This is a genomic window from Pseudomonas sp. GV085, from assembly GCF_003050925.1.
GTDB lineage: Bacteria > Pseudomonadota > Gammaproteobacteria > Pseudomonadales > Pseudomonadaceae > Aquipseudomonas.
This window is the reverse complement of record NZ_QAOV01000009.1, coordinates 115,344-228,327: the sequence shown is the minus strand read 5'-3', so window position 1 is coordinate 228,327 and position 112,984 is coordinate 115,344. Positions and strand designations below refer to the sequence as shown.

The window sequence follows — 112,984 nt, the reverse complement described above, 5'->3', positions numbered from 1 at the left end:
TGGGCCACCAGAATCACGGGCCCGTCGATCTGTTCGAGTTCGTGTTGAATCGCCCGCACACGGGCCATGCAATCGAGTTTGTCGGTCGTAAGCGGCGCAACACTGCGCACGTTGCTCAGCCTGGCTTGCAGCAATGTTTGCCAATGTTCGGCCACGTGCTCGCGCAGACCCGGGACGATCAGAACGGTGGCAGCAGTTTGCAGTTTGTCCACGGTCAACACCTTCGCTTTCTCGATAACTCGACTGGCTGTTTTCGCCAGGGGCTTTTTGTAGGGTCGACATTAAAGAGCGCCCACCCTAAGCGCTTTACATTGGACGTCAGGCACTTTTCTTTTGATGACAAATTGTCGGACACTCGGTCGCCGCGACCGCCGGTCGAGAAATCCCCCAGGTTGGCGCAAGGTCACTGTAATCAACGGATGAGCGCTGATCGCTCCCTGCAGCGTAGAGGATGGGTGACCGGACAGCATGAAAACCATCAACGACATGACAACTGTTCAACTGTTGATACGCTGGATATAGTCGCCACGCTCACGCCAACCGCCATCGGCCCAGGGAAGACTTTCGCATGACCAAGCTTGTTCGCGCCGCTGTCTTGACCAACTACCTGGAGGTCACCCAGTACCTGGGGTTCAACCCGCGCGACGTGCTGGCCGCTGTCGGCCTGAGCAGAGCCCAACTGCAAGCCCCTGAACACCGCATCCAGATCGATGCCGCCGTGCGGTTGCTGGAAGACTCGGCCGCCGCCAGCGGCTGCCAGACCTTCGGCCTGAGCATGGCCGAGTCACGCCAGCTTTCGGACTTCGGCGTGGTCAGCCTGCTGCTCAGCCACCAGCGCACCCTGCGCGATGCCTTGCAGGTCGTGGTGGATTACCGACACCTGATGAACGACTCGCTGGCGATCTTCATCGAAGAGGCCGGCAAGATGGTGATCATTCGCGAAGAGGTGGTCACCGAAACGCCCATGCCCAGCCGTCAGGCCACGGAGCTGGCCATCGGTGTGATGTTCCGGTTGTGCTCGGCCCTGCTCGGCTCGCACTGGCACCCCTACAGCGTCAACTTCATGCACCAGCCACCGGACAACCTGCACCTGCATCGCCGCTTGTTCGGCTGCAACCTGGAGTTCGGCAGCGAGTTCAACGGCATCGTCTGCCCGGACGTCAGCCTCGACATGACCAACCCCAACGCCGACCCGGCCATGGCCCGCTACGCCCAGAGCTACCTCGACTCGCTGCAGAACCACGAAGGCGCCTCGATGCTGTTCGAGGTGCGCAAGGCCATCTACCTGCTGCTGCCCATGGGCCGCGCCACCATCGAACAGGTCGCCCAGAGCCAGGGCATGAACGTGCGCACCCTGCAACGCCGCCTCAAGGACGACGGCTGCGCCTTCAACGACGTGATCAACGACGTACGCCGCGACCTCGTGCTGCGTTACCTGGACAACCCCAACTACTCGCTGAGCCGCATTGCCGACATGCTCGGCTACTCGATGGCGAGTTCGTTTACGCGGTGGTTTATCAGTCAGTTTGGTATGCCGCCGGCGACGTGGCGGGCGCAGAAACAGGCGGGGACTAAGCCGTCCTGACAGCAGGGCAAAAAAAACGGCGACTGCTGGTACAGTCGCCGCGAAAACGCGAGGTTGGAACACAATCCCTGTAGGAGCGAGCCTGCTCGCGATCGCGGTGTGTCAGCCGCCATAAGTATTGATTGTGAAGCCGCTATCGCGAGCAGGCTCGCTCCCACAGGTTTCGTGATGCCTAGAGCCCCCAGCGCAGCAACAACAGCACCAGCACCACCAGGAACACCGTCTCCCCCACCATCAGCAGAATCGGCTTGATCCCGACCGCCGCCAGCTCCTTGAGCCGGGTTTTCATGCCCAGGGCGCTGATGGAAATCACCAGGCACCAGCGCGACAGTTCGTTGACCGATCCCTGCACCGCAGGCGCTATCCAGCCGGTGCTGTTGATGCAGGCCAGAATCAGAAAGCCGACGGCGAACCATGGCAACAACGGCGGGCGCTTGCCGGTCGGGTCGGCGCCTTGCATGCGGGTGATCATCGCCGCGGTGACGATCACCGGCAGCAGCATCGCCACGCGCATCAGCTTGACCACAGTGGCTGTGTCACCGGTCTCGGTCGACATGCTGTAGCCTGCGCCGACGACCTGGGCCACGTCGTGGATCGTGGCGCCGAGGAACACGCCCGCCACCTGCGGCGACAACTCCAGCCAGTTGGCGATCATCGGATAGACGATCATTGCCAGCGTGGACAGCGCCGAGACGCCGATGACGGTGAACAGTGTGGCGCGTTCTTTCTGCGGATGGTTCGGCAGCGCCGCCGCCAGCGCCAGGGCCGCCGAGGCGCCGCAGATGGCCGTCGCGCCGCCGGTGAGCATGCCGAACAGGCGCTGGAAGCCCAAAGCCTTGGCAGCGATCACAGACACGCTGATGGTCACCACCACCAGGATCACCACCAGGGCTATCGGCTTCCAGCCCAGCGCCGCCATTTGCTCCAGGGTGATGCGCATGCCCAGCAGCGCCACGCCAATGCGCAATACCGTGCGGGCAGTGAACTCGATGCCGGCCTTGCACGGGCCGTCATCGGCGAGAAAATTCAGGGCCATGCCCAGCAGTAAGGCGAACAGCATGACCGGCGCACCGTAGTGCTCGGACAGGAACGACGCGGCGGCCGCCACGATCAGGCTGACGATAAGCCCCGGTGCCAGTTCGCGCGTGCGACTGTGGATGCGGGTAAGAGCAATGGCGCTCATGGCGCGTTCTCCTCGGATGCGATGACGATAAACGCCTGGCCGTCGATGTTCTCGACCGGGTAGTGGGTGACTTTGACCTGGGTGGAATTGAGCATGTAGCCGCTGCGCAAATCGAAGCGCAAACCATGAGCGAGGCATTGAATCACCCGCCCCTCAAGACGCCCTGCGCATAGCGAAGAGCCTTGGTGCGGGCAGCTGTCGTCAATGGCGAACAACTGTCCGTCGACGTTGAACAGCGCCAAGCTTTTGTCTTCGAACTCGAACAGCGCCCGGCCACCGGCCTGCGGGTGTTTGCCGGCAGGCACAGGAATGCGCCGGGTCATGCTGGCTGCCGCTCGCGATCACTTTCCTTGAGGGCTTCGTTCATGGCCCCGAGCAGCGCCTGAGCAGGTTGTGCACCGATCACCGTCAGGCGACCGTCGAACTGAAAGCTCGGCACGCCACTGCTCGCCCCGGGCAAGCCTTCAAATGGCGTGGCGTCGCCCTTCAGGCAATCGAGCACTTCGTTCGTGTCGACGCCGCAGGAGTGGGCAATGGCCAGCAAGGTCTCGCGGCAACCCAGGTTTTCGCGTCTCAGGAAATAAGCGGCGAACAATCGTTCGAGCAACATTTCACGCTGACTGGCATTACCCGTTTCGCAGACACGAGCGAACAGACGATGGGCGTCCGCGGTGTTGGGCATGGTCTCGATGCGACTGAGGTCGATGGCCAGGCCAACCGCCCCGGCAGCTTGCTGTACCTGGTTCTGACGCATGGCCACCGCGTCGGCATTGCCCAGGCGCTTGCGGTAGAAATCGGCGAAGGGTTCACCTTGTACCGGTATCTGCGGCAGCAACTGCACGCCATGCCACGCCGTGGTGATCTGCACATCCGGGTGACGGCTGCGAAACTGTACCTGCGCATGCTCCAGTTGGCGTTTGCCGATCAGGCACCAGGGGCAGATAAAATCGAAAAACACATCAATACGTAAACGACGACTCACAACTTCACCTCTATCCCGGCGGCACTGACGGGCTCAGGCACGCTATGACCCTCAAGCCGGGCAATATCTTTGTGGTAATGACACTTGGCATAAAAGAACACCGCCGCCGCCGCGAGGCTGACCAGTGGCACCAGTTGAAACGCGGCATGCAGACCGATGAGGTCGGACACACGGCCAGTCAGGAACGGCCCGGGTGCCAGCCCCAGCAGGTTATTGGCCAGGGTCAGCGTGGCGAACGCCGTACCGTGGACGGAGTAATGGGTCAGGTTGGCAACCATCGCACCGGCGGGGCCAGTGGTGCCGGTGGCAATCGCCATGCCCAGACAGATCAGCGCCAGTTGCACAGGCCCTGCCGACAATGCGAACGCTGCCGACAGCAGCAGGCAACTGCCCAGGCAAAAACCAATGGCCAGGCTGACCTTGCGCTCCGGCGAGTTCCGACACAGGCGGTCGCTGAGCATGCCGCACAGGATCATCCCCGCGCCGCTGCACAACACGATGATTGCCGCCATGCCGCCAGCCTTGTCGGTAGGCATGTCGTAGTAGCGATTGAGATAGCTGGGAATCCACACCATCACCGTACCGCCAACGAACAACTGCAAACCGCTGGCGACGTAGGTCGCCACCACCGAGCGGCTGGACCACAGCGTGCGCAGCGGACGCTTGACCGCGGCAGCCGTCTTGTTCGCAATCTGCGCGGCACGTTGTGGCGCAATGCGCGCTTCCTTGACGATGAGCGGATAGAGCACCGCCAGAAACAGGCCAAACAGCGACATGCCGGCGAACGACCAGCGCCAGCCCAGCTTGGCGGCAATCGCACCACCCAAAGCCATGCCCAACACCGAACCGAACATCCCGCCAGCCATGAAGGCGCTGGCCAGGGTGGCGCGCATGTGTTTGGGGAACACCGAAATCACCACGGCGATGCCCACGCTGCCGTAGGCGGCTTCGCCGACGCCGACCATGAACCGCGCGATGAACATCTGCTGGTAGTCCTGAGCCAGCGCGCAACCCAGGGTCGCCACGCTCCACAGGAACGCCATCAGCGCCAGGCTCTTGACCCGGCCGAAACGGTCGGCCATCAACGACAGGGGAAACGTCAGCAGGCCGACCATCAGGGCAACGATGCCGCTGAGCAGACCCAGCTGTCCGTCGCTCAACGCCCACTCAGTCTTGAGCAGCGGGAATACCGCGTTCAGCACCTGACGCGACATGTAATCGGAAATCAACAGGCCGAACGTCAGTGCAAAGACGATCCAGGCATATTGGCGCGCAACGCCGACTCCGCCGGAGTCGTCATCGTCAGCGGCGATTGGGTGAAAGGCCATGCAGCCTCCTCAAGAGCTTCGTTTTATTTTTGTTATCAAGCGTGTAACGGTCAGGCGGACGAGAGGTCACGGCCTCTCGTCCCGACCCACGGTCAACCGCGTTGCGGAGTACCTTTCTGCCCAGCCTTGCGGTTGGGGGCCATGCCGTTGGCCAACAGGGTTTCTTCGATGGTTTCGTACTGCACGCCGATGCGGTAGATCTCGCGGGCTTCTTTGCCGGTGGCGATTTCACGGCCCAGTTCATGGGCAATGCGCACGGTTTGCTGGATCTGGGCAACCGAGCCGAAACGATCGCCCTTGTGGTCAATGATAGTGTCTTCGTTGCCCACGCGCGGGTGCATGCCCATGGCCATCGACATGGTGTTGAACGGCATGACGTTCTTGAGCAGCGATTCGGAGGTCAGGGTGCAGCCATCCGGCGCGCGGTGGATGAAGTTGAAGAAGTTGAACGGGTTCGGGCCGTCGAAACCGCCGCCGATGCCGATCCAGGTCAGGTTCAGCGGGCCTTTGTAAACGCCACGGCGCACCAGGCGCTCAAGGGTTTCCAGGGCGTGCATGCCGGTCAGCTGGAAGTGCGGCTGGATGCCGTTGTCCATCAGGCGCTTGAGGTGCTCGGCAACCCAGGCCGGACCCGCCGGTACGGTCATTTCGCTGTAGGCGGCGTGGATCAACGGGTTGTCCAGGGAGGTGCCTTTCAGGTACTCCGGATACAACAACTCCATGATGTTCATTTGCGTGGTGTTGATCGCCACCGTGACCTGATCCGGTTTTGGCGTCAACTCGGCCAGCATGTGCCGAGTGTCGTCGGACAGCCACTTGGCCGCTTCGCCATCGCTTTCCGGAGCGAAGGAAATCGAACCGCCGACCTGGATGATCATGTCCGGCACGGCTTCACGTACACCGGCGATCAGCTCGTTGAACTTCGACAGGCGCTTGGAGCCCTTGCCGTCCAGTTCGCGCACATGCAGGTGCAATACGGTGGCCCCGGCTTCGTAGCATTCGACCGCTTTCTGGACTTGCTCATCCATGGTCAACGGGATGTCTTCCGGGAAGTCTTCGGGCATCCACTCGGGGCCGTACGGGGCCACGGTAATGACTACCTTTTCCATGTTTTCCGGGTGCAGGGAATCGTCGAAGAATTGCATGGTTACTCCAGTTCTTATGATTGTTCCGTCCACCCGGGGTCGTGCCGGGCAGACGTGTTTACGAGTGCTAATGCTGCGAGTGCTGCGAGTGCGGATGCCGGTGGCGTTCGATCAGAACGTCTTGTCGCCGATGATCCCGGCACGCTCCATCTTGCGATGGCACGGCGGGTAATCCATGACGGCGTAGTGCTGGGTACTGCGGTTGTCCCAGATGGCGATGCTGTTGGGCTTCCAGCGCCAGCGCACCTGATACTCAGGGATGTATGCCTGGCTGATCAGGTAGCGCAGCAACTCGCCCGCGCCGGGGTTGGCGTCCTGGCCGAAGCGCACCCGCTCAGGGGTGTGGTAGTTGCTGAAGTGGGTGGTGAAGGCGTTGACGAACAGCACCTTCTCGCCGGTTTCCGGATGGGTGCGCACCACCGGGTGTTCGGCGTCCGGGTACATCGCCTTGAGCGCCAAGCGTTTTTCAATCGGCATGGCGGCACCGAAGCTCGCTTCGATGCTGTGGCGGGCACGCAGGTCGGCGATCTTCACCTTCACGTCTTCCGGCAAGTTCGCATAGGCCTGGACCATGTTGGCCCACATGGTGTCACCGCCGACCGGCGGGCATTCCACGCAACGCAGCACGCAACCCATCGGCGGTGCTTCACGCCAGGTGGCGTCGCTGTGCCAGGCGTTTTCGTAGCGGTCTGCCGGCTGGTCCGGTCTCTTGTAGATCTGCACCAGCCCCGGATGATCCGGATCGCTGCCGGCCACCGGATGATCCTCCAGCTCGCCGAAGCGTCGGGCGAAGGCAACATGCTCGGCGCGGGTGATGTCCTGATCGCGCAGGAACACCACGCGGTGCTTGAGCAACTGGGCGCGGATCTCGGCAAACAGGCCGTCGTCATGGACTGCGTCGGCGAGATTGACGCCGATCAGTTCGGCGCCGATGGAGCAGGTCAATTGTTCGACTTTCATGGCTGGCCGCTCCTTAAACGACGAAAATCGATGAGCCGGTAGTCTTGCGCGATTCAAGGTCGCGATGGGCCTGCACGGCGTCCTGCAACGCGTAGTGCTGGTTGATCTCGATCTTGATCCGACCGCTGCCGACGTGGTCGAACAGCTCACCGGCCAGGGCGGCTTTTTCCGCAGGGTCGCTGATGTAGTTGGCCAGGGCCGGACGGGTCAGGAACAGCGAGCCTTTCATCGCCAGCATCACCGGGTCGAACGCCGGGATCGGGCCGGACGCAGTACCCACGCAGACCATCAGGCCACGGGGTTTCAATGAATCCAGCGAACCCATGAAGGTGTTCTTGCCAACGCTGTCGAACACCACGTTGACACCCACACCGTCGGTCAATTCGCGAACGCGAGCGGCGACGTCTTCATGGCTGTAATTGATCGTATGGTCGCAACCGTGAGCCCGGGCGATTTCCGCCTTTTGCTCGGTCGACACCGTGCCGATCACGTTCAGGCCCAGCAACTTGGCCCACTGCGAAACGATCAGGCCGACACCGCCAGCGGCAGCGTGCAACAGGATGCTGTCGCCCGGCTTGAAGTCGTAGATGCGGCGCATCAGGTACGAGGACGTCAAACCGCGCATGGTCATCGCGGCGGCGGTCTCGAAGCTGATGGTTTCCGGCAGTTTGATCAGCGGCGCGGCCGGGATCAGGCGCTCGGTGCTGTAGGCGCCGAGGGTGTTGAGGAAACCGGTATAGGTGACGCGATCACCGACCTCGACGTTGGTGACCCCTTCGCCAATGGCCTGGACTACCCCTGAGGCCTCGACGCCCATGCCGTTGGGCATCGGAATCGGGTAGGTGCCGTTACGGAAATAGGTGTCGGCATAGTTCAGGCCAACTGCCACATGACGAAGCCGAACCTGGCCGGGACCGGGTTCGCCGACTTCGACGTCCTCATAACGCAGGACTTCGGGACCACCGGTTTCGTAGAAGCGTACGGCTTTTGCCATTTTTCTTATTCTCCAATCTGCAATATGGGCGTGTTGCATCGAATTGCGTTGATTGGACTGTAGGACGAGGCCTGTCGGGATGCTTCTCATCAGACGACAATGGCTTTTCATTTGGTGACAGGCAGAAACGGGATCGTTCCAGCCGGTCCCGCCGCCACCTGCGCTATCATCGCCCGCCACGCCCCAAGAGCCTTGAAGCCGGATGTCCGACACGCTGCCACTGCCCGACGATCACCAAGCCCTGCCGCCGGTCCTGGCCGGCCCGCTGTTGCGGCGCCTTGAGCCCACGCGGCTGGTACTGTGGCTGGTGGGTTCCCGGACGCTGGCGCTGACCTTGCGCTTGCAGGGCTTCGGCGATATCCGTCTCGATGCCGGGCAATGCACGGTGATTGCAGTGGGGGCTCATGCCTATGTGCACTTGATCGATGTGCAACTCGATTGCGCCCTGCCCCAGGATGAGTCGATCGACTATGACCTGCTGATCGATGGTACAGAAAAAGGCATCGCCGACTGGGCGCCGCACCTGCTGTATGGCGATGCCCGTTGCCCGAACTTCGTCCTGCGCGCACGGGTCGATCAGTTGCTGCACGGCTCTTGCCGCAAGCCTCATCACCCGGCGGCAGACGGCTTGCACTGCGTCGACCAGTTGCTGGCGCAGGAACACGCGGCAAAGGACCGCCCGGCACTGCTGATGATGACGGGCGATCAGGTCTACGTCGACGATGTCGCGGGGCCGATGCTGCGGGCGATTCACGCCTTGATCGAGCGCCTGGGTCTGTTCGGGGAACACCTCGAAGGCGCGGTGGTCAGCGACAGCGCCAGGCTCTACGAGCATCCGGCCAGTTACTACCACCGTGCGGATCTGCTGCCGGCGCTGCAAAGCAATGAAACCCTGCGCGAACGTTTTTTCGGCGGTGCGCGCAAGCCGATTTTCACCAGCAGCAGTGCCGACAATCACCTGGTGACCTTCGCCGAAGTCATGGCCATGTACTTGTTGGTCTGGTCGCCAACGCCCTGGACCCTGATCGCGCCCCAGGCACCGACGCTGACGCCGGAAAGGCTCAAGCGCTATGCCCTTGAACAGACGCGCATCGATGCCTTCAAGGCAGGCCTGGGCGACGTCGCCCGGGCACTGGCGCATCTGCCGACGCTGATGATTTTCGATGACCACGACATCACCGATGACTGGAACCTTAGCGCGCAATGGGAGGAAACCGCCTACGGCCATCCGTTCTCCCGGCGCATCATCGGCAACGCGTTGCTGGCGTACCTGTTGTGCCAGGGCTGGGGCAACAATCCGGATGCTTTCGCCGCGGTGCTGGATAAGGCCGGCGCGTTGAGCGACAGCGCACGCGACCGTCACCTCGACAGCACGGCTCAGGATGACTTGATCAGTGATCTGCTGAAGTTTCAGCACTGGCATTACGTGCTGCCGACCACCCCGGCCATGGTGGTGATCGACACCCGCACCCGGCGCTGGCGCAGCGAGATGAACCTCAAGCAGCCTTCCGGTTTGCTTGACTGGGAAGCCCTGAGCGAACTGCAACAGGAACTGCTGGACCACCCGAGTGCGATCATCGTTTCGCCGGCGCCGATCTTCGGCGTCAAACTGATTGAAACCGTGCAGCGGGTATTCAGCTGGTGCGGTTATCCGCTGCTGGTGGATGCGGAAAACTGGATGGCCCATCGCGGCGCGGCACAGGTGATCCTGAATATTTTCCGCCACTCGCGCACACCGGGTAACTACGTGGTGCTGTCGGGCGATGTGCACTACTCCTTCGTCTACGAAGTGCTGATCCGCCACCGCAAGGCCGGGCCGCGCATCTGGCAAATCACCAGCAGCGGCATCAAGAACGAATTCCCGGCCACCCTGCTCGAGTGGTTCGACCGCCTCAACCGCTGGCTGTACTCGCCACGCTCACCGTTGAACTGGCTGACCAAGCGTCGACGCATGCGCATCGTGCCGCATGTCCCGGAGCATGCTGAAGCCGGTGAGCGGCTATGGAACTCGGCGGGGATCGGGCAGGTGTATTTCAATGACCTGGGGCAGCCGCAGACCATCTATCAGCACAACTCGAACGGCTCGCCGAAGACCCGGATGATTGCGCCGGACGGTGATGATTGAGGTAGAGAAGACACCACAAAAAACTGTGGGAGCGACGGTGCGGCGAGCAGGCTCGCACACTATGGATTTCTGGCGTGTACTCTTTCCAGATCCTGTGGGCCTGCTCGCGAAGTGGCCAGTTAAATATTGGGGGAATCCATTCTGTAACCCGCCCCCGGCGCACCTTCATGGAGTGCCACCTGAATGTTCGAATACAAGGCATTCGCCTCAGCAGTGGTGATTGATCGCGAACAATCACGCAGTACAACACGTAGTAGCACATTCTCCTGCCCCGGCAGCAATCCGAGGCGATCGATGGCCTGCAGAGGCAGTTCTGTGAACGCCCAGCGTCCTTTGATCTGCATTTCCTCGATCCAATCTGAACAGTCGCCAGCTGCCTGCAACATCCTTTCAGTCAACACTTCCTCGCTCAGCCCCGGCGTTACCGCTAACGAAATATCACGAGTAATCGAAGGCAACCGAGAGACGGCGCTCCACGGATTCAGATCATGCATCTGTGCCTGTACTCGTTCGTTCTGATCACGCAGCAAACGAATATCCGGGATGCCTTTGCGCAGCATGGTCAAGCGATCCAATCCCATTCCCAGCGCCAGTCCTCCATGACGCAAAGGATCGATCTTCAGTCGCTCCAATAATGATTTGGCAATTCGACCGCACTCCAGAACCTCTACAGGGACGCCGTCATTCAACAGATTTACTTCAATCCCGCCCTCAGTGTAGTGATGCGGACTATCACTGTAGATCCAAGGCATATCAGGCACGGCGGATTTGAGGATATCGCCGACCAGGCAAAGTAAATGCTCATGCGTCGACAAATCAGGATCACCGAGCACCCAGATATCCATCTGATGCGGTTGCGCACAATGCCAACGATCCCGGCTGTCGCGACGAAAAGTGATGCCCGGCGCGGCCAATAATATTGACTGCCCTGGTTGTCGTAGCTTGGCCGCTCGCTGAAGCGCAGACGGAATTTGGCTAGTAGTTTGCGTCCGTAACAGAGACCACTCGTCAACCCATCGAGTATGTGCACTTCCAAGCGTAATTTCAGATGGGTCATAACCAAGCAATCCGTAGTTTTCTTCAGCGGAGACAATTCTCGACCCCGTCTGCACTTGCGCTTGTGGCCAGCCTTTGTCCGTCAACCCTTGAAGGACCTCCTTGAGTAATAATCGAATGGCGTGATCGGGTGTAGCGGGCTCTGTTAGATCAGCCAGTAACAAGGCTTGGTGTACGGACGTATCCGTCAGATATTTCTTTGATTCCTGCACTACACAGCCCCTTATTAATAATTGAATGTAGGTCCCCCGTAAAAAGCCCCCCATAGACCAACCTAACGATTTCAGATCGTCCATCACAACCAAATTCGGTGAAACACTAAATTTTCAGAAGAGGACTACAGCCACTACTTACACAAATAACCAAGAACTTCTTGCAAGACACATAACGAGCATAATTAATTCTAAAAAACTTAAAACCCACGGCGATTGCAGGAGCTGAGTGCAATACGGTTATTGAATTGCAGCAGGGCCTAGAGGCCTCAAGCTGACTGAGTTTGCTATTGGAGTAAACTACACAATCGCAAATAGCATTAACTACAAAATCAACTCTCAATTAAACGAAGAGATTAATGGCGTTCATATAGCAATTGGGGACGGTTCTTCTGGCTATCACATAGATTTTCTGAGCCCAGCAGTAAAGGTAAGCCCAACTTACAACTGAGCCAACCTGATCGCCCTCACCACAACCATCCACATCACAGCGATGTCTAAAAACTGACACTGTAAAAGGGCTTACAGTAATGATGAGCAGTGACGCACGGCAAGTTACCGATGGACCTCAAGGCGCACAGGCCGGCGGATTCTGGTGTACCTGTAGGCTTGCCCGCGATAAGACCAGCACATCCAACATCAATGCTGACTGAAGCACCGCTTTCGCGAGCAAGCTCGCTCCCACAATTGATCGGAGTCGCTCATGGACCTCACCCGAACCTTGATCATCGGCAACTCCGGCTCAGGCAAGAGCTGGCTGGCGCAGCGGCTGGCCGAGCAACTGCGTGTGCCCTGGACCGATCTCGACCGGATTCACTGGCTGTCCGACGAACACAGCATCCCCCGCCCCCGAAATGAAGCGCTGGGTATGGCGCACGGGGCCGCAAGTGAAGAGCGCTGGGTGATCGAAGGGGTTTACGGCTGGATCGTCAGCGAAATCCTCCATCGCGCCACGGCGTTGATCTGGTTGTGTATTGATGACGTTGATTGCGTCGCCAACATTCTCCGGCGGGAAGCAAAGGATGACGATCGATTGGTTGCATTGGTGGAGTGGGCCGAAAGCTATCGAGAGCGTGATGACTCAAGTGGCTTTGCGGCCCATCGGCACTTGTTCGAAGGCTTTACCGGTTCAAAAATTCAGTTGATGGATCGAACTGAAATCAGGGTTTTTTTCGATGCACTGCAAAGCACCGGTTAACCACTGCACTTGACCCTTTCAAATCGGATCTGGACTACAGCACTTGCGGAAACGTCCTTTGAAAAGCAAACGGATACTGAGCACCGATCCAACTGCGGAAAAGACAATGCGATTTATCCGATGTTTACTGAGTCGTTGCAGAATGAAAAAGGACACGCCGGTTGGCCTCGACGTGTCTGATGAAACCGCTTACCTACTACGATCCAAAGCCAACGCTGAACGATTACTCCGGTCAATCGAGAACTTGCGAAATCGCCCGACTCACCCCTCTGACAATCATCTCCACCTCCCGCTCATCAATGGTCAGCGGCGGTAGCAGGCGGATGGTCTTGCCCCGCGTGACGTTGATCAGCAAGCCGTGATCCCGGGCGGCGATCAGGCTCAGGTCGCGGATCGGTTGCTTGAGTTCGATGCCGATCATCAAGCCCTGGCCGCGGATTTGCGAGACGTTCGGGTTGCCCGCCAGTTCTGCGCGCAATCTTTCGAGCAGGCGTGCCCCCTGAAGCCGGGCGTTCTCCAGCAGGCCTTGTTCTTCAACGATATCCAGCACGGTGCAGCCGACCCGGCAGGCCAGCGGATTACCGCCGAAGGTGCTGCCGTGGCTGCCCGGCGTGAAGAGCTCGGCCGCCTTGCCACGGGCCAGGCACGCGCCGATGGGCACGCCATTGCCCAAGCCTTTGGCCAGGGTCATGACGTCCGGGACGACGCCTTCGTGCTGGAACGCGAACCACTGGCCGGTGCGGCCGATGCCGGTCTGGATTTCATCGAGCATCAACAGCCATGAGCGCCGGCTGCACAGTTCGCGCACGGCCTTGAGATAGCCAGGTGGCGCCAGTTGCACGCCGCTTTCGCCCTGGATCGGCTCCATCAGGATCGCCACGATCCGCGAACCGTGGGCGTGTTGCACCTTGTCCAGCGCGTCAAGGTCGCCGAACGGCACTTTGACAAAATCCCCCGGCAGCTTGTTGAAACCCAGGCGTACCGCCGGGCCATCGCTGGCAGACAAGGTGCCGAGGGTGCGGCCATGGAACGCGTTCTCCATGACCACCACCAGCGGCTGCTCGATGCCCTTGTGCCAGCCATGCAGCCGGGCGATTTTCAGTGCGGTTTCGTTGGCTTCGGCCCCGGAGTTGTTGAAAAACACCCGGTCCATGCCCGCCAGTCGCGTCAGTTTCTGCGCCAGCCGCTGTTGCCAGTCGATGCTGTAGAGGTTCGACGTGTGCAGCAACAACCCGGCCTGCTCAGTGATGGCGGCAACGATTTTCGGGTGGGAGTGGCCGACATTGGTCACCGCCACGCCGGCGACCGCATCCAGGTATTCGCGGCCGGCCTGATCCCACAGGCGAGTGCCCAGGCCCTTGTTGAAACTCAAGGCCAAGGGTTGGTAAGTGCTCATCAGGCAGGCGGCGGTCATGACATCAAGCTCCAGCAAGGGTCGGTGTTTTTGCAGTATGGTTAGCCACCCGAACTGGATAAACACCGAAAAACTTCAATCATTTAAAAGCCGAGCTTGATAATGGATCTATTCCAGGCAATGACCGTCTACGTCAAAGTGGTAGAGACCGGCAGCATGACCGCCGCCGCTTTGCAATGCGAAATGTCCACGACCATGGTCGGTAATCACCTCAAGGCCCTGGAGCAACGGCTGGGTGTGCGCCTGCTCAACCGCACGACGCGGCGCCAGCGGCTGACCGAGTTCGGCACCGCGTATTACCAGCGCTGTCTGGACGTGTTGGGGTTGGTGGCCGACTCCGAGCGGCTGGCCGAGCAGGCGCTGGACGAACCGAGCGGCATCTTGCGCATCACCGCGCCCTTGACCTTCGGTACCGAGCGCCTGGCGCCGGCACTGAGCGAGTTCAGCCGGCAAAACCCACGGGTGAAACTCGACGTCGTACTGACCAACCGACGCCCGGATCTGCTGGAAAACGGCCTCGATGTGGCATTTCGCCTCGGCGCGCTGGAACCCTCCAGCCTGATCGCCCGCCCGCTGATCGACTACACCCTGACCATGTGCGCGTCACCGGAGTACCTGGCCCGGCGTGGCACACCGCAAACGCCTGAAGACCTGCGACACCACGACTGCCTGTCCTTTGCCTATCCGGCCGGCGATGACTGGCAATCGGTGCAAAAGGAATGGCGTCTGGCCGGTCCCGAGGGCGAAGTCAGCGTGGGGGTCAGCGGGCCGATGCTGATCAACAGTTCGGCCGGATTGCATCAGGCAGCGCGCACCGGCATGGGCATCGTGATGATGCCCGACGCCTTGGTCGAACAGGACCTCAAGGACGGAAAGCTATTGGCCTTGATGCCCGACTACTGCCCACCCAGTCGGCCGATGCACCTGGTCTATGCCCAGGATCGCCACCGTTTGCCGAAATTGCGGCGTTTCGTCGAATTCGCCGTACAGAGGTGGGGCAAGCACTCGTCGGCCGAATAGACCATGCAGTCGCTGATCGCCATTTACATCCCCGCCTTCACCAGCACCGGTTGTTCCTGATAACGATTGGGGTACAGCTGTTTCAACTGGGCGACCTTCGGCAAATCGTTGATCACGATGTACGGATAGGTCGGGTGCTCGGTCAGGAAGTCCTGATGTTCCTCTTCCGCCGGGTAGAAACCGTTGAAGGTTTCGAGTTTGGTCACGATTGGTTTGTCGAAGGCATGGGCGGCATCGAGCTGGGTGATGTAGGCCTGTGCGACCCGTTGCTGCTCGGCACTTTTGGTAAAGATCGCCGAGCGATACTGGGTGCCGCTGTCCGGCCCCTGACGGTTGAGTTCGGTCGGGTTGTGCGCCACTGAAAAGTAGATCTGCAGCAAGGCACCGTAGCTGACCTGAGCGGGATCAAAAGTGACTTCGACCGATTCCGCATGGCCGGTATTGCCGTCGCTGACGCGCTCGTATTGCGCGGTATTGGCCGCCCCGCCCGCGTAGCCGGAGACGGCGCTCTTCACGCCTTTGACATGCTGGAACACCCCTTGGACGCCCCAGAAGCAGCCGCCGGCAAACACCGCGGTTTCGCTGCGGGCCTGGGTGGTTTCGTCGAGGGCCGGCGGTGGAATGATTACCGCCTCTTCGGCACCACCGAAGGAGAAGGCCGAGCATTGGCTGATGATGCCGGCAGCCGCCAGCCCCAGCAGGGTACGGCGCCAGGTAAAGAGGGTTTTCATGGGGCGAACTCCTGAAGCGTTGGAAAGTAATCAGCCGAAGGTGAAGGCGTAAGCCGACGCACCCGGATCAAGAAACTCGATACTGAAGGTCCGGTCGGTCACGCCGCCGCTCTGGCGCACCAGTTGATACAAGCGCTGGTCGATCACGGTGCCGCTGCCGTCGGGGGCCACGTCCATGCCGTGGTCGTCGCCCGGCGCCTTGCCGTCGATCAGCACCTTGAAGCGCACCGGTTTGCCATCGGCGCCAGGGCCGAGCACCAAATGCAAATCACGGGCGTGGAAGCGATAGACGATGCGGCTGGCCGGTGCGCTGGCGGTGGCCCGCTCCGGGCCGACATGCCATTGGCCGCCCAGGCTCCAGTCGTTGAGGGCCAGTTGCGCCGGCGGGTTGTAGGCCGCGACCTTGTCCGGCACCAGTGAGGTTTCCGGTACGAAGTGTTCCGCGCGCTGGTAGCCGACATAGGTTTCCGGCGACTGAACGGCGTCGCTTTCCGGGGCCATTTGCACGCCATCGGCCTTGGCGTTGATCAGCCCGTCCGACACCTTGTTTGCACCGGCCTCACGCAGCAATTGCTGGATGACTCGCTCCGACTCGGCGTACTTGCCTTCACCGAAGTGGTGATAACGAATGCGTCCCTGGGCGTCGGCAAAGTAATGCGCCGGCCAGTATTCGTTGTTGAAGGCGCGCCAGATCTTGAATTCGTTATCGATGGCCACCGGGTAGGTGATGCCCAGATCCTTCATGGCTTTGGTGACGTTGCTGACGTCGCGCTCGAAGGCAAACTCCGGCGCATGCACGCCGATCACCACCAGGCCCTGATCGCGATACTTCTCGGCCCAGGCTTTGACATAGGGCAGCGAGCGCAGGCAGTTGATGCAGGAATAGGTCCAGAAATCCACCAGCACGACCTTGCCTTTCAAGGCCTGGGCATCGAGGGGTGGTGAGTTGAGCCACTGCACGGCGCCGTCCAGCGGAGGCAGGTTGCCTTCGACCGGCAAGCTATCCGGGGTTTTCTCGGCCACGGGTATCGCGCCTTCGGCGGACGGGGTTTGCGCCGTCACGACCTCGCTACTACGCGGTAACTTGCCGCTCAGTTTTTCCACCAGCGCTTGCTCGATTCCGCCGGTCGATGCTGTGGAAAACCGCGCCAGAACCCCCGTGTCCAGGCCCAGGGCAATTGCCGTCACACCGGCCAGCATTGCCGCGCCGAGACCGCGACGCAGCCATTCGCCAGCGCCAATCGAGCGCTTCATCGCGGTGAAGACTCTGCCGCCCAGCAACAAGGCCAACGCGAGGGAAGTGGCGGCACCGGTGGCATACGCCAGCAGCAAAAAGGTGGTTTGAACGCTGGCGCCTTGCAGCGCCGCACCGGTCAGCAGCAAACCGAGGATCGGCCCGGCGCAGGGCGCCCACAACAGGCCGGTGGCCACGCCGATCAGCAACGAAGCACCAGGACGTGGCCGTGCATCGGCGCCCGCCGCTTCCGACAACCGACTGCCCGCCGCCACCAGCGGCCGGGTCAGGCGCTCAGCCAATTGCGGCAGCAACAACGTCAGACCGAACAACGCGACGAACACCAGCGCCAGCCAGCGTCCGTACTGGTTGAGCTGCACCACCCAGCCACCGCCCACCGCCGCCAATGTGGCGACCAGCGCGAAGGTCAGCGCCATCCCCACCAGCAGCGGCAATCCGCTTTTGACGAAGGGTTGCCCGGTGCGGGCGAAGACAAACGGCAGCACCGGCAGAATGCACGGGCTGACAATCGTCAGCACACCACCGAGATAAGCGAGGACCAGCAGCCACATGGCGATTACCTGCAAAAAGTGAGAGGAAGGGAATCACACCGTCTTCGGCACGAACTTCATCGCCAGGCCGTTCATGCAGTAGCGCAGGCCGGTGGGTTTCGGGCCGTCGTCGAAGACATGGCCCAGATGCCCGCCACAGCGCCGGCAGTGAACTTCCTCGCGGACCATGCCGAATGCACGGTCCTGGCGGGTCGCCACGGCTTTGTCCAGGGGTGCCCAGAAACTCGGCCAACCGGTGCGGCTGTCGAACTTGGTGGCCGAGGAAAACAGCGGCAGCTCGCAACCGGCACAGACGAAGGTGCCATCGCGGTGCTCGTTGTTCAGCGGACTGCTGTAGGCCCGTTCGGTGCCCTCTTCGCGAAGGATGTCGTACTGTTCGTCAGTCAGGATCGCGTGCCATTCACTGTCGCTGTGGGTCACTTCGAATACCTGCGCTGCGCTGGCCTCGCTGATCAATGCCGCGCCTGTGGAAAACTTCGGTAACAGGCCGATCGCCAGGGCCGTCATCCCCAGCCCGCCGCTCGCTACAAGAAATTGCCGTCGTGAAAACATGCTCGTCTCCCAAAAATCCAGGGGTGTTTCATGGAACACAGCCTAGGCTTTGGGTGATCGCAAAATCCTCACGGGAAGTTAAACAATTCGTGATAACTCAGACCCCGAAAAACCCGCACAATGCCTATGCAAATGTAGGAGCGAGCCTGCTCGCGATGGAGGCCAACGATGACGCGGGATACCTGACGCCCCGCGGCGTCCTCAGGTTTTTCGCGAGCAAGCTCGCTCCTACAGTGGCATTACGCACAATGCGCCCATTGCGCTGAAGGATTGAGCTGGATGGAACAGACCAAACGCGTCCTGGTGGTCGAGGACGATATGCATATCGCCGACCTGATCTGCCTGCATCTGCGTGATGAGCAGTTCGAGGTGGTGCACAGCGCCGATGGCGATGAAGGCATGCGCCTGCTGCAGCAAGGCAACTGGGACGCACTGGTCCTGGACCTGATGCTGCCCGGTGTCGACGGCCTGGAAATCTGCCGCCGCGCCCGCGCCATGGCGCGCTACACGCCGATCATCATCACCAGTGCGCGCTCCAGCGAAGTGCACCGGATTCTCGGCCTGGAACTGGGTGCCGACGACTACCTGGCCAAGCCCTTTTCCATGCTGGAACTGGTGGCCCGGGTCAAGGCACTGCTGCGCCGGGTCGATGCCATGGCGCGCAACCTGAAGATGGACGCCGGCAGCCTGCTCACCGACGGCCTGGCCATCGACCCGATCACCCGGGAAGTGTCCCTCGATGGCCGTCGCCTGGACCTCACGCCCCGGGAATTCGACTTGCTGTATTTCTTCGCCCGTCAGCCCGGCAAGGTGTTTTCGCGCATGGACCTGCTCAATGCCGTGTGGGGCTACAGCCACGAAGGCTACGAGCACACGGTCAATACCCACATCAACCGCCTGCGCGCCAAGATCGAGGCCGACCCGGCGCAACCGGTGCGCATCCTCACGGTCTGGGGCCGCGGCTACAAATTCGCCACCGGCGAGGAGTCGCAGCCATGAGGCTGACCCTGACGCAGCGCCTGTCCCTGGTGTTCGCCGTGCTGCTGCTGGTGTGCTGCGGCACCTCGGCGTGGTTGCAGGTGCGCTCCAACCAGATGCATGAGCAGGAAGTGGTGCAAGGGCTGTCCCGGGACCTGGCGCAGCACATCGCCAGTGACACGGTGCTGATGGACACCCAGGGCCTGATGCCCAACGCCGTGCGCGACCTGTTCAGCAAACTGATGCAGGTCAACCCCAGCGTCGAGGTGTACTTGCTCGACTCCACAGGCAAGATTGTCGGCAGCGCCGCGCCCGAGGGTCGGATCCGTCGCGAACGGGTCGACCTGGCGCCGATCCAGCGCTTGCTGCGGGGCGATGCCCTGCCCATCCTCGGCGATGACCCGCGCAGCGTCGATGCGCGCAAGGTGTTCAGCGCTGCACCGCTGAAGGTCGATGGCAAGCCGGCCGGTTATCTCTACGTGGTGCTGCTCGGTGAAGATCACGACCGCCTGGCCGAACGCGGTGCGACCAGCGCGGCGCTCAACACGGCATTGCTGTCCATCGGTCTGGTGGCGCTGCTGTGCCTGATCGCCGGTCTCACCGCGTTTGCCCTGATCACCCGGCCGTTGCGCCGCCTGACCGAAACCGTCAGCCAGTTCGACATCGATGGCGTGCCGGTCACACCGGCCCTGCCCGTCGTGGTGGAAAAAGCCGCCAGCCACGATGAAATCGCCGTGCTCGATGCCGCGTTCCGGCAGATGCAGACACGCCTGGGCGAACAATGGCGTTCGTTGACCCGCCAGGATCAGGAGCGCCGTGAACTGGTGGCGAACATCTCCCATGACTTGCGCACGCCGCTGGCCTCGTTGCACGGTTATCTGGAAACCCTGTCGCTCAAGGACGCCACGCTGTCCCCTGCCGACCGCCGTCGCTATCTGGGCATCGCGCTGGACCAGAGCCGCAAGGTCGGCGGTCTGGCGCAGTCGCTGCTGGAACTGGTGCGCCTGGAACATGGCTTCGTGCAGCCGGTGCTGGAGCGCTTTTCCCTGACTGACCTGGCCCAGGACATCTTCCAGAAATTCGAACTCACCGCCGAAGCGCGCAAAGTAGAACTCAAGGCCACGTTCGCGCCGAATGCCTCGGCGGCCTGTGCCGATCTCGGCTTGATCGAGCGGGTGCTGACCAACCTGTTCGACAATGCCCTGCGCCATACCCCGCCAGGGGGCGAGGTCGAACTGGGCCTGCGCCCGCAAGGCTCATTCATCGAAGTCACGGTCAGCGATACCGGCCCCGGCATCGCTCCGCAACTGCGCGAAGGGTTGTTCCTGCGGCCGTTCAATATTGGCGGCGCACGGCGTGATGGCGGGCTGGGGCTGCGGATCGTGCATCGCATCCTGCAATTGCACGGGCGCGAGATTCAGTTGATCGATGTGCCGGGGCGTGGGGCGACGTTTCGTTTTTCGTTGCCGATCGATGAGGAGACAGCGACTGCGTTGGCGGCTCGGTCGATGAACCTCAATACACCGCGGCAGGCCTGACGGACTGAGGCGCCTGCATCGCGAGCAGGCTCGCTCCCACAAGGTAAGTGGGTGTACGCAAGATCTGTGAACAACCAAAAACACTGTGGGAGCGAGCCTGCTCGCGATGGTCTCAAGGGAACCGCGCTCATCCAGAATGAACACGTCATCGTTAACGTCCATCGCGAGCAGGCTCGCTCCCACAGTGTTCCGGTGTATCCAGAACGAACGCGTGATCGTTAGCGCCCATCGAGTAAGCAAAAAAATGACCAGCCGCCTGTTGATCCGTGACAACGCCGCCCCGGTCCAATAGATTAGTCGGCCTGAAAAAGCCCCCGTGCTTTCTCACCCCTATTCAAGTTCAAAGAAGTAGTGAAATTTCAATGTCCGATTCCAACACCGCTGAATCCGTAGTCACCCTGTCGTCCAAAGCGGAATACGAAAACTCCATCAATCTTTCACAGCACGTGCCCCAGGCCAAGACCATCAGCGAGATGGTGCTGGACGCTTTCCAGTCCACCCGCGAAAGCGACCAGATCCGCGAACTGCGGGCCGCGATCCGCCAGGCCCACGACAGCTTCGACGATGACAAAGCCTACGAACTGATGGGCGAACTCAAGCAGCTCAAGGACGCCGAAGCCGCCGACATCGCCGCCCTCGAAGACCTGAGCAGCAAATTCCCGATCAGCCGCATCCTGTCCAGCTTCAAGGACGACCCGGCGTTTCAGGAAATCGTCTACGGCCTGGCCCTGAAAGTGCTGAACCAGACACACCAGGCCATCAGCAACCCGAGCGGCGGCAAGAGCAAAGCCGCCAAGGCCAAGAAAGAAGTCGAAGTGTTCACCATCAGCAAGGACGGCATCAGCGTCACCTTGCCGTTGCGCACCCCGCGCTCGCGCCTGAACGTCGACCGTGAAGCCCTGGAATTCCTCGGTTTCACCTTCGTGGGCGAAGGCGAAGAGGCGGAACTGGAAAGCGAGACGTTCCTGGACAACAGCGGCGCCGAGCAAGCGGTCAACCGCAAGAACATCATCACCGCCCTGCAGCAGCAGACCGCGTTCGATGGGTACAGCATCGCCGCGCAGTAAGGCGCCCCACCCTGATCTGTGGTGAGTGGGTTCGCCACAGATCCGTCACGTAATACCTTTAAGAATGTAACACCCAAAGCCCCGCCATCAGTGCGGGGCTTTTTATTGCCCGTGATTCGGGCAAAACCACGATTACTCTTCCAGTATCGACGCAGTACACCACTTCCCTTTACCCATGAGCACCACGGGTCCGCCTGCGGGGAGCGTCAACTCACTTTCCAGCCCAGACCTCGGTGGTGCAACTGCTGAGGTCATCATGAACACAACCCCCTTGTATCGCCAGTTGGCCAACCATTACCTGGACGCTATCCGCAGCGGCACCTTGAAAACCGGTGAACGCCTGCCCTCGATCCGGTTGATGATGGAAAAACACGCCGTCAGCCTGTCGACCGCCGTGCAGGTGTGCCGGGAACTGGAAGACTACGGAGTGCTGGAAGCCCGGCCGCGCTCCGGCAACTACATTCGTCAGCCCGACACCGTGCCCAGGCCCGCCCCGATTGCCTTGGCGCCAACGCTGGATACCAGCATCTATGTCGGCATCCATGAACAGGTCTCAGCGGTGCTCAAGGCCAGTCAGCACGCGACGATCAAGGTCAACTTCGCCAGCGCCTACTGCGCACCCGAGCTGTATCCGCTGAAAACCTTGCAAGACAACATGATCAAGTCGCTACGCTACAACGCCAACCTGATCGGTACCGCGGGCTCAACCTGCGGCAACAGCGCATTGCGCAACATCCTGGCCCGACGGGCACTTGCCAGCAAGACCCACCTGCCCCCCGAGCGGATCGTGATCACCAACGGCGCCACCGAAGCGATCAATCTGGCCTTGCGCGCGGTCACCCGCCCCGGCGACACCGTGGCCGTGGAGTCGCCGACGTTCTACGGTCTGCTGCAAATTCTCGAAAGCCTGAACCTGCGCGTGCTGGAAGTTCCGGCATCGACCCACACCGGGCTCAATCTGCAGGCCCTGCAACGGCTGCTGCAAGGCCCTGAACGGGTCAAGGCATTGATCGTCATTCCCAACCTGCAAAACCCGCTGGGCAGCATCATGCCCGACGCCAACAAGGCACGACTGGTGAAACTGTGCGCCGAGCACAACACCGTTCTGATCGAGGACGACACCTACGGCGACCTGGTGGACACCGAGCACCCGCTGTCCACGCTCAAACATTGGGACCGCACCGACAACGTGATCTATTGCGCCTCGCTGAACAAAACCCTGGCACCGGGCATGCGCTTGGGCTGGATCAGCGCCGGCAAATGGCACGACCGCGTGGAGATGCTTAAACACGCTCAGACCCGAGGGTGCGAAACCTTGTCGCAACTGGCGGTCGGTGCCTTCATGAAGACGCCCTCCTACGAACGTTACCTGCGCCGTTTGAGAAAAACCCTGACGCTGCAACGTCAACAGATGAGCGAGGCGATTATTCGCTACTTCCCCCTCGGCACCCGCGTGACCACCCCCCAGGGCGGCACGTTGTTATGGGTGGAACTGCCTCGTCGGCATTCATCCATGGCGTTTTTTCATGAGGCGCTAAAGGTCGGCATCCAGATTTCACCTGGGGATATCTTCTCCAATGCCAGACGTTTCGATCACTTTGTGCGAATTGGCTGCGGGGCGCCGTATTCGCCGAGGATTGACGAGGCCGTGCAGACCTTGGGGCGTTTGCTCCAACATCAGGGTTGACCGCGATTCTGTAGGAGTGAGCCTGCTCGCGATAGCGGTGGATCAGACACATCAATGTTGAATATGCCGCCGTCTTCGCGAGCAGGCTCGCTCCTACAAGGGATTTTTGGTGAACACAACATCGGTGAACGACAGCTCCCACAGGGGGTTGTGGTCAGTTCGGAGGTTGGTGCAGGCAAATGATATGCGGGTCGTCACTCCAGTGCGGGAAACGCTCGGCGATCAACGGGTCGTGGCCGGGGATGACGTGGTCTTCGCTGTCGGCCAGGCGATCGATTTCGGTGAAGGCTTCGAGGGTTTGCGCCAGGTCATCGAGAATCGGAAACGGGCTGCGTTCACGAATGTTGACCCACAAATGCGCGGCATCCGAGGCCAGCACAATCCAGCCGCGTCCGGTGTTCACCCGCACCACCTGACTACCCGGCGTATGTCCGCCCACCGGGTGCAGCGTCACGCCGGGCACTACCTCGACAACACCGCTGTGCAAACGCATCCGCCCTTCGAACAGCGGTGGCAGCGCCGACATCACATCCTCGACCTCGTAGGTTTTGTTCACCGTGCGATGGGCCATTTTCGGCCCGGTGCAGAAACGCAGTTCCGCTTCCTGCAAATGCACGGTCGCCTTCGGGAACAGCCCGAGGTTGCCGGCATGATCCCAGTGCAAATGGGTAAGGATCAGGTGCTCGACCCGGGCCGGATCGATGTCCAGTTGCCGCAGGGATTCTTCCGGCAGGCGATACATTTGGCGATTGCGCCGATCCGCCGTGGCCGGTTGGAAACAGGTGTCGACCACGATCACCTGTTGCTCGTTGCGGATGACCCAGAAGTAGTAATCCAGTGGCATCGGCGCATTCGGATCACCGCAGCAGGCGTCATAGAGAAAGTTCTCTTTGGCAGTGCGTTGGGCGTTTGCGCCGACACGGATAGCGAACACTTCGTACTCGGGAACTGACATACACACCTCCGGATTCAGGCCACTGCGCTAGTTTTGAGGGTCGGACGGAAGTCGAAATCGATCTGCTCGCTGATACCCAGGTCTTGAGCCAACTTATGCAGGCCACTGTAGTCACGCATGATGGTCGCGTTCCTGTTGCTCTCGCGGGTGTCGGCAATGATCAGCGCCGCATCCTCGACCCCAAGCTGCGTCAGAATCGCCTCCCACATGGAGTAGTCCTGAGCGATAAAAGCACTCAGCGCCACCGACAGGTTGCGTGCGAAAAATTCCCGTTGAGCCGGCTGCATGTTCGCGTACATGACCTTCGCCACTTCGGCCAGCACCTTGCTGTGGGCATACTCGTCGCGATTGTGCAGTTCGGCCACGCGGCGGTTTTGCGGCTGGATGGTCTGGTCGTCCGCCAGCAAGTCCAGATAGGCGTTGACGCTGATCTCAGCCACCACCGCAAAAGTGATCGCCGCCAGATCCCGCTGCCATTGCTCGGGCAGAGCTTCACGCTGGGCTTTAAGGCGCAGGTAAGTGACGGAAGGTGGCAAGTCCAGGTCCTGATCCAGCGCCCGGTCCAGTTTGGTCCGCTCGATGGCGCGCAGGTGCATCAGCGTGTGGTAGTGCTCGTCGATCAGGGTCTGTTGCATGGCCTCGCGAAAATGCCAGTCGTCCTTGCCCAGGTACTGATCGGCGATGACGCTGAGTGCCGGGTTGACCACATGTTCTTCAGCGGTGACGGTGCGCAGGTTGTAGCCGATCCAGCCCCAAGTCACCACGCTGCTTTTGAGCTCTTCGCTCAGGGACTGGAATTTCGGGTGATGGAAGAACGGCACCATGCACTCCGGGTAATCCGGGCGCGCCGGGTCGAACACTTCTTCGACCTGGCCCCTGTCCGGCGAACACACCGTGGCGCGCTTGGTCCAGGCCTGGTTGAGCCGCACGATCAGTTGATGGTCGACCTGGGCGATCTCGATTGCTGTTTGCATGACGCGATACCTGTAAGGCGCGTACCCGCCAAGGGGTACGCCAAAAGAAGGAAGGGCGACGGAAAAGTCAGGCCAGCCAATAGCGGGTCAGGTGGCGCGCCGGGTCAGTGTAACGACTGCGCGCATGGATCATTCGCCAGTTGTCCCAAATCAGCAGGCTTCCGTCGGGAATCAGCACCGGAACGTTGTGCTCTACGAAGTACGCTTCGCCGAGCACGGCAAACCTGGCCAGTGGCGAGGTGCTGTTGGCAACCAGGGATTGCTGCAGGGCTGCCTTGGACGGGTTCACGTCGCCGTAGTGAAACTGGTTGTAGCTGAAGCGGAAAATATCCCCGTCCTCTGTAGGCGTGAGGATGTATTCCTTGACCCGCCGTTGTTCCGGTTCGCCCGGTTTGGCGGTGGCGACAAACTCTACCGGCGTGTCCTTCAGCCACTCACGCAGTTGCGGTTCGCTGTGTTCGAGGGACTTGAGAAATTCGTAGCCGTCCACCAATCCGGTGTGCCCGCCACCGCACGTAGCCTGTTTATGGCAATGCAACGCCAGGTAGCGAGGTGGCGGTCCGTACACCGGCGCTTCAGTGTGCGGGCCGATGCCGTTCATGCTCTGGGAATACGGCAAGTCTTCGTAACCCGGCCTGCGGGTAATGGCAAAGGCCATCTGGCCGTTGAACTGTGGAAGGATCGGACCGAACTCGCGCAAGGTGCCTACGACATCATCGGCAAATTCCTCGGGAGTCAGCACAGTCCAGCCCAACGTCGACAGTTCTTCGTGACGATGGCCGAGTGAAATGCAAGGTTGAGACGCAACAATCCCTTGGTCTGACATGGTGAGATTCCTGGCGGGTTATCCGGCGTTGACGGTTGAGGTGTACGCAGCGATGAAGTCGCGGCAGGCGTCACCCGGTCGATAGTGCTGCGCGTCGATGCTCTGCACCGGGGTGATTTCGGCGGCAGTGCCGGTGAGAAAACACTCGTCGAAGTCGCCAAGCTCCGTAGGCAAAATCGTGCGTTCGATCACCTGGTAGTCCAGCGCTTTGGCCAACTCAATGACGGTCTGCCGGGTAATGCCATTGAGAAAGCAGTCCGGGGTCGGTGTGTGCAAAGTCCGGCCTTTGACGAAAAACACATTGGCGCTGGTGGCTTCGGCAATGTGGCCACGCCAGTCGAGCATCAGCGCATCGTGGTAACCCGTGTTCTCGGCGTCGTGCTTGCTCAGTGTGGCGATCTGGTAATGCCCGGAGGCCTTGGCTTCGAACGGGCTGCTGCTCGGCGGCGGGCGGCGCCAGGTCGCGGTTTTCAAGCGGATGCCGGCCATGCGCGCCGCCGGGTCGAAATAGCTCGGCCACTGCCAGCACGCGATGGCCACGTGCACACGGTTGAAACGCGCCGAGGTGGAAATCATCTCGCTGCCGCGCCAGGCCACCGGGCGCAGATAGCCGTCGACCACCTTGTTGCGTTGCAGTAGTTCCTGGCTGGCCTCCTCCAGTTCAGCCAGCGCATAGGGGATGGCAAAGTCCATCCATTGCGCCGAGCGGTACAAGCGCTCGCTGTGTTCGCGCAGCTTGAAGATCCTGCCGTTGTAGACCCGCTCGCCTTCGTACACGGTGCTCGCGTAATGCAGGCCATGGGTCAGCACATGCAACTGCGCCCGGGACCACTCGACGAACTCGCCGTCGAGCCAGATAACGCCCTCGCGTTGATCAAACGGGATACTGCTCATATCCATATTTCCCCATTATTCATGAAATTTCCTACGCCGTTTCCAGCAACACGGGTATCAATTCCGGCACGGCGGTGAGCTCGGTCTGAAAGAAGAACGCACGCTCGCCGAAGGCCGGTTGCAGGTCGTCGAACCAGGTCACTTGCGGATCGAAGCGCGCGTAGAACGTGCGCAGCGCCCATTGCGGATTGCGTGCCTGGAGGAACTGCAAGACGAAGACTTTTTCCCCGGCGACGGTCTCGATGCCGTTGATCAACACCTTGCCGTAGAAGGTGCTCATGGATGGCCCGCGCACCGTGCGCGCAAGCCCCGACACCGTGCGATACGCCGCCTGGAAGATCTCGAAGGCCCGGGCCAGCGGCATCGCGAAGTAGTGACTGGGGCCGGTGTCACGCTCGACGAACATGTAATAAGGCACCGCCCCGAGCCGCACCCCTTCGGTCCACAGCGCGGCCCAATCGGCGGGGTTTTCGTTGATGTGGCGGATCACTGGCGCCTGCATGCGCACCGTCGCGCCCGTCGAGCGAATGTGCTCGATGGCCTGGCGGGCGATGGTCTGGCGGATCTCCACCGGGTGGTTGTAGTGGCCCATGATCGACAGGCTTTTCCCCGCCGCGACGATGCGTCGGAACAGCTCCAGCAGCTCGGGCGCATCCTTGTCGCTGACAAAACGCTGCGGCCAGTACGCCACGGATTTGGTGCCGATGCGGATGTTCTTCAGGTGTGGCAACGCCAGCAGCGGTTCGATGTAACCGGCCAGCGAGCGGGTGTTCATGATCATCGGGTCGCCGCCGGTAATCAGCACGTCGGTCACTTCGTTGTGCACCTTCAGGTAACTGACCAGCTCCCGGGATTCACGGGCGTTGAACTTGAGTTCTTCTTCGCCAATGAACTGCGCCCAGCGGAAACAGAAGGTGCAGTACGCATGACAAGTCTGCCCGGCACCGGGAAAAAACAGCACGGTCTCGCGGTACTTGTGCTGGATGCCCGGCAGGACTTTGCCATTGAGGGTGACACCGTTGTGGGTCAACTGCCCGGCCGGATGCGGGTTCATGCGCCGCCAGATCGCCTCGATCCGACGCTTGATCGCCGCGCTGTCATCCTGCTCGATCAGGTGTTTGAGCGAGGCATACTCCTCCACCAGCAACATGTCCTTGTGGGGGAAGGTCATGCGGAAAACCGGATCGTCCGGGATATTGTTCCAGTCGATCAGCGTGCCCAGCACGTATTCGTTGGTGCGAAACGGCATGACCCGGGCTACCACGGTCATGGCTTCCTGCAATGCCGGGGTCAACTTGTCCCACCAGGGCGTGTCGCGAATGGTGCGTGCGTTATAGGGTTTGTAGCGTTCGTGCTCCGACAGTCCTTGCATGGCCGCGCTCCTGATGGTCGTTTACGCGATGGCCGGCGCTTTGCGCTCTATGTCCATCCATGCCCGGACGCTGTCGCGATCCCACTGGCGACGCACATACGCCGCGAGACGTGTCGGCACCGGATCACCGTTGGCAACCAGGCGGTTGAGCATGATTGCAAGGTCGGTGTCGGCAATGCTCCAGTCACCGAACAGATGCTCGGCGCCCTCTTCCAGCAAACGGTCGGCCACATGGAACAGACGGTCGGTAGCAGCCCGGGCTTCGTCGGACAGCGGCGTGTCCTTCTTGCCGAAATACACCAGATCAAACGGACGCTCTTTACGCACCACCAGCAGATCGCTGCGCAGCCAGGCCTGCAGTTGACGGGCACGGGCACGCTGCTTGATGTCTTGCGGGTAAATTCTTTTTGAAGCAGGAGCGAGTTCTTCCAGATACTCGGCAATGGCTGAAGACTCCGACAGCGCAAAACCTTCGTGAACCAACACAGGAATCTTGCACGTCAGCGAAAGATCGCGGTAACTGTCCAGATAGTTTTCACGCGACTTCAAATCCAGCGTTACCAGATCAAAGGAAAGTTGCTTTTCCTTTAAAGCCACAAAAGCCGACATGGCAAAGGCACTGACATAGTCCGCCCCCAGATACAGCTTTAACTTCGTACTTCCCATAGAACACTCCCTTTGCACTAAACACATTAATCCGTTGCATGTGAAGTGATCGTAGTAAGTTGCTTAAGCGCTGAACAGATACAGAAATTATGTATTTCTATCGATACAGAAATCAGAGCGTTAAATCGCCAGAGGGCATTTTTCAGGTGCACAAAAACCAAAAAAGGGAGTCAGCGTATGCGGACTCCCTGGTGTGCAGCAGAAAGGAATTTACAGCGGGCGGGGGATCAGCCCAACGTTGTCGGCGTGGTTGGATAGCAATGCCATCTGCGGCATGTTGCTGAGGTTGAGCATTGCCAGCGGCTCGGTGGCGCTGGTGTTGACGAAGCCGTGACGGGTCCAGGCCGGTACCAGCAATACATCCCCGGGGCCGACGTTTACCTCGTCTGCATCGCCCAGTGACAAGGCGCCGCTGCCGCACTGGATGACGAACAGATGCCACCAGGCATGGGCATGACCATAGAGTGTTGAACCCGGCACCAGCCATTGCATGGACACCGCCATGCCGGGCGTCAGTTGGCAACCTTCGAGAGTATTATCGTGGGCCAGCGCAATAATATCGACGTCGCTGGCCTCAAGAGTCTGGCGCATGTCGCTAAGTTCGGCACCTTTCCACACGCGAGGTTTGATCGGCTGTTGATCCAGACTCTGGCGAAAATCCTTATATGAAAAAAACGCGCCCTGAACGTTATTCATTTGCTGTTTCCAACTTATTCTGTCGAATGGAGTTACCCGACCTTAGGCGAACCCTTCAACAGTGTAAAGCCGGGTAACTTCACTTATAACACCGTCGGTCGCAACGCCACGATCATATCAACTTCAATCGCCGCATTTTTCGGTAACTGATAAACACCAACTGTAGTGCGTGTATGTTTCCCGGCATCGCCCAGTACGTGACTGAAAACATCCGATGCGCCATTGGCGACTTCACTGAGGTCGACAAAATCTTCCGTGGATCTCACATACACCGTGACCCGAATCAACGACTTGATCTTGTCCAGCGAACCAATGGCATCAACGATCAGCGCCAACCCGCGGATCGCACTGATGCTGGCGGCCGCTTGCGCATCCGCCATGTCGAGGTCCAGTCCGACCCGCCCCGGATAGTGGATTTTGCCGTTCATGCGCGGCACCAGACCGCTGATATACAGTTCATCGTGATGACGAATCAGCGGCGCGTAATGTCCGCCAGCGGTGTTCTCGCCGTAGATGTCATAGTTGAATTCCCGTGCCAGAGCGATGAAGCGCTCATCACAGGTCATGTGTGCATTCATTTACGTAACCCTCTTGATCAATACTGCAAAAAACATCGATCGCTGCTGCTTGATCCACGACTCAGCCCACAGCCCTCGCCGGCGCTGCCAGGCTGGTGATCCCGACCCTTGATTCAATGGCCTCGGCCAGACGCGTCAGGTCCAGGCTGAGGCGTTCGTACTGCTCGTTGAACAACACGATGTGGCCGATGAACGAGAAGTTGTCTTTCACCAGTGCGCTGACCGAATCACCAATGCGCTTGGTCAGCACCGCTTCCACCAATTCGATGTTCAGCGACCGGGCCAGGGCCTGGATGTCCGGTACGTCCCGCAGGATGCCGCCGGTGTTCGCTCGCAACAGGCGTATGCCGCAGTAACCGCGTGGTACTGGATCATGGTTGGCGATGTAGCCTTCCACGGCCCAGCGGACCCAGCGCTCCCACGGATCGAAGTCGATGAACGCCTTACGGGCCAGGTCCCAGATGTGCATGCCACCGGGGCGCATGTTGGTTTCCACGGCCGAAGTGCGGTGATTGGCCCTGTGGAAAACTTCGTTGTGCCAGGCTCCGTTGTCCTGCGATACCAGCCCCGCCATGTGTCGGCCGGCGGCCATCAGCCGCGCCTGTGCGTCCGCCGCCAAGTGCGCTGGCACCACTTGCTGGATCTCGGCGCGGTAGGCGCCATCGGTGGTGGTTTTTTCGGTGATCCAGGTACTTCCCGCCACATAGTCCCAGCTGTATTCGCGGGCGTTCTGGATCAGTTCTTCAAGCAAGATGCCGCCCTCGCGATAGGGTTTGAGGGCCTGCCATGCCTCGTCGCATTCGGACGGGTGCCGAATGACCCGGCAGCCGCGGCTGGCACCTTCGCAGGCAGGCTTGATGAACGCCTTGCCGCCCAGTTCGATCACGCGCTGACGCAGTTCCGGCAGGCTCTCGATCCGGGTGGAAACGATCGGCCGGTAATCCTCGGGTGCCGCAGTGGCAGTCGCTTCGAGTTGGCGGAAAATCTGTTTGTCCAACCCCGCTCGCGCCTCGGCCGGGGTAATGCCGGGCAGGCCGAAATGGTTGGCCAGCGCCGCACCGAGCAGCACGCCGCGATCCGAAAACGGCAGCACGCCGATCAGTTCCCAGCAATCGGCATTCAGGCAACCGACCACCAGTTCGAGAGAGGCCGGAACGTCTTTCTCGGCCAGCGATGTACTGCAAACGTGATCAGCGACCTGATCGTCCTGAGGCTGAATCTGCTCGACCAGCAGGATCAGCCTGGCGTTGTACAGCGACTTGCACAGATCGCGCAGCTTCTGGACATCGTGAACCCGACTGCCGTTGTACCCAACCACTACTACGCACGAAGTCGTATTCATAAAACCCCCGACTTGCAAAGTGAAAACCGAAACGGCGATGACTCAGTCATGCAGCGACGCGATTGATTTACGGTTGAGCCAGTACCAGACCAGAATCCCGCCAGCGCCAATGGCTGCCAGCACCAGCGCGTTGTAGGGAGGCGGCATGACCCGCATGATCAACACGGTCAATCCGGCGCCGACGCCCAAAGACACTTCCTTGACGAACATGTTGTTCTGCTTGACCGAGAAGTAATCGAGGTGACTGAACGCGCACTCGGCAATGGACAGCAGCGCCACCCAGACCAGTGCGCCGACCAGGGTTTCGACGTGGAACGCAGCCGGTGAAGACAGCACCGCAAAACCGCCGACGATGATCCCGATGACCGTCAACACCTTGAAGCGCCCGGTGCTCTCGATCAGTTTCATCACCGGCACTTGCGCGAATACCACCACGGCGCTGTTGAGGATCAGCATCAGGCCGTACCAGGCCGGCAGTTCGCCGGTCTGGAGCAGGATCGCTTGCGGCAGGATCGAGAACACCCCAAACAGCTTGATGCCCATGATGACGCCGGCGATCACCCACGGCAGTTTGTTGCGCCAGCCGCTGCCTTCCTGGCTGGCAGGGCGTGCCACCGCGGCTTCGGTGGTGAAGGTCGCGCCCATGGCGATGGGCAGGCACAGCAGGACAAAACTGGCGGCGCCGAGAAAAAACATGGTTGGGGTCAATAGCGGCGACAGCAGGATCAGGCCAGCCAACAGGCTGCCCATGTTCATGGCCACGCGGTTATAGGCCGCGCCTTCCTTGGTCTGCGCCGCTTCGCTCTTGATCAGGTAACCGGCAATCGCAATGCCGTAGGCAAACAGCGCCGCGGCAAACATGACGACGCCCTGGTTGCGGGTGACCGCCAGCAGCACCAAGCCCATGGCGGCACACAGCAGCGTGACACTCAAGGAGCGGCGACCGAGTACCAGCAACGTCAGTGGCAGCAGTAACAACAAGGCCCGATAACCCAAGGCCAGAATGCTGTTGGTGGCGGTATCGAGCCAGACGTTGGCCTTGCCCAACACCGCGAACAGCGCCACGGCCGTGATGATTCGAATGGTGAACAACCGCAGGTTGATCACCGGTTTCGCCACGACGGCGGTCGTTTCTAAACTCATGCAGCACCTCATGAACCTTGGCGACTGAACGACCGGCAACAGGTCGACAATCCGAAAACACTCCAGAGCGATAGTAGAAAGAGATGTTTGTCTTGGTCAGAGCAAGTTCGTATAGAATCAAACGAACTTTACTGCCGGAGAGACCAGTAAAATGCAGGCTCAGCGCGCAGTGATCGCCGCTATCGAGTTCCAGCCGGGTGTGCCGCTGGTCCAGCAGATCGTCGATCAATTAACGGTGGCGATCAGTCAGGGCGGCCTGCCCCACGGCTCCAGGCTGCCGCCGATTCGCGAACTCTCCGACTTGATGCACGTGGGCAAGTCCACGGTGGTCGACGCCCTCGACCGTTTGCGGGCCAAGGGCCTGGTGGTTTCACGCCAGGGTTCCGGGCACTACGTGCACCGCTCCAGCACCACCCTGCCGGCCAACGCCGGGCCGGACCTGCTCCCGCAAGACACCCTCAGCGTGGTCCGCCGCGCGGTGCTGCTGGACAATGGTGCGCTGCGACCGGGGGCTGGTTTTTTGCCGTCCTCGTGGCTGCCTGCCGAAGAATTGCTCAAAGCCGTGCGCGGCACGCTTCGCGCGACAACCTTGCGCATGGGTGAATACGGCAACGCCAGCGGTTACCTGCCATTGCGCCAGGCTTTGCGGGTCAAGATGTCGACCTTGGGCATCGAGGCGCCGGTGGAACAGATCATCACCACCGCCAACACCGTACAAGCCATCGACATGCTGATGCGCCTGCTGGTCAAGCCCGGCGACACGGTGCTGCTCGACGATCCGTGTTACTTCACGATGCACACCAATCTGGCCTGGCATGGGGCCAAGGTCATCACCATCCGCCGCGACTGCGACGGCATGGACCTGGACGCGTTCGAGCAACTACTGATCGCCCATCGTCCCGTGCTCTACATGACCAACAATGCCCTGCACAACCCGACCGGGCACTCGTTCACCTCGGCGCAGGTTTACCGCTTGGTGGAGCTGAGCCATCGCTACAATTTCCACATTCTCGAAGACGATTTGTACTGCGACATGCAGCAACGCCGGACGCCACGCCTGGCCGCGAGCGGGCTGGACAATGTCTCTTACGTCTCCGGGTTCTCCAAGACCCTGACCGCCAACAGCCGCGTCAGCTTCGCGGTGCTGTCACCGCTACTGGCGGCGCGGATGGTGACGCTGAAAATGGCCTGCGGCGGCATGACCTCGGAAATGGCCGAGCAGATCATCTGCACCATGCTCAGCGACGGCAGCTACGCCAAACACATGCGCCGCACGGTGGACCGGCTCTATGAGTCGAACAGCCGGGTGGCCGCGTGGCTGGGCGAAGCTGGGTGTTCGGTGTCGTCGCTGCCGGGGGAAGGGCTGTACATCTGGACGCGATTGCCGCAGGGGTTCAAAGCCGAGTGCCTGGCCAGAAAGGGTCTGGAAATCGACCTGGTACTGGCACCGGGAACCTTGCTCAGCAAAGCGGCGGATGCCAATCAGTTTCTACGATTCAATGTGGCGCACAGTGATCATGTGCAGGTGCGGGAGCGGTTTTTCCGGTTGCTGGACATGCCACAAAAATAACCGACCACCGCCTATCCCTGTGGGAGCGAGCCTGCTCGCGATGAGGCCGTCACATCCAGCATCAATGTCGCCTGACACACCGCTTTCGCGAGCAAGCCCGCTCCCACAGGGTCTGCGGTGTCCCGGCCATCCCCGGCCACCAGATCGCTACGATTGCCGACCTCATTCTTGCCGGCTAACTTCGCCCGGTCGCTGCCAATTCAGCGACCGGGCCTGATAACCCGGGTAAGATGTGCGCGCAACTGCGCCAACTCCACGATTGTCGGCGTTTTTTTTCGCCCGTTTTTTCGTGCAATGGCGGCTGTGCGTGGGAGACCTTCGGGTCTGCCGGGTCCTGCATCTCCGGTTTATCAGCCTGCGCACAGCTGCCACCCATTCGCCTGATAACGAACGGGACAGCTTCACTTATGCAGGAGTTACAAATGAACGCTATCGATCCGTCTGCCACACCAGTCATGCCCCTCCACCTCCGGCCCAACAGGAGGTGAAGCCCAATGACCAATCCCAAAGACCTCAAAACCATCGGCCTCACCCCGTTTTCCTACCACGCCAAAGAACCCCTGTTCCGCATCAATGCCGGCGTCCCGGTAACCGAAGCCCTCTACCACGCCTCCGACCTGCTCCACCTCGCCAAACTACTCGCCTCAGACGCCGCCATGGTCCGCGACTCCGACCGACACGCCTGGGCCTCGCATTTTTTGCAGGACATGAGCAAAGCAATCATCGATGACGTGGTGAAAGTGCTCGATGCACCGTGTAACAACCGCGCGTAAATGAAAAAGCCCCGCCATTCTCTCGAAGGGAGGGGCTTTACGCTGCAGGCCGTTCCAGCTGTTGGATCAAACGATGCGACTTCTTCGCTGCAACCAGGGTTCAGGAAAACATGGCGCGTTGCTCAGCTTCGTAATGCCGGGTCTGGAAAGGCATGAGGGCTTGGGCTTTCAGGCCGAGGCCCTCACTTAACCCCCAAGAGACAGCGAGCTCATCACGGCGTCGGCGCAATGGCATAACAGTTTGTAGCGTCACGGCTGGCACGGTAGTCGAATGTGCCAAAAGCTCGAGGGCATTAAGAGTCTCCGACACGCGCAGATCAGACAAGCAGGTAAATCGGGTGAATCGCTCAAGCAGATAACCAGCACGCCGAACCTCCACATCGTCAGCGTGACAATTCAAAAAAGCGGTTACTTCGGTTTCAAGATTTGAGTCCGAGTACCAGACGGCTTTGGCGGCGCTCACCAAGGCAACGTCATCCGCTTGATTCAAAGGTCTTTTTACCAGCGTGTCCAAGGCGGATGAGAGGACGTGGCCGCTATGGGGCTTCGTCATCTGTGCTCTCCAGATAATCATGCAAAATATTAGTGAGAACGGAGATTGGTGGCTCCTCAATATGAACGTGTTCTTGCGTACCAATATCAGTGGTCCGCACGTCTTCCACCGCATTGCGGCGCATGGCTTCGCGTTGAGCTCTCATTTCTTCAACGCCCTGGATCAACTCGTCAAATAGGTTACGTTCTCTCATTCAACCCCACTTTCCTGTCATCGAAGACGAATAGTTGCCGCTGTCTTGTGCCTCAACGATCTATCAATTGACGAGAGAGACCTTACCCAAGCAACGCAGGTGCTGGCGTTAGGACGTTTCCTAAATGCCATGTTCCGTTTTCCTCAATGACTCATGACACAGGGGTTGCGCCGAACCCGTTTGGCCAGACGACTATGGTTCGTGCCTGAAACACCGCGTCGCAGCCATCGCGAGCAGGCTCGCTCCCACAGGTGATCGGGGTTGCATTCAACATTGGCGGCGACGCAGATCCAATGTAGGAGTGAGCCTGCTCGCGATGGCGGCAACTCGGTCCAGCAGAAAGCACCCAACAAAAAGCCCCGCTCTTCTCTCGAAGACGGGGCTTTTCTTTACAGCATCCGACGCTTAAGGCGCGTACGTCAGCAACAGCTCGCTCGGCACTTTGAAGTCCAGGGACATCATCACGCTCAACGCGGTAATGGTGAAGATCGAGAACACGAACAGCTTGCGTGCCCAGACCGTGTCATCCACTGCCTTGTAGCCGGTCCAGGCCATGTACAGCCAGTACATGCCCATGGCCGCGGCGACGGCGAGGTAGCTCATGCCGGCGTAGCCGCTGAAGGTCAGCATCAAGGTCGCCACGAGGAAGGCCAGGATGTAGATCAGGATGTGCTTCTTGGCCACCTGGATGCCGCGCTTCACTGGCAGCACCGGAATCGATGCGGCCAGGTAATCGTTGAAGCGGAAGATCGCGATGGCGTAGGAATGCGGCATCTGCCACAGGCTGAACATCACCAGCAGGGTCAGTGCGGCCATGTCGAAGGTGTTGCTGACGGCGACGTAGCCAATCACCGGCGGCATGGCGCCCGACAGACTGCCCACCAGCGTGCCGTGAACCGACTTGCGCTTGAGGTACAGGCTGTAGAAGCCGACGTAGATCACGAAGCCGATGACTGCGAACAGCGCGGCCAACGGGTTGGCCACCTTGTACAACAGGGCAATGCCGGCGACACCCAGGACGGTCGCATAGATCAGGGCCAGTTTCAGGGAGATCAAGCCCTGGACCAGCACCCGGTTCTTGGTGCGTTCCATCTTCAGGTCGATGTCACGGTCGATGCAGTTGTTGAACACGCAACCGGAGGCAACCACCAGGGACGTGCCGATCATGGCGGCCAGGAAGATGGCCAGATCGACATGCCCTTTGGAGGCCAGGAAAAATCCGCCTGCCACAGAAAGCACGTTACCGAAAATGATCCCCGGTTTGGTGATTTGGATAAAGTGCTTGAGGGACATGCGGACTTACCTCACTTCGCCATCATGAACGTGTGGATGCTGAACATGATCCACAGCGACAGGCCAACCAGCAGGACGATCACGATCGCGGCGAAGACAAACGCAATCACGTTGTTACGCTGCGCGGCCGAACGGTCCAGATGGAGGAAGTACACCAGGTGCACCAGCACCTGGATGACTGCGAACGCGACGACGATCATCAGGGTGATCGACTTCGGCAGCGTCGGGTACATCACCAGACCGAACGGAATCAGGGTCAGGATCACCGACAGGATGAAACCGATGCCGTAGGACTTGACGCTGCCATGACCGGCGTCGTGGCTGTCATGGCCATGGCCATTTTGGGAATGAGCTGCGTTAGCCATTTACATAGTCCCCATCAGATAAACAACGGTGAATACGCAGATCCACACGACGTCCAGGAAGTGCCAGAACAGGCTCAGGCAGCTCAGACGGGTCTTGTTGGTCGCCGTCAGGCCGTTTTTCTGCACCTGATACATCATGATCGCCATCCAGATCAGACCGCTGGTCACGTGCAGACCGTGGGTGCCGACCAGGGTGAAGAACCCGGACAGGAAGCCGGAACGGCTAGGGCCGTAGCCCTCGGAGATCAACATATGGAACTCGTTGATCTCCATGCCGATGAAGCCGGCACCGAACATGAAGGTCAGGGCCAGCCAGCCCAGGACCTGCTTCTTGTTGCCACGGAAGAACGCCAGCATGGCGAAGCCGTAGGTGATCGAACTGAACAGCAGCAGAGCGGTTTCGCCCAGTACGTATGGCAGTTCGAAGATGTCGTGGCCCGACGGGCCACCCGCTACGTTGTTAACCAGTACCGCGTACGCCGCGAAGATCGACGCGAACAGAATGCAGTCGGTCATCAGGTAGAGCCAGAAACCGTATACGGTCATCTCGCCCGAGTCGTGGTGATGGTCATCATGCCCATGTCCATCGACATGGGTGTGTCCAGCATTGGTCACTAAGTTCGACATGGTTTAAGCCTGTTCCAACGAGGTTTCAACACGGGTGGCGGTGGCCGGGATTTTCCCTGCCGCTACCAGACGCTTGTGCTGCTCGGCTTCGATGCGCTCGATCACGTCGACCGGCACCATATAGCCTTGATCATCACGGGCCGCGTGGATCACGAAGTAGATCACGGTGCCGGCCAGACCAGCGATCGCCAGCCACCAGATGTGCCAGATCATCGCGAAACCGAACACGGTCAACAGTGCGCCCATGACCACACCGGTGGCGGTGTTGTTTGGCATGTGGATCGGCTCGTACTTGGCCGGGGCCTTGTACGCGGTGCCGTTTTCCTTGGCTTCGGTGAACGGGTCGACAACGTCGGCTTTCGGCAGCACGGCGAAGTTGTAGAACGGAGGTGGCGACGAGGTCGACCATTCCAGGGTGTGTGCATTCCACGGGTCGCCGTGTTCACACATGTTTTCCGGCTTGTTGCGGTCACGCACGCTGACGTACAGCTGGATCAGCTGGCAAGCGATACCCACGGCGATCATCACCGCACCGAACATGGCGACGTACAGGTACGGCACCCACTCAGGGTTGGTAGTGGCGTTCAGGCGACGGGTCATGCCCATGAAGCCCAGTACATAGAGCGGCATGAACGCGACGAAGAAGCCGGTGATCCAGAACCAGAACGCGGCCTTGCCCCAACCTTCGTGCAGCTTGAAGCCGAACGCTTTAGGGAAGTAGAAGCCGAAGCCTGCGATGTAGCCGAATACCGCACCGCCGATGATCACGTTATGGAAGTGCGCGATCACGAACAGGCTGTTGTGCAGAACGAAGTCGGCACCCGGGATGGCCAACAGTACGCCGGTCATGCCGCCGATGGCGAAGGTCACCATGAAGCCCAGGGTCCACATCACTTGGCTGGTGAAGCGCAGACGGCCCTGGTAGATGGTGAACAGCCAGTTGAACAGCTTCACACCCGTCGGGACGGAAATCAGCATCGTCGCCAGACCGAAGAAAGCGTTGACGCTGGCACCCGAACCCATGGTGAAGAAGTGGTGCAGCCAAACCATGAAGCCCAGGATCGAGATCGCGCCCGATGCGTAGACCATCGAGTGGTGGCCGAACAGTTTCTTGCCGGTGAAGGTCGAGATGACTTCGGAGAAGATACCGAACGCTGGCAGGATCAGGATGTACACCTCGGGGTGACCCCAGGCCCAGAACAGGTTCACGTACATCATCGGATTGCCACCAAGTTCATTGGTGAAAATGTGGAAATCCATGTAACGGTCAAGCGTCAGCAGTGCCAGGGTAGCGGTCAGGATCGGGAACGAAGCCACGATCAGGACGTTGGCCCAGGTGCAGGTCCAGGTGAAGATCGGCATGTCCATCATCTTCATGCCAGGGGTACGCATTTTCAGCACGGTGGCCAGGAAGTTGACCCCCGTCAGCGTTGTCCCCAGACCCGATAGCTGTAGCGCCCAGATGTAGTAATCCATCCCCACGCCAGGACTGTATTGCAGGCCCGACAGCGGCGGATAGGCAACCCAGCCGGTCTTGGCGAATTCGCCGACGCCCAGGGACAGGTTGATCAGCACTACGCCGGAAACCAGCAGCCAGAAGCTCAGGGAGTTCAGGAACGGGTAGGCAACGTCACGCGCGCCGATCTGCAGCGGCACTGCAAGGTTCATCAGGCCGGTGAAGAATGGCATCGCCATGAAGATGATCATGATCACACCGTGAGCGGTGAAGATCTGGTCATAGTGTTCAGGTGGCAGGTAGCCAGGCGAACCCTCGGTGGCCATGGCCAACTGGGTACGCATCATGATGGCGTCGGCAAAGCCGCGCAGCAGCATGACCATGGCGACGATGATGTACATCACGCCGATTTTCTTGTGGTCGACCGACGTCAGCCACTCAGTCCACAGGTAGGTCCACTTCTTGAAGTAGGTGATTGCGGCGAACAACGCCAGACCACCGAGCGCGATCATGGAGATGGTTATCATCACGATCGGTTCGTGGAACGGGATCGCTTCCCAACTTAATTTACCAAACATCGTTTACTCCTCTGCCCCGGCAGCTGAATGCGAACTCATGTCCATCCCTTCCATCTGGGCCACTTCTTTCTCTGCTTTCTCGTGCTTGACCTTAGGACCTGGTTTCATGCCTTCGTACTTGTCGACGATGGACTGGAACATGCCTGGGGTAACCGAGGAGTAGAGCTCGACTGGGTTGTTCTGGCTTGGCTTGGAAAGGGCTGCGTATTCAGCTTGTTCAAGCTGTTTAGGTGCCTTTTTGACTTCACTTACCCAGGCGTCGAAATCTTCCTGGGAAGTTGCGATCGCTTTGAATTTCATACCGGTGAAACCAGCGCCGCTGTAGTTGGCGGAGATACCGTCCATTTCAGCGTTCTCGTTGGCGATCAGGTGCAGCTTGGTCTGCATACCCGCCATCGCGTAGATCTGGCCACCCAGAGCAGGGATGAAGAACGAGTTCATCACGGCGTCGGAAGTGATCTTGAAGTTGACCGGGGTGTGCGCCGGGAACACGATCTTGTTGACCGTGGCGATGCCTTGTTCCGGGTAGATGAACAGCCACTTCCAGTCCAGCGCGACCACTTCGATGGTCACAGGCTTCACGTCGGATTCCAGCGGCTTGTACGGGTCCAGGGCGTGGGTCGACTTGTAGGTGACGTAACCCAGGGCAATGATGATCAGCACTGGAACAGCCCACACCGCGATCTCGATCTTGGTGGAGTGGTTCCATTTCGGGGTGTAGGTGGCGTTCGTATTGGACGCGCGGTATTTCCAGGCGAACAGGAAGGTCATGACGATGACCGGCACCACGACCAACAGCATCAGCAGCGTTGCGGTGATGATCAGGTTTCGCTCGTCCAGACCGACCTGGCCCTTGGGATTGAGCAAGGTCATGTTGCAGCCTGACAGCAACAACGTGCCGATCAGCGGCAATAAGCCTAGTAGTCTGGGGTACCTGTTTTTACTCATCTCACGACCTCTAAAGCAGCTTGCGCAATGCAGTTGGGTTTTGATCGCCAACACTTCACCCTGCCAAGGGTTGGCATTTTTCTTGGATTGAATAAGGGCATGCCCGTCGTGCGTCAGACGCTTTACGACAAATCCCGGGCCTGCGGTGAGTTCTTATTCGAATTCGTGGTCAAAGGCCTTGTTACAGACCAATTCCATTTGGTGCGGGTAGTTGGAGACTCCGACACCTGGGCATCGCATGAAGCCACCAGACCTCTCGACACCCTGTTTCTGCTCACGTCTGGTTAAGATTTGAGCAGTGCCGGGGATTCAGTGCGGGCGATTGTAGATATGTAACGCCCTATAAACCATGTCTCATCCCGAAATAATTTTTATCCGAACCGGCAACAATCATTAACCGTTTTTGCAAAAGTGGCGCATCTTATCGAAATTAATTCTCAACAAAAACACCACAATAAGTAGGTCTTCCACCCACAGTTCAGACAGTATCGGGCCCCTCTTCACTGCCCTTCACCTTGCCCGAGGCCCGATATGACGGGGGCTCCGACCGTTCGTCAGACCCTGTTAAAACTGCCTGCTCGCGTTCGCAACGGAAAATACTGGAAGCCTGAAAAACAGCCCAATTTCGTTACGTTTCCATGTACCAATCCGGCTTCCTCGAACACCCTGCGACACCGACTCTGTGACAACATGTCGCACATGTGTCGCACCCTTGGCTGTCGCACATCAGGGTCTTTTTACCCGGCCTCTGAAATGCGCTCGGCAGGACAAAAAAAGCCCCGGCCCTCCTGCGAGGACCGGGGCTTTTTTGTCCGACAATGCGTGCCGACAGATGACCTCAGCGCAGCGCTTTGCGGTTACGCGACGTTAGCAAAGGCACCAGCACCACGATCATCACGAAGGCGACCAGCGCCCACTGCGCCAGCGACAGACCAAGGATCGGCGGGTATGGCGTGGAGCAGAAACCGTCGACCTGGAACCCCAGCGGGAAGATCTTCGCCAGCGGCAAGTCGTCGACAATCGGTTGCAGCACATCGATGCCGCAGCTGACCGCCGGATAGAACTGCGTGAAGACGTGATGCCCGGCGACGCCTGCACCGGCCAGCGCACAGATCACCACCAGGGTTTCGAACACCGTGATGCTGCGACGGCTGCGCATGGTCGCGCCGATGAAGGCAAAGATCGCGATCAGCAGCAATGCATAACGTTGCAGGATGCACAGCGGGCAAGGTGCCTCGCCCAGGACAATTTGCATGTACAGCGCGCCGCCGATCAACGCCAGGCAAATGATGCCCAACAACACCAGGTAGCGCCGTTCACGCCCCAACCGCATGGATTCATCGCTCATCGCGTTTCCCTTGAAGATTTCGAGTGCCCGCCAGTCTACACGCTGGCCCGGACCTTTGAGAGCCTGGAGCATGACAGGGGGATTCGGGGGAATAGACGATAAGGCGGTTAAGGAGGGATTAACTTTCTGACTTTTTTCAGTTCAGGACCGAGGTGAAGCATTCGCGAGCAGGCTCGCTCCCACATTATTTGATCTGCATACGACGCGGACCAATGTGGGAGCGAGCCTGCTCGCGATGAAAGCGACGCGGTGAGCCTGGCTCACCGCGCCAACCCCTTACTCCAGCGCCGCTGCCGGCCCGAAGAACTCATAGCGGCTTTGCTTTTCCGGCACGCCCAGTGCCTTGAGGTGGCGCTTGATGGACGCCATGAAACCTTTCGGCCCCAGGAAGTAAGCATCCAGGTCACGCTGCTCCGGCAGCCACTCATGCAACTGCTGCTGGCTCAACAAACCAACCTTGTGCGCCGCCGGGCTCACGCCGTCATCTTCGGCGTAGCAGTAGAAGCGCTTGAGTTGCGGGTGACGCTCGGCCAGGCCGTCGATCCAGTCGCGGAAGGCATGCACACTGCCATTGCGCGCGCAGTGGATGAAATGCACCGGCCGCTGAGTCTCCAGCGCCGCTTCGAGCATCGCCAGGGTCGGGGTGATGCCGACGCCGCCGCTGATCAGCACCAGTGGCTTGTCGCTGGCGGTAAGGACGAACTCGCCCGATGGCGGGAACAACTGGATGCTGGCGCCGACCTGCAACTGGTCGTGCAGGAAGTTGGAAGCGCGACCACCGTCCTCGCGTTTGACGCTGATGCGGTACTGGCCGTTGTTCGCCAGCGCCGACAGCGAGTAGTTGCGGCGGATCTCTTCGCCGTCGAGGATCAGTTTCATGCCGATGTACTGGCCGGGTTCCGCCACCAGAATCGGGCCTTTATCCGCCGGTTCGAAGTAGAACGAGGTGATCTCGGCGCTCTCCTCGACCTTGCCCGCCACGATGAATTCCCGCGCCCCGCGCCAGCCGCCGGGGGCCTGTTCCTTCTGATCGTAGATGCTGGTTTCGGCGCCGATCAGGATGTCCGCCAGTTGGCCATAAGCCGCGCCCCAGGCCGCAATCACTTCCGGGGTGGCGATCTCTTCGCCCAGCACTTCAGCGATGGCCCGCAGCAGGCAGCTGCCGACAATCGGATAGTGTTCCGGCAGGATCTGCAGGGCCACATGCTTGTTGATGATCTTGGCCACCAGGTCGCCCAACTGGTCGAGTTGGTCGATATGGCGCGCATACATCAATACGCCGTTGGCCAGGGCACGCGGCTGATCACCGCTGGTCTGGTGGGCCTGGTTGAACAGTGGGCGGACTTCCGGGTATTCGGAGAGCATCATGCGGTAGAAGTGGGTGATCAGCGCTTCACCACCGCTTTCGAGCAGTGGCACGGTGGATTTGACGATGGCACGATCTTGAACGCTCAGCATAAGGTGACTCCTGGTCTTCTTGGATTGCTAACGGATTACCCTATGCCTATCAGCTTCCATGCCAACTATTTAGTCTTTATAAATCAATTAGTTAATAACTTAATAGTCATTTAGACACTGCCTGACTTATAGTCATACCGACTACACGGAGTCACTATGACTGCAAAACCCCTGCTCACCGCCCTGCTGCCCCTGGTCTCCGACCTGTCCCGCGAACTGCCTGAAGGCGAGCGTTATCGCCGCCTGCTGGAAGCCATGCGCGCCCTGCTGCCATGCGACGCCGCCGCTCTGCTGCGTCTCGACGGTGAATGGTTGGTGCCGCTGGCCGTCGACGGCTTGAGTACCGATACCCTCGGTCGGCGCTTCAAGGTCAGCGAGCACCCGCGGTTCCAAGCGCTGCTCAGCGGCCCAGGCCCGACCCGCTTCGCTGCCGACAGCGACTTGCCTGACCCCTATGACGGCCTGGTCGATGGCCTGGATGATCATCTGGAAGTCCACGACTGCATGGGTTGCCCGTTATTCATCGACGAGCGCCCCTGGGGTCTGCTGACCCTCGACGCCCTCGATCCGGAGCGCTTCGAGCCCATCGAACTGGATGCCCTGCAAGCCTTCGCCAGCCTCGCGGCCGCCACGGTCAACGCCGCCGAGCGTATCGAGCGCTTGAACAACCGGGTCGAAGATGAGCATCAGCGCGCCGAGGTCTACCGCCAGGCCAGCGGCCAGCAGACTCGCGAGATGATCGGCCAGAGCAAGGCCCACAAGCGTCTGGTCGAAGAGATCAGTCTGGTGGGCGGCAGCGACCTGACCGTGTTGATCACCGGCGAAACCGGGGTCGGCAAGGAGTTGGTGGCCCAGGCCATCCATGCCGCCTCGCCCCGCGCCGACAAACCGATCATCAGCCTCAACTGCGCCGCGTTGCCCGACACATTGGTGGAAAGCGAGTTGTTCGGCCATGTCCGCGGCGCCTTCACCGGAGCGATGAACGACCGCCGCGGCAAGTTCGAACTGGCCAATGGCGGCACGCTGTTTCTCGATGAAGTCGGTGAGTTGTCGCTGACCGTGCAGGCCAAGTTGCTGCGCGTGTTGCAGAGCGGTCAACTACAGCGACTGGGTTCGGACAAGGAGCATCAGGTCGACGTACGCCTGATCGCGGCGACCAACCGCGACCTCGCCGAAGAAGTGCGCAGCGGCCGTTACCGCGCCGACTTCTACCATCGCCTTAGCGTTTATCCGCTGCGGGTGCCGGCCCTGCGCGATCGCGGGCGCGATGTGCTGCTGCTCAGCGGTTACTTCCTGGAGCAGAACCGCTCGCGCATGGGCCTCAACAGCCTGCGCCTGAACAGCGACGCCCAGGCTGCATTGCTGGCCTACGACTGGCCCGGTAACGTGCGCGAGCTCGAACACTTGATCGGCCGCAGCGCCTTGAAAGCCCTGGGCAATTGCAAGGAACGGCCGAAGATTCTCAGCCTGAGCGCCGCCGACCTGGACTTGCCCAACGCCAGCGTTGAAGCCGCTGCCGAACAACCGGCTGCCAGCGTCACGCAACTGGTGACCGGCGATTTGCGCGAGGCCACCGAGCGGTATCAGCGTCAATTGATCGGTGCCTGCCTGGAACGACACAACAACAATTGGGCAAGCGCGGCCCGCGAGCTGGGCCTGGATCGGGCGAACCTGGGGCGGATGGCCAAAAGGCTCGGCATGAAGTGAAGGCCCCTTCGCGAGCAGGCTCGCTCCCACAAAGGCAGCGATAATCCCTGTGGGAGCGAGCCTGCTCGCGAAGGCGGCCTGACATTCAACGCAAATGCTAAAGCCTGCCCTCGACAAGTCGATAACCCGGCATCGAAGTCATCGGCGATCCCGGGATTGCCCGTCACCTTTTTCCAGAGAAGGTTCCTATGTCCTCCACCAAAGCCCGCGCAGACTCGCTTTCGCTTCTGCTGTTTACCTTGCGCAGCGGCAAGCTGATGGCGATCAACCTGCTCAAGGTCAGTGAAATCATTCCCTGCCCGCCGCTGACCCGGCTGCCGGAGTCGCACCCCCACGTCAAAGGCATCGCCACCCTGCGCGGTGCCTCGCTGTCGGTGATCGACCTCAGCCGCGCGATTGGCGAGCGCCCGCTGGAAGACCCGAACGGCGGCTGCCTGATCGTCACCGACGTCAGCCGCTCCAAGCAGGGCCTGCACGTGCAGGCCGTGAGCAAGATCGTCCATTGCCTGACCACCGACATCCGCCCGCCGCCCTTCGGCTCCGGTGGTTTGCGCGCCTACATCACCGGCGTGACGTCGGTCGATGGCATCCTGGTTCAGGTGCTGGACATCGAAAAAGTCATCCACGGCATCGCCCCGGCCCAAATCGAAATGGCGCCGACCGAACTGAGCATGGAAGACGCCGAACTGCTCGGCAACGCGCGCATCCTGGTGGTCGATGACAGCCAGGTCGCCTTGCAGCAATCGGTGCACACCCTGCGCAACCTCGGCCTGCAATGCCATACGGCCCGCAGCGCCAAGGAAGCCATCGACTGCCTGCTGGACCTGCAAGGCACCGCGCAGCAGATCAACCTGATCGTCTCGGACATCGAAATGTCGGAGATGGACGGCTACGCTTTCACCCGCACCCTGCGGGAAACCCCGGATTTCGCGCATCTTTATGTACTGCTGCACACCTCGCTGGACAGTGCGATGAACGCAGAGAAAGCTCGACTGGCGGGGGCGAACGCGGTGCTGACCAAATTCTCTTCGCCAGAATTGACCCAGTGCCTGATCACCGCGGCCAAGGCTGTCGCCGAACAGGGTTATTGAGTGTTGACCGAAGATTACTGCTGGCTGATGCGACGCGACCTCACTGTAGTCGTGCCGCCCCCCGATTGGCCGGTCGGCCTGCAACTGAGCGAATACCGCCCCGAACTGGGCGCCGCCGTGCACCGGCTGATGGAGCTCGGTTATCTCGACGGCGGTGGGCGCGTAGCCACGCTGGACATGTGGCAACGGCAGTTCGAAACCGATCCGGAATATGACCCGGCCCTGTGCTTCATTGCCCAGGATGCCGAAGGTGTGGTGGGTGTGTGTCAGTGCTGGACCAGTGCCTACATCAAGAACCTGGTGGTGCATCCGCGGTTTCAGGGCCGTGGATTGGGGCGTGCCTTGCTGTTGCAAGCGTTCACGGTATTCCAGCAGCGGCGTGAAGGCTTCGTGGACCTGAAGGTACTGGAAGACAACCTTCGGGCGCGGCGCTTGTATGAAAGCGTCGGGATGCACGCAGTCCGCCGGGAGCCGGTTCCGCTCTGACATGCCGCCTTCGCTGGCGAGCCAGCTCCTACAGGAATCGCGCCCAACACATGTTTTGTAATCGGCTCGGTCACTGTAGGAGCTGGCTTGCCAGCGAAGAGGCCGGCACAACCACCACAAAACCTTCAGGCATACTCCTGCCTTGGCCACTCAGCCCAAGGAAGCCTGAACCATGAAAGCTGCGCCCCTGATTCTGCTCTGTCTCACCGCCCTTACCGTCCAGGCCCACGCCTCCAGCCCCGACGCCTGGGCAACCTACGACAAAGCCGTACTCGCCAGCTGCACCAAAGCCAGCAGCCTGAAGGACAGCAAACCCGTCGGCAACTCCGCGCAGTTCGATGACCGGGTCGGCTATACCGCGCTGCTGCTTCAGGGCCAGTACCCGCAAAAACACATGAAAGGCGCGCAAGGCACTGAATTGTGTCTCTACAACAAAAAGAGCAAAACCGCGGACGTCACCGAATGGGACTCCATCCGCCCGGCCGGCGAGGCCAACTGAGTGGCACATAATTTGCTTCGATAGCGGCTTTTGTGGCGGCATTCTGTCGCCGTTTCATGCCCTGTAATGCGAACGAACGCTCGATGAATACAACGTTTTCCTGTGTAAGCTGCGGCAAATGCTGCAACGACCACCATGTGCCCCTGACCCTGAGCGAGACCCGGATGTGGGCAGCCGACGGTGGTCAGGTGATCGTGCTGGTGGAAGCGTTTCTGGACAACGGCCTGGGCCTGCCGGTGCAACAACGGGAGCACGCCGAACGCCGTTCGGTGGCGGTGCGCAGCGGCGAATCCGACGCGTACGTGGCGATCACCTTCGCCGCCTACAATGTCGGACCCTGCCGAAATCTTGACGAAGACAACCGCTGCCGCATCTACGAACGCCGGCCGTTGGTGTGTCGCATCTATCCGATGGAAATCAATCCGCACATACCATTGAACACCGCCGTGAAGGAATGTCCGCCTGAGTCGTGGGAAAAAGGACCGGACCTGATTGTAGGTGGTGAGTTGGTCGACCGGGAATTGTCGGAATTGATCCAGCGCTCCCGTCAGGCGGATCGTGATGACATTCTGATGAAGGATGCGATTTGTGCGTTGCTGGGGATTCGCACGACGGCCCTGAAGGGTGACGGGTTTACCGCTTATCTTCCGGATATGGCGGAGTTCGCCAGGATCATCGACGAACTGACCGGGCAAATGTTGCCGCAGTGGGGCAGTGAGTGGCTGTTTCATGCGTCGGGGGACGATATCGCCGAGCAGATTGTTGCGGCCGGGGCGCAAGTGGCGGTGGATGCGCCGACGAACTTTGCGTTCATTTCGTTGCGCACGGCTTGAGAGGTCAGGTGCGCAGCTTCGCGAGCTGCGCACGCGCCTTCAGACAGGTAAAGATTTAAAGCGTCGTGACCGCCAGACACTCCACTTCCACCCCTGCGTCCAGTACAAGCTTGCCAGCGAATGTCGTACGAGCGGGTAACCGATCCGCCGGAAAGTACCGAGGAACCTCGAGAGCCGGCGTCGGCAAGTAGCGCTGGGTAATTGCTTGCAGCTGACCATTTTGTTTCAACCGCTCAAGAGCAGCATTCAGGTTATTGCGCAGCCGGGTGTCGTTTTTGCGAACCGCCATGGCCACGCCGCTGCCCAGCATGGGATCGCTGATCGCCGGGCCGGCGAAGTCAAAACCTTGCCCCTGCGGTTTACTCAATAGCGCGTAGGTAATCTCGATCGAGTCTTGCAAAGTCGCATCCAGCTCTCCCGCCAGCAGGCTGGCGACCAATTGATCGTTGAGGTTGAAGCTGCGTACTGTCACCCCCGCCTGCGCCCAACGCGCCTTGGCGAACGCCTCGCGACTGGTACCGGCCAGCACGCCGACACGCTTGCCCCGGAGCGATTGAGCATCGGGTTGCAGATTCGCCCCCTTGGGAGCCACCAACCTGCTGCTCAGGGGATACAGGTTTTCGGTGAAATCGACACGCTCGCGACGCAACGATGTGGCTGTCATCGGCATGATTGCGTCGAAACGACCACCTTCGAGCGCATCGATGTTGGTGGCGTAATCCTGCTCAACCCAGACACAACGGGACTTGAGTTCGGCACACAGCGCATTGCCCAACTCGATATTGAGCCCTTGCAGTTCGCCATTCTCGTTACGGAATTCAAACGGCGGTACAAGCGGCTCGACACCGAAACGGATCTGTGGATCGACGACAGCTGTCGTACAACCCGCGGCCAGAAGCACTATCAGGGGTGCAGAGAAAAACTTGAGCAGACGCATGAGAAAACCTTCATCAAGATTCATGGAAATGAATCCTCGACGAATGGCCTTCGACATTCCCAGAGGGCGAATCGCCAACCGGTGTAGGAACGCTCTGACTTACAGCAAGGAATACGGGCGACTGAAAATGCCTGAACCTTAACGCTTACCCATCGATCGACGAGTTCCCGGCGGCGCCATGCCCGGTGTCTTGGTGTGACCGTTCTTGGCGCCGTTCTTGTACCACGGCTGGTTGGAGCCCTTGGCGGCCGCCAGTTCGCCCGGTTTGAACGGGAACTTGAAGGCCGGGATTTCGGCTTTGGTTTCGCTGTCGGCGTTGGAGTCGACGCTGTCTGGCAGCTCTGCCTGCACATCGCTCAAGGCGTCGGCGACCGGCGGTTGTTTCGGGGAAGTCATGAAAGCTCCGGGTGGTGCATGAAGTGTCGGGCCCGGTAAGCGAGCCGCATGCCACAGTATAAGAAGTGCGGCAGTATAGCTGGATGAAGCACCGCAAGCTGCAAGCTTGCATTGACCGCCTGACGACTCGCACAAATCCCGCGAAGAATGTTAGCGTGCTCATCATTCTTCACCGCCCGACGAGCCCACCTCCCATGAAAAAGACTGTCCTGGCCTTCAGCCGCGTCACCCCGGAAATGGTCGAACGCCTGCAACAAGACTTCGATGTCATCGTGCCGAATCCGAAAAACGGCGACATCAACGCCCAATTCAATGAAGCCCTGCCCCACGCCCACGGCTTGATCGGCGTGGGTCGCAAACTCGGCCGCGCCCAGTTGGAAAACGCCGCCAGGCTGGAAGTGGTCTCCAGCGTCTCGGTGGGCTACGACAACTATGACCTGGCCTACTTCAACGAACGCGGGATCATGCTGACCAACACGCCGGATGTGCTCACCGAAAGCACCGCCGACCTGGCGTTTGCACTGTTGATGAGCAGTGCCCGCCGCGTCGCCGAACTGGATGCCTGGACCAAGGCCGGGCAATGGCAAGCCAGCGTCGGTGCGTCGTTGTTCGGTTGTGATGTGCATGGCAAGACATTGGGCATCGTCGGCATGGGCAACATCGGTGCCGCCATCGCCCGGCGTGGCCGCCTGGGCTTCAACATGCCGGTCATCTACAGCGGTAACAGCCGCAAGACCGAACTGGAACAGGAACTCGGCGCACAGTTACGCAGCCTCGACCAATTGCTGGTCGAAGCTGATTTCGTCTGCCTGGTGGTGCCGCTCAGCGAGAAAACCAAACACTTGATCAGCCATCGTGAACTGGCGCTGATGAAGCCAAGTGCCATTCTGGTGAACATTTCCCGTGGTCCGGTGGTGGATGAACCGGCGCTGATCGACGCGTTGCAAAACAACCGTATTCGGGGGGCGGGGCTGGACGTGTACGAAAAAGAACCGCTGGCCGAGTCGCCACTGTTCCAGCTGAAAAATGCCGTGACCTTGCCGCACATCGGCTCGGCCACCCATGAGACCCGCGATGCCATGGCCAACCGTGCCCTGGCCAACTTGCGCAGCGCCCTGCTGGGCGAGCGGCCGCAGGACCTGGTCAACCCGCAAGTCTGGAAGGGTTAACGCAAAACGGGCAGACGTGACAAGCGCCTGCCCGTTTGAAACAAAAAAGTCACTCTCAACTTATTAAACAACTCTCTGAATACACACCCTGCAATTCAGTCAACAACCAAACAATGATACCAAGCTATAGACTCTCTTACTTGCCCAGACACCACGGGGAACAATAAAGAGGCTCACTAACTTGAACAGACTCACAACAAGTCAAGTCATTCGACTCAGCAAAGCCACACTGATGCTATTTATTAGCCTCTTTGGATTGCTGATGCTATACAACAATTTCACGGATTACTCGACCAACTATGAATACATCAGCCATATCCTGAGCATGGACACCACCAATGATCAAAACAAATACAGACACAGGGCTATTACTTCCGCCATACTTCACCACCGCATTTACTGGCTGATCATTACACTTGAGGTGGTCTACACCCTATGCTGCCTGCTCGGAACCTATTGCCTTTACAAAAACATCAACTCCAGCCCCGAACAATTTCACGAAGCTAAAAAACCTGCAATCATCGGATTATTGATTGCCCTTTTTCTTTATTACATCGGTTTTCAAACAGTCGGTACCGAATGGTTCAACATGGATGAGTCGAAAACCTGGAACTACAATGACAGGGCTGGACACATAGTTGATTTCATCTTTCCATTATTGATATACATCGCGATAAAAATCGAGCGCTGAGTCACTCAGCACTCACCCCCTCAAGCCAGCTTGCCGGTGCCCAGCACTTGCGGCGCCTTGGGTTTGCGAAACACCAGTACGTTCCCCGACATCACCAACACCAGCCCCAACAGCGCCGGCACCGTCCATTGATAGCCTTCGGCGAACGCTGACACGTTGAGCGCTACCACCGGAAATAGCACCGTGCAGTACGCAGCCCGCTCAGGCCCCATGCGGCCGACCAGCGTCAAGTAGGCGGTGAAACCGATCACCGACCCCGGAATCACCAGGTACAACAGTGACCCGATGTAACGCGCGCTCATTTCCATGTCGAAGGGAATGCCCTTGACCAGACACCACACCGAGAGCATCGCCGCCCCGTAAGCCATGCCCCAGGCATTGGTGGTCAGCGGTTTGAGCCCGGCCTTCTGTTGCAGGCTCGAGAGCATGTTGCCCGCCGAGAAACACAAGGTGCCGCACAGGGCCAGACCGAGACCGAGCAGGGTTTGCGGGCTGGCGGTATGCCCGGCCAATTCCGGCCAGAACAACAGGCCCAGCCCAAGCAGGCCCAGCGCGCCGCCCATCAGCACATTGCGGGCGATTTTCTGACCGAAGAACACCCGCGCGTTGAGGACATTCCACAGGGTCGCGGTGGAAAACACCACAGCCACCAGGCCGCTGGGGATCCACTGGCTCGCGGTGAGGAAGCACATGAAGTTGACGCAGAACAGGCACAATCCCTGGGCCAGGCAGATCAGGTGCCCGCGACGGTTCATCACTTGCAAGCGTCGGCTGAGCAGCAGGATCACGAACAGCATCAGCGCAGCGAGACCGAAGCGATAGACGATCGACACGGGAATGGCCACCACGCCGAGTTGCCATTTCAAGGCAATCCAGGTGGTGCCCCATATCAGCACAGTCAGCAAGTACAAAGAAAGGTTCATGACAAAGGCTCCTCGATAGGTGCCCAGTGTCCGGCGTCACGTCCAGGCGCACTTGCATAAACTTGCGCTTTTGTCTGGCGACAGGCTGGCAGGCACGCCTCTACGGAGTAGGATGCAGGGCGTTGGATGCAGGTGTTAGAGAGCAACGATCATGGCTGCACTGGATACCCTACAAGTCTTTCAAGCCCTCAACCGCTCGCCGAATGCTCGCCTCGAGCACAGCGCCGAGCTCGGTGACGGCTTGTCTGCAGCCTTGTGGAGCAATCACCACGATGCACAGGAATACGAAGCGCCCAGCCACCACACGTTGTCCTGTTACATCGCCGGCGGCACCGGCACCTTTCGCCGCGACCAGCCCGGCAACAAAGGGGGGCCGGATAAACTGTGCATCCTGCCGGCCGACCACCAGTCAGGCTGGGTGATCAATGGCGATATTCGCCTGGCGCACCTGTATTTCAGCCCCGAACAATTTGCCCTCGGTTGCGTCACCCTGCTCGATCGCGAGCCACGGGAAATGCAACTGCGCGAGCAGACCTTTCTCGATGATCCGCAGCAGGCGCTGCGCTTTCGACAATTGATCACCCTGAACTGGGACGAGCCGGGCGAGCGCCTGCTCACCAGCAGCCTGGCCCACGAACTGCTCAGCCATGCCCTGCTCAGCCAGGTGAATGCCCGGCACGGCCTGCGCCTTAAAGGTGGGTTGGCCGCGCATCAGCGCCGACATCTGGTGGAGTACATCGACAGCCATCCGGACAAGGCCATCAGTCTCGGTCAGTTGGCGGCGTTGTGCGCGTTGTCCGAATACCATTTCGCGCGGATGTTCCGCGAAAGCTTCGGCTTGCCACCCCACCAGTATGTGCTGGCACGACGCCTGAACCGGGCGCAGGAGTTGCTGCGCACGACCTCGCAGCCACTGGGGGAGATTGCGCTGGCTTGTGGTTTTTCCAGTGCCAGCCATTTCACCAACCGGTTTCGCCAGTCACTTGGCGGGACGCCCGGCGAGTATCGGCAGGCGCTTTTGCGCTAGGCGCGGGATATTCGGCGCTTCAATTGCCGGCTCCAGGCGGCGTTCCGACGATGAACGATGACGCGGTCTATGGTCAGAACTCCAAGGTGCTCGACAACGTCACCTGCCGCGAATCCCCCATCGACACAAAGAACCGACTCGCCGCCGAGGTGTAGTAAGTACGGTCAAACAGGTTCTTCACGTTGAGCTGGAACTTGACCTTCTGCCCTTCGACTTTGGTGTCGTAGGTGGCGAACGCGTCGGCCACGGTGTAGCCCGGCAGGTCGAAATCGTTCACCGCGTTGCCCGCGCGCTCCCCCACATAACGCGCCCCGGCGCCGACCCGCAGTTGGTCGCCGCCGACGATGGTGCCGAAGTCATAGACGGCCGACAGCGAGCCGCTGTTCTTTGCCACGTTTTGCAGTTGATTGCCCTTGTAAACAGGGTCTTCGGTGACTTCGGCATCGGTGTAGGCGTAGCTGCCGATCATGCTCCAGCGATCGGTCAGCTGACCGCTCAAGTCCACTTCCAGGCCACGGGAACGCACTTCGCCGGCGGCACTGTAAATCGTCGTCGGGCCTTCGGCGTTGGCCACCAGCACGTTGCGTTTCTTGATGTCGAACAGCGCGATGTTGCCAGTGACGCGGCCCGGCAGATCGAGCTTGGCACCCAGCTCCCAGGACTTGGCTTCTTCCGGCGCGATGCCGCCGTCAAGCACGGTGCTGCTGCCGCTCAACGGTGCGATGGTCGAGTTGGGTTTGAACGACTCGGTGTAGCTGCCGTAGAACGACAAGGCATCGGTATATTTGTACACAAGACCCACGCGCGGCACCCACTTCTGCCCGTTGCCGTCGGTGTTGGCGTGGAACGGCACGCCTTTGCCGGCGTACTGGTCGTACGCCTGGAAGCGCGCGCCGGCCACCAGAATCCATTGGTCGTTGAGGTGGATGGAATCCTGCAGGAACACCGAATCGCTACGCAGTTCATCGGTCTGCGCGCTGTCGGCGGCGCTGACAGTGGTACCCGGCACTTCCTGGCCATAGATCGGGTTCACGTAGCTGAACGTGGTGCGGCTTTTCTGGCGGATCAGGTCTTCGCGGAAAATCTTGCGGTATTCGTCATCGACGCCGAACAGCAGGTCATGCTGCATGCCGAACACATCCACGTTGCCTTCGAGGCTGGCGGTGGTGAAGCGGTCGGTGCTGATCGCATTCCGGGTGCCGTCCATGCTGCGGGTCAGGGTGCCCTTATTGGTGTCGATTGCAGTCACGCGCACCTGGCTGGCGTCGTAGGTTTCGCGGTTCCAGCTGTAGCCGAAATGGGCCTTCCAGTTGTCGTTGAGCTCGTGATCGGCCTCGAAGTGATAGAGGTCCGAACGCCCTTGCATGTTGTTGAACGGCTCGTCGAGACGCTCGTTGCGCGAGATGTCCAGTGGATGGTTGGTCCGTGGATCGATCAGCGTGCCACGGTCGAACGGCGTGAGGAATTCGCGGTGCTCATAGGCGAACAACAGCTTGGTGCTTTCGCCGTACCAGGCCAGCGACGGTGCGATGAGGCTCTCGCGATGCACACCGAAGTTGCGCCAGTAATCTTCGTCTTCGTAGTCCAGTACCATGCGGTAGGCCAGCCCGGAATCGCCGAGGGCACCGGTGCTGTCGAGTCCGCCGCCGCTGCCGTTCTTGCCGTCGCCATAGCTGGAACCGCGCACGGTCAAGGCGTTGTACTGCTCAAGCTCGGGCTTCTTGCTGACCATGTTGACCACGCCGCCCGGATCCTGGATGCCATAGAGCAACGAGGCAGGCCCCTTGAGCACTTCGACCCGGTCGACGCTGGCGTTGAGACCACGACCCTGCACGATCGGCATGCCATCGCGCATGATCGAGCCGTTACGGTTGTCGCCAAAGCCGCGGACCATCACCGAGTCCTGGGTGCTGCCAAGGGTGTTGGCCTGGGTGATGCCGCTGACATTGGCCAGGGCGTCATCGAGATTGCGCGGCGCCTGGTCGCGAATGACCTGGGCCGGGACGACATTGATGGTCTGCGGGATTTCCTGAATCGGGGCCGAGGAGCGCATCACCGAAGAAGTCGGTGGCGGCTGGTAACTCATGGACTCATCCATCACCGAGGTAATGGTGGTCGCGCCCAGGTTCAACGCGCCTTCGGTGGGCTTCGGTTCCAGGGCCATGGTGTGGCCGTCGGTGCGGCGGAAGCTCAAACCCGAACCGCTGAGCAGACGTTGCAAGGCCTGTTCGGCGCTCATCTGGCCATTGACCGCCGGCGCATTGAGGCCGTACGGCGCTTCATCGGTGTAGACGACACTGATGCCGGTCACCCGGCTGAAATCACTCAAGGCCTGGGGCAGCGGTTTGGCGGCCAGGGAAAAACTGAACTGCGCGAGTTGCTGGCTGTTGCCGGCCTCAGCGGCCAGCGCCACGCTCAGCGGCAACAACGCCAATGCCGAAAAGCTCAACGCAGACACACCCAACCATTGTTTGACCGACCCCGATTTTGCCCTGGACTTCATGACTCATGACCTGTGTAGAACCGCAACGGATGCGAATGACTCGCAGTTTCAGTCAGTACACGGATGGCAGTCGGGTTTACCTCACAACAATTTGAAAATATTTTTATTCAGGGTGATGGGGTGATTGAACTGGCCTCTTCGACTTGCTCGCGAAGAGGCCGGATCAACGCAAAATAATCAGATGCCCCAACACCTGATGCTGCTCAAACCCCAACACCCCCTGCAACGAACTCAATACCGCCTGCGGGTTCCTGCTCGGAAAGCTGCCACTGACCCGCCGCGTCGCCAGTTCATCATTGAGCAACACGATCCGCCCTGGGTAATAGCGCGCCAAATCCAGCACCACATCGGCCAATGTCGCCTTGTAGTAATTGAGCCAGCCGTGGCGCCATGCCAACTGCGCTTCACTGTCCACGGCGTGGAGTTTTTCCGCCGAGCCTTCGCCGTAGGCGACTTGCTCGCCAGCGGTGAGAATTTGCTGTTCGGCGTTCTGGTCCGCCGTCACGCCAACCCGTCCCGACAGCACCGTGACCTGTGCACCGCGGGGCTGCAAACGGACTTCGAACTGCGTACCCAGGACCCGCGTCTGCCCCTTCTCGGCATCCACCACAAATGGCTCGCCGTTATGGGTGACGCTGAAAAATCCGGCGCCGCGGCGCAGTTGCACATGCCGCTCACCGCGACTGAAATCCACGGCGATGGCGCTATCGGCATCCAGTGTCACCTGCGACTGATCCGCCAGGGTGACGGTGCGGATCTCTCCTGGCGCCGAGACGTAGTCCGCCCCCAGGTCATCAATCCAGCGCATCGGCTGCCAGCCTGTGCCGAGACTGATCATTAACAGCAGGCACGCGGCCATCGCCAGCACACCGGACCAGCGCCCGACCCTGCTGCGTCGTGACTTGTCCATGGCATTGAGATACCCCTGCAAGGCAAAGGCGTCTTCATGGGCGAGGGTGCGCGCCGGCACTTCGCTCAACTCCCACAGCACTTGCGCCTGGGCATACGCCTCGGCATGGGCGGGGTCGGCTTGCAACCACTGGCTGAACGTCGCCTGGTCACCACTGCTGGGCTGGTCATGCAACAGGCTCAGCCAGGTCAACGCGGCCTGCTCCTGAGCGGGCGTCGGAATGACGCGTTCGAAGTGGTTCACGGTGCTTTCCCTGGCGTACGCGATTCTGGTTCCCGAAGGCTGGCCTTGCAGGCTTCGAGGGCGCGCATCATATGTTTTTCCACGGCACTTTGGGACAAACCCATGGCCTTGGCGATCTCGGCATACTTGCGGCCATGAATGCGATTGAGCAAAAAGATCTGCCGCGTGCGCTCCGGTAATGCGCGCAACGCCGCTTCAACGTGGCGCAAATCGTTGCCCGCCTCCAGCGCCGCTTGCGGTCCGCTGCCATGGCTGTCCGGTGGTTCCACCATCAAGCCTTCGCTGGCCCGGACCCGCGTGCCTTCACTGCGCAAATGGTCGATGGCGATATTGCCGGCGCAGCGCAGCAGATAAGTGCCGAGCTCCTCGACCTGCACCAGCGGCCGCCGCCAGAAACGCAGGAACAAGTCCTGCACCAGGTCGGCCGCCGTCGCCCGGCAACCGACGCGCCGGCTCACCAGCGCCTCCATTTGTGAACGCCGGGAGAGAAACACCTGGAGAAAATGCGCACGGTCAACGCGCTGTTCGTCGCGTTCGATATCGTGGGGGTCAGGGGGCAGAGTGATCATCGTTCATGTTTCGACCTGAAAACCGGGGGAGGCCACGACAGCGTCAGGGGGGGCCGGCAAGACCGCAATATTAATGATAAATATTCTCAAATGCAAAAGGACCAGCCCATGCCCCATGGAATCCAAAAGCCACCGAAAACAAAACGGGCCTGCAATGCAGGCCCGTTTTCATGGGAAGGTAAAAAAGTGAATCAGGTGTCAGCCGTTAAGCGCTGCCTGTTCGTTCTCAAGAAACTCTTCTTCCAGTAGATGGTCGGCATGGGCGCCACTCTCGATGGGCACCACATTGGCGCGTTTGCCGCGCAATTTGCCGAACATATGCTCCAGCGCATGTTCAAGTTTGACGGCTGCACCGTCGATAGCCTGCTCCATGGTGGAGGCTTTATGGGTGACGGAAACCGGTTGATGGCCTTTTGGCCGCGCCTCCAGTTGGCAGCGCATGTCGTGGGGACCCGGCTTGTCGCCGTTCTCGTCCCGCAGGTGAACCTCGACCCGTGTCAGGTCCTCTTCGTAGCGTTCGAGCGTGCTCTCAATGGTCGTACGTACCCACTCCTCCAGTCGTTTACTGCCTTGAATATGGTTATCGCTATTGACTTGGATTTGCATAGTTCATCCCTTATTTCAGCTAGCTCGCGAGAGGCCGGTCAGCTAAGCCCTTGGGCGTCATCACCGTGACCTCTTGCTTACACAATCGGTCTGTACGCTGAACAATTCAACCCCTGAAAAAAGATAAATATTCATACGCAAAAAAAACCGGACAATGAGCAAAAGCACTGTTACTGTCGGGAGTTGGGTCGCCCTGCTTACCGGTCAAAATTCCTTACATCTGCCGCTCCCCCAACGGGTGCAGGCTGCGAAAAATCCCCGCCTCTTCCACCAGCCAGTCATGTACCGCACGCACGCCGGGATGGCTCAACGCCCCTGGTGCGTAAAGCAGCATGTAGCGCTTGTGATTGGGCACCGCCAGGCCGAACGGCACGATCAACGCCCCACGCTCCAGCTCATCGTTGAGCAGTGTCCGTCGGGCAATCGCCACCCCCATCCCGGCGATGGCCGCTTCGATCGTCAGGTGATTGCGATTGAAGGTATGCCCGCGTCGCACATCCGCCCCCTCGAAGCCGATGGCGTTGAGGTAAAACTCCCATTCCGCGTACTCATAGCTGCCGCGCCAGGCGGTGATGTCGTGCAGCAAGGGAAAGTGCATCAGGTCTGCCGGACCGTGCAGCGGCGGACGACCGCGCAACAGGCTCGGCGCGCACACCGGAAAAATCTGCTCATCGAGCAAGGCTGTGGATAACAGACCGGGGTAGCTGCCGTCGTTCAGGTCGATCGCCAGATCGAAGTCGCCTTCATGCAACGGCACGCTGCTGTCCTCGGCTACCAGGCGCAACTGAATATCCGGAAAACGCTGCTGCAATCGCGGCAGGCGCGGCGTCAGCCATTTGCTCAGGAACGACGGAATCGAACGTACCCGCAGAATCCCGCTGATCATGCCCGCATCCAGTCGCCGCAATTCCGCGTCGATGCTGCCGAAGGCCTCGTTGACGGTAACGGCCAGGCGCTGGCCCTCGGCGCTCAGCTCGACTCCGCGGGCACGGCGGTGAAACAGGCGAAAACCCAGGCGTTCTTCCAGCTGACGGATCTGCTGGCTGACGGCTCCCGGTGTGATGTGCAGCTCTTCGGCGCAGCGGGTGAACGACAGGTGCCGCGCGGCACAGGCAAACACGTTCAACCAGACATAGGTCTGGGCGTGCAATTGACGACTCATCGTTTAGTCCTGCTAAAGGATGTCTTAGGAATTTTCGTTGGTCACGTAGGACCTTGAAGGGCAGTATCGCCGACATTGCGCTTGTCCTACAAAAATGGCGGCGACTCCTCTTCCATTTCATGTACAGGCTTTAGCATGGCTATCAGTGTTTTCGATCTTTTCAAAGTCGGCATCGGCCCGTCCAGCTCCCATACCGTCGGTCCGATGCGCGCCGCCGCAACCTTTGCCCAGGCACTGGTCGATCAGGGTTTTCTGGCTGATGTGCGTCGCGTGGAAATTCGTCTCTACGGCTCTCTTTCAGCGACCGGCGTCGGCCACGCAACGGACCGCGCCTGCGTCATGGGCCTGATGGGCGAATGGCCCGACCGCATTGATCCCACCACCATCGACAGCCGCATTCACACCCTGCGCGAAACCGGCAAATTGTGCCTGACAGGCGTTGCGGACATTGCCTTCGACTGGCAACGCGATCTCCTGCTGCTCGACAAGAGCCTGCCCTACCACCCCAACGCCATGTCCCTGACAGCTTTCGGTGAAACCGGCGAACTGTTCGAGCAAACCTATTACTCGGTGGGCGGCGGGTTCATCATCGAAGCGGCCGAAGCCGAATCCGGTATCGCACCGGCTGGCGATGTGGCGCTGCCTTACGATTTCTCCAGCGCCGCCGAACTGCTCAAGCTGTGCAACGAGCACGGGCTGCGGGTGAGCGAACTGATGATGGCCAACGAACGGGCATGGCGCGGTGATGCCGAGATCCGCCAGGGCTTGCTGAATATCTGGTCGGTGATGCGTGAATGCGTCGAGCAAGGCTTGCGCCACGAAGGTGTCCTGCCCGGCGGTCTGAATGTTCCACGCCGAGCGGCGAAACTGCATCGCAGCCTGCAGGAAATCGGCAAGCCGAATGTCATTACTTCCACTTTGTCGGCAATGGAATGGGTCAACCTGTATGCCCTTGCCGTGAACGAAGAAAACGCAGCCGGCGGGCGCATGGTCACGGCGCCGACCAACGGCGCGGCGGGGATCATTCCGGCGGTGCTGCACTACTACATGAAATTCAATGCCGATGCGTCTGACGACGACGTAGTCGCGTTCTTCCTGGGCGCAGCGGCCGTCGGCATCCTGTGCAAGAAAAACGCTTCGATCTCCGGGGCCGAAGTCGGCTGCCAGGGTGAAGTCGGCTCCGCCTGCGCCATGGCTGCCGCGGGCCTTGCAGAGGTACTGGGTGCGACCCCGGAGCAGCTGGAAAACGCCGCCGAAATCGGTCTGGAACACAACCTCGGCCTCACCTGCGACCCGGTTGGCGGACTGGTGCAAGTGCCGTGCATCGAGCGCAACGCAATCGCCGCAGTGAAAGCCATCAACGCCACACAAATGGCCCTGCGTGGCGACGGCCAGCACTTCATTTCCCTGGACCGGGTGATTCGCACCATGCGCGACACCGGCGCCGACATGCACGACAAATACAAAGAGACGTCGCGGGGCGGACTGGCGGTGAACTGGGTGGAATGTTGATCGCTTTGGAGGCACGTCGAGGTTTATTGCCCTGAAACGTGCAGAAAACGCGGCCCCTGTAGGAGCGAGCTTGCTCGCGAAAAACCCTCAGGCGCCGCAAACCATCTGGTTTTACGCGTTATCGTTCACGACCATCGCGAGCAGGCTCGCTCCTACAGAATGTGTTTTCTGTCCAACAATTTTGTCGGCATGCCCCTTGCTACATCCTTGCTGGAACAATGATGGCGAGATGGCCGGTGGTCAGGCATTGCGAACCAACCCGATCACGGCCGGTCAACAACTGCACGTTCAATCAGGCGGTGACGCATCATGGACAACCCTTTCCAGCTCATTACCGATGCCTTTGCAGCGGATTACCAGATCAACCTGAGCATTCAGGGCCTGGACGGCAGCATCATGCTGACGCTTTCCAACAATGGCCGCGTGGTGGCCAAACGCATGATCAGCGCCGAACAACGCAATGACCCCCAGCGTCTCAAGCGTCTGGTTCAAAGCATTCAATTCGGCATTGCAATCGAACAAGGCGACAGTGCCGTGGCCATCCTCGAATCCATGACCGATGGCGGCACACGCAACCTGCCGCCACCAGCCAAAGGGCGGCCCCGACCCGCCATGGGGCTTTAAAGCTCGCCCTTTTCTACTTCCGGATGCTCACTGGAGCCCGCACCTGTCTTGCGGTGTGGGTTCTCGATCTTCACCGAAGGAAATTGCGACGAAGCATAACGCACCACCAGAATCGCAAACGCCAGCAGCAGAATCCCGCCGCACAGGTAGATGATCCCCAGGTCCGGCGGGTTGTGGTGCGAAACGTTGGAGATCAGCAGCCGCGTCAGCGCGGTGATCGCCACGTAAATCAGGAAGCGCACCGGCATGTGATTGGTCTTGAAGTAAATCCCGACCATCGCTCCCAGTTCCAGATAGATGAACAGCAGCAAGATGTCATCGATCTTGATGTGCCCCTCTTCGATCATCCCGAGGAATTCCATCACCGCCGCCCACGCGGTCACCGCACCAATGGCGAACAGCGCCAGGTAGTGGAAGGTTTCGACGAACAGATTGCCCAGGGACTCGGCCAGTCCATGCACGTTCTGCCGCAGTTTTTCGGCCCAGTTGATTTTCACGATGCTGCTTCCTTAGGTCGGCTCGACCGGATGATGCGGGTTGGACGTGACGGTTTTTCTGCATGCAGAAAAAAGGCCAGAGGCTGTTGAGTGAGATGAGGATGGTCTGCTGCTGGACACTTTTGTGGCCATTTCACCGGCCTCTTCGTCGGAACGCCGCCCGGACCAAGCCTGCTCCCAAAGGGAACAATGCAAATCCGGATATCCGGTCTACATTAAAAAGCCACTACCCAAAAGACAGGGATTCGCTTATCCTTTTAGCTGTATAAAAATACAGTAGTCGAAATCGACAACCAATGTGAAGGCATGTGAGGTGGTGAATGGCCGTCGAAGTGGTATACCGCAGCAGCCGAGATCTGGAGCGCTTGTTCATGGATAAAGCCGAAGCTGACCGTCATGACAAAATGCTCGAGCTGGCCGAATTGCTGGCTGAAGTATTGCAAAAAGCCGTTCCGTCCCTGACCGAGCAGCAAGTGGAAGAAGCCGGGATCTACATGGCGAAGAATCGCGACGTGTTCGCCAAGGCGTTCAAGAGCCAGCCGGACGCTCTGTCCGAATTGCTCAGTGCACCGGTTGAAGTCGTAGAACCTGTCGCAGCGCTCGAGGTCGTTGAAGCCGCTGAGCCGATCGCCCCGGCCAAGCCTGCCAAGGCCCCCAAAGCCGCCAAGTAGGCACAGCCCGAATTGAACAGGCCCTGAGTCGAATGACCCAGGGCCTTTTTCATGCCCGGTATAAAAAAGATCGCCCGAGCTTCTATCGGTACAACACTTTCTCCGCCAACTCATCGGCCACCCGTGCGGGAGAGCGCTTTTCCGCCTGGGCGTGGGCGAACACTTCAGTCAGGCGCGAGCTGATTTTCGACAGGTGCGCGGTGATGGTCGACAGTTGTTCGCCGCGGTGTTTGAGCGACACGTAAATCAGCCCGCCAGCGTTGATCACGTAATCCGGCGCATACAGGATGCCACGGCGCTCCAGTTGGTCGGCGACGTCCAGATGCGTCAGCTGATTGTTCGCCGAACCGGCCACCGCCGAGCAGCGCAATTGCGTCACGGTATGGCTGTTGAGTACACCGCCCAGGCCGCAGGGCGCGAGGATATCGCAAGGTGTGCTAAGCAGCGCTTCGTTGGCGATCGGGTGCGCACCGAGTTGCTCCATGGCCAATTGCACCTTGCCGTGATCGATATCGCTGACCAGAAGTTCAGCACCGGCGGCGTGCAACTGCTCCGCCAGGGCATAGCCGACATTGCCCAAGCCTTGAATCGCTACGCGCAAACCTTCGAGATTATCGCTACCCAACCGCGCCATGGCAGTGGCGCGAATGCCGGCGAATACGCCCATCGCCGCATGGGGCGCCGGGTCTCCCGCCGACGTGGTGCTGGTGACGTACTGGGTATGTTGGGCGATGCAATCCATGTCCGCTACCGAAGTGCCGCTGTCGATGGCGGTGATGTAGCGACCATCAAGCTGATTGATGCAGCGCCCGAAGGCTTCGAACAGCGCGCTGCGGTTTGCAACATGGGCCGGGCGGACAATGACTGCCACACCTCCCCCCTGCGCCAGCCCGGCCAGCGCAGCCTTGTAGCTCATGCCCTGGGCCAGGCGCACGGCATCCTCGATCGCTGATTCGTCGCTGGGGTAGGCAAGGTAACGACAACCACCCAGGGCAGGCCCCAGCCGGCTGTTATGAATGGCAATGACCGCCTTCAACCCGGTGACCGAGTCGACGCTCAGATGCAGCGATTCAAGGCGGGTGCTTTGCATGAGAGCGAACATCGTAAGGCTCCCGAATCACTTCTTGTAGACGCCAGTATAGGCTTGCGCCCAAAAATTGCAGAAGCGCACCGGAATAAGCACGTTCACGATCCAAGCTTTAGGAAATAACCTGCATCCGACCTTGTACGGCACTGGACGAACGCCAGAGAGGGGGCTAAAACGAGGCATTGCCCGGAGATTTTGATGACCCCGCGCCAATCGTTTTTCGCCTGCCTGCAACGTTCACCGCCCGCGCTGTTCGAGGCGGCACTGTGGATTGCGGTCGAGCACGACAGCGAGGTGGAGCCACAAGCACTGCTGGCCGATTTCCAGGTGTTGCAGCAACGGGTCAGTGGCGGCTTGCCGATGCTGCCGGTCAGTGAACTGGCCCAGCCGCTGCTGCGGCGCATGAACGACCTTGGCTTTGCCCAGGACGATTTCACGCCGTTGCGCCCGCAAGTGGCCCTGTTGGACAAGGTACTGGAACGCCGAAGAGGGCAACCCTTGACGCTGGGGCTGATTGCGCTGGAGTTGGCCAGGGGCCTGGAAATCCCCCTGGTCGGGGTCAACTTCCCCGGGCATTTCCTACTGCGGGTGCCGGGTGCCGATCATTTGCTCGATCCCTGCGGCGGTCGTCGTCTTTATCCAAACGATTGTCGGGAGTTGTTACAGCGCCAGTACGGCCCGAACATGAAGCTCAGCGCCGAGCACCTGGTAACCGCCGAGCCGGTGCAGATGCTGCAACGGCTGTCGCGCAACCTGCGCCAGTTGTACCTGTCCCACGACGATTTCATCAATGCCTTGATCGACGCCGATCGCGTCCTGGAACTGGGCGACGCCAGTGCCTCCGACTATCTGGCCCGGGCCAGCCTGTACCAGCGGCTGGACTGCCCGAACGCCGAGCGTTTTGACCTGGAGCACGCGCTGCTGCTCAGCGACGATCCGATCCAGCGGATTCGCCTGACGGAACGGTTGGGACATTTGCCGCCGAACGCCATCGTTCACTGATCACAAATCATTGTGGGAGCGAGCCTGCTCGCGAAGAGAGGGTGTCAGTCAAATCAATGTGACTGACATACCGCTATCGCGAGCAGGTCGGACCGCCGCACCGTCGCTCCCACATTGGGACGGTGTGAGGCGTCAAGGCGTATCTGGCTGGTTCGCCGGATGCGCCTTGATGAACGCCGGGTGCGTCGCGGCCAATGCCGCCACTCGCCGGATTCGCGGGTAAGCTTCAAGAGAAACATTGAAACGCTCGGCCGCGTACAGCTGCGGGATCAAGTAGACGTCCGCCAACCCAGGCTCGGGGCCGAAGCAGTAACCGTCATCACCAATCAACTGCTCAACCGTGGCCAACCCTTGGCCGATCCAGTGGCCGATCCACTCCACCACCTGCGGTTCGTCGTGGCCCGACTGGCGCAGCCGATTGAGCACGCTGACGTTATGCAATGGGTGCACATCGCAACCAATCACTGCCGCCACGCCGCGTTCGTGAGCACGGGCAGTCAGGTCCCTGGACAGCAGTGGCACCTGTGGATAACGCTCCTCCAGGTATTCGATGATCGCAGGAGACTGGATCAGCAGTTCGCCTTCATCCGTGCGCAAGGCCGGCACGCGCCCCTGCGGGTTGATACCCAGATAAGGTGGCTGCCGATGCTCACCACCCTGCGGTGCGATCAGGTTGACTGGCAAGGATTGATAATCCAGGCCCTTGAGCGCCAAAGCGATACGCACCCGGTACGAAGACGTCGAACGGTAGTAGGTATAGAGTTCCATGCCCCGCTCCTCTCAGCGTGCCGGCAGCACTTTGCCGCGGCATTCGCCAAAGCCAATGGACGCAAAACCGTCACGACGGCAACGTCCGCGCAGGATGATTTCGTCGCCGTCTTCGAGGAATTTACGCACCTCGCCCGACGCCAGCTCGATCGGTTTTTTACCACCCTCGGTAATTTCCAGCAGGCTGCCGAACTGACCGTTCTCAGGACCCGACAACGTGCCCGAACCGAACAGATCACCGGCCTGCAGTTGGCAACCGTTGACGCTGTGGTGCGCGACCATTTGCGCCACGGTCCAGTACATGTGCCGGGTGTTGCTCAGGGTCAGGCGATGGGCCGGCAGGTTCTGCTCTCGCATGGCCTCGGTGAGCAGCAGCACTTCCAGTTCGATGTCGAACGCGCCAGCGGCCTGATCGCGCTTGTCGAGCAAGTACGGCAGCGGCTGCGGATCGCCCTGCGGACGCGCAGGCTGGGCGCGACGGAATGGTTCCAGTGCTTCGGCGGTGACGACCCACGGCGAGATGCTGGTGATGAAGCTCTTCGACAGGAACGGCCCCAGCGGCTGGTATTCCCAGGCCTGGATGTCCCGTGCCGACCAGTCGTTGAGCAGGCAGAAACCGGCGATGTGATCGGCGGCGTCGCCAATGGCAATCGAGTCGCCCATGTCGTTGCCCTGACCGATCCAGATGCCCAGTTCCAGCTCGTAGTCCAGGCGCGCGCAAGGGCCAAAGGTTGGCTCGGTTTGACCGGCCGGCAACGTCTGGCCTTTCGGGCGGCGGACGTCGGTACCGGATGGGCGAATGGTCGACGCGCGACCGTGGTAGCCGATTGGCACGTACTTGTAGTTCGGCAGCAGCGGGTTGTCGGGACGGAACAGTTTGCCGACGTTCTGCGCGTGCTCGATGCCGACGTAGAAATCGGTGTAATCGTTGATTTTCGCCGGCAGGTGCATTTCGCAATCCACCGCCAGAGGCAGCAGTTTTGCGCCCTGGGCTTCGATCTTGCCGTGCAGGGTGCTGCCCTCGGCGAACAGTTCCAGCAAACGCTCGCGCAACGCGACGCGAGCCTCGCGGCCCAGTTCGAAGAACGCATTCAGCTGGCCGCCACAGGTTGCTTCGACCGCTGTTTTCGCAGCGCCATCGAACAACCCCGCCTCCAGGGCCGCTTGCAGATCAAAGATATGCTCGCCGATGGCCACGCCACTGCGCGGTGCCGAGCCTTTGAGGCTGAATACGCCCAGCGGTAGGTTTTGCAGGGGGAAATCAGCATGGCCGTTGGCGGATGCAACCCAGCTGCGAGTGATGGAAGTCTGCGTCATGGGTTATCTCCGGGTCGGGTCGAAAGTGGCGGGCAGCGTAGCCCAGCAGGCATCGTAAGTGTTTTGCAGTTGTGGACAATCGAGGGCGAAACGGCTTGGGCGCAACACCTGGCTGGTCTCGAACATGAACGCCATGGTGTTGTCGATTTTCGCCGGCTTGAGGTCAGCGTTGATCGCTTTGGTGCAAGTCTCACCGTCGGGACCGTGGGCACTCATACAGCTGTGCAACGAAGCACCACCGGGCACAAAACCTTCAGCCTTGGCGTCGTATTCGCCCTGGATCAAACCCATGAATTCGTTCATCAGGTTGCGATGGAACCATGGCGGACGGAAGGTTTTCTCGGCCACCATCCAGCGCGGCGGGAAGATCACGAAGTCGAGGTTGGCCAGGCCGTGGACGCTGGTTGGCGAGGTCAATACCGTGAAGATCGACGGATCAGGGTGATCGAAACTGACGGTGCCGATGGTGTTGAAACAGCGCAGGTCATATTTGTACGGCACGTTATTACCGTGCCAGGCGACCACGTTGAGCGGTGAATGATTGAGTTCGCACGCCCACAACTGGCCGAGGAATTTCTGCACCAGGGTGGTGGGTTGTTGCAGGTTTTCGTAGGCCGCCACCGGGGTCAGGAAGTCCCGTGGATTGGCCAGGCCATTGCTGCCAATCGGCCCCAGGTCCGGCAGACGCAGCGGCGCACCATGGTTTTCGGCGACGTAGCCGCGGGCTTGCGGGTCGAGCAGTTCGATGCGGAATTTAAGACCACGTGGCAGTACGGCAATTTCCAGCGGCTCCAGTTCAAGCACACCGAGTTCGGTGGCAATGCGCAGGCGCCCCAGTTCAGGCACCAGCAACATCTCGCCGTCGGCGTTGAAGAACACACGCTCCATGGAACGGTTGGCGCAGTAGTTGTAGATGCTGATCCCGGCCGGTTTTTCCGCGCCCGAGTTGGCCGCCATGCTCACCAGACCGTCGATGAAATCGGTCGGCTCTGCGGGAATCTCCAACGGGTTCCAGCGCAGGCGATTGGGGGTCACGTCACCCAGCGGACCGCCGGCCAGTTGCCGGTCAAGCTTGACGAATGCCGGGTGATTGGCCGACGGCTGAATGCGGTACATCCAGGTGCGCCGCGCCTCGCTGCGCGGCATGGTGAACGCCGTGCCGGAGAACAGTTCGGTGTAGAGGCCGTACGGGGCTTTTTGCGGGGAGTTCTGGCCGACGGGCAGTGCGCCGGGCAACGCTTCGCTGCTGAATTCGTTACCGAAGCCTGACAGGTAGGCCAGCGCTGGCGTCGTTGAATCGGGGTTCATGGAGCCTCCTGAACAGGGAGTCGGCAATGCCGGTCACCCTTTGGAAGAGTGACTGGCCTGCCTTGGTTATTTTTATCGTAATTAGATTACGCATAACGTAATTTGATTGGTATTGACCGTCAAGCTATAAAGACGCCCATTCGTTACAGGATCAAACCGCCACCATGGAAAAACCTACCAGCGACAGCAACGGCAAACAGAAAGTCCGCTCGGCCGAGGTTGGCACCGACATCCTCAAGGCTCTGGCCGAGTTGTCGCCCTCGACTTCGCTGTCGCGCCTGGCTGAACACGTGCAGATGCCGGCGAGCAAGGTTCACCGCTATTTGCAGGCCTTGATCGCCAGCGGTTTTGCCGAACAGAACGCCGCCACCAACCATTACGGCCTGGGCCGCGAAGCCTTGCGCGTAGGGTTGGCGGCACTCAACAGTATGGACGTGCTGAAAGTCGCCGCCCTGCCCTTGGCCGAGTTGCGTGACGACTTGAACGAAACCTGTTTTCTGGCGGTATGGGGTAACCAGGGCGCGACCGTGGTGCATATCGAACCGGCGGTGCGTGCGGTGACGGTGGTGACACAACTGGGCTCGGTGTTGCCATTGCTCAGTTCTTCGACGGGACTGGTATTTGGCGCCTACCTGCCCAGGCGTGAAACCGTGGACCTGCGCGACCAGGAATTGCAGGGCAGCGCCACCCACAGTTTGGCGGACGATCAGGCGTACACGACGATGTGCGAACAGATCCGCCAACGGGGCCTGCATCATGTGCATGGATTGTTGATGCCCGGTGTGGATGCCTTGTCGGCACCGGTATTCAACGCCATGGGCAAGATTGCGGCAGTACTGACCGTGGTCGGGCCGACCTCGCTGTTCCATGCCGATGAAAACGGTCCCGCGGCGCAGCGTTTGCTGTCTGCCACACGAGCAGTGAGTTGGCGCATGGGCTACCAGCCAGACGCATTGACAACCTGAACGCAACGGCGCTGATCAGACGGGCAGGATCAGCCCCAGCTTCTTGCCCATCGCCACGGCTTGCGTCCGACGCTCAACCCCCAATTTACTGTGGATTCTCCGTGCGTGGGTTTTCACCGTATGCAAGGAGATGAACAGTCGCTCGGCAATTTGCTGATTGGAACCGCCTTGGGCAATGAGACCCAGCACCTCAATCTCCCGGGTACTCAGCGGGCTGACATCGGCGAGCATGGCCGTCACCGACTCTTCCCCACGCAAACGGCTGAGCAAGTTCGGCTGGCGCAGCCCCAGTTCACGCAACGCCTGTTGCCCATTACAGCGCTCCACCAGCGCCAGGCCCGCCTCCAAAGCCGCCTTGGCCAGCCTGGGCTCAGCGGTCAGGTCCGCCACTTCGCTGATCACCAAATGCAATTCCGTTTCCAGCGCCAGCATGGCATGCCGTTGCGCGTGATCGAGCAACGCTTGCAGCCGATCCAGCGGCTTTTGCGTCTGTTGCAAATGCATCTGCGCCAACACCAATTGGTACTCGATACGGGCAATCAGCTGAAGCGTGGCCGGTGGCGCGTGGCGTGCGCGAGGCCCGCGATAGTGACGCAAGACACGGGTCAGCGCTTCACAGGCCAACTCCGGTCGCCCTTGCTGCAACCAGAAATGGCTGCTGACTTGCAGCAGCACCCCGCGATACACCGTATCGGGAATCTGCCGCTGCTGCATCACGCGTTCGGCTTCGCGCAAACGATCAAACGCAAGGGCGTAATCGCGCTGATTGGCGGCCATCTGCGCTTGCCCGAGAAAGCCATACAGCGCGTGCTTGTCCTGGCTTTGCAGGCAGTCTTCCAGGCCGGACTGGAAGAAACCGGCGGCCAACTCATCTTGTCCCTGACAGAGGGCCAACCGTCCTCGCCGCAAGGCAATTCGCCCCAATAACGGCGTCGGTCGATCAGCCTGTCGGGACAACAAGGCAAAAACCTCAGCCAACAAGCTCTCGGCGCGCCGGGGCGCTCCGCGCATCTCCAGCAACTGCGCGTGATCGAGTTCAAGCAGCCCTTCGAACAATAGCGAGCCTTGGGCGCGCGCCAGACACAGCGCCTCACGATTGAACGTCTGCGCCGCATCGAGTTCGGCGTTGAGCAAGGCCTGCTGGGTCAAACCCGACAAGCACAACAATCGCACCGGCCAGGCATCGACGCTCAACTCGGCCAGCGCGTCGAGAAAGTGCGCGCGGGCCGCCCCCATGCGACCTTGCAAATGCAGCAACCAGCCCTGTTGTGCCTGCCAGCGTGCCAGCAGTTGCCGTTGCAGCGCCTGCGTAGGCTGTGGGGCAAATCGTGCCAATTGCTCGATGCACGCGGCGGCATGATCGAAGCGCCCGGCAAACAACAATGCCGCGCTAACCAGTCCCACCAATTGCGGTGTAACGAGGGTCAGCTCAGCCTGCTGACGCTCGTGTAGATTCAACAACAGACAGGCATTTTCGCGCAGGAACAAATGTTCGAGGCTGAAGTGCTGCAGCAGGCTGACCGCAACTTCGAACTCCTGCGCCAACAGAGCCTGCTCGAACGCACCTTGCCAGTCTTCTTCGGTGCTGAACCATTGGCACGCGCGGCGATGCCAGGATCGCCCGGCCGGGGTCGGCTCTTCACGCATCGCCCGGGCTAATGGCTCAAAGATCCGCAACCACTCGACGGAGTCTTCCCAGGGCTCAATGAAGCAACCCATTTCCTGCAACACATGCAGCCACTGGGCGCCCTCACCCGTACCGAAAAGATGCTCGCACAGACTGGCGTTGAAGCGTGGCAGATGAACCAACACTTGCCAGACCTCGACCAATTCCGGCGGCAAGGTGTTGAACAACTCATGCTGCAGATAATCGCGCAGCGTCGCCGAACGCCCCTGCTCACCCGACCACGGACAACCATTGAGCAACGCGATCCGCACGCCAGCGCACCAGCCACCGCTGCGCTCAACTACCCTTTTGGCGGTTTGTGCCGCCAGGGTCGGTTCGACATGACTGAGCAACTGCCCGACTTCGGCCTCGGTAAATGCCAGCATCCGGCCTTCGCACTCGTACAACTCATCATCCAGCAGCAGCCGCGGCCAGTTGCAGGAGGGTCGTCGACGGGAGCTCAGCCACCAGGTCAGCATCGGGCTGGCGACGGCCAACAGGCGATCGAGCATCCGGTCGAGTTCCGGGTTGGGTGCGCGGCAGAAATCGTCGAGAAACAGCCAGGTGGGCGTCTGCAATCGCGCCAGATGCGCCAGCAGCCCTGGCTCATCCGCCGAGGGCAACCCCAACGCTTGCGCCAGGCGCAACAGAAAATCGGCTGCACTCAACGAAGTCCCCGCAAGCGGCAGCCAACAGACCCGATAGTTCTGGGGTGCACGCATCAGGCATTCGCTGAGCAACGCGCTCTTGCCACTACCGGCCGGTGCGCAGAGCAACTTCACCCGCGCAGTCGAGACCAGCATGGGCTCGATCAACCGCTCGCGGGACAGATGATGGGACGACAGTCGGGGCAGGAAACCGGGGCGGTCCAGACAGTGCGTCATTACAGTCATAGTGATGCGCCTTTTTTATAATTCTGGCGCCACCCTAGACCTCTCCCGAGCGCTTGTTGAAGAAGTATTCAACACACTGATCCCCCCCTATAAAAAAGGTGACCGTGAAGTCACCTTTTTGTGCAGGAGACTGTAGGAAACCTACCGAACCCCTGTACTACGCAAAGCTGCCGGCGTGTAGTCCCCCGCTTTTGCATCGATGTTGAACTCGAAGCTGCGCTTCTCTTCGTTCTTCATTCCCAGGGCAATATAGCGACCGGCGATCAGGTCATACAGCGCTTCGACGGTGTAGGCCGGCACCTGGTGATCGTAGTAGAACTGGGCATGCCCTTCGGCGACGCGCCAGAGCTGACCACGCCCGTCGTAGTGGTCGGCCAGCGCCACTTGCCAGCTGTCTTCGTCGATGTACATGTGGCGCTTGGCGTACACGTGCCGCTCGTTCGGCTTGACCGTGGCGACGACTTCCCAGACCCGGTGCAGCTCATAGCGGGTCAGGTCCTGATTGATGTGCCCGGCCTTGATCACATCGGTGTACTTGAGATCTGGCGAGTCGAGCTTGTAGCTGTTGTAGGGGATGTACATCTCCTTCTTGCCGACCAGTTTCCAGTCGTAGCGATCCGGTGCGCCGGAAAACATGTCGAAATTGTCGGTGGTGCGCAGGCCATCGGACGAGGTGCCGACGCCGTCATAGGCCACCTGCGGCGCACGCCGTACCCGCCGCTGGCCAGCATTGTAGATCCAGGCCTTGCGCGGTTCCCGGACCTGGTCGAGGGTCTCGTGAACCAGCAACACGTTACCCGCCAGCCGGGCCGGGGCGGTCACTTCCTGCTTGAAGTAGTTGAGGACGTTTTCATCGGCGCCCGGCTTCAGATCGCCGAGCAACGAAGGCACGGCGACCTCGTCCTTGAAGCGGATCACGGTGAAATCGCCATTGGACTGCGGTGTCGCCTGGGTGACGGTGCGCCGCAGATTGCCGCCGTGGTAACGAGTGACGTGGTTCCAGATCACCTCCACACCATTCTTCGGAATCGGGAACGCGTAGTAGCGATTGCCGGTGAAATTGGCCAGACCGTTACCGTCGTTGATCGGTGTTACGTTCAGAGCGCTGCGTTTGGCCGACTCATAGATTTCCGCCGGTAACGCCACGGTGCGATGGCTCGGGTAGACCGGAATTTTGTAGGTCTCGGGATAGCGCTTGAACATTGCGATCTGGCCGTCGGAGAGCTTGTCCTTGTACTTGTCGACGGTCGCCGCGGTGATCACGAACAACGGCTTTTCGTTGGCGAACGGGTCAGCCAGGAAACCTTTGCTGTCCACCGCACCAGCGTTTTTCGGGATGCCGCCGGTCCAGGCCGGAATCGAGCCATCGGCATTACCGGCCTTCTCGGCACCGAGCGGTGTAAGGCTGGTGCCGAGCTTGCCAGCTTCTTGCGGCGACACCGCAGCCATCACGTTGGCAGCCAGCAGACTCAGAGTCAGAACGGCGCCCAATTGCAGAATCATCTTGCGCATTGAATTCATCCTTTTCAGCCAGATCAGAAGTTCACACCAAAGCTCAACGCCACGAAGTCACGGTCAGTGAGGACGTTGTAGTCCCCGCCGAAAAAGTCGGTGTAACTCAGGCTCGCGGTGTAGGTGTTGCGATAGTCCGCGTCGACACCGAGGCTGATGGCCTTGGCGCCTTCGTTGAACAGACCGTTGGGGCCAAAGCCTGCGACGTCGTGGGACCACGAGAGGTTGGGTCTGAAATTGATCCCGGCGATGAGGTTGTTGTAGTCGAGGATGGCCCGGGCGCGATAACCCCACGACGTCGAGGTCACGAAGCCATTGGTATCACCGCCGAAACCATACTGACCGAACACCGAGTCGCGGCCGTAGCGCAGTTTGGTGCGAGGCTCCAGCCCACCGACCCGAACCACCGCCGCCTCGCCCACCAGGGTCAGGCGATCCGCACCCGCAACCTGATCGATGAAATGCGTCAGGGTGCTCTGGATTTGAGTCACCTCCTTGCGGCGGTAGCCTTTGTTGTCGGCCCCCGGTGAAGTGGCGATGGGCGATGCCGCCCCCCCTGCAATCGGATTGAGCATGGCCAGGGTCAGGTCATTGGTGTTGACCTGCACCGGGAGGTTGGGGCGGTAGCTGATTTCCCCGCTCCACGCGGTGCCGGTGGATAACGTGGTAGCGAAGCTCGCACCGTAGAGGCGGATGTCCTCCGGATATTCGAGGTAATACTGGCCGCGACCGAGCATCACACTTTGGGCCAGGCCCGAACCACTGCCGGGGGCGATGCGATTGGCGGCGGCAACGATCCCCGGAAGGCTTGCCAGCGTACCGGGCCCGGCGGTGGTAGTCCCGACGTTCGGGCTGCGGCTGTGGTAGTTCATGAAGTACAGGCCGTATTCGGTGTCGTCCCCCAGCCAGCGCAATGCCGTGCCCCACTGCCCGGAGTCCCGGGCATCGCGGTCGCCACCACGGGGAACGATCACCCCCTCCTTGCTGACTTTGAAGCCCTGGCCAAAGGCAGCAGCAATCGGCTGCAGCGGTGCAATGGCCGGGCTGGCGACGGTGTAGCCCTTGTTGCAGCCGTCCGCCACTACATCGACGCCAAAGAAAGTGCCGCAGTTATCGACAACCGTCTGATCCCATTCCAGTTGATAGAAGCCTTCGACCGTCAACTTGTCCGTCAGCCCCTGGGAGGCAAACAGCATGTTGACCGGAATCAGGCCTTCCTTGATCTCGGCCCCCGGTCGACGGAACGCGGACACGTCGACCGGGTTGATGCTGTTGATCGAGTTGCCGATGAAAGTGCTTTCGCCCCAACTGACCACCTGCTTGCCGGCGCGCACAGTGCCCGGCAAATCGGCGAGGGAGTAGTTGTGATAGACGAAAGCGTCGAGGATTTGTCCGCCTGAAGACTTGGCGCCTTCTTTGCGATTGTGATCGCTGATGTCCTTGAACGGCCGGCTTTCATCCTTCAGTTCAAAGTCGTACCAGTACTTGCCACGCACAAACGCACCGGTGTCGCCGTACTTCAGCTCGAGGTCGTGAATGCCCTTGAAGATCTTCGAGAAGGTTTCGCCCTTCTTGAAATTCAATCGCCCGTCGTCACCGGTCGAAGACTGGCCGGAACCGCCGTTGACAATGCCCACCAGGGCGTTATCCGCATCACGCACGCCCCAACTCGCGCCGACCGACAGCGAGGAGTCGAACGTCCCCTCGATTTCCCCAATGTTGAACGAAATGGCCTGCGCCTGGGCACAGCAACCCAATGCAACCGCAGCCGCCAGCGCCTGTGGTGTGAAGATGGCGCGCATTGTTGTTTTTGTCATGCGTCTTCCCCGGTGAGTGACAGAAGGCCTCACCCTACTGCCGGGCACCGGGGTCGATAAGCACACCAAGGAGGTATTCGTGGTGTACCTCTAAAGGATGACTGACACAGGGTCATCACCCAGAGGACGAGCAGAGCAATACTGACTGTTGCCGTGGTTGCAACAGTGCATGTCCGTAATTGGTATTTTTCCTACGACACCAAGGGCTTATTCTTACGTGGCTGTCACGGTAAACCATTCCAGGCACGATGTGCCGGCCTGCGCCGTGATGAAAGACTTCAGATGAATTGAGGATTCGGTTCATCGCCCCGTGTTCACTGACGTTGATTTGTAGCTCCTGATCCAACGTCTTACCTTGGCCGCTGCGTTTGCAGCGGCCTTTTTTATGGTTCTTCACGCAATCCCGGGAAACTGTAGGAGCCAGCTTGCTGGCGAGGGACTCAAGTACACCGCATTTATCCGGTTCACACGCGTTATCGTTATCGACCATCGCCGCACCGCAGCTCCTACAAGAGAGCGTGCCCACGCTTTTTTTATGGGCGATGGTTTTTTGATGAGTAACAGCCGCCAGTCGGTAACCCCTGACCATCCAGGCAAGACTTCGAATACCTACATTTCTTTCAGAAAGCCCCTACAAGCATAGGTAAACACCAAAAGCACTCGAGCCATTAAGTTGAACAGCAAGTCGGCGCACGACTTTTATCTTCGTCCGGCTTCAAACTTACTTAATGCGAGTGCAATTATGAAACCCATCAACTACAACCAGTATCGCTCAATCAGAAGTTTCAACAGTCGAATTCGTTTTCTGGTTCTTCACTACACGGCCGCAAACTTTTCAAGTTCTGTCAGTGCCCTGACCGGCCCGTATGTCAGCGCGCACTATCTGATTCCAGATATCACTGACCCCAGTTACCTGAAAGCCGGCCATACCGTGCAGGAAGTTTTCAGCCTGGTGGATGAAACCTGTCGCGCCTGGCACGCAGGTGTCAGTCAGTGGGGTAACCGTAGCAATCTGAATGACACGTCCATCGGCATTGAAGTCGTCAACCTGGCGACGGACAACAAAGGCGAATTCACCTTCCCGCCGTATCACCCCGAGCAGATTGCTGCGATTGAACAATTGGCGCTGAACATCCTCAAGCGCTACCCGGATATCACACCGACGCAGGTTTTGGGCCACTCCGATGTTTCGATCGGCCGCAAGAGTGACCCGGGGCCGATGTTTCCCTGGCAGGCGCTGTACTTGAAAGGCGTCGGCGCCTGGTTCGATGAAAGCACTCGAGATGAGTATCTGCGCCAATACAACACTTCGGGCGTTCCAGCCCGAAGCGAATTGCTGGGGTTGTTCAAATCCTATGGATATGATGTTTCGGGCGCGTCAACGGACGGCGGCTTCCAACAGTTGGTGCGGGCATTCCAGATGCATTTTCGCCCGGACAACTTCGACGGAAAAATGGACGTGCAAACAGCCGCCAATCTGAAGGCACTGGTAGTCAAATACTTTCCCGGCTGATCGGTAACAAACGGTTTCCAGCCGACAAATGCAACAACCGGCAAGGTCAGTCAATGTGACCTTGCCGGCGCTTTCAGAGCGTATACCTCTGCAAATTCCCCATCATTTCCTTCAACGCTTCGATGTTGTCTTTCGGATGCGCCGCGCCTTCGAAGTCGCAAATCTGCTGCCAGTGCGCCGCCACGTCTTCCGGGGAGAAACCCGTCCGTGGATCGAACCCGGCACCGAGGCTGCGCTCCCAGCGGACCTTGCCCATCCAGCCGCCGCCGACTTCAAACAGACCGGAGGTTTCCTGGCAGTTCTCGCTGGCCAGGTACACCACTAGCGGGCTGACCAGTTCCGGCTTGAGCTGTTCGAAGACTTGCGGCGGGATCAGGCCTTCGGTCATGCGTGTGCCGCCGGTGGGGGCGATGGCGTTGACCAGGATGTTGTTCTTGCGGCCTTCGATGGCCAGGGTGCGGGTCAGGCCATAGAGACCGAGCTTGGCCATGCCGTAGTTGGACTGGCCGAAGTTGCCATAGATGCCCGAGGTCGACGCGGTGAAAATCACCCGGCCGTAGTTTTGCTCGCGCATGTGCGGCCAGGCGGCGCGGGTGACTTTGTAGGCACCTTCGACGTGGACGCGGTAAACCAGGTCCCAGTCGGCGTCATCCATTTTGTGGAAGGTCTTGTCACGCAAGATCCCGGCATTGTTGACCACTACGTCGACTCGACCGAAGACGTCCAGGGCGTGCTGGACCAGTTTGTCACCGTCAGTGACCGAGTCGTGGTTGGCCTCGGCGATGCCACCCGCCTGGCGAATGTCCGCCACCACGCGGTCGGCGGCCGAGGCGTTGGCGCCCTCACCCTGGGCCGAGCCGCCAAGATCGTTGACCAGCACCCTGGCGCCCTGTTTGGCGAACAGCAGGGCATGCGCCCGTCCCAGGCCGCCACCGGCTCCGGTGATGATCACGACTTTATCTTCGAAGCGCACAGACTCATTCATGGAGGACTCCAGCAGGCCAGGGGACAATGAGTCCGAGTTTCCGGCACCGCGCGGCAGGTCACAATGAACACGGGGGAGGCTGAATAGTGCGCGATAAGGCTGGGGGATGATTGATAGAGAAATGGACATGGACCCTGTGGCGAGGGGGCTTGCCCCCTCACCACAAAAAAGGCACAGCAGATTCAACGCTGCGAATCAGGAACACGCCACCTTGCGCGGTGGCAACAGCAGTTGATCGCGAAACGCCAGGTAGTGCTTGAGCACCTCGCAGGGCGCCTCGATCTGTGGGTAGTGGCCAATGTCGGGCAACACCACCGTGTCCGCCTCCGGGATCAGCTCCCGGTAACGCTCGACCATGTGCGCGCCGGAAACCGGATCAACCCCGCCATCGATCACCCGCAGCGGCACTTCACCGCGTTGCATCGCGCTCACCCAGCGGTTGCGCCAGACGCGTCGCTCCGGGATGTAGGCGATCAATTTATGCATGATCCGTGGTCCGCGATGGCTTTCGACCAGGCTCCAGAAGTCATCCATCTGGCTTTCACTGGGGCGGGTTTGCGGACCGAAAATCTGCCGGAAGCTTCTCACCAGACCATCACGGCTGAAGGCGCGGCCAATCATCCAGCCCAAAGGGCTGAGCAAGAGTTTTTGCATCAATACCGGGCGATGGGTTTCCGCAAACAAACCACCATTGAGAAACACGCAACTGGCCAGTTCCACCCGCGACTCGTAATGCCGGGCCAGCAGTTCCTGGGCCACGCTGTCGCCGTAATCGTGGGCAAACAGGTGCACCGGCTGTTCGACATTCAGGTGTTCAAGCAGTGCCTGTTGCAGATCCGCTTGCTCCAGCAGGCTGTATTCGTGATTCGCAGGTTTGGCCGAATCGCCGAAGCCCAGCATGTCGCAAGCGATCACGCGAAACCGCTGACTCAAAGGCTGCCACAAGTAATGCCAGTCCCAACTGGCGGACGGGAAGCCGTGAATGAGCAACAGCGGCTCACCCTGCCCTGCTGTCCAGTAACGGATGCTTTGATCACGGAATACGAACGTCTGGCTGCGTTTGCGCCAGACACACAGGGGGATCTCGGCGAGTTCCATCAGAGTTTATAGCCCGGGTCCAGTTTATCGAGTTTGCGCAGCAGCGCCGGCCATGCCAGCGCTCCGCCCATGCCTTGAGCACTTCGGGTGACACCCGCGATCATGGCTTTGGCGCCAGCCAGAATCTGCGGTTCGATGGCAATCAGTTCAGCGGCACCGTTTTGCGCCATGACCTGAATGTCGCAGGCACGCGCAAAGGTGAACATCATCAGGAACGTATCGGCGATGGTGCTGCCGCAGGTCAGCAGACCGTGGTTATGCAGCATCAGGAAATTGTTTTCACCGAGGTCGGCCTGCAGCCGCACTTTCTCATCATGGTTAAGCGCCACGCCTTCGTAGGCGTGGTAGGCCAGGCTGGAAAGCACGAACAACGACTGTTGGCTGATCGGCAAAACGCCCTGCTTCTGTGCCGACACCGCCACCCCTGAAGCCGTGTGGGTGTGGAGCACGCAGACGACATCGTGACGAACTTCATGCACGGCGCTGTGGATGGTGTAACTCGCCGGATTGATCTCGTAAGGACTGTCCATCAGCTTGTTGCCGGCCTGATCCACCTTGACCAGGTTCGACGCGGTAATTTCATGAAACATCAACCCGAACGGATTGATCAGGAAGTCTTCGGTGCCGGGCACCTTGGCGGAGATATGGGTGAAGATCAGGTCATCCCAGCCGTGTTGAGCGACCAGGCGATAACAGGCCGCCAGGTCGACGCGGGTCTGCCACTCGGCAGCACTGACCTGGTGTTTGACACTGTGAGGCGATTGGACAGGATCGACAGTCACGGCAAGGAACCTCGGTTTTTTTATGATGGAGTGTTTCCTATGTTTACCGAGTCTAGTCACCCCTTGAGGTTCGTGTACTTGCATTCGCAGCCAGCTTGGTGACCCTGCGAGTCAGTCCCCCGGCCACCCTGGATCCATGTCAAACGACCGGCGCCAGCGATGGTCTGACAGGCGGTTTTTTACCGTACTGTCAGAACCCTGACTGGCATGGGTGCCGGGGCAACGATCAGGTGCGCAGTGCGTTGATCAGGTCCGACAGCCAAGGCTCGGCGTCTGTTTCGGGGGTCACACTTTCGCTGGCATCCAGGCGTAGCATCGGCAGTACTTCGCGAATGCCCAGTTCACCGAACAATTCGCGTATCTGCTCGCCGCCGCCACAAAAGGTATCGCCATAACTCGCATCACCCAATCCGATCACCGCGCCTGGCAAACCGCGCCAGGCCGCTGGCAATTGGTCGCGAATGGTCGAATACAGCGGTTGCAGGTTGTCCGGCAGCTCGCCCATGCCGGTGGTCGACGTCACCACCAGAAAGGCTTCGGGGCCATACGCCTGGATTTCGGCGAGGGTCGCACGCGGGTTGTGAAAGGTTTCGAAACCGGCGGCTTTCAACAGGCTGGCGGCGTGGCGGGCAACTTCTTCGGCCGTGCCGTACACCGAGCCGGAAATGATGGCGACTTTCATCAATCTGATCCTGAATCCGAGTCAAAGACCCGGATATTAACAGCACGGTCGTGATTGTTCTTTTAGAATGCAATCGACAATCAATCAGGAAAGGATACTCCGATGATTAATGCACAACTGCTGCAAATGGCGATCAACACTTCCAACGACGAACGGTGAAAAATCCAGCGGACAGGCAAACCTACTTTGTCGGCGTGCAGAAAGATGTCACCGCGCAGGTCAAGACACTACAGCGCGTGACACAGCTTGAAGCGCAGTTGGCTGAACTCCAGGCCGAACTGACGGCGCTCAAGGCGACGAACGGCAAAAACCAAATCCAGAATTAATGGTCAGTAACTAGAATCACCGCTGACTTTGTAATTATATCTTTCGGGCTGACCATGCAACGCGACGCACTCCTGACCCAGGATGAGCTGGATTTCATCCAGAGCATGCAACACAACCCGCAACTCAATGTGCGGGACGCGACGTCGAGCCTGCTCGTCAACGGGGGATCGCAAATTCGTGACCTGCTCACCCGCCTGGCGGCCCATGAGCAGGTCACCATTCAAGCCAGCTTCGAAAACCAGCAAATGACCTTCCCCCTGCACCTTGTGGAAGACGAGTTCCATGCGCTGCACCTGCGCCTCGGCGTGCCGAGCATCTATGAAGACGGACCGATGGTCCGGCCTTGGCGCCTGGTACTGGACGAACCGGTAGCACTGGAAAACGCCAAGGGTCAAACCGGCACCCTGTGGGTGCACGAAGTATCGTGCAAAGGGGTTTTGCTGGAGGTTCGCAACAAGACCAAGCCACCGAAGCATTTCGCCTTGTGGTTCAGCCCGTCAGGTTATGAGCGGATTGCCTTGCGTGGCACTTTCGAGAAAGAAAACGAACAGGGCTTCTATGCCTATCAACTGAGCCAGAGCGATACGGACGAAACCGAGCGCCTGCGCCAGTTCATCCTGCAACAGCATCGGTTGACTCATCCCGCGCTGCATCTCTGAACCTCAAGTATCCAGTCTACCCGCCAGGAACTGCTTCAGACGCTGGCTCATGACCTCCCCCTCATTGCCCAGGCATCCGATCGATGACCCGGCCAGGCTCTCCTGTACCAGATCGCAAGCATCACCGGCCAACAATAATCGGCAATCCAGACTCATGACCAGGCGATTCAAGCGCCGCGGCAACTCGGGAGCCGGCACATGATTGGAAAACAGCACCAGCGCCAAGGGCTTGAGCCTTTCACATGTCAGCGCCAGCTCATCGAACGGCTGACCAATGTTCAGCACGCGAACGGCCACTGGCCCGGCACTCAGGAACAGGGCGGCGACCAACAGTTCCAGCTCGCGGCAATGGCCAACCAAGGCACAGATGACCACCCGACGCGGCTGTTTGTCTCGCAGCAACAACAGACGCTGCACCACCCGGGAACGCAAAAATCCATCCAGGAATAGCCACTCGCTGGTCCCGCCGAACTGGTCCTGTCGTTGCAGCAATTGCTTCCAGACAGGGATCAGAATGTCCTGAAACACCACCGGCAGGGCGTAACTGGAAAAGATTTGCCCGTAGACCTGCTCCAGCCGAATGTCGTCAAACCCGTTGACCGCAGCAAGAACCTGCTGCTGCCACTGTGCATAATCGGCTTCCACGAGGTTGTTGGGGATAATGTGCGACAACGCCTGGAGCGGCTGGGTTTTGGCCAGGATCCTGCCAATCTTGCTGACGACTACACCGCGCTCGACCCAGCCGAGGATATTGCGGACCCGTTCGATATCGGTCAGCGAATACAGGCGATGCCCACTTTCGGTGCGCATTGGAACAATCAGGCCATAACGTCGCTCCCAGGCTCGAAGCGTGATCGGATTGACGCCTGTCAGCCGCGCCACCTCGCGAATCGGATAGAGCTGTTCCTGTTCAAGGGAGACAGTCCGCGGCACACCTGAAACTACGTCGGTAAGGACAGGCATCTGGGATTGTATGTCCATGTGCAGATGGGATCCCAATTTAACTCCCCTGCCCCATAACAATTCAAGTTCATAATCGAAAAAAAACGCTCAAAGACGAAACCGGCAAAACAAGGAATAATCCTTGCTTGTTTCAAGCCGCAGCCCACTACCCCGGCGCTGCGCCTGGCGAAGTTCCTATCCGGAGCGACGCAAATGTCTTACGGAGATGCATGATGTCTACCCCTCCCGTCACGCTGATGGTTGCACGCCGCGTTGCCAATGGACGTTATCAAGACCTGATCGCCTGGCTGCGCGAAGGCGAACAACTGGCCACCGACTTTCCTGGCTACCTTGGCTCCGGCGTACTCGCACCGCCACCCGGTGATGACGAATTCCAGATTATCTTCCGCTTCGCCGACGAGCAGACCCTGCATGCCTGGGAGCATTGCGCTTCGCGCACCGCCTGGCTCGGACGCGGCAGCGAGTTGTTCGCCCACCCGACGGAACATCGGGTCAGCGGCATCGAGGGCTGGTTCGGTGCCGTCGGTCAACGCCCGCCGCGCTGGAAACAGGCCGTGGCAATCTGGTTGGCGTTCTTTCCGGTTTCCCTGCTGTTCAACTTTGCGCTGGGTTCGCTGCTGAGTGAGATGGCGCTGCTGCCCCGCGTGCTCGTCAGCACCCTGTGCCTGACGCCGCTGATGGTTTACCTGTTCATTCCGTTGTCGACGCGTTTGCTGGCCGGCTGGCTCAACAGCACGCCGACACGTCATTTGCCCACGACCTCAGTACCGCAAAACCGCTAAAAGATCGCGGGCTTCGCCAGCTCCTGCAAATCGGTAACAGATGGCGGCCCGTAGGAGCTGCCGAAGGCTGCGATCTTTTCCGAGACATCTCGCGACTCCTCGCTGGTATAGTTTTGTTCTCACCGCGACGCGAGCCGTTCATGACTTCTTCCGCAGCCCCTATCCTCATTACCGGCGCCGGCCAGCGTGTCGGCCTGCATTGCGCCCGGCGACTGCTGGAAGATGGCCAGCGCGTGATTTTCAGCTACCGCAGCGAACGTCCCGGCGTACAAGCCCTGCGCGATCTGGGGGCCACAGCGGTGTTCGCCGACTTCGCCAGCGAGGCCGGGATCCTGGCCTTCATCAGCGAGCTGAAAACCCACACCGACCGTTTGCGGGCGATTGTCCACAACGCCTCCGAATGGCTGGCCGAAACACCGGACACCGACGCCGCGGCATTCACCCGCATGTTCAGTGTGCACATGCTGGCGCCTTACTTGATCAACCTGCATTGCGCCGACCTGCTGCAACGCTCAAGCCCCGCTGACATCGTGCACATCAGCGATGACGTGACCCGCAAGGGCAGCAGCAAGCACATCGGCTATTGCGCCAGCAAAGCCGGGCTCGACAGCCTGACCCTGTCCTTCGCCGCCAGGTACGCGCCAGCCATCAAGGTCAACGGGATCGCCCCGGCCCTGCTACTGTTCAACCCTGAAGACGACGCGGCCTACCGCGCCAAGGTGCTGGCCAAGTCCGCGCTGGGCATCGAACCCGGCTGCGAAGTGATCTACCAGAGCCTGCGCTATCTGCTCGACAACCCTTATGTCACCGGCACCACCCTGACCGTCAACGGCGGACGGCACATCAAATAAGTGTCCCGCGAGGATTTTCCATGACGTTATCCCTGCCCCAGAATTATCGAGAGATCCTTATCGGCCTCGGCGAAAATCCCGACCGCGAGGGTTTGCTCGATACGCCGATGCGCGCGGCCAAAGCCATGCAGTACCTTTGCCATGGCTACGGGCAAAGTGTCGAAGAGATCGTCAATGACGCGCTGTTCGCCTCCGACAACGATGAAATGGTCATCGTCGACAACATCGAGCTGTACTCGCTTTGCGAACACCACATGCTGCCCTTCATCGGCAAGGCGCATGTGGCTTATATTCCGACCGGCAAGGTGTTGGGCCTGTCGAAGATTGCGCGACTGGTGGACATGTTCGCCCGGCGCCTGCAGATCCAGGAAAACCTCACCCGGCAAATCGCCGACGCGGTGCAACAAGTGACCGGCGCGGCCGGTGTCGCAGTGGTCATCGAAGCGCAGCACATGTGCATGATGATGCGCGGCGTCGAGAAACAGAATTCGACCATGAACACCTCGGTGATGCTCGGCGCCTTCCGCGAGTCGAGCAACACCCGCCAGGAGTTCCTGCAATTGATTGGACGGAGCAAGTAGCAATGCCACAACTTCAGCCAGGCATGGCACGCATCCGGGTCAAAGACCTGTGCCTGCGTACCTACATCGGCATCAACGAGGATGAAATCCTCAACAAGCAGGATGTGCTGATCAACCTCACCATTCTGTACGCAGCCCAGGAAGCGGTACGGGACAACGACATCGATCACGCGTTGAACTACCGCACGATCACCAAGGCGATCATCGCCCATGTGGAAGGCAACCGCTTTGCGCTGCTCGAACGCCTGACCCAGGAGATTCTCGACCTGGTGATGGCCAACGCATCGGTGCTCTACGCCGAGGTCGAGGTCGACAAGCCCCACGCGCTACGATTCGCCGAGTCGGTGTCGATTACGCTGGCAGCGAGCCGCTAGCTTCAAGCTACAAGCGCCAAGCTGTAAACTTGCAGCCACCGTCATCCAACTTGCAGCTTCAAGCGTGCCGCTTGAAGCTGTCTCGCAGAGACCGCCATGACCGACCAACAACGCCTGGAACTCGAAGCCGCCGCCTTTCGCCGGCTGGTGGCCCATCTGGACAGCCGCAAGGATGTGCAGAACATCGACCTGATGAACCTCTCGGGCTTCTGCCGCAACTGCCTGTCCAAGTGGTACAAGGCGGCGGCTGACGAACGCCAGATCGAGGTCAGCCTCGACGAAGCCCGCGAAGTGGTTTACGGCATGCCGTACGCCGAGTGGAAAGCCCAATTTCAGCAAGAAGCCAGCGCCGAACAACAGGCGGCGTTCGCCAAAGGAAAACCCAATGAGTGATTTGAACACCCTGCGCGCCAGCCTCAACAGCGGCGAACACGCCTTCGCCGAGACTCTGGCGTTCATTACTGCCGGTTACGACTACCAGCCTCAGGCTTTCAACAATGGTGGCGTGGAAAACGCGGCCGGGCAGAACGAAGGCTCGTGCAAGACCCTGGGTCTTGCGCTGCTCGAAGGCTTGAGTGATGCAGAAGCCCTGCTGGCGTTCGGTGAGCATTACCGCTCGGTGCTGGCGACGCCGGAAGGCAGCGACCATGGCAATATCCGCGCGTTGATTGCTCATGGCCTGGCGGGTGTGAAGTTCACCCAACAGCCACTGACGCGCCGCTGATTCAAATTGTAGGAGCGAGCCTGCTCGCGAAAAACTCAAGAGCACTGCCGGGCCTCTGGTTTACGCGTAATCGTTCACCACCATCGCGAGCAGGCTCGCTCCTACAGGTTCTGCGTTCACGGCGCGGAACTGATCAGAAACACATCCAGACTTTTAAGATTGACCCGGCAACTTTATTTCGTTTGCCCCATACCTCCGCTCACGGCTTAGATAAAAAGAAGTCCTCCTTCTTCCGAGCCGGTCATCCATGCGCAGCGAATCCATCAGCCAGTCGATCAACATCGTTCACCCTGTCACGCTCAGCCACGGCAAAAACGCCGAGGTCTGGGACACCGATGGCAAACGCTACATCGACTTTGTCGGCGGCATCGGCGTGTTGAACCTCGGCCATTGCCATCCGCGTATCGTCCAGGCCATCCGCGAACAAGCCACCCGACTGACCCATTACGCGTTCAATGCAGCGCCCCATGTGCCTTACCTCGAACTGATGGATCGCCTCAGCGCGTTCATGCCGGTGGGTTACCCGGTCAGCGGCATGCTCACCAACAGCGGCGCGGAAGCAGCGGAAAACGCCCTGAAGATCGTCCGTGGCGCCACCGGCCGCAGCGCGGTCATTGCCTTCGACGGCGCTTTCCACGGCCGCACACTGGCCACCCTGAACCTCAACGGCAAAGTCGCGCCCTACAAACAGAAAGTCGGCGTGCTGCCGGGGCCGGTGTTTCACCTGCCCTTCCCCAGCCAAGACAACGGCGTCACCAGTGCCGAGGCCCTCAAAGCCATGGAGCGCCTGTTCAGCGTCGAGATCGATGTCGAAGACGTCGCCTGCTTTATCGTCGAACCGGTGCAGGGCGAAGCGGGTTTCCTGGCCATGGAGGCCGAGTTCGCCCAGGCACTGCGCAAGTTCTGCAACGACAAGGGCATTGTGCTGATCGCCGATGAAATCCAGTCCGGTTTCGGCCGAACCGGCCAGCGCTTCGCGTTCTCGCGACTGGGCATCGAGCCGGACCTGATCCTGCTCGGCAAAAGCATCGCCGGCGGCGTACCGCTGGGTGCGGTGGTCGGGCGCAAGTCGCTGCTCGACAACTTGCCCAAGGGCGGACTCGGTGGCACTTACTCCGGCAACCCCATCGCCTGCGCTGCGGCACTGGCAACCCTCGACGAAATGACCGATGCCAACCTGCACACCTGGGGCACGCAACAGGAAGAAGCGATTGTCGGCCGCCATGCAACCTGGCGCGCGAACAAGCTGACGCCGTACCTGGGACGCCTGACCGGCGTCGGCGCCATGCGTGGCATCGAGCTGATCAACGCCGATGGCTCTCCCGCACCGGCACAATTGACCCAATTGCTGGCACTGGCGCGGGACGCGGGCCTGCTGCTGATGCCCAGTGGCAAATCACGGCACATCATTCGCTTGCTGGCGCCGTTGACCATCGAGGCTGCGGTGCTGGAGGAAGGGTTGGATATCCTTGAAGCCTGCCTTGCAAAACTGACCTGAACAGACAGTCCCTGTAGGAGCGAGCTTGCTCGCGATGGAGTGTCAGTCGACAACAATGTGGCTGATACACCATCGCGAGCAAGCTCGCTCCTACATGTTCATCGTATTTTTCGCGGGCATGAAAAAACCGGCCGAAGCCGGTTTTCTTTATTTCAACGTATGCAGAATCAAGCGTTCTGCAGATTGTCGAGGTAACGCTCGGCATCCAGTGCCGCCATGCAACCGGCACCAGCCGAGGTAATGGCCTGGCGGTACACGTGGTCTGCCACGTCACCGGCGGCGAAGATGCCTTCAAGGCTGGTGGCGGTGGCGTTGCCGTCACGACCGCCCTGCACAACCAGATAGCCGTCTTTCAGGGTCAACTGGCCTTCGAACAGCGAAGTGTTCGGAGTGTGGCCGATGGCGATGAACACGCCGTCGACTTTCACTTCGTCGAAGCTGCCGTCGTTGTTCTTCAGGCGCGCACCGGTCACGCCCATGTTGTCGCCCAGTACTTCGTCCAGGGTCGCGTTCAGCTTCAGCTCGATCTTGCCTTCGGCAACGCGGGCGTTCAGCTTGTCGATCAGGATCTTCTCGGCGCGGAAGGTTTCGCGACGGTGGATCAGGGTCACCTTGCTGGCGATGTTGGCCAGGTACAGGGCCTCTTCGACAGCGGTGTTGCCGCCGCCGACCACGGCAACCGGCTTGTTGCGGTAGAAGAAACCGTCGCAGGTCGCGCAGGCCGAAACGCCTTTGCCCATGAAGGTTTCTTCGGACGGCAGGCCCAGGTAACGGGCGCTGGCGCCGGTGGCGATGATCAGGGCGTCGCAGGTGTAAGTCGCGCTGTCGCCGGTCAGGGTGTACGGCTTGGCAGCGAAGTCCACGGCATTGATGTGATCGAACACGATCTCGGTTTCGAAACGCTCGGCGTGCTCGCGCATCCGCTCCATCAGCGCCGGACCGGTCAGGCCGTGGACGTCGCCCGGCCAGTTGTCGACTTCGGTGGTGGTGGTCAGTTGACCGCCGGCCTGCATGCCGGTGATCAGCAGTGGCTTGAGGTTGGCACGGGCGGCATAGACCGCGGCGCTGTAACCGGCAGGGCCGGAACCGAGAATAATCACTCGCGAATGACGGACTTCAGACATGACCTGCTCCTGTTGACCGGCCCGGAACACCTGGCGCGGAACGCCGGATTGCCGGCTGGAATAAAAAAGAACGGTTGAAAGCACTTGGGGAAGGCTTGAACCCGACCGTCCTGTAAAAAGATTGGGTGCAGCGTATCGAGGGGGCGAAGATTAAGGAAATACGGATTAACAATCCAGCTCATAGGTGGTCTCTATGCCATCTGACCGACGATATCGACGTCTTTGTTACAGTGAATGTCGATACCACTGCCGCGCTTTCGCACATGAAGCAAAGCCGGTAAGGTCGGCGCGTTTTCCCTCTGCTCGGAGCACATCATGCCTGCCCCCGTTCTGTCCGGCCCGCAATACCTGCGCGAAGGCCTCAAGCTGGTGCTGAGCCCCAGCCTGCGTTTGTTCGTGTTGTTGCCGCTGGCGATCAACCTGGTGCTGTTCGTCGGATTGATCTACCTGGCCGGCCATCAATTCAGCCTGTGGGTCGACACGCTGATGCCGTCCCTGCCCGACTGGCTGAGTTTTCTCAGCTACATCCTCTGGCCGCTGTTCGTGGTGCTCGTCGTACTGATGGTGTTCTTCACCTTCACCATGCTCGCCAATGTCATTGCCGCGCCATTCAACGGCTTTCTGGCGGAGAAAGTCGAGGTAGTGGTGTGCGGCACCGACGACTTCCCGGCCTTCAGCTGGGGCGAACTGATTGCGATGATCCCGCGCACCCTGGCCCGAGAAATGCGCAAGCTCGGCTATTTCCTGCCAAGGGCGATCGGCCTCTTCATCCTGTCCTTCATCCCGGTGGTGAACATCATCGCCGCGCCGCTGTGGCTGCTATTCGGGGTGTGGATGATGGCGATCCAGTACATCGACTACCCGGCGGACAACCACAAGCTGGGCTGGAACGAGATGCTTGCCTGGCTGCGACAAAAGCGCTGGCAAAGCATGAGCTTCGGCGGCATCGTCTACCTGGTGCTGCTGATCCCGGTGGTCAACATCCTGATGATGCCGGCCGCCGTGGCCGGGGCGACGTTGTTCTGGGTGCGTGAACGCGGCGCGGAAAGCCTGGTGGCGCAGCGCTGAGCCATCAGCGCCGGTACCGCAGTCACAAATCCATCATCCTGACGTCACACTGACGACATGGCCCCGGTCGACACTGGGGTCATGACGACAGCTCTGCATATCACTCTGATCACCGAAACCTTCCCTCCGGAAATCAACGGCGTGGCCAATACCCTGGGTCGCTTGTGCGACGGTTTGCGCGCGCGCGGGCATCAGGTGGAACTGGTGCGACCGCGTCAGGGCTGCGACCAACAGCTGGGCAGCGACGATGAACTGCTGCTGTGCCGCGGCTGGCCACTACCGGGCTATCCCGGCCTGCAATGGGGTCAGTCGTCGATGCACAAACTGCTGCGGCGCTGGACGCGTCACCGCCCGGATGTGCTCTACATCGCCACCGAAGGGCCACTGGGTCTGTCGGCCTTGCGTGCGGCACGGCGACTGGGGATTTCCGTGGTCAGCGGTTTTCACACCAATTTCCAGCAGTACTCCAACCAGTACGGGCTGGGTTTGCTCACGCGCCTGCTGACCCACTACCTGCGCTGGTTCCACAACCGCTCGACCATGACCCTGGTGCCCAGCGTCAGCCAGCGTCTGGAACTGGAGCGACGTCATTTCGAACGACTGGCGTTGCTGTCCCGAGGCGTCGACAGCGAACTGTTTCACCCGGCCAAACGCTTGAATGCCCTGCGCGAGCAATGGGGACTGGCCGAAGCAGACATCGCCGTCATTCATGTCGGACGCCTGGCCCCGGAAAAAAACCTCGGCCTGCTCAAGCGCACCTTCAATACCCTCAAGGCGAGTTATCCCAAGCGCATCCTGAAACTGATCGTGGTCGGCGATGGCCCACAGCGCCAGGAACTGGAAAACGAAATCCCCGAGGCGATTTTCTGTGGCACCCAACGGGGTGAAGCCCTGGCGTGTCACTACGCTTCGGGCGATGTGTTTCTGTTTCCGAGCCTGACCGAAACCTTTGGCAATGTAGTGCTTGAAGCACTTGCCTCGGGGCTCGGCGTGGTGGCCTACGACAAGGCGGCAGCCGCCCAGCATATTCGTCATGGCTACAACGGCGTACTGGCGATGCCGGGGGATGAAGAAGCGTTCTGCGATGCAGCGGCATGGCTGCTGGAGGAACAGGAAGCCTTGCGCAATGTACGGCTCAATGCGCGCCAGCACGCCAGTCGCCAAGGCTGGGCGACGATCATCGAGCAGTTCGAGGGGCAGTTGCGTGGGGCCTGTGCCGGGGAGATGGTGGTGCCGAATGCACCGACTGTCCCCTGATTTTGTAGTGCTCTTTAGTCAGTCTTCGCGAGCAAGCCCGCTCCCACAGGTGACCTCATCTCTCTGAGATAACTCGGTTACCTGTGGGAGCGGGCTTGCTCGCGAAAGCGTAAGTCCAATCGCCGCTTAAACCAGCGTCATCAACGCCTCACGGCTAAACGGCAAAATGTCCTCTTCACGGCCGTCGCGCACTTTCTGTGCCCAGTCCGGGTCCACCAGCAACGCACGACCAACGGCCACCAGGTCGAACTCGTCGTTGTTCAGACGCTCCAGCAATTTTTCCAGACTGGCCGGTTGTGCGACCTTGTCGGTGTTGACCATGAACTGCAGGAACTCGCCATCCAGGCCGACGCTGCCCACGGTGATGGTCGGCTTGTCGGTGAGTTGACGGGTCCAGCCGGCCAGATTCAACTCGGAACCGTCGAACTCCGGCTCCCAGAAACGGCGGGTCGAGCAGTGGAAAATATCCACGCCCGCATCCGCCAGCGGCTTGAGGAACTCGCCCAAGGCTTGCGGGGTTTGCACCAGACGTGCGGTGTAGTCCTGCTGTTTCCACTGGGAGAAACGGAAGATAATCGGGAAACCTTCACCGACCGCGGCACGCACGGCCTGAATCAATTCAATGGCGAAGCGCGAACGGCTGGCCAGGCTGCCGCCGTATTCGTCGGTACGCAGATTGCTGCCTTCCCAGAAGAACTGGTCGATCAGGTAACCGTGGGCACCGTGGATTTCCACGCCGTCCATGCCGATGCTCTGGGCATCCTTGGCGGCCTGGGCAAACGCGGCGATCACGTCCTGGATGTCCTGTTTGGTCATGCCGTGCACCACGACCTGACCTTCCTTCACTTTTTCCGAGGGGCCATAACCCGGCACGCTGGCGTCCGGCTCGGTGCCGATACGGCGTACGCTGCCCACATGCCACAGCTGCGGAACGATCTTGCCGCCTTCGGCGTGAACGGCGTCGACGACTTTCTTCCAGCCGGCCAGTGCCGCTTCACCGTAGAAATGCGGAACGTTCGGGTAGCCGTTGGACGCCTTGTGACCGACGGTGGTGCCTTCGGTGACGATCAGGCCGACGCCCGCAGCGGCGCGACGACGGTAGTATTCGATCACTTTGGAGTTGGGCACGCCGCCCGGGGAAAAGGAGCGGGTCATCGGCGCCATGACGACGCGGGTCGGCAGTTCAAGGGTGCCGAGGTGGAACGGTTTGAACAGGGCTTTGACGGGCATGGGACGCTCCACGGAAAAATAACTTTATGACGGCGATAATATGGAGAGTCCAACGCACTGAACAGCATTATTGATTGCAGTGATTAAGGATCAAAAGATAGGGAATATTGTAGGAGCGTGCTCGCTCGCGATGGACTGGAGAACGCCGCGCCGTATCAGGCTTGCAGCGTTATCGTTGACGACCATCGCGAGCAAGCTCGCTCCTACAGGGGGGATCAGCTCAGCGCTTTTTCGATCGCATGAACGATGGTCGGATCATCTGGCGCCGTACGTGGCGAGAACCGAGCCAGTACGCGGCCGTCCTTGCCCAGCAGGAACTTCTCGAAGTTCCAGGTGATGTCGCCGGGAAACTCCGCGCCCTCGCCTGCCAGCAAGCGGTACAACTGATGACGATCATGCCCGTTGACTTCCAGCTTGCTGGACAACGGAAAGGTCACGCCATAGTTGAGGCTGCAGAAATCCTTGATCTGCTGCTCGGTCCCGGGTTCCTGCCCGGCAAACTGGTTGCACGGCAAGCCCAACACGCTGAAGCCTTTGGCCTTGTATTGCTGGTAGAGGTTTTCCAGCGCCGCGTACTGCGGGGTCAAGCCGCATTTGGAGGCGACGTTGACCACCAGCACGACTTGGCCTTTGAAAGGCGCCAGAGGTAGCTCCTGACCATCCAGGGCTGTCAATTTAAGGTCGTGAAAAGCACTCATGGCGTACTCCAGATTCCCGTGTTCTCTTCGAAACAGCCACTTGGCGATGCCGTCAGGGACAGCCGCAGACTAAAAAGGCGCCCACAAGGCGCCTCTCCAGTTATCTGAGCTTAGCGCAGAAATCAGTGGTGATGGCCACCTTCGCCATGGACGTGACCATGAGCGATTTCTTCCTGGCTGGCGTCACGGATGTCGATGATCTTGACCTGGAAATTCAGGCGCTGACCGGCCAACGGGTGGTTGCCGTCGACGGTCACATCGTCGCCGTCCAGATCACGGATGGTCACGATCTGCATCTGGCCGTCCGGTGCGGAAGCGTGGAACTGCATGCCCACCTCCAGCTCATCGACGCCTTCGAACATGCTGCGGCTCAGGGTGCTGACCAGTTCGGCAGCGTATTCGCCGTAAGCGTCTTCCGGTTCAACGGCTACGGTCAGCTCGTCGCCGACGGCCTTGCCTTCCAGAGCCTTTTCCAGGCCCGGGATGATGTTGCCTGCGCCTTGCAGGTAGACCAGCGGCGCGCCGCCGGCGGAGCTGTCGATGACCTCACCAGCGTCGTTGGTCAGGGTATAGTCGATGGAGACAGCCTTATTGGCGGCGATCAGCATGGGGCGAGACCTTTTGCATAAGAAGATTGAAAGGCCAAGTTTAGCGAAGCAATCGTCCGAAAGCGAACACAACCCGGACAGACGGAATTCGACGATCACAGGCTTCCATCAGGACGAGGACGGACACTGGGTGGCCGAGCTTTCCTGCGGCCACACCCAACACCTGCGGCACCAGCCACCCTGGCAATCCCGCGCCTGGGTCATGGACCCTGCGCAGCGCCAGGAAAAAATAGGCCAGCCCTTTGATTGTGGTTGGTGCGCACAAGGCTCGGTTAGCGATAACCTTGGCGACTGAATTTCGGTAGACGACCAGTTATAGGTCATCGCCTTTGCAATGCTCCTTTAGAGAATCCGCATGCAAACTTTTTTTATCGCACCCACCGATTTTGGTGTGGGTCTGACCTCCATCAGCCTCGGGCTGGTGCGTACCCTTGAGCGCGCCGGCCTCAAGGTCGGCTTTTTCAAACCGATTGCACAACCGCATCCAGGTGACACCGGCCCTGAGCGCTCCACCGAGCTGGTGGCGCGCACGCATGGTCTGAAACCGCCACAACCGCTGGGTCTGGCGCACGTCGAGCGGATGCTCGGCGACGGCCAGCTTGATGAGTTGCTCGAAGAAATCATCACCTTGTACCAGCAAGCAGCCGTCGGCAAAGACGTGCTGGTGGTTGAAGGCATGGTGCCGACCCGCAGTGCCAGTTATGCCGCGCGGGTCAACCTGCATTTGGCCAAGAGCCTCGATGCCGAGGTGATTCTGGTTTCGGCTCCGGAAAACGAAGTGCTGGCCGAACTCTCCGGCCGCGTTGAATTGCAGGCGCAATTGTTCGGTGGTCCGAAGGATCCGAAAGTCCTCGGCGTGATCCTCAACAAGGTCAAGACTGACGAGAGCATGGACGCCTTCGCCGCCCGTCTTAAAGAGCATTCGCCGTTGCTGCGCAGCGGTGATTTCCGTCTGCTCGGCTGCATTCCGTTTCAGCCGGAACTCAATGCGCCGCGCACCCGCGACGTCGCCGACCTGATGGGTGCGCAAGTGCTCAACGCCGGTGATTATGAAACCCGGCGCATGACCAAAATCATCATTTGCGCCCGCACCATGCGCAACACCGTGGAGTTGCTCAAGCCCGGCGTGCTGGTGGTGACCCCCGGCGATCGCGACGACATCATCCTCGCCGTCAGCCTCGCGGCGATCAACGGCGTGCCGCTGGCCGGCCTGCTGCTGACCAGCGACACCCTGCCCGACCCACGCATCATGGACCTGTGCCGCGGCGCCCTGCAGGCCGGGTTACCGGTGCTGTCAGTGAGTACCGGCTCCTACGACACCGCCAACCTGCTCAATGGCCTGAACAAGGAAATCCCTATCGATGACCGCGAGCGCGCCGAAATCATCACCGACTTCGTCGCCAGTCATCTCGACGCCAACTGGCTGCACCAGCGCTGCGGTACACCACGGGAGATGCGCCTGTCGCCAGCCGTTTTCCGCTATCAATTGATCCAGCGCGCCCAGGCGGCCAACAAGCGCATCGTGTTGCCCGAAGGCAGCGAGCCGCTGACCGTGCAGGCTGCCGCGATCTGCCAGGCCCGTGGCATTGCCCGTTGCGTATTGCTGGCGAAACCGGCGGATGTCGAAGCCGTCGCCCGCGCCCAGGGTATCGAGTTGCCGCCAGGGCTGGAAATCCTCGATCCAGACCTGATCCGCGAGCGTTACGTCGAGCCGATGGTCGCCCTGCGTAAAAGCAAAAGCCTCAACGCACCCATGGCCGAGCAACAACTGGAAGACACTGTGGTGATCGGCACCATGATGCTGGCGCTGGATGAGGTCGACGGGCTGGTGTCCGGAGTCATTCACTCCACGGCCAACACCATCCGCCCAGCCCTGCAACTGATCAAGACCGCGCCGGGCTGCACGCTGGTGTCTTCGGTGTTCTTCATGCTGTTCCCGGAAGAAGTGCTGGTTTACGGCGACTGCGTGATGAACCCGCACCCGAGCGCCAGCGAACTGGCCGAGATTGCGTTGCAAAGCGCCGACTCGGCGGCGGCATTCGGCATCACTCCACGAGTGGCGATGATCAGTTACTCCAGCGGTGAGTCGGCCAGCGGTGAAGAAGTCGAGAAGGTCCGCGAAGCGACGTTGCTCGCCCACGAACAACAGAACTCATTATTGATCGACGGCCCATTGCAGTACGACGCCGCTGCCAACGAAACCGTGGCCAGGCAACTGGCGCCGAACAGTCAGGTGGCCGGTCGTGCCACGGTGTTCGTGTTCCCCGACCTGAACACCGGCAACACCACCCACAAGGCCGTGCAGCGCAGCGCCGACTGCGTCAGCCTCGGGCCGATGCTGCAAGGCCTGCGCAAACCGGTGAACGATTTGCCGCGCGGCGCGCAGGTCGATGACATCGTCTACACCATCGCGTTGACCGCGATCCAGGCAGCCAACCGACCTATGGATGTGTAAATGCTGGATTTTCTACCTGCTGCGCTGCGAGGCGTGATCGCCTCGCTGCTGTTGGCACTGAACACGATTTTGCTCTGTTCGTTCCTGTTCTGCGTGGCACTCGTCAAGGCACTCCCGTTCGCCCTCACCCAGCGCCTCGCGCACTGGCTGATGAGTCATACCCATGAAGCCTGGATCAGTATCAACAAAGGCTGGATGAACCTCGTCCGCCGCACCCGCTGGCACATCAGCGGCCTGCAAGGCCTCGACTATCGGCACTCGTACCTGATCACCAGCAACCACCAGAGCTGGGTTGACATCCTGGTGCTGCAATACGTGCTCAACCGACGCATCCAACCGCTGAAGTTCTTTCTCAAGCAGGTGCTGATCTGGGTTCCGGTGATCGGCCTGGCTTGGTGGGCACTGGGCTTCCCGTTCATGAAGCGCTACTCCAAGGCTTATTTGGAGAAGCATCCGGAAAAGAAAGGCAAGGACCTGGAAACCACGCGCAAGACCTGCGCGAAATTCCGCGACAACCCGGTGGGCATTTTCAATTTCGTCGAGGGCACGCGCTTCACCAAGGGTAAGCATGCCCAGCAGCAGTCACCCTTCAAGTACCTGCTCAAGCCCAAGGCCGGAGGCATTGCGTTTGTGCTGGATGCGATGGGCGAACAACTTGAATCCCTGGTCAATGTGACCATCCACTACCCCGCCGGGCGCCCGGGTTTCTGGGACTTGCTGTGTGGGAACGTTGCGGATGTGGTGGTGCACTTTGAAGAACTGAAGATTGCGCCGCAATTCATTGGCAAGAACTATGACCAGGACGGTGAATACCGCCTGCAATTTCAGGGCTGGATCAATCAGCTGTGGCAGGACAAGGATGCGTTGCTCGAACAGATGCACCGCGAGTATCCAGCGAAGTCTTGAGGTGCCTGTACTGGCCTCTTCGCTGGCAAGCCAGCTCCTACAGGGATCGCGTCGTTCACAAAATTTGTGATCACCTTCCAACCTGTAGGAGCTGGCTTGCCAGCGAAGGCGTTTTCAAGAACAAAAAAAAACGCCGATGATCACTCATCGGCGGTTTTTTCATTTCCAGCCAAGACTTAGATCGCACTACGCTCGCGCAGCAGACCCAGCACTTGCTTCACGCCTTCTTCCAGCGAAACGGACTGGGTGTCGATCACCAGATCGGCATCCAGCGGCACGTCGTACGGGAAGGATTCGCCCGGGATGTTATCCCCGGCCGCTGCGTACAAACCTTGCGGATCACGCTCGGCGCAGACTGTCGGCGAAGCCTGGACGTAGACCGTCAGCAGACGCTCCTTGCCGATCAGTTCCCGGGCTTGTTCACGACCTTCGGCACTTGGCGCAACGAACGCCGCCAGGGTAAGCAGACCGGCTTCGTTGAACTGGCGCGCAACGTGTGCGGCACGACGCCAGTTCTCGGTACGCCCGGCGCGATCCTGTGGCAGACCTTTGTTCAGGTCGTGACGCAGGTTCTGACCGTCAAGCACAAACACTGCACGGCCCATGTCGAACAGCTTGCGTTCAACCGCGTAGGCCAGCGTGCTTTTGCCCGCGCCGGACAAGCCGCTGAACAACACGGTGGCCGGTTGCTGGCCGAAGCGCTGGGCGCGTTCTTCGGTGGCGACGTGCGCGAGTTTGCCGTGATGCGTGCTACTGCCGTGCGCCACTGGTTGAGCGACGATCATGCCGGCAGCGACGGTGCCATTGGTCAAACGATCGATGACGATGAACGAACCGGTGGTGCGGTTGCTCGCGTAGCCATCCAGCGCGATGGCTGCATCGAGGCTGATCTTGACCCGACCGATCTCGTTCAGCTGCAAGGCACTGGCAGGGCCTTCTTCCAGGGTGTTCACGTCAACGCGGTTGACAATGCTGGTGATCGAACCCGGCACGTACGTCGTGGCACGCTTGATGTCGTATTTCTTGCCCGGCAGCATCGGCTCTTCGGCCATCCACACCAGCATGGCGTCGAAGCCGTCAGTCACTTGCGGCAGGTTGTCGGCGTGCACCAGCAAGTCGCCGCGGGAGATATCGATCTCGTCTTCCATGGTCAGCGTCACCGCTTGACCAGGACCTGCATGCTCCAGCTCACCTTCGAAGGTGACGATGGATTTCACGCGACTGCTCTTGCCCGACGGCAGCACCACGACTTCGTCGCCCTTGTGCACGACGCCACTGGCCAGGGTGCCGGCGAAACCACGGAAGTTCAGGTTCGGACGGTTGACGTACTGCACCGGGAAACGCAGATCGGTGAAGTTGCGGTCGCTGGCGATCTCGACGGTTTCCAGAATTTCCATCAACGACTGGCCGGTGTACCACGGCGAACGCTCGGACTTGTTCACCACGTTGTCGCCCTTGAGCGCCGACATCGGCACGAAGGCCATGGTGGTCGGCTTGAAGGCGATGCCTTCGGCGAACTTCAGGTAATCGGCCTTGATCGACTCGAAGACTTTTTCGTCGAAGCCGTTGAGGTCCATCTTGTTGATGGCGACCACGATGTGCTTGATGCCCAGCAACGAAGCAATAAAGCTGTGGCGACGGGTCTGGGTCTGCACGCCATAACGGGCGTCGACCAGAATGATCGCCAGGTCACAGGTGGACGCACCGGTGGCCATGTTGCGGGTGTACTGCTCATGGCCGGGGGTGTCGGCGATGATGAATTTGCGCTTGGCGGTGGAGAAGTAGCGGTAAGCGACATCGATGGTGATGCCCTGTTCCCGCTCGGCCTGCAAGCCGTCGACCAGCAACGCCAGGTCGATATCATCACCGGTGGTGCCGACTTTTTTCGAGTCGCGGGTAATGGCTTCCAGGTGATCTTCGTAGATCATTTTGGAGTCGTGCAGCAGGCGCCCGATCAGGGTGCTCTTGCCGTCATCGACGTTGCCACAGGTTAAAAAGCGCAGCATTTCCTTGCGTTCGTGCTGGCCCAGATAGGCGAGGATGTCCTCGCTGATCAAATCAGATGCGTGCGACATGACAACCCCTTAGAAATAACCCTGACGTTTCTTTTCTTCCATCGAGCCTGCGCCATCGTGATCGATGACCCGGCCCTGGCGCTCGGAAGTTCGCGTCAGGAGCATTTCCTGAATGATGTCGGTCAGGCTGGTAGCCTCGGACTCGACCGCACCGGTCAACGGGTAGTCGCCGAGTGTGCGGAAACGGACCTTCTTCTTGACGATGCGAGCCTTGTCTTCATCGCTCAGGTGATTGAGCAGGCGTTCATCGTCGATCATGATCCAGGTGCCATTCATCTCGATAACGTCGCGCTCGGCGGCGAAATACAGCGGCACGATCGGGATGCCTTCAAGGTAGATGTACTGCCAGATGTCCAGTTCGGTCCAGTTCGACAATGGGAAAACGCGGATCGATTCGCCCTTGTTGACCTTGCCGTTGTAGACGTTCCACAACTCGGGACGCTGGTTTTTCGGGTCCCAGCGGTGCTTGGTATCGCGGAAGGAATACACGCGCTCTTTGGCACGGGACTTCTCTTCGTCACGACGGGCACCACCGAAAGCAGCATCGAAACCGTACTTGTCGAGGGCCTGCTTGAGGCCTTCGGTTTTCATGATATCGGTGTGCTTGGCACTGCCGTGGGTGAGCGGGTTGATGCCTTGCGCGACGCCATCAGGGTTGACGTGCACCAGCAGGTCAAGGCCGAGTTCTTCGACCATGCGGTCGCGGAACGCGTACATTTCCTTGAACTTCCACTGGGTGTCGACGTGCATCACCGGGAACGGCAGTTTGCCCGGGAAGAATGCCTTGCGCGCAAGGTGCAGCATCACGGCGGAATCTTTACCGACGGAGTACAGCATCACCGGGTTATCGAACTCGGCGGCCACCTCGCGGATGATGTGGATGCTTTCCGCCTCCAGCTGTTTCAGATGCGTCAGTTTGTCGACCATGGCTACTCACGAAAGCTTTCTTATGAACGGCCAGCGGGCCGTGTTCGAGCGAGGATCCTAGCACAGCGACCTCTTCTAATCAGGACACCAACTAGATCGAAAGAGCATATGAATATGCCTGCCCGTTTGGGTTGAATGCGGCCCTCTGTAGGAGCGAGCCTGCTCGCGATGGTCGCTAACGATAACGCTGGAAGCCTGACACCCCGCGGTGCTCTCAGGTTCATCGCGAGCAGGCTCGCTCCTACAGGGATAGCGATTCGTCAGATCGGATTCGGGCAATCGATGAAGATGTGTTCCAGCGCAAAGCGCCGCGCCAGGTAATCCCCCAGCGCCTGGACGCCGTAGCGCTCGGTGGCATGGTGACCGGCGGCGATGAAGCTGACGTCGTTTTCCCGGGCGCTGTGGAAGGTTTGCTCGGAAGCCTCGCCGCTGAGGTACAGGTCGACGCCTGCCAGAATGGCCTGGTCGATGTAACCCTGGCCACCACCGGTGCACCAGCCGACACGGCGGATCATCGCGCTGCCTTCAATCAACAGCGGCTCACGGCCCATCACTTCCTGGACGCGGCGAGCGAAATCCCGGGGCGTCATCGGCTCATTCAGCGAGCCGACCAGGCCGACAATCTTCAGGTTGTCCGGGTCCAGCGGACCTTCGACGGTGATGTCGAGCTGCCGTGCGAGCTGCACGTTATTGCCAACATCCGGGTGCAGATCCAGCGGCAGATGATAGGACAACAGGCTGATATCGTGCTTGAGCAGGGTCTTCAAGCGGCGCTGCTTCATGCCGGTGATGCATGGGTTCTCGCCTTTCCAGAAGTAGCCGTGGTGCACCAGCACCAGGTCGGCATTGGCCTGCACTGCCGCATCGAGCAAGGCCTGGCTGGCAGTGACGCCACTGACAATGCGCATCACTTGCGGACGGCCTTCGACCTGCAGGCCATTGGGGCAGTAATCGGCGATTTTGGCGCTGTTGAGGTAACGGTCGGCTTCTTCGACCAGGGTGCTCAGGGCGACGGCCATGAAAGACTCCTAAATATCCCGTTCAGAGGCGCGTGCGGCCTCGTATAATGCGCGTCATTATGAGCGGTCTCATACCGCCTGCAACTCTCTCAGGAACTGCTTAATGCTCAAGGCGCTGCGTTTTTCCGGCTGGCCGCTGTTGGCCGGCGTGCTTGTCGCTCTTTTGATAATCCAGCGTTACCCGCAGTGGGTCGGGCTTCCGAGCCTCGACGTCAACCTGCAACAAGCACCGCAAACCACCAGTATGCAGCAGGGTCCGGTGTCTTATGCCGAAGCGGTATCCACCGCGGCGCCGTCGGTGGTGAACCTGTACACCACCAAAGTCATCAACAAACCCACCCATCCGTTGTTCGAAGATCCGCAGTTCCGGCGCTTCTTCGGTGATAACTCGCCCAAGCAGAAACGCATGGAATCGAGCCTCGGTTCCGGTGTGATCATGAGCCCGGAAGGCTACATCCTGACCAACAACCACGTGACCAGCGGCGCCGACCAGATCGTGGTGGCGCTCAAGGACGGCCGGGAAACCCTGGCGCGGGTGATCGGCAGCGATCCGGAGACTGACCTCGCGGTGCTGAAAATCGACCTGAAAAACCTGCCGTCGATCACCGTGGGGCGTTCCGACAACATCCGCATCGGTGACGTCGCGCTGGCCATCGGCAACCCGTTCGGCGTCGGCCAGACCGTGACCATGGGCATCATCAGCGCCACCGGTCGCAACCAACTGGGCCTGAACAACTACGAAGACTTCATCCAGACCGATGCGGCGATCAACCCCGGCAACTCCGGCGGTGCGCTGGTGGATGCCGTCGGCAACCTGACCGGTATCAACACGGCGATCTTCTCCAAGTCCGGCGGCTCCCAGGGCATTGGTTTCGCGATCCCGGTGAAGCTGGCGATGGAAGTGATGAAGTCGATTATCGAGCACGGCCAGGTGATTCGTGGCTGGCTGGGTATCGAAGTGCAGCCGCTGACCCAGGAATTGGCCGAATCGTTCGGCTTGTCCGGGCGTCCGGGCATTGTCGTGGCGGGGATTTTCCGCGACGGTCCGGCACAGAAGGCCGGCCTGCAACTGGGTGATGTGATTCTTGCCATAGATGGCGAACCGGCCGGTGATGGCCGTCGCTCGATGAATCAGGTGGCACGGATCAAACCGACCGACAAGGTCGCGATCGAGGTGATGCGCAACGGCAAGGAGCTCAAGCTGACCGCGGAAGTCGGCCTGCGTCCGCCGCCGGCTCCGGTCAAGGATAAAGAAGAAGAGTAAGCCGCTGAGACAAGCCCTTGTAGGAGCGAGCTTGCTCGCGATGGTCGTTAACGATAACGCTCATTTACTGACTAAACGCGGCGCTCTTGAGTCCATCGCGAGCAAGCTCGCTCCTACAAGGGTCAGCGGTGGTTTACAGGTCGCCCAGGCCGTCGATCAGCGCCTGATTCTGCTCTGGCGTGCCGATGGAGATCCGCAGGAACTGGGCAATCCGCTCCTGCTTGAAGTGCCGGACGATCACGCCTTGCTCACGCAGCTTGGCCGCCAGGCCCGCCGCGTCATGCCGGGGGTGACGGGCGAAAATGAAGTTCGCCGCCGATGGCAGCACTTCAAAACCCTTTTCCTCTAGCTGTGCAACGACCTTCTCGCGATTCTCGATCACCAACCGGCAGGTCTTGTCGAAATACTCGCGATCCTCGAACGCCGCGGCAGCACCGACATTCGCCATGCGATCCAGCGGATAGGAGTTGAAGCTGTTCTTGATCCGCTCCAGCGCCTCGATCAGATCCGGATGCCCCACCGCCAGGCCAACCCGCAGACCGGCCAGGGAACGGGACTTGGACAGGGTCTGGGTCACCAGCAGGTTCGGATAACGGTCCACCAGGGTGATTGCGGTCTCGCCGCCGAAATCGATGTAAGCCTCGTCCACCACGACCACCGAATCCGGGCTGGCCTTGAGAATCCGCTCCACCGCCTCCAGCGCCAACAGGCAGCCGGTCGGCGCGTTCGGGTTGGGGAAGATAATCCCGCCGTTCGGCCTGGCGTAGTCCGCCGGGTTGATCCGGAACTGCTCGTCCAGCGGCACCGCGTCAAACTTGATGCCGTACAACCCGCAGTAGACCGGGTAGAAGCTGTAGCTGATGTCCGGGAACAGCAGCGGCTGATCGTGCTGCAGCAAACCGTGGAAGATGTGCGCCAGCACTTCATCGGAACCGTTGCCGAGGAACACCTGATTGCCTTGCACGCCGTAGTACCTGGCGACGGCTTGCTTGAGCAGATCGCTGTTCGGGTCCGGGTACAGACGCAGGTTGTCATTGAGTTCGGTTTGCATCGCCGCAAGGGCTTTTGGCGACGGGCCGTACGGGTTTTCGTTGGTGTTGAGCTTCACCAGTTTTGCCAGCTTCGGCTGCTCGCCCGGGACGTAAGGCACCAGATTCTTGACGAACGGGCTCCAGAATTTACTCATGTTCAGTTCCCCTGCCCTTGTAGAAAGTCTTCGTCGCTGATGCGATATTCGGCACTGCGGGCGTGGGCAGTCAGCGACTCGCCACGGGCCAGCACCGAAGCGGTTTTGCCCAACTCGGACGCACCCTGCTCGGAGCAGAAGATGATCGACGAACGTTTCTGGAAGTCGTACACACCCAGCGGCGAGGAGAAACGCGCGGTGCCGGAGGTCGGCAACACGTGGTTCGGGCCTGCGCAGTAATCACCCAGGGCCTCGCAGGTGTGACGGCCCATGAAGATCGCACCGGCGTGGCGGATTTGCGGCAGCCAGGCTTGGGGATCGGCAACGGACAATTCGAGGTGCTCCGGCGCGATGCGGTTGGCCACTTCGATGGCCTGTTCCATGTCGCGAACCTTGATCAGTGCACCACGGCCATTGATCGAGGTTTCAATGATCGCGGCACGCTCCATGGTCGGCATCAGCCTGGCGATGCTGGCGGCGACCTTGTCGAGGAACTCGGCGTCGGGGCTGACCAGAATGGCCTGGGCGTCTTCGTCGTGCTCGGCCTGGGAGAACAGGTCCATGGCGATCCAGTCCGGATCGGTCTGGCCGTCGCACACCACAAGGATTTCCGAAGGGCCGGCGATCATGTCGATTCCGACCTGGCCAAACACGTGGCGCTTGGCGGTGGCGACATAGATGTTGCCCGGGCCGACCACTTTATCGACCTTCGGCACGCTTTCGGTGCCGTAAGCCAATGCCGCCACGGCTTGGGCGCCACCGATGGTGAACACGCGGTCGACACCGGCGATGCAGGCCGCAGCCAGCACAAGCTCGTTGATTTCACCGCGCGGGGTCGGCACGACCATGACCACTTCGGTGACGCCGGCGACCTTGGCCGGAATCGCGTTCATCAGTACCGACGATGGGTACGACGCCTTGCCGCCCGGCACGTACAGACCGGCGCGATCCAGCGGCGTGACTTTCTGGCCCAGCACGGTACCGTCGGCCTCGGTGTAGCTCCAGGAGTCCTGCTTCTGTTTTTCGTGGTAGCTGCGCACACGAGCCGCGGCGACTTCCAGGGCTTCGCGCTGGGCCACGGAGATGCGGGTCAGCGCCAGTTCCAGACGCTCACGCGGCAGGATCAGGTCGGCCATGGACTTCACGTCCAGGCCGTCGAACTGACGGGTGAAGTCCACCAGTGCCGCATCGCCACGCTCACGCACGGCCTTGATGATGTCCAGCACCCGCTGATTGACCGAGTCGTCAGACACACTTTCCCAGCTCAGCAGATGATCCAGATGATGCGCGAAATCCGGGTCAGCAGCGTTGAGTCGGCGAATTGCAGTCGGTGCGGTCATAGCGAGAGCCTCATAGGAATGGCAAAAACTCAGGCGCCCGAAGCTAGCACTCCATCCGCTTGGGCACCTGAGAATTCTGGCTATGAGGCGGATAGACGGGCGCGACTTAACGTCGCGCAGGTGAATCAGCCGCGGTGTCGAGACTCCACTGCCTTGCGCAGGGTGTCGATCAACGCCTGGATACGGGCGTGCTGCATCTTCATCGAAGCTTTGTTGACGATCAGCCGGGAGCTGATGGCAGCAATGAAATCCTGTGGCTCCAGGCCGTTGGCCCGCAGCGTGTTACCGGTGTCGACCACGTCGATGATCTTGTCCGCCAGACCGATCAGCGGCGCCAGCTCCATCGAACCATAGAGCTTGATGATGTCGACCTGACGGCCCTGTTCGGCGTAGTAGCGCTTGGCAACGTTGACGAACTTGGTGGCGATGCGCAGACGGCCCTTGGGCTCGACCGCGCCGACCTTGCCGGCAGTCATCAGCTTGCACTGGGCAATTTGCAGGTCCAGCGGCTCGTACAGGCCCTGGCCGCCGTATTCCATCAGCACATCTTTGCCGGCGACGCCGAGGTCAGCAGCACCATGTTCGACATAGGTCGGCACATCGGTGGCACGCACGATCAGCAGGCGGACATCTGCCTGGGTCGTGGGAATGATCAGCTTGCGACTCTTGTCCGGATTCTCGGTCGGCACGATGCCCGCTTCAGCCAGAAGCGGCAAGGTGTCGTCAAGGATGCGGCCCTTGGACAGTGCGATGGTCAACATGGGAAACGTCAGTCCTTATCAAGGTACTCATGCCCGGTCGCAAATGGCGCCGGACACACATCGAGCCGAAAACGGCCCGACTTCAACAAATCAACGGGCACGTCCTTATGCCCATGCAGCAGGTACTAGCCCGGAACGCGACGGATCTTGGCGCCCAGCATCTGCAGTTTCTCTTCGATGCATTCGTAGCCACGGTCTATGTGGTAGATGCGGTCGATCAGGGTGTCGCCGTCGGCGATCAGGGCCGAGATCACCAGGCTGGCCGAAGCACGCAGGTCGGTCGCCATCACTGGCGCACCCTTGAGTTTTTCGGTGCCGGTGACGATCGCGGTGTTGCCCTCGACCTGGATCTTGGCGCCCATGCGGTGCAGCTCATAGACGTGCATGAAGCGGTTTTCGAAGATCGTCTCGATCACGGCGCCCGTGCCTTCGGCAATGGCGTTGAGGGAGATGAACTGCGCCTGCATGTCGGTCGGGAACGCCGGGTACGGAGCGGTCCGCACGTTGACGGCTTTCGGCCGCTTGCCATGCATGTTCAGCTCGATCCAGTCTTCGCCGGTGTTGATTTCGGCACCGGACTCCCGGAGTTTTTCCAGAACGGCTTCGAGGATGGTCGGATCGGTGTCCTTGACCTTCACACGGCCGCCGGTCACCGCCGCCGCCACCAGGTAGGTGCCGGTTTCGATACGGTCGGGCATCACTTTATAAGTGGTGGTGTGCAGACGCTCGACGCCATCGATGGTGATGGTGTCGGTACCGGCGCCGGAAACCTTGGCGCCCATGGCGTTCAGGAAGTTCGCCAGATCGACCACTTCAGGCTCGCGCGCGGCGTTAGCCAGGACGCTGCGGCCTTTGGCCAGCGCTGCGGCCATCATGATGTTTTCGGTACCGGTCACGCTGACGGTATCGAAGAAGAAGTGCGCACCGCGCAGGCCGCCTTCAGGAGCCTTGGCCTTGATGTAGCCGCCTTCGACGTCAATGACCGCGCCCATGGCTTCCAGGCCACGGATGTGCAGGTCAACCGGACGCGAACCGATGGCGCAACCGCCAGGCAAGGCGACTTCGGCTTCACCGAAACGGGCAACCATCGGGCCCAGCACCAGGATCGACGCACGCATGGTTTTAACCAGTTCGTACGGTGCGACCAGGGTCTTTATGGTGCGCGGGTCGATTTCGACGGAGAGTTTTTCGTCGATCACAGGCTCGATGCCCATGCGGCCGAACAGCTCGATCATGGTGGTGATGTCGTGCAGGTGCGGCAGGTTGGCCACGGTCACCGGGCCATCGCACAGCAAGGTGGCCGCCAGGATCGGCAGGGCAGAGTTCTTTGCCCCGGAGATGCGGATTTCGCCATCAAGACGAACGCCACCGGTAATAATCAATTTATCCATAAGAATCTCGACGCCCTTGGGCTCAGGTGCGCTCGGCCCAGGCCGTGCTGCTGAAAAATTTCATAGTGACCGCATGGATGCTGCCATCGACGATCCACGGGTTCAAATGGGCATAGACCTGCTGCTGACGCTTGACCGGGCTCAATGCCGCCAGTTCATCGCTAATCACGTTCAGCTGGAAATTGCAGCCTTCGCCCTCGACTTCTACTTTCGTTCCGGGCAGCTTTCCTTCAAGAAAGCTCTTAACTTCGTTGGCCTGCATGCTCAACCTCATTCGGCGCCCTGTGCGCGCGGGTCGGACATCATACAAAAAAGCCCCGCGCCTGCGAACCCCGCCAAGCAGGACTCGGACGGGGGGCTTCTTTATAGATGCGTGTCAGGGGTGCGCCAACAGCTCGGTCATCTCGCTGACCTGAGCGATTTCACGCATGTCTTCCGGCATCCCACGGATGCTCAGGGCCTTGCCGGCCACCTGCGCATCGCGGATAAAGCACAGCAGCAACGACAAACCGACACTGCTGGACTTGGTCACCGCCGAGCAATCGACCACCAGCGCCGCGGCCGTGCTGGCCTTGATCAGCGCCTTGCCCTGCTCACGCAGGCCAGGACCGGTGCGGTAATCCAGCACGCCCCTGAGTCGCAACTCGCCCGCTTCGTCCATCTGGACTGCCGACTCACTCATTGGGTTGACTGCCCTGGTTTCTTGTCGGTGGCTTCCTTGGCCTTGGCGACTTCCCCGGCCCAACCATTGATGGTCTTGTCCAGGTCGTTGCCATTGCGCTGCATCGCATCGGCGAACTGATCGCGGAACAGCTTGCCGATGTTGATGCCGTTGATGATGACGTTACGCAGTTTCCACTCGCCGTTGATCTTCTCCAGCGTGTAGGACACCGGATAGATCGCGCCGCTGCTGCCCTTGACGGTCATGCCAACGCTGGTACGGTCGCCCGACTCGTCTTTGGCCGGATCAACGGTGATGCCCTGGTTGTTGTACTCGAGCAAGGCGTTGCCATAGAACTGGAACAGACCCCTCTTGAAGTTTTCTTCGAAGGTCTTCATCTGCGCCGGGGATGCTTTCTTCGAGTATTTGACCGTCATGATGCTCTTGGAAATACCCTCGGCATCCACGACCGGCCCGACGATGGTGTTCAGTGCCGCATAAAAGTCTTGCGGATCCTGCTTGTACTTTTCTTTGTTGGCCGCCAGATCGGCCAGCATCCGATTAGTGGTGTCCTGTACCAGTTCGTGCGCGGAAGGCGCCGCCACGGCGTGGGACACCAACGGAAACACCGCGAGTATTACCAACAGGCCACGTCGCAAGGTAGAGATCATTTAACAGTTCCTCATTTAGCTTCTTTGCTAACGGTATTGAGCAGGAATTTACCGATCAGGTCTTCGAGCACCAGCGATGACTGCGTGTCATGGATGGTTCCACCATCCTTGAGCAGGGTGTCTTCCCCGCCCACGCTGATACCGATGTACTTTTCGCCCAACAGGCCAGCGGTCAGGATAGATGCAGTAGAGTCCGCCGGAAGATTATCGATGCGTTTTTCCAGCTGCATGGTCACCCGACCGGTAAAGCTGTCGCGATCCAGATCGATAGCCGTGACCTTGCCGATGGTCACACCGGCCATGGTCACTTTAGCTCTGACCGTCAAACCGGCGATATTGTCGAAGTAGGCGTAAAGTTTATACGTATCGGTGCTCGGACTCGGGGACAGGCCACTGACCCGCAACGCCAACAAGAGCAAAGCCAGGATGCCAGCCAGCAAGAAAAGGCCGACACCGATTTCCAGGGTGCGGTTTTGCATCAGAAATCTCCAAACATCAAGGCGGTCAGAATAAAGTCCAGGCCGAGTACTGCCAACGAGGCATATACAACGGTCTTGGTAGTGGCACGACTGATCCCCTCGGAAGTGGGTTCGCAGTCATAGCCTTGGAATACGGCGATCCAGGTCACGACAAAGGCAAAGACGATACTTTTGATGACCCCGTTGAGCACATCCTCGGTGAACGTCACGCTGTTCTGCATGTTCGACCAGTAGGAACCTTCATAGACTCCCAGCCAGTCGACAGCTACCCACGAGCCGCCCCAGATACCCACCACGCTGAAAATCATCGCCAGCACCGGCAGGGAAATGAAACCGGCCCACAAACGTGGCGCGATGATGTACTTGAGCGGGTCAACCCCAATCATTTCCAGGCTGGACAGCTGCTCGGTGGATTTCATATTGCCGATTTCGGCGGTCAACGCCGAACCCGCGCGCCCGGCGAACAGCAAGGCAGTCACCACCGGCCCCAGTTCACGCAGCAGCGTCAGCGCCACCATCTGCCCGACGGCCTGCTCCGAACCATAGCTGGAAAGAATGTTGAAGCCCTGCAGCGCCAGCACCATGCCGATGAACACCCCGGAGACCACGATGATCACCAGGGACATCACGCCCACCGAATGCAGCTGCTTGACCAGCAGCCCGAAGGCGCCACCGATACCGCCCCGGCCGAGCAAGGCATGGAACAGGAACAGGCTCGAACGCCCGAACACCGCCAGCGCATCGATGCCGGCCTGGCCGAAGCGGCGAACGCGTTCTATCAATGAAATTCTGCGCATCAGCGCTTCCCCAGAAGATCTGCGCGGTAATCCGTCGCTGGAAAGTGGTACGGGACCGGGCCGTCGGGTTCGCCAGTCATGAACTGACGAATGCGCGGTTCATCCGAGTTCATCAACTCGTCCGGCGTCCCCTGCCCCAACACCTGGCCATCGCCCACTACATAAATGTAATCGGCAATGCTCGCGGTCTCGGCCAGGTCATGGGACACCACGATGCTGGTGATGCCCAGCGCATCGTTGAGCAAACGAATCAGGCGCACCAGAACACCCATTGCGATGGGGTCCTGGCCGACAAAGGGCTCGTCGTACATGAGGATCTGCGGGTCGAGCGCAATCGCCCGGGCCAGCGCGACACGGCGCTTCATGCCGCCGGAAAGCTCGTCGGGCATCAGGTCGATGGCACCGCGCAGGCCCACAGCCTGAAGCTTGAGCAGGACGATGTCGCGGATCATTTCATCCGGCAGTTGCGTATGGACCCGCAACGGAAAGGCGACGTTCTCGAATACATCGAGGTCAGTGAACAGTGCGCCGCTCTGAAACAGCACGCCCATATGCTTGCGCGCATCGAACAGGTCGCTGCGCGACAGTTTTGGCAGATTCTGACCGTTGACCCAGACTTCGCCCCTGGTAGGCCGCAACTGGGCGCCCATCAGACGCAAAAGCGTGGTCTTGCCACACCCGGAAGGCCCCATGATGCCGGTGACCTTGCCGCGCGGGATACGGATATCGACATTATTAAAAATGCTGCGCGCACCGCGCTTGAAGGACAGTCCCTTCAGCTCGACCGCGTAGGCGTTATCGGCACTCATCTAAACTCCTTGCGATGCAGCCTCTCTCTCGGACGCCTGGCTTCCTGACGAAAGCACAAACCTCCCGGGCAGGCCGAACTGGCGGCGAACTATATCACTGCAAAGGCTGCGCGCCCAAGGCCAAAGCCGGGGCTTGTTCAACTGTATGACCGGTTGAAAGCCCCCTTCTAGAAGGTTTCCCGTAACAGGTAATGACAATGCGCAACGAACTTGCGTGAGGGATTCGATCATTACCGTTATAATCGCCGACTTTTCATCAGGCTATACGATTTCTGACATGAGCCAATCCAGCGACCTGATTCGATCAGCACAACGCACCATCCGCCTCGAGATAGAAGCCGTGCAAGGCCTGCTGCCCCATATCGATGCTGATTTCGTACGCGCTTGCGAGATGATTCTGGCCAGCAAAGGCCGCGTGGTCGTGGTCGGCATGGGCAAGTCGGGGCACATCGGCAGCAAGATTGCCGCGACCCTGGCCAGCACCGGCACCACGGCATTTTTTGTGCACCCGGCTGAAGCCAGCCACGGCGACATGGGCATGATTACCCGCGACGACATCATTCTGGCGCTCTCGAACTCCGGCTCCACCAATGAAATCGTGACCCTGCTGCCGCTGATCAAGCGCCTGGGCATTCAATTGATCAGCGTGACCGGCAATCCTGACTCCGCGCTGGCCAAGGCCGCCGAGGTCAACCTGAATGTTCACGTCGAGCACGAAGCCTGCCCGCTGAACCTGGCACCGACCTCGTCGACCACCGCCGCCCTGGTCATGGGCGACGCCCTGGCAGTCGCGTTGCTGGAAGCCCGTGGCTTTACCGCCGAAGACTTCGCCTTTTCCCATCCAGGCGGCGCCCTCGGCCGACGCCTGCTGCTGAAAGTGGAAAATGTCATGCACGCAGGCCAGGAACTGCCGCAGGTCCAGCGCGGCACCCTGCTCAAGGATGCCCTGATGGAAATGACCCGCAAGGGCCTGGGCATGACCGTCATTCTGGAAGCCGACGGCAAACTGGCCGGAATCTTCACCGACGGCGATTTGCGCCGCACGCTGGACCACAGTATCGATATCCACAACGCCATCATCGACCAGGTCATGACGGCCCATGGCAAGACCGCGCGCGCCGAGATGCTCGCCGCCGAAGCGCTGAAAATCATGGAAGACCATAAGATCAACGCATTGGTCGTGGTCGACAGCGAAGACCGCCCGGTCGGCGCCCTGAACATGCACGACTTGCTGCGTGCAGGAGTAATGTAATGAGTGCGGACCTGTTGCAACGCGGCAAACAGATCAAACTGGCGGTGTTCGATGTCGATGGCGTGTTGACCGATGGCCGCCTGTACTTCCTCGAAGACGGCAGCGAATTCAAGACGTTCAACACACTCGACGGTCAGGGCATCAAGATGTTGATGGCCGCCGGCGTGCAGACCGCCATCATCAGCGGCCGCAAGACCCCGGTGGTGGAACGGCGAGCCAGGAACCTCGGCATCCCGCACCTGTATCAGGGGCGCGAGGACAAACTGGTGGTACTCGACGAACTGCTGGCCCAACTCAACCTGAGCTATGAACAGGTGGCTTACCTTGGCGACGACCTGCCGGACCTGCCGGTGATTCGCCGCGTCGGCCTGGGCATGGCGGTGGCCAATGCCGCCAGTTTCGTGCGTGAACACGCTCACGGCATCACCCTCGCCCGTGGTGGTGAAGGCGCCGCTCGCGAGTTCTGCGAACTGATCCTGCGTGCCCAGGGCCGCCTCGATGCGGCCAATGCTGCGTACCTGTGAGCCCATTATGCTGAGCAAAAAGTTTCGCAATACCCTGATGTTCAGTTGCATCGCAGCGATATTCGCCGCGGTAGGCTACTGGAACATCAGCCCGGAACGCTTCCTCGACAAGCCGGTAACGCCGGTCGATGAAAGCGCGATCGACTATTACGCCATCAACGCCCACAGCGTGCAGTACCTGCCGGACGGCAAGCTGCAATATGATCTGGTGTCGGACAAGGTCGAGCACCTGAAAGCCACCGAGGTGACATTGCTGACCAACCCCGACCTGAATGTGTTCCGCGGCACTGAATTCCCGTGGCACGTCCAGAGCTTGCACGGCGAGGTCAACCCTGATGGCACACAGGTCGAACTGATCGATGACGTGCGCATCACGCGCTTCGACGAGAAAAACCGCAAGACCCTGATCACCAGCACCCGCATGACCGTGTTCCCGCAGCAGCAATATGCGCAGACCGAGCAAGACGTTAGAATCGACGGCGCTGGCGGTGTATCGACTGGCAAGGGAATGAAAGCGTATTTGAAAGAAAGCAGGATACACCTGCTATCGAACGTAAGAGGACAGTATGAGGCTCGTTAAAACCCTCCCGATTTTGCTCAGTCTGGGCGCAGCACTGGGAAGCGTGAGCGCCTGGGCTCTGCCGGAAGATCAACAGCAGCCTATCCGCATTCAGGCCGACGATGCCCAACTGGACGACAAGCAAGGTATAGCCACCTATAAGGGTGACGTGATCATCACCCAGGGCTCGATGAAGGTGACCGGCAACACCGTGACCATCACCCGCACCCCGACTGGCGACATCGACGTAGTGACCTCGGTGGGCAACCTGGCGTACTTCGAGCAACTGCAAACCGCTGGCGATACCAAGCCTGTCCAGGGCTGGGGCGTGACGATCCAGTATCACGCCGCGCAAAACCGGGTCGTACTGATCGACAAGGCCAAAGTTGTCGACAAGGACAACAACGTCACCCAGGGCGAAAAAATCGTCTACGACACGGTCAAGAAGCTCGCCAGCGCCGGTCGCGCCACGGGCAGCAAGGTCACCGAGGCACGTCCGCGTATCGACATGGTGATCCAGCCGAAGAAAAAAACCGACGAGAAT

113 protein-coding genes and 2 pseudogenes (2 of these 115 only partly in view) are annotated in these 112,984 nt (G+C 60.0%); 45 read left to right on the top strand and 70 right to left on the bottom strand.

Going from position 1 to position 112,984, the window contains the following annotated elements; genetic code table 11:
* Positions 1-212, bottom strand: partial view of an alpha/beta hydrolase gene (locus tag C8K63_RS20175; RefSeq protein ID WP_108218335.1) — the 5' portion only. It extends 355 nt beyond the left edge of the window; only the first 212 of its 567 coding nucleotides appear in the window; its start codon is at positions 210-212; its stop codon lies off the left edge, out of view.
* A 356-nt stretch (positions 213-568) separates the two neighbouring features.
* Between C8K63_RS20175 and C8K63_RS20170 the strand changes: the two genes are divergently transcribed.
* Positions 569-1,585 carry an AraC family transcriptional regulator gene (locus C8K63_RS20170; protein WP_108218309.1) on the top strand — a complete coding sequence of 339 codons (1,017 nt, stop codon included), beginning with the start codon at positions 569-571 and terminating at the stop codon, positions 1,583-1,585.
* A 172-nt stretch (positions 1,586-1,757) separates the two neighbouring features.
* Here the strand turns inward: C8K63_RS20170 and C8K63_RS20160 are convergent, their stop codons facing one another.
* From C8K63_RS20160 to C8K63_RS20130, 7 genes are all read right to left on the bottom strand, one after another.
* Positions 1,758-2,768, bottom strand: coding sequence for a YeiH family protein (locus tag C8K63_RS20160; RefSeq protein WP_108218307.1), 1,011 nt, complete (start codon positions 2,766-2,768; stop codon positions 1,758-1,760).
* On the bottom strand, positions 2,765-3,091 hold the full coding sequence (locus C8K63_RS20155; protein WP_108218306.1) for a Rieske 2Fe-2S domain-containing protein: 327 nt from the start codon (positions 3,089-3,091) through the stop codon (positions 2,765-2,767). Before C8K63_RS20155 ends, C8K63_RS20160 begins: the two co-directional genes overlap by 4 nt.
* On the bottom strand, positions 3,088-3,750 hold the full coding sequence (locus C8K63_RS20150; RefSeq protein WP_108218305.1) for a DsbA family oxidoreductase: 663 nt from the start codon (positions 3,748-3,750) through the stop codon (positions 3,088-3,090). Before C8K63_RS20150 ends, C8K63_RS20155 begins: the two co-directional genes overlap by 4 nt.
* Positions 3,747-5,078, bottom strand: coding sequence for an MFS transporter (locus tag C8K63_RS20145; RefSeq protein ID WP_108218304.1), 1,332 nt, complete (start codon positions 5,076-5,078; stop codon positions 3,747-3,749). Before C8K63_RS20145 ends, C8K63_RS20150 begins: the two co-directional genes overlap by 4 nt.
* Positions 5,079-5,170: 92 nt before the next feature.
* Positions 5,171-6,223, bottom strand: a complete 1,053-nt coding sequence (locus C8K63_RS20140; RefSeq protein ID WP_108218303.1) for a 3-keto-5-aminohexanoate cleavage protein — start codon at positions 6,221-6,223, stop codon at positions 5,171-5,173.
* A gap of 111 nt (positions 6,224-6,334) precedes the next feature.
* Complete coding sequence (locus C8K63_RS20135; protein ID WP_108218302.1) at positions 6,335-7,183, bottom strand: TauD/TfdA family dioxygenase; 849 nt, start codon at positions 7,181-7,183, stop codon at positions 6,335-6,337.
* Positions 7,184-7,196: 13 nt separating this feature from the next.
* On the bottom strand, positions 7,197-8,177 hold the full coding sequence (locus C8K63_RS20130) for a quinone oxidoreductase (RefSeq protein WP_108218301.1): 981 nt from the start codon (positions 8,175-8,177) through the stop codon (positions 7,197-7,199).
* A 202-nt stretch (positions 8,178-8,379) separates the two neighbouring features.
* On the opposite strand from C8K63_RS20130, the gene C8K63_RS20125 reads away from it, so the two are divergent.
* Positions 8,380-10,302: an alkaline phosphatase D family protein gene (locus tag C8K63_RS20125; RefSeq protein WP_108218300.1), complete on the top strand. Its 1,923-nt coding sequence runs from the start codon at positions 8,380-8,382 to the stop codon at positions 10,300-10,302.
* A gap of 119 nt (positions 10,303-10,421) precedes the next feature.
* On the opposite strand, the gene C8K63_RS20120 is transcribed toward C8K63_RS20125, so the two are convergent.
* Positions 10,422-11,570, bottom strand: coding sequence for a hypothetical protein (locus tag C8K63_RS20120; RefSeq protein ID WP_108218334.1), 1,149 nt, complete (start codon positions 11,568-11,570; stop codon positions 10,422-10,424).
* Positions 11,571-11,817: 247 nt separating this feature from the next.
* On the opposite strand from C8K63_RS20120, the pseudogene C8K63_RS30955 reads away from it, so the two are divergent.
* A pseudogene (locus C8K63_RS30955) lies at positions 11,818-12,021 on the top strand (hypothetical protein); the annotation flags it as partial.
* Positions 12,022-12,273: 252 nt separating this feature from the next.
* Positions 12,274-12,768: an adenylate kinase gene (locus tag C8K63_RS20110; protein ID WP_108218299.1), complete on the top strand. Its 495-nt coding sequence runs from the start codon at positions 12,274-12,276 to the stop codon at positions 12,766-12,768.
* 232 nt (positions 12,769-13,000) lie between these two features.
* Here the strand turns inward: C8K63_RS20110 and C8K63_RS20100 are convergent, their stop codons facing one another.
* Entirely contained in the window at positions 13,001-14,182 is a 1,182-nt protein-coding gene (locus C8K63_RS20100; protein ID WP_108218298.1) for an aspartate aminotransferase family protein, read from the bottom strand.
* A 102-nt stretch (positions 14,183-14,284) separates the two neighbouring features.
* Here C8K63_RS20100 and C8K63_RS20095 point away from each other — a divergent pair, with 102 nt between their 5' ends.
* Complete coding sequence (locus C8K63_RS20095) at positions 14,285-15,202, top strand: LysR family transcriptional regulator (protein WP_108218297.1); 918 nt, start codon at positions 14,285-14,287, stop codon at positions 15,200-15,202.
* Between the two features lie 23 nt (positions 15,203-15,225).
* Here C8K63_RS20095 and msrA read toward each other — a convergent pair whose 3' ends face one another.
* Genes msrA through msrB form a run of 3 tightly spaced genes read right to left on the bottom strand, consistent with a single transcriptional unit; the run spans position 15,226 to position 18,291 of the window.
* On the bottom strand, positions 15,226-15,933 hold the full coding sequence (msrA, locus tag C8K63_RS20090) for a peptide-methionine (S)-S-oxide reductase MsrA (protein WP_108218296.1): 708 nt from the start codon (positions 15,931-15,933) through the stop codon (positions 15,226-15,228).
* A gap of 30 nt (positions 15,934-15,963) precedes the next feature.
* Positions 15,964-17,739, bottom strand: coding sequence for a cytochrome c biogenesis protein DipZ (locus C8K63_RS20085; RefSeq protein WP_108218295.1), 1,776 nt, complete (start codon positions 17,737-17,739; stop codon positions 15,964-15,966).
* A 33-nt stretch (positions 17,740-17,772) separates the two neighbouring features.
* Positions 17,773-18,291, bottom strand: coding sequence for a peptide-methionine (R)-S-oxide reductase MsrB (gene msrB, locus C8K63_RS20080; RefSeq protein WP_108218294.1), 519 nt, complete (start codon positions 18,289-18,291; stop codon positions 17,773-17,775).
* A 279-nt stretch (positions 18,292-18,570) separates the two neighbouring features.
* Between msrB and C8K63_RS20075 the strand changes: the two genes are divergently transcribed.
* The 4 genes from C8K63_RS20075 (at position 18,571) to C8K63_RS20060 (ending at position 23,561) form a co-directional block, all read left to right on the top strand.
* Positions 18,571-19,290, top strand: coding sequence for a response regulator transcription factor (locus tag C8K63_RS20075; protein ID WP_108218293.1), 720 nt, complete (start codon positions 18,571-18,573; stop codon positions 19,288-19,290).
* Positions 19,287-20,807 carry a HAMP domain-containing sensor histidine kinase gene (locus tag C8K63_RS20070; RefSeq protein WP_108218292.1) on the top strand — a complete coding sequence of 507 codons (1,521 nt, stop codon included), beginning with the start codon at positions 19,287-19,289 and terminating at the stop codon, positions 20,805-20,807. The genes C8K63_RS20075 and C8K63_RS20070 overlap by 4 nt, the downstream gene beginning before the upstream one ends.
* Before the next feature lie 362 nt (positions 20,808-21,169).
* Positions 21,170-21,874, top strand: coding sequence for a hypothetical protein (locus C8K63_RS20065; RefSeq protein ID WP_108218291.1), 705 nt, complete (start codon positions 21,170-21,172; stop codon positions 21,872-21,874).
* Positions 21,875-22,130: 256 nt separating this feature from the next.
* A complete protein-coding gene (locus tag C8K63_RS20060; protein WP_108218290.1) occupies positions 22,131-23,561 on the top strand; it encodes a PLP-dependent aminotransferase family protein in 1,431 nt (476 codons plus the stop codon).
* Between the two features lie 154 nt (positions 23,562-23,715).
* Here the strand turns inward: C8K63_RS20060 and C8K63_RS20055 are convergent, their stop codons facing one another.
* The 10 genes from C8K63_RS20055 to C8K63_RS20010 form a co-directional block, all read right to left on the bottom strand.
* Complete coding sequence (locus C8K63_RS20055) at positions 23,716-24,516, bottom strand: N-acyl homoserine lactonase family protein (protein ID WP_108218289.1); 801 nt, start codon at positions 24,514-24,516, stop codon at positions 23,716-23,718.
* A gap of 14 nt (positions 24,517-24,530) precedes the next feature.
* Positions 24,531-25,490, bottom strand: a complete 960-nt coding sequence (locus C8K63_RS20050) for a diiron oxygenase (RefSeq protein ID WP_108218288.1) — start codon at positions 25,488-25,490, stop codon at positions 24,531-24,533.
* Between the two features lie 67 nt (positions 25,491-25,557).
* Entirely contained in the window at positions 25,558-26,316 is a 759-nt protein-coding gene (locus C8K63_RS20045; protein ID WP_108218287.1) for a TauD/TfdA family dioxygenase, read from the bottom strand.
* A gap of 18 nt (positions 26,317-26,334) precedes the next feature.
* A complete protein-coding gene (locus C8K63_RS20040; RefSeq protein ID WP_108218286.1) occupies positions 26,335-27,210 on the bottom strand; it encodes a branched-chain amino acid aminotransferase in 876 nt (291 codons plus the stop codon).
* Between the two features lie 31 nt (positions 27,211-27,241).
* Entirely contained in the window at positions 27,242-28,582 is a 1,341-nt protein-coding gene (locus C8K63_RS20035) for a KamA family radical SAM protein (protein WP_108218285.1), read from the bottom strand.
* A gap of 21 nt (positions 28,583-28,603) precedes the next feature.
* Positions 28,604-29,248: a glutathione transferase gene (gene yfcF / locus C8K63_RS20030; RefSeq protein ID WP_108218284.1), complete on the bottom strand. Its 645-nt coding sequence runs from the start codon at positions 29,246-29,248 to the stop codon at positions 28,604-28,606.
* A 210-nt stretch (positions 29,249-29,458) separates the two neighbouring features.
* The gene (locus tag C8K63_RS20025) at positions 29,459-29,944 is read right to left on the bottom strand and encodes a cupin domain-containing protein (protein WP_108218283.1); all 486 of its coding nucleotides are present in this window, start codon (positions 29,942-29,944) and stop codon (positions 29,459-29,461) included.
* An 83-nt stretch (positions 29,945-30,027) separates the two neighbouring features.
* Positions 30,028-30,522, bottom strand: coding sequence for a RidA family protein (locus C8K63_RS20020; protein WP_108218282.1), 495 nt, complete (start codon positions 30,520-30,522; stop codon positions 30,028-30,030).
* Positions 30,523-30,583: 61 nt separating this feature from the next.
* A complete protein-coding gene (locus tag C8K63_RS20015) occupies positions 30,584-31,864 on the bottom strand; it encodes an acetyl-CoA carboxylase biotin carboxylase subunit family protein (RefSeq protein WP_108218281.1) in 1,281 nt (426 codons plus the stop codon).
* A gap of 42 nt (positions 31,865-31,906) precedes the next feature.
* Positions 31,907-33,007: a hypothetical protein gene (locus C8K63_RS20010; protein WP_108218280.1), complete on the bottom strand. Its 1,101-nt coding sequence runs from the start codon at positions 33,005-33,007 to the stop codon at positions 31,907-31,909.
* A gap of 151 nt (positions 33,008-33,158) precedes the next feature.
* Here C8K63_RS20010 and C8K63_RS20005 point away from each other — a divergent pair, with 151 nt between their 5' ends.
* The gene (locus C8K63_RS20005; protein ID WP_108218279.1) at positions 33,159-34,577 is read left to right on the top strand and encodes a PLP-dependent aminotransferase family protein; all 1,419 of its coding nucleotides are present in this window, start codon (positions 33,159-33,161) and stop codon (positions 34,575-34,577) included.
* A 494-nt stretch (positions 34,578-35,071) separates the two neighbouring features.
* Positions 35,072-35,350, top strand: coding sequence for a DUF3077 domain-containing protein (locus tag C8K63_RS20000; protein ID WP_108218278.1), 279 nt, complete (start codon positions 35,072-35,074; stop codon positions 35,348-35,350).
* Between the two features lie 100 nt (positions 35,351-35,450).
* Here the strand turns inward: C8K63_RS20000 and C8K63_RS19995 are convergent, their stop codons facing one another.
* The 7 genes from C8K63_RS19995 to cyoA all read right to left on the bottom strand — a co-directional run bounded on the left by C8K63_RS19995 (position 35,451) and on the right by cyoA (position 41,363).
* Positions 35,451-35,903 carry a hypothetical protein gene (locus C8K63_RS19995; protein ID WP_108218277.1) on the bottom strand — a complete coding sequence of 151 codons (453 nt, stop codon included), beginning with the start codon at positions 35,901-35,903 and terminating at the stop codon, positions 35,451-35,453.
* Positions 35,887-36,096: a hypothetical protein gene (locus C8K63_RS30185; RefSeq protein ID WP_146176400.1), complete on the bottom strand. Its 210-nt coding sequence runs from the start codon at positions 36,094-36,096 to the stop codon at positions 35,887-35,889. The genes C8K63_RS19995 and C8K63_RS30185 overlap by 17 nt, the downstream gene beginning before the upstream one ends.
* 405 nt (positions 36,097-36,501) lie before the next feature.
* Positions 36,502-37,389 (bottom strand): heme o synthase, encoded by an 888-nt coding sequence (gene cyoE / locus C8K63_RS19990; protein WP_108218276.1) that lies wholly within the window; start codon positions 37,387-37,389, stop codon positions 36,502-36,504.
* A gap of 11 nt (positions 37,390-37,400) precedes the next feature.
* The gene (gene cyoD / locus C8K63_RS19985) at positions 37,401-37,754 is read right to left on the bottom strand and encodes a cytochrome o ubiquinol oxidase subunit IV (protein WP_108218275.1); all 354 of its coding nucleotides are present in this window, start codon (positions 37,752-37,754) and stop codon (positions 37,401-37,403) included.
* On the bottom strand, positions 37,755-38,381 hold the full coding sequence (locus C8K63_RS19980) for a cytochrome o ubiquinol oxidase subunit III (protein ID WP_108218274.1): 627 nt from the start codon (positions 38,379-38,381) through the stop codon (positions 37,755-37,757).
* Between the two features lie 3 nt (positions 38,382-38,384).
* Positions 38,385-40,415 carry a cytochrome o ubiquinol oxidase subunit I gene (gene cyoB, locus C8K63_RS19975; protein ID WP_108218273.1) on the bottom strand — a complete coding sequence of 677 codons (2,031 nt, stop codon included), beginning with the start codon at positions 40,413-40,415 and terminating at the stop codon, positions 38,385-38,387.
* A gap of 3 nt (positions 40,416-40,418) precedes the next feature.
* Entirely contained in the window at positions 40,419-41,363 is a 945-nt protein-coding gene (gene cyoA / locus C8K63_RS19970; protein ID WP_108218272.1) for a ubiquinol oxidase subunit II, read from the bottom strand.
* A gap of 27 nt (positions 41,364-41,390) precedes the next feature.
* On the opposite strand from cyoA, the gene C8K63_RS19965 reads away from it, so the two are divergent.
* The gene (locus tag C8K63_RS19965; protein ID WP_108218271.1) at positions 41,391-41,651 is read left to right on the top strand and encodes a hypothetical protein; all 261 of its coding nucleotides are present in this window, start codon (positions 41,391-41,393) and stop codon (positions 41,649-41,651) included.
* 550 nt (positions 41,652-42,201) lie between these two features.
* Here C8K63_RS19965 and C8K63_RS19960 read toward each other — a convergent pair.
* The gene (locus C8K63_RS19960) at positions 42,202-42,711 is read right to left on the bottom strand and encodes a disulfide bond formation protein B (protein ID WP_108218333.1); all 510 of its coding nucleotides are present in this window, start codon (positions 42,709-42,711) and stop codon (positions 42,202-42,204) included.
* Positions 42,712-42,987: 276 nt separating this feature from the next.
* Complete coding sequence (hmpA, locus tag C8K63_RS19955) at positions 42,988-44,169, bottom strand: NO-inducible flavohemoprotein (RefSeq protein WP_108218270.1); 1,182 nt, start codon at positions 44,167-44,169, stop codon at positions 42,988-42,990.
* Between the two features lie 156 nt (positions 44,170-44,325).
* Between hmpA and norR the strand changes: the two genes are divergently transcribed.
* From norR to C8K63_RS19930, 5 genes are all read left to right on the top strand, one after another.
* Positions 44,326-45,876 carry a nitric oxide reductase transcriptional regulator NorR gene (gene norR, locus C8K63_RS19950; RefSeq protein ID WP_108218269.1) on the top strand — a complete coding sequence of 517 codons (1,551 nt, stop codon included), beginning with the start codon at positions 44,326-44,328 and terminating at the stop codon, positions 45,874-45,876.
* A gap of 188 nt (positions 45,877-46,064) precedes the next feature.
* The gene (locus tag C8K63_RS19945) at positions 46,065-46,967 is read left to right on the top strand and encodes a chemotaxis protein CheV (protein WP_108218268.1); all 903 of its coding nucleotides are present in this window, start codon (positions 46,065-46,067) and stop codon (positions 46,965-46,967) included.
* A gap of 27 nt (positions 46,968-46,994) precedes the next feature.
* Positions 46,995-47,453: an N-acetyltransferase gene (locus tag C8K63_RS19940; RefSeq protein WP_108218332.1), complete on the top strand. Its 459-nt coding sequence runs from the start codon at positions 46,995-46,997 to the stop codon at positions 47,451-47,453.
* Between the two features lie 172 nt (positions 47,454-47,625).
* A complete protein-coding gene (locus C8K63_RS19935) occupies positions 47,626-47,952 on the top strand; it encodes a hypothetical protein (RefSeq protein WP_108218267.1) in 327 nt (108 codons plus the stop codon).
* 83 nt (positions 47,953-48,035) lie between these two features.
* Entirely contained in the window at positions 48,036-48,785 is a 750-nt protein-coding gene (locus tag C8K63_RS19930; protein ID WP_108218266.1) for a YkgJ family cysteine cluster protein, read from the top strand.
* A gap of 55 nt (positions 48,786-48,840) precedes the next feature.
* Here the strand turns inward: C8K63_RS19930 and C8K63_RS19925 are convergent, their stop codons facing one another.
* Together C8K63_RS19925 and C8K63_RS19920 are read right to left on the bottom strand one after the other, a co-directional pair.
* The gene (locus C8K63_RS19925) at positions 48,841-49,722 is read right to left on the bottom strand and encodes a transporter substrate-binding domain-containing protein (RefSeq protein ID WP_108218331.1); all 882 of its coding nucleotides are present in this window, start codon (positions 49,720-49,722) and stop codon (positions 48,841-48,843) included.
* A 138-nt stretch (positions 49,723-49,860) separates the two neighbouring features.
* Positions 49,861-50,118, bottom strand: a complete 258-nt coding sequence (locus C8K63_RS19920; protein WP_108218265.1) for a hypothetical protein — start codon at positions 50,116-50,118, stop codon at positions 49,861-49,863.
* Between the two features lie 194 nt (positions 50,119-50,312).
* On the opposite strand from C8K63_RS19920, the gene C8K63_RS19915 reads away from it, so the two are divergent.
* Positions 50,313-51,287, top strand: a complete 975-nt coding sequence (locus C8K63_RS19915; RefSeq protein ID WP_108218264.1) for a D-glycerate dehydrogenase — start codon at positions 50,313-50,315, stop codon at positions 51,285-51,287.
* Between the two features lie 181 nt (positions 51,288-51,468).
* On the top strand, positions 51,469-51,978 hold the full coding sequence (locus tag C8K63_RS19910; RefSeq protein ID WP_108218263.1) for a DUF2165 family protein: 510 nt from the start codon (positions 51,469-51,471) through the stop codon (positions 51,976-51,978).
* 20 nt (positions 51,979-51,998) lie between these two features.
* Here the strand turns inward: C8K63_RS19910 and C8K63_RS19905 are convergent, their stop codons facing one another.
* Positions 51,999-52,901 (bottom strand): DMT family transporter, encoded by a 903-nt coding sequence (locus C8K63_RS19905; RefSeq protein WP_108218262.1) that lies wholly within the window; start codon positions 52,899-52,901, stop codon positions 51,999-52,001.
* Positions 52,902-53,052: 151 nt separating this feature from the next.
* Here C8K63_RS19905 and C8K63_RS19900 point away from each other — a divergent pair, with 151 nt between their 5' ends.
* Positions 53,053-53,928, top strand: a complete 876-nt coding sequence (locus C8K63_RS19900; protein WP_108218261.1) for a helix-turn-helix domain-containing protein — start codon at positions 53,053-53,055, stop codon at positions 53,926-53,928.
* Between the two features lie 73 nt (positions 53,929-54,001).
* On the opposite strand, the gene C8K63_RS19895 is transcribed toward C8K63_RS19900, so the two are convergent.
* The 5 genes from C8K63_RS19895 to C8K63_RS19875 all read right to left on the bottom strand — a co-directional run bounded on the left by C8K63_RS19895 (position 54,002) and on the right by C8K63_RS19875 (position 59,921).
* Positions 54,002-56,431: a TonB-dependent receptor gene (locus C8K63_RS19895; RefSeq protein WP_108218260.1), complete on the bottom strand. Its 2,430-nt coding sequence runs from the start codon at positions 56,429-56,431 to the stop codon at positions 54,002-54,004.
* Positions 56,432-56,594: 163 nt separating this feature from the next.
* Positions 56,595-57,584, bottom strand: coding sequence for a FecR family protein (locus C8K63_RS19890; protein WP_108218259.1), 990 nt, complete (start codon positions 57,582-57,584; stop codon positions 56,595-56,597).
* Complete coding sequence (locus tag C8K63_RS19885) at positions 57,581-58,153, bottom strand: RNA polymerase sigma factor (protein ID WP_108218258.1); 573 nt, start codon at positions 58,151-58,153, stop codon at positions 57,581-57,583. The genes C8K63_RS19890 and C8K63_RS19885 overlap by 4 nt, the downstream gene beginning before the upstream one ends.
* A 198-nt stretch (positions 58,154-58,351) precedes the next feature.
* Entirely contained in the window at positions 58,352-58,759 is a 408-nt protein-coding gene (locus C8K63_RS19880; protein WP_108218257.1) for an HPF/RaiA family ribosome-associated protein, read from the bottom strand.
* 214 nt (positions 58,760-58,973) lie between these two features.
* Positions 58,974-59,921: a LysR substrate-binding domain-containing protein gene (locus C8K63_RS19875; RefSeq protein ID WP_108218256.1), complete on the bottom strand. Its 948-nt coding sequence runs from the start codon at positions 59,919-59,921 to the stop codon at positions 58,974-58,976.
* A 135-nt stretch (positions 59,922-60,056) separates the two neighbouring features.
* On the opposite strand from C8K63_RS19875, the gene C8K63_RS19870 reads away from it, so the two are divergent.
* Positions 60,057-61,433 carry an L-serine ammonia-lyase gene (locus C8K63_RS19870; RefSeq protein ID WP_108218255.1) on the top strand — a complete coding sequence of 459 codons (1,377 nt, stop codon included), beginning with the start codon at positions 60,057-60,059 and terminating at the stop codon, positions 61,431-61,433.
* Positions 61,434-61,742: 309 nt separating this feature from the next.
* Positions 61,743-62,057 carry a DUF3509 domain-containing protein gene (locus tag C8K63_RS19865; protein WP_108218254.1) on the top strand — a complete coding sequence of 105 codons (315 nt, stop codon included), beginning with the start codon at positions 61,743-61,745 and terminating at the stop codon, positions 62,055-62,057.
* Here the strand turns inward: C8K63_RS19865 and C8K63_RS19860 are convergent.
* Positions 62,054-62,554 (bottom strand): phosphate-starvation-inducible protein PsiE, encoded by a 501-nt coding sequence (locus C8K63_RS19860; RefSeq protein ID WP_108218253.1) that lies wholly within the window; start codon positions 62,552-62,554, stop codon positions 62,054-62,056. The two genes, C8K63_RS19865 and C8K63_RS19860, sit on opposite strands and share 4 nt — an antisense overlap.
* Before the next feature lie 320 nt (positions 62,555-62,874).
* On the opposite strand from C8K63_RS19860, the pseudogene C8K63_RS19855 reads away from it, so the two are divergent.
* Positions 62,875-63,114: pseudogene (locus C8K63_RS19855) on the top strand (YebG family protein); the annotation flags it as partial.
* 193 nt (positions 63,115-63,307) lie between these two features.
* On the opposite strand, the gene C8K63_RS19850 reads toward C8K63_RS19855, so the two are convergent.
* Complete coding sequence (locus tag C8K63_RS19850; RefSeq protein ID WP_108218251.1) at positions 63,308-64,327, bottom strand: Glu/Leu/Phe/Val dehydrogenase dimerization domain-containing protein; 1,020 nt, start codon at positions 64,325-64,327, stop codon at positions 63,308-63,310.
* A gap of 183 nt (positions 64,328-64,510) precedes the next feature.
* Between C8K63_RS19850 and C8K63_RS19845 the strand changes: the two genes are divergently transcribed.
* Positions 64,511-65,314, top strand: coding sequence for a SirB1 family protein (locus C8K63_RS19845; RefSeq protein ID WP_108218250.1), 804 nt, complete (start codon positions 64,511-64,513; stop codon positions 65,312-65,314).
* A 132-nt stretch (positions 65,315-65,446) separates the two neighbouring features.
* On the opposite strand, the gene maiA is transcribed toward C8K63_RS19845, so the two are convergent.
* Genes maiA through hmgA form a run of 3 tightly spaced genes read right to left on the bottom strand, consistent with a single transcriptional unit; the run spans position 65,447 to position 68,707 of the window.
* Positions 65,447-66,082, bottom strand: a complete 636-nt coding sequence (gene maiA / locus C8K63_RS19840; RefSeq protein ID WP_108218249.1) for a maleylacetoacetate isomerase — start codon at positions 66,080-66,082, stop codon at positions 65,447-65,449.
* Between the two features lie 12 nt (positions 66,083-66,094).
* Positions 66,095-67,399 carry a fumarylacetoacetase gene (gene fahA / locus C8K63_RS19835; RefSeq protein WP_108218248.1) on the bottom strand — a complete coding sequence of 435 codons (1,305 nt, stop codon included), beginning with the start codon at positions 67,397-67,399 and terminating at the stop codon, positions 66,095-66,097.
* A gap of 3 nt (positions 67,400-67,402) precedes the next feature.
* Positions 67,403-68,707: a homogentisate 1,2-dioxygenase gene (gene hmgA, locus C8K63_RS19830; protein ID WP_108218247.1), complete on the bottom strand. Its 1,305-nt coding sequence runs from the start codon at positions 68,705-68,707 to the stop codon at positions 67,403-67,405.
* Between the two features lie 164 nt (positions 68,708-68,871).
* Here hmgA and C8K63_RS19825 point away from each other — a divergent pair, with 164 nt between their 5' ends.
* The gene (locus C8K63_RS19825) at positions 68,872-69,672 is read left to right on the top strand and encodes an IclR family transcriptional regulator (RefSeq protein WP_108218246.1); all 801 of its coding nucleotides are present in this window, start codon (positions 68,872-68,874) and stop codon (positions 69,670-69,672) included.
* Between the two features lie 15 nt (positions 69,673-69,687).
* Here C8K63_RS19825 and C8K63_RS19820 read toward each other — a convergent pair whose 3' ends face one another.
* The 3 genes from C8K63_RS19820 to C8K63_RS19810 all read right to left on the bottom strand — a co-directional run bounded on the left by C8K63_RS19820 (position 69,688) and on the right by C8K63_RS19810 (position 75,560).
* Positions 69,688-72,231: a LuxR C-terminal-related transcriptional regulator gene (locus C8K63_RS19820; protein ID WP_108218245.1), complete on the bottom strand. Its 2,544-nt coding sequence runs from the start codon at positions 72,229-72,231 to the stop codon at positions 69,688-69,690.
* 141 nt (positions 72,232-72,372) lie between these two features.
* Complete coding sequence (locus C8K63_RS19815; protein ID WP_108218244.1) at positions 72,373-73,743, bottom strand: DUF1329 domain-containing protein; 1,371 nt, start codon at positions 73,741-73,743, stop codon at positions 72,373-72,375.
* 23 nt (positions 73,744-73,766) lie between these two features.
* Positions 73,767-75,560, bottom strand: a complete 1,794-nt coding sequence (locus C8K63_RS19810) for a DUF1302 domain-containing protein (protein ID WP_108218243.1) — start codon at positions 75,558-75,560, stop codon at positions 73,767-73,769.
* Positions 75,561-76,302: 742 nt separating this feature from the next.
* Between C8K63_RS19810 and C8K63_RS19800 the strand changes: the two genes are divergently transcribed.
* Complete coding sequence (locus C8K63_RS19800) at positions 76,303-77,073, top strand: N-acetylmuramoyl-L-alanine amidase (protein ID WP_108218241.1); 771 nt, start codon at positions 76,303-76,305, stop codon at positions 77,071-77,073.
* 73 nt (positions 77,074-77,146) lie between these two features.
* Here C8K63_RS19800 and C8K63_RS19795 read toward each other — a convergent pair whose 3' ends face one another.
* The 4 genes from C8K63_RS19795 to C8K63_RS19780 all read right to left on the bottom strand — a co-directional run bounded on the left by C8K63_RS19795 (position 77,147) and on the right by C8K63_RS19780 (position 80,620).
* Positions 77,147-78,058, bottom strand: coding sequence for an SDR family oxidoreductase (locus tag C8K63_RS19795; RefSeq protein ID WP_108218240.1), 912 nt, complete (start codon positions 78,056-78,058; stop codon positions 77,147-77,149).
* 195 nt (positions 78,059-78,253) lie between these two features.
* A complete protein-coding gene (locus C8K63_RS19790) occupies positions 78,254-79,156 on the bottom strand; it encodes an alpha/beta fold hydrolase (RefSeq protein WP_108218239.1) in 903 nt (300 codons plus the stop codon).
* Positions 79,156-79,938, bottom strand: a complete 783-nt coding sequence (locus C8K63_RS19785) for a class II aldolase/adducin family protein (protein WP_108218238.1) — start codon at positions 79,936-79,938, stop codon at positions 79,156-79,158. Before C8K63_RS19785 ends, C8K63_RS19790 begins: the two co-directional genes overlap by 1 nt.
* Positions 79,939-80,164: 226 nt before the next feature.
* Positions 80,165-80,620, bottom strand: coding sequence for a flavodoxin (locus C8K63_RS19780; RefSeq protein ID WP_108218237.1), 456 nt, complete (start codon positions 80,618-80,620; stop codon positions 80,165-80,167).
* A 155-nt stretch (positions 80,621-80,775) separates the two neighbouring features.
* Here C8K63_RS19780 and C8K63_RS30380 point away from each other — a divergent pair, with 155 nt between their 5' ends.
* Positions 80,776-80,946, top strand: a complete 171-nt coding sequence (locus C8K63_RS30380; RefSeq protein ID WP_158273958.1) for a hypothetical protein — start codon at positions 80,776-80,778, stop codon at positions 80,944-80,946.
* 54 nt (positions 80,947-81,000) lie between these two features.
* Positions 81,001-81,606 (top strand): hypothetical protein, encoded by a 606-nt coding sequence (locus tag C8K63_RS19775; RefSeq protein WP_108218236.1) that lies wholly within the window; start codon positions 81,001-81,003, stop codon positions 81,604-81,606.
* A 3-nt stretch (positions 81,607-81,609) separates the two neighbouring features.
* Here C8K63_RS19775 and C8K63_RS19770 read toward each other — a convergent pair whose 3' ends face one another.
* Entirely contained in the window at positions 81,610-82,569 is a 960-nt protein-coding gene (locus C8K63_RS19770; protein ID WP_108218235.1) for a MerR family transcriptional regulator, read from the bottom strand.
* 212 nt (positions 82,570-82,781) lie between these two features.
* Between C8K63_RS19770 and C8K63_RS19765 the strand changes: the two genes are divergently transcribed.
* The 7 genes from C8K63_RS19765 to C8K63_RS19735 all read left to right on the top strand — a co-directional run bounded on the left by C8K63_RS19765 (position 82,782) and on the right by C8K63_RS19735 (position 87,379).
* Entirely contained in the window at positions 82,782-83,351 is a 570-nt protein-coding gene (locus C8K63_RS19765) for an antibiotic biosynthesis monooxygenase (RefSeq protein ID WP_108218234.1), read from the top strand.
* 140 nt (positions 83,352-83,491) lie between these two features.
* Positions 83,492-84,202 carry a dihydromonapterin reductase gene (folM, locus tag C8K63_RS19760; protein ID WP_108218233.1) on the top strand — a complete coding sequence of 237 codons (711 nt, stop codon included), beginning with the start codon at positions 83,492-83,494 and terminating at the stop codon, positions 84,200-84,202.
* A gap of 20 nt (positions 84,203-84,222) precedes the next feature.
* Positions 84,223-84,783 (top strand): GTP cyclohydrolase I FolE, encoded by a 561-nt coding sequence (gene folE / locus C8K63_RS19755; protein ID WP_108218232.1) that lies wholly within the window; start codon positions 84,223-84,225, stop codon positions 84,781-84,783.
* A gap of 2 nt (positions 84,784-84,785) precedes the next feature.
* A complete protein-coding gene (gene folX / locus C8K63_RS19750) occupies positions 84,786-85,157 on the top strand; it encodes a dihydroneopterin triphosphate 2'-epimerase (protein WP_108218231.1) in 372 nt (123 codons plus the stop codon).
* 96 nt (positions 85,158-85,253) lie between these two features.
* A complete protein-coding gene (locus C8K63_RS19745; protein WP_108218230.1) occupies positions 85,254-85,550 on the top strand; it encodes a DUF1244 domain-containing protein in 297 nt (98 codons plus the stop codon).
* A complete protein-coding gene (locus tag C8K63_RS19740) occupies positions 85,543-85,881 on the top strand; it encodes a HopJ type III effector protein (RefSeq protein ID WP_108218229.1) in 339 nt (112 codons plus the stop codon). The genes C8K63_RS19745 and C8K63_RS19740 overlap by 8 nt, the downstream gene beginning before the upstream one ends.
* 247 nt (positions 85,882-86,128) lie before the next feature.
* Entirely contained in the window at positions 86,129-87,379 is a 1,251-nt protein-coding gene (locus C8K63_RS19735; protein ID WP_108218228.1) for an aspartate aminotransferase family protein, read from the top strand.
* 167 nt (positions 87,380-87,546) lie between these two features.
* On the opposite strand, the gene trxB is transcribed toward C8K63_RS19735, so the two are convergent.
* Positions 87,547-88,503, bottom strand: coding sequence for a thioredoxin-disulfide reductase (gene trxB / locus C8K63_RS19725; RefSeq protein ID WP_057716403.1), 957 nt, complete (start codon positions 88,501-88,503; stop codon positions 87,547-87,549).
* A gap of 315 nt (positions 88,504-88,818) precedes the next feature.
* Between trxB and cysZ the strand changes: the two genes are divergently transcribed.
* Positions 88,819-89,571: a sulfate transporter CysZ gene (gene cysZ / locus C8K63_RS19715; protein ID WP_108218226.1), complete on the top strand. Its 753-nt coding sequence runs from the start codon at positions 88,819-88,821 to the stop codon at positions 89,569-89,571.
* A gap of 57 nt (positions 89,572-89,628) precedes the next feature.
* Complete coding sequence (locus tag C8K63_RS19710) at positions 89,629-90,828, top strand: glycosyltransferase family 1 protein (protein WP_108218225.1); 1,200 nt, start codon at positions 89,629-89,631, stop codon at positions 90,826-90,828.
* Positions 90,829-90,954: 126 nt separating this feature from the next.
* Here the strand turns inward: C8K63_RS19710 and C8K63_RS19705 are convergent, their stop codons facing one another.
* From C8K63_RS19705 to C8K63_RS19695, 3 genes are all read right to left on the bottom strand, one after another.
* Entirely contained in the window at positions 90,955-92,058 is a 1,104-nt protein-coding gene (locus C8K63_RS19705; RefSeq protein ID WP_108218224.1) for an NADH:flavin oxidoreductase, read from the bottom strand.
* 215 nt (positions 92,059-92,273) lie between these two features.
* The gene (locus C8K63_RS19700; RefSeq protein ID WP_108218223.1) at positions 92,274-92,756 is read right to left on the bottom strand and encodes a glutathione peroxidase; all 483 of its coding nucleotides are present in this window, start codon (positions 92,754-92,756) and stop codon (positions 92,274-92,276) included.
* A 122-nt stretch (positions 92,757-92,878) separates the two neighbouring features.
* Positions 92,879-93,364, bottom strand: a complete 486-nt coding sequence (locus C8K63_RS19695) for a peptidylprolyl isomerase (RefSeq protein ID WP_007901600.1) — start codon at positions 93,362-93,364, stop codon at positions 92,879-92,881.
* Between C8K63_RS19695 and C8K63_RS19690 the strand changes: the two genes are divergently transcribed.
* From C8K63_RS19690 to C8K63_RS19680, 3 genes are read left to right on the top strand one after another with little or no spacing between them, the layout of a single operon-like run.
* Positions 93,333-93,659 carry a DUF3565 domain-containing protein gene (locus C8K63_RS19690; RefSeq protein ID WP_108218222.1) on the top strand — a complete coding sequence of 109 codons (327 nt, stop codon included), beginning with the start codon at positions 93,333-93,335 and terminating at the stop codon, positions 93,657-93,659. The genes C8K63_RS19695 and C8K63_RS19690 overlap by 32 nt on opposite strands.
* 60 nt (positions 93,660-93,719) lie before the next feature.
* Positions 93,720-95,819 (top strand): phosphate acetyltransferase, encoded by a 2,100-nt coding sequence (gene pta / locus C8K63_RS19685; RefSeq protein WP_108218221.1) that lies wholly within the window; start codon positions 93,720-93,722, stop codon positions 95,817-95,819.
* Complete coding sequence (locus C8K63_RS19680) at positions 95,820-96,725, top strand: acyltransferase (protein ID WP_108218220.1); 906 nt, start codon at positions 95,820-95,822, stop codon at positions 96,723-96,725. It begins immediately after the preceding gene.
* Between the two features lie 176 nt (positions 96,726-96,901).
* Here the strand turns inward: C8K63_RS19680 and cysN are convergent, their stop codons facing one another.
* From cysN to C8K63_RS19660, 3 genes are all read right to left on the bottom strand, one after another.
* Positions 96,902-98,800: a sulfate adenylyltransferase subunit CysN gene (gene cysN / locus C8K63_RS19675; protein ID WP_108218219.1), complete on the bottom strand. Its 1,899-nt coding sequence runs from the start codon at positions 98,798-98,800 to the stop codon at positions 96,902-96,904.
* Between the two features lie 9 nt (positions 98,801-98,809).
* Positions 98,810-99,727 carry a sulfate adenylyltransferase subunit CysD gene (gene cysD / locus C8K63_RS19670; protein ID WP_108218218.1) on the bottom strand — a complete coding sequence of 306 codons (918 nt, stop codon included), beginning with the start codon at positions 99,725-99,727 and terminating at the stop codon, positions 98,810-98,812.
* A 260-nt stretch (positions 99,728-99,987) separates the two neighbouring features.
* On the bottom strand, positions 99,988-100,746 hold the full coding sequence (locus C8K63_RS19660; protein ID WP_108218216.1) for a Nif3-like dinuclear metal center hexameric protein: 759 nt from the start codon (positions 100,744-100,746) through the stop codon (positions 99,988-99,990).
* A 103-nt stretch (positions 100,747-100,849) separates the two neighbouring features.
* Between C8K63_RS19660 and algW the strand changes: the two genes are divergently transcribed.
* Positions 100,850-102,010, top strand: coding sequence for a Do family serine endopeptidase AlgW (algW, locus tag C8K63_RS19655; protein ID WP_108218215.1), 1,161 nt, complete (start codon positions 100,850-100,852; stop codon positions 102,008-102,010).
* Between the two features lie 133 nt (positions 102,011-102,143).
* Here the strand turns inward: algW and hisC are convergent, their stop codons facing one another.
* The 10 genes from hisC to C8K63_RS19605 all read right to left on the bottom strand — a co-directional run bounded on the left by hisC (position 102,144) and on the right by C8K63_RS19605 (position 110,105).
* Positions 102,144-103,196 (bottom strand): histidinol-phosphate transaminase, encoded by a 1,053-nt coding sequence (hisC, locus tag C8K63_RS19650; RefSeq protein ID WP_108218214.1) that lies wholly within the window; start codon positions 103,194-103,196, stop codon positions 102,144-102,146.
* 2 nt (positions 103,197-103,198) lie between these two features.
* On the bottom strand, positions 103,199-104,536 hold the full coding sequence (hisD, locus tag C8K63_RS19645; RefSeq protein ID WP_108218213.1) for a histidinol dehydrogenase: 1,338 nt from the start codon (positions 104,534-104,536) through the stop codon (positions 103,199-103,201).
* Positions 104,537-104,661: 125 nt separating this feature from the next.
* Positions 104,662-105,297: an ATP phosphoribosyltransferase gene (hisG, locus tag C8K63_RS19640; protein WP_007941260.1), complete on the bottom strand. Its 636-nt coding sequence runs from the start codon at positions 105,295-105,297 to the stop codon at positions 104,662-104,664.
* A 125-nt stretch (positions 105,298-105,422) separates the two neighbouring features.
* A complete protein-coding gene (gene murA / locus C8K63_RS19635; protein WP_108218212.1) occupies positions 105,423-106,688 on the bottom strand; it encodes a UDP-N-acetylglucosamine 1-carboxyvinyltransferase in 1,266 nt (421 codons plus the stop codon).
* A 22-nt stretch (positions 106,689-106,710) separates the two neighbouring features.
* Complete coding sequence (locus C8K63_RS19630; RefSeq protein ID WP_108218211.1) at positions 106,711-106,950, bottom strand: BolA family protein; 240 nt, start codon at positions 106,948-106,950, stop codon at positions 106,711-106,713.
* Between the two features lie 114 nt (positions 106,951-107,064).
* Entirely contained in the window at positions 107,065-107,370 is a 306-nt protein-coding gene (locus C8K63_RS19625; RefSeq protein WP_108218210.1) for a lipid asymmetry maintenance protein MlaB, read from the bottom strand.
* Positions 107,367-108,020: a phospholipid-binding protein MlaC gene (locus tag C8K63_RS19620; protein ID WP_108218209.1), complete on the bottom strand. Its 654-nt coding sequence runs from the start codon at positions 108,018-108,020 to the stop codon at positions 107,367-107,369. Before C8K63_RS19620 ends, C8K63_RS19625 begins: the two co-directional genes overlap by 4 nt.
* A gap of 11 nt (positions 108,021-108,031) precedes the next feature.
* A complete protein-coding gene (mlaD, locus tag C8K63_RS19615) occupies positions 108,032-108,499 on the bottom strand; it encodes an outer membrane lipid asymmetry maintenance protein MlaD (protein ID WP_056728368.1) in 468 nt (155 codons plus the stop codon).
* Entirely contained in the window at positions 108,499-109,296 is a 798-nt protein-coding gene (gene mlaE, locus C8K63_RS19610; RefSeq protein ID WP_108218208.1) for a lipid asymmetry maintenance ABC transporter permease subunit MlaE, read from the bottom strand. The genes mlaD and mlaE overlap by 1 nt, the downstream gene beginning before the upstream one ends.
* On the bottom strand, positions 109,296-110,105 hold the full coding sequence (locus tag C8K63_RS19605) for an ATP-binding cassette domain-containing protein (protein ID WP_108218207.1): 810 nt from the start codon (positions 110,103-110,105) through the stop codon (positions 109,296-109,298). Before C8K63_RS19605 ends, mlaE begins: the two co-directional genes overlap by 1 nt.
* 277 nt (positions 110,106-110,382) lie before the next feature.
* Here C8K63_RS19605 and C8K63_RS19600 point away from each other — a divergent pair, with 277 nt between their 5' ends.
* The 4 genes in view from C8K63_RS19600 to lptA are tightly spaced (at most 7 nt apart) and all read left to right on the top strand, a layout consistent with a single transcriptional unit that may run on beyond the window.
* The gene (locus C8K63_RS19600; protein WP_108218206.1) at positions 110,383-111,357 is read left to right on the top strand and encodes a KpsF/GutQ family sugar-phosphate isomerase; all 975 of its coding nucleotides are present in this window, start codon (positions 110,383-110,385) and stop codon (positions 111,355-111,357) included.
* Positions 111,357-111,881, top strand: a complete 525-nt coding sequence (locus tag C8K63_RS19595) for an HAD family hydrolase (protein ID WP_108218205.1) — start codon at positions 111,357-111,359, stop codon at positions 111,879-111,881. The genes C8K63_RS19600 and C8K63_RS19595 overlap by 1 nt, the downstream gene beginning before the upstream one ends.
* 7 nt (positions 111,882-111,888) lie before the next feature.
* Complete coding sequence (gene lptC, locus C8K63_RS19590; protein ID WP_108218204.1) at positions 111,889-112,461, top strand: LPS export ABC transporter periplasmic protein LptC; 573 nt, start codon at positions 111,889-111,891, stop codon at positions 112,459-112,461.
* Positions 112,448-112,984: the 5' portion of a lipopolysaccharide transport periplasmic protein LptA gene (lptA, locus tag C8K63_RS19585; RefSeq protein WP_108218203.1), read on the top strand. It continues 12 nt past the right edge of the window; 537 of the gene's 549 nt are visible here — the first part of the coding sequence; it begins with the start codon at positions 112,448-112,450; the stop codon falls past the right edge of the window. Before lptC ends, lptA begins: the two co-directional genes overlap by 14 nt.

Coding starts and splice junctions, on each gene's coding strand:
- C8K63_RS20170 (WP_108218309.1), top strand. CDS start 569: ATGACCAAGCTTGTTCGCGCCGCTGTCTTGACCAACTACCTGGAGGTC.
- C8K63_RS20160 (WP_108218307.1), bottom strand. CDS start 2,768: ATGAGCGCCATTGCTCTTACCCGCATCCACAGTCGCACGCGCGAACTG.
- C8K63_RS20155 (WP_108218306.1), bottom strand. CDS start 3,091: ATGACCCGGCGCATTCCTGTGCCTGCCGGCAAACACCCGCAGGCCGGT.
- C8K63_RS20145 (WP_108218304.1), bottom strand. CDS start 5,078: ATGGCCTTTCACCCAATCGCCGCTGACGATGACGACTCCGGCGGAGTC.
- C8K63_RS20140 (WP_108218303.1), bottom strand. CDS start 6,223: ATGCAATTCTTCGACGATTCCCTGCACCCGGAAAACATGGAAAAGGTA.
- C8K63_RS20135 (WP_108218302.1), bottom strand. CDS start 7,183: ATGAAAGTCGAACAATTGACCTGCTCCATCGGCGCCGAACTGATCGGC.
- C8K63_RS20130 (WP_108218301.1), bottom strand. CDS start 8,177: ATGGCAAAAGCCGTACGCTTCTACGAAACCGGTGGTCCCGAAGTCCTG.
- C8K63_RS20125 (WP_108218300.1), top strand. CDS start 8,380: ATGTCCGACACGCTGCCACTGCCCGACGATCACCAAGCCCTGCCGCCG.
- C8K63_RS20110 (WP_108218299.1), top strand. CDS start 12,274: ATGGACCTCACCCGAACCTTGATCATCGGCAACTCCGGCTCAGGCAAG.
- C8K63_RS20100 (WP_108218298.1), bottom strand. CDS start 14,182: ATGACCGCCGCCTGCCTGATGAGCACTTACCAACCCTTGGCCTTGAGT.
- C8K63_RS20095 (WP_108218297.1), top strand. CDS start 14,285: ATGGATCTATTCCAGGCAATGACCGTCTACGTCAAAGTGGTAGAGACC.
- msrA (WP_108218296.1), bottom strand. CDS start 15,933: ATGAAAACCCTCTTTACCTGGCGCCGTACCCTGCTGGGGCTGGCGGCT.
- C8K63_RS20085 (WP_108218295.1), bottom strand. CDS start 17,739: ATGTGGCTGCTGGTCCTCGCTTATCTCGGTGGTGTGCTGACGATTGTC.
- msrB (WP_108218294.1), bottom strand. CDS start 18,291: ATGTTTTCACGACGGCAATTTCTTGTAGCGAGCGGCGGGCTGGGGATG.
- C8K63_RS20075 (WP_108218293.1), top strand. CDS start 18,571: ATGGAACAGACCAAACGCGTCCTGGTGGTCGAGGACGATATGCATATC.
- C8K63_RS20070 (WP_108218292.1), top strand. CDS start 19,287: ATGAGGCTGACCCTGACGCAGCGCCTGTCCCTGGTGTTCGCCGTGCTG.
- C8K63_RS20065 (WP_108218291.1), top strand. CDS start 21,170: ATGTCCGATTCCAACACCGCTGAATCCGTAGTCACCCTGTCGTCCAAA.
- C8K63_RS20060 (WP_108218290.1), top strand. CDS start 22,131: ATGAACACAACCCCCTTGTATCGCCAGTTGGCCAACCATTACCTGGAC.
- C8K63_RS20055 (WP_108218289.1), bottom strand. CDS start 24,516: ATGTCAGTTCCCGAGTACGAAGTGTTCGCTATCCGTGTCGGCGCAAAC.
- C8K63_RS20050 (WP_108218288.1), bottom strand. CDS start 25,490: ATGCAAACAGCAATCGAGATCGCCCAGGTCGACCATCAACTGATCGTG.
- C8K63_RS20045 (WP_108218287.1), bottom strand. CDS start 26,316: ATGTCAGACCAAGGGATTGTTGCGTCTCAACCTTGCATTTCACTCGGC.
- C8K63_RS20040 (WP_108218286.1), bottom strand. CDS start 27,210: ATGAGCAGTATCCCGTTTGATCAACGCGAGGGCGTTATCTGGCTCGAC.
- C8K63_RS20035 (WP_108218285.1), bottom strand. CDS start 28,582: ATGCAAGGACTGTCGGAGCACGAACGCTACAAACCCTATAACGCACGC.
- yfcF (WP_108218284.1), bottom strand. CDS start 29,248: ATGGGAAGTACGAAGTTAAAGCTGTATCTGGGGGCGGACTATGTCAGT.
- C8K63_RS20025 (WP_108218283.1), bottom strand. CDS start 29,944: ATGAATAACGTTCAGGGCGCGTTTTTTTCATATAAGGATTTTCGCCAG.
- C8K63_RS20020 (WP_108218282.1), bottom strand. CDS start 30,522: ATGAATGCACACATGACCTGTGATGAGCGCTTCATCGCTCTGGCACGG.
- C8K63_RS20015 (WP_108218281.1), bottom strand. CDS start 31,864: ATGAATACGACTTCGTGCGTAGTAGTGGTTGGGTACAACGGCAGTCGG.
- C8K63_RS20010 (WP_108218280.1), bottom strand. CDS start 33,007: ATGAGTTTAGAAACGACCGCCGTCGTGGCGAAACCGGTGATCAACCTG.
- C8K63_RS20005 (WP_108218279.1), top strand. CDS start 33,159: ATGCAGGCTCAGCGCGCAGTGATCGCCGCTATCGAGTTCCAGCCGGGT.
- C8K63_RS20000 (WP_108218278.1), top strand. CDS start 35,072: ATGACCAATCCCAAAGACCTCAAAACCATCGGCCTCACCCCGTTTTCC.
- C8K63_RS19995 (WP_108218277.1), bottom strand. CDS start 35,903: ATGACGAAGCCCCATAGCGGCCACGTCCTCTCATCCGCCTTGGACACG.
- C8K63_RS30185 (WP_146176400.1), bottom strand. CDS start 36,096: ATGAGAGAACGTAACCTATTTGACGAGTTGATCCAGGGCGTTGAAGAA.
- cyoE (WP_108218276.1), bottom strand. CDS start 37,389: ATGTCCCTCAAGCACTTTATCCAAATCACCAAACCGGGGATCATTTTC.
- cyoD (WP_108218275.1), bottom strand. CDS start 37,754: ATGGCTAACGCAGCTCATTCCCAAAATGGCCATGGCCATGACAGCCAC.
- C8K63_RS19980 (WP_108218274.1), bottom strand. CDS start 38,381: ATGTCGAACTTAGTGACCAATGCTGGACACACCCATGTCGATGGACAT.
- cyoB (WP_108218273.1), bottom strand. CDS start 40,415: ATGTTTGGTAAATTAAGTTGGGAAGCGATCCCGTTCCACGAACCGATC.
- cyoA (WP_108218272.1), bottom strand. CDS start 41,363: ATGAGTAAAAACAGGTACCCCAGACTACTAGGCTTATTGCCGCTGATC.
- C8K63_RS19965 (WP_108218271.1), top strand. CDS start 41,391: ATGCAGTTGGGTTTTGATCGCCAACACTTCACCCTGCCAAGGGTTGGC.
- C8K63_RS19960 (WP_108218333.1), bottom strand. CDS start 42,711: ATGAGCGATGAATCCATGCGGTTGGGGCGTGAACGGCGCTACCTGGTG.
- hmpA (WP_108218270.1), bottom strand. CDS start 44,169: ATGCTGAGCGTTCAAGATCGTGCCATCGTCAAATCCACCGTGCCACTG.
- norR (WP_108218269.1), top strand. CDS start 44,326: ATGACTGCAAAACCCCTGCTCACCGCCCTGCTGCCCCTGGTCTCCGAC.
- C8K63_RS19945 (WP_108218268.1), top strand. CDS start 46,065: ATGTCCTCCACCAAAGCCCGCGCAGACTCGCTTTCGCTTCTGCTGTTT.
- C8K63_RS19940 (WP_108218332.1), top strand. CDS start 46,995: ATGCGACGCGACCTCACTGTAGTCGTGCCGCCCCCCGATTGGCCGGTC.
- C8K63_RS19935 (WP_108218267.1), top strand. CDS start 47,626: ATGAAAGCTGCGCCCCTGATTCTGCTCTGTCTCACCGCCCTTACCGTC.
- C8K63_RS19930 (WP_108218266.1), top strand. CDS start 48,036: ATGAATACAACGTTTTCCTGTGTAAGCTGCGGCAAATGCTGCAACGAC.
- C8K63_RS19925 (WP_108218331.1), bottom strand. CDS start 49,722: ATGCGTCTGCTCAAGTTTTTCTCTGCACCCCTGATAGTGCTTCTGGCC.
- C8K63_RS19920 (WP_108218265.1), bottom strand. CDS start 50,118: ATGACTTCCCCGAAACAACCGCCGGTCGCCGACGCCTTGAGCGATGTG.
- C8K63_RS19915 (WP_108218264.1), top strand. CDS start 50,313: ATGAAAAAGACTGTCCTGGCCTTCAGCCGCGTCACCCCGGAAATGGTC.
- C8K63_RS19905 (WP_108218262.1), bottom strand. CDS start 52,901: ATGAACCTTTCTTTGTACTTGCTGACTGTGCTGATATGGGGCACCACC.
- C8K63_RS19900 (WP_108218261.1), top strand. CDS start 53,053: ATGGCTGCACTGGATACCCTACAAGTCTTTCAAGCCCTCAACCGCTCG.
- C8K63_RS19895 (WP_108218260.1), bottom strand. CDS start 56,431: ATGAAGTCCAGGGCAAAATCGGGGTCGGTCAAACAATGGTTGGGTGTG.
- C8K63_RS19885 (WP_108218258.1), bottom strand. CDS start 58,153: ATGATCACTCTGCCCCCTGACCCCCACGATATCGAACGCGACGAACAG.
- C8K63_RS19880 (WP_108218257.1), bottom strand. CDS start 58,759: ATGCAAATCCAAGTCAATAGCGATAACCATATTCAAGGCAGTAAACGA.
- C8K63_RS19875 (WP_108218256.1), bottom strand. CDS start 59,921: ATGAGTCGTCAATTGCACGCCCAGACCTATGTCTGGTTGAACGTGTTT.
- C8K63_RS19870 (WP_108218255.1), top strand. CDS start 60,057: ATGGCTATCAGTGTTTTCGATCTTTTCAAAGTCGGCATCGGCCCGTCC.
- C8K63_RS19865 (WP_108218254.1), top strand. CDS start 61,743: ATGGACAACCCTTTCCAGCTCATTACCGATGCCTTTGCAGCGGATTAC.
- C8K63_RS19850 (WP_108218251.1), bottom strand. CDS start 64,327: ATGTTCGCTCTCATGCAAAGCACCCGCCTTGAATCGCTGCATCTGAGC.
- C8K63_RS19845 (WP_108218250.1), top strand. CDS start 64,511: ATGACCCCGCGCCAATCGTTTTTCGCCTGCCTGCAACGTTCACCGCCC.
- maiA (WP_108218249.1), bottom strand. CDS start 66,082: ATGGAACTCTATACCTACTACCGTTCGACGTCTTCGTACCGGGTGCGT.
- fahA (WP_108218248.1), bottom strand. CDS start 67,399: ATGACGCAGACTTCCATCACTCGCAGCTGGGTTGCATCCGCCAACGGC.
- hmgA (WP_108218247.1), bottom strand. CDS start 68,707: ATGAACCCCGATTCAACGACGCCAGCGCTGGCCTACCTGTCAGGCTTC.
- C8K63_RS19825 (WP_108218246.1), top strand. CDS start 68,872: ATGGAAAAACCTACCAGCGACAGCAACGGCAAACAGAAAGTCCGCTCG.
- C8K63_RS19820 (WP_108218245.1), bottom strand. CDS start 72,231: ATGACTGTAATGACGCACTGTCTGGACCGCCCCGGTTTCCTGCCCCGA.
- C8K63_RS19815 (WP_108218244.1), bottom strand. CDS start 73,743: ATGCGCAAGATGATTCTGCAATTGGGCGCCGTTCTGACTCTGAGTCTG.
- C8K63_RS19810 (WP_108218243.1), bottom strand. CDS start 75,560: ATGACAAAAACAACAATGCGCGCCATCTTCACACCACAGGCGCTGGCG.
- C8K63_RS19800 (WP_108218241.1), top strand. CDS start 76,303: ATGAAACCCATCAACTACAACCAGTATCGCTCAATCAGAAGTTTCAAC.
- C8K63_RS19795 (WP_108218240.1), bottom strand. CDS start 78,058: ATGAATGAGTCTGTGCGCTTCGAAGATAAAGTCGTGATCATCACCGGA.
- C8K63_RS19790 (WP_108218239.1), bottom strand. CDS start 79,156: ATGGAACTCGCCGAGATCCCCCTGTGTGTCTGGCGCAAACGCAGCCAG.
- C8K63_RS19780 (WP_108218237.1), bottom strand. CDS start 80,620: ATGAAAGTCGCCATCATTTCCGGCTCGGTGTACGGCACGGCCGAAGAA.
- C8K63_RS19775 (WP_108218236.1), top strand. CDS start 81,001: ATGCAACGCGACGCACTCCTGACCCAGGATGAGCTGGATTTCATCCAG.
- C8K63_RS19770 (WP_108218235.1), bottom strand. CDS start 82,569: ATGCCTGTCCTTACCGACGTAGTTTCAGGTGTGCCGCGGACTGTCTCC.
- C8K63_RS19765 (WP_108218234.1), top strand. CDS start 82,782: ATGTCTACCCCTCCCGTCACGCTGATGGTTGCACGCCGCGTTGCCAAT.
- folM (WP_108218233.1), top strand. CDS start 83,492: ATGACTTCTTCCGCAGCCCCTATCCTCATTACCGGCGCCGGCCAGCGT.
- folE (WP_108218232.1), top strand. CDS start 84,223: ATGACGTTATCCCTGCCCCAGAATTATCGAGAGATCCTTATCGGCCTC.
- folX (WP_108218231.1), top strand. CDS start 84,786: ATGCCACAACTTCAGCCAGGCATGGCACGCATCCGGGTCAAAGACCTG.
- C8K63_RS19745 (WP_108218230.1), top strand. CDS start 85,254: ATGACCGACCAACAACGCCTGGAACTCGAAGCCGCCGCCTTTCGCCGG.
- C8K63_RS19740 (WP_108218229.1), top strand. CDS start 85,543: ATGAGTGATTTGAACACCCTGCGCGCCAGCCTCAACAGCGGCGAACAC.
- C8K63_RS19735 (WP_108218228.1), top strand. CDS start 86,129: ATGCGCAGCGAATCCATCAGCCAGTCGATCAACATCGTTCACCCTGTC.
- trxB (WP_057716403.1), bottom strand. CDS start 88,503: ATGTCTGAAGTCCGTCATTCGCGAGTGATTATTCTCGGTTCCGGCCCT.
- cysZ (WP_108218226.1), top strand. CDS start 88,819: ATGCCTGCCCCCGTTCTGTCCGGCCCGCAATACCTGCGCGAAGGCCTC.
- C8K63_RS19710 (WP_108218225.1), top strand. CDS start 89,629: ATGGCCCCGGTCGACACTGGGGTCATGACGACAGCTCTGCATATCACT.
- C8K63_RS19705 (WP_108218224.1), bottom strand. CDS start 92,058: ATGCCCGTCAAAGCCCTGTTCAAACCGTTCCACCTCGGCACCCTTGAA.
- C8K63_RS19700 (WP_108218223.1), bottom strand. CDS start 92,756: ATGAGTGCTTTTCACGACCTTAAATTGACAGCCCTGGATGGTCAGGAG.
- C8K63_RS19690 (WP_108218222.1), top strand. CDS start 93,333: ATGGAGACAGCCTTATTGGCGGCGATCAGCATGGGGCGAGACCTTTTG.
- C8K63_RS19695 (WP_007901600.1), bottom strand. CDS start 93,364: ATGCTGATCGCCGCCAATAAGGCTGTCTCCATCGACTATACCCTGACC.
- pta (WP_108218221.1), top strand. CDS start 93,720: ATGCAAACTTTTTTTATCGCACCCACCGATTTTGGTGTGGGTCTGACC.
- C8K63_RS19680 (WP_108218220.1), top strand. CDS start 95,820: ATGCTGGATTTTCTACCTGCTGCGCTGCGAGGCGTGATCGCCTCGCTG.
- cysN (WP_108218219.1), bottom strand. CDS start 98,800: ATGTCGCACGCATCTGATTTGATCAGCGAGGACATCCTCGCCTATCTG.
- cysD (WP_108218218.1), bottom strand. CDS start 99,727: ATGGTCGACAAACTGACGCATCTGAAACAGCTGGAGGCGGAAAGCATC.
- C8K63_RS19660 (WP_108218216.1), bottom strand. CDS start 100,746: ATGGCCGTCGCCCTGAGCACCCTGGTCGAAGAAGCCGACCGTTACCTC.
- algW (WP_108218215.1), top strand. CDS start 100,850: ATGCTCAAGGCGCTGCGTTTTTCCGGCTGGCCGCTGTTGGCCGGCGTG.
- hisC (WP_108218214.1), bottom strand. CDS start 103,196: ATGAGTAAATTCTGGAGCCCGTTCGTCAAGAATCTGGTGCCTTACGTC.
- hisD (WP_108218213.1), bottom strand. CDS start 104,536: ATGACCGCACCGACTGCAATTCGCCGACTCAACGCTGCTGACCCGGAT.
- hisG (WP_007941260.1), bottom strand. CDS start 105,297: ATGTTGACCATCGCACTGTCCAAGGGCCGCATCCTTGACGACACCTTG.
- murA (WP_108218212.1), bottom strand. CDS start 106,688: ATGGATAAATTGATTATTACCGGTGGCGTTCGTCTTGATGGCGAAATC.
- C8K63_RS19630 (WP_108218211.1), bottom strand. CDS start 106,950: ATGCAGGCCAACGAAGTTAAGAGCTTTCTTGAAGGAAAGCTGCCCGGA.
- C8K63_RS19625 (WP_108218210.1), bottom strand. CDS start 107,370: ATGAGTGAGTCGGCAGTCCAGATGGACGAAGCGGGCGAGTTGCGACTC.
- C8K63_RS19620 (WP_108218209.1), bottom strand. CDS start 108,020: ATGATCTCTACCTTGCGACGTGGCCTGTTGGTAATACTCGCGGTGTTT.
- mlaD (WP_056728368.1), bottom strand. CDS start 108,499: ATGCAAAACCGCACCCTGGAAATCGGTGTCGGCCTTTTCTTGCTGGCT.
- mlaE (WP_108218208.1), bottom strand. CDS start 109,296: ATGCGCAGAATTTCATTGATAGAACGCGTTCGCCGCTTCGGCCAGGCC.
- C8K63_RS19605 (WP_108218207.1), bottom strand. CDS start 110,105: ATGAGTGCCGATAACGCCTACGCGGTCGAGCTGAAGGGACTGTCCTTC.
- C8K63_RS19600 (WP_108218206.1), top strand. CDS start 110,383: ATGAGCCAATCCAGCGACCTGATTCGATCAGCACAACGCACCATCCGC.
- C8K63_RS19595 (WP_108218205.1), top strand. CDS start 111,357: ATGAGTGCGGACCTGTTGCAACGCGGCAAACAGATCAAACTGGCGGTG.
- lptC (WP_108218204.1), top strand. CDS start 111,889: ATGCTGAGCAAAAAGTTTCGCAATACCCTGATGTTCAGTTGCATCGCA.